The following is a 94,165-nucleotide window of genomic DNA, read 5'->3' on the forward strand; positions in this document are numbered from 1 at the left end:
CGGCATCCCGCTGGACGCCATCCCCAACGGCCTTTGGTTCCTGCCGGACGGGCGGCTGGTCGGGGCCATGATGCATCAACGGCGTATCGGCGTGTGGACCGGTGAGCGATTCGACACCTACGCGGACCTGAGCGCGGTGGCCACCGGTCCGCTCGGCGACATGGTCGGCGACCCGCACGGCAACCTTTACGTGGATGACGTCGGCTTCGCCGCGCACGCCGGTGAGCCATTGCGACCGGGTCGGCTGCTGCGCGTTGCGGCGGACGGAGCGGTACATGTGGCCGCCGAAGACGTTGAGTTCCCCAACGGGCTGACCTTCGTCGGCGACGGCCGCACTCTGGTTGTCGCCGAGACCACCCGGCAACGACTGACCGCCTTCACCGTCGCAGACGACGGTGCCCTCACGGACCGTCGCACCTACGCCGACCTCGCCCACCTGATCGGCGACGACGTCCGGCCGGACGGAATCTGGTCGACACAAGACGGAGTCTGGGTGGCCACCACGACCGGACACGCCGTCGCCCTGGTGCGGGAGAACGAGCTGGTCACCTCGATCGGCACCGGGACGCTGCTGCCGATCGCATGCTGCAGCGACGGCGGGAACCGGCTCTTCGTCACCCTCGCCGACACCCATGGCCTCCCCCTGGGCGAGGCCATGGCCACAAAGGCAGTGCACACGACGGTCGCACTGCTCGAAGTACCGAAGGCGGGGGACACCTCATGAGCACGAAGCCACCGGACTGGACCCCGACGACACAGGCTGTCGAAAACGCCCGGATCACCGACTTCACACGGTTCGCCGCACAGCACGCAGGACGTGACCTGAGCGGTGACTACCACAAGCTGTGGGCGTGGTCGGTTGACGACGTGAGCGGCTTCTGGGCCGCGGTGTGGGACTACTTCCGTCTGCCCGAGCGCCCAGCGGGACCCGCGCTGGCGACCGAGGCCATGCCGGGAAGCGTGTGGTTCCCCGGCAGCACGCTGAACTACACGGCCGAGGTGTTCCGCGACCGGACCGGCACCGACACCGCCGTCATCACGGTGACCGAGGACACCGGCCCGGTGGCCATCACCTGGCACCAACTGCGCCGCCAGGTCGCCTCACTCGCGCAGGCACTCACCGGACTTGGCGTGCGCATGGGTGACCGGGTGGTGGGATACCTCCCCAACGGGGTACAGGCCATCACAGCCTTCCTCGCCACCGCCAGCCTGGGCGCGACCTGGGCGGTGTGCGGGCAGGACTACACCGTGGCCGCGGCCGAAGCTCGGTTCACACAACTCCAGCCGACCGTGCTGATCGCCGGGACCGGCTACCTCCACGGCGGGAAGCACATCGACCGCTGTCCCGACGTACAAGCCCTGCGCGACGCACTGCCGACCCTGGCGGCGACCGTCGTCGTAGGGGACGCGACACGGGTGCCCGACGCCCTTGAGTGGTCCGCGCTCACCGAGCACGACGCCGACTTCGCACCCCGCCCCGTCCCGTTCGACCATCCGCTGTGGGTCGTGTTCTCCTCGGGCACGACCGGACGGCCGAAGGGCATCGTGCACGGGCACGGCGGGGTCGTGCTCGAGCAGCTCAAAAACCTGGGCCTACAGCTTGACCTGCGCGCCGGGGACCGCCTGCTGTGGCACACCACACCGAGCTGGATGATGTGGAACGTCTTGGTCGCTGGTCTGCTGCTGGGTGCCACAGCCGTGTGTTACGAGGGCAGCCCGACGTATCCCGATACCGATGCGCTCTGGCAGCTCGCGGCCGGCCTGGAGGTGAAGGTCCTGGGTACCAGCCCCGGCTACCTGGCGGCGTGTCGCAAGGCCGGCGTGCGGATCACCGACCACTGTCCGGCCTCGCTCGAGCGCCTGGGCGTCACCGGCTCGACGTTCCCCGGCGACCTGCAGCACTGGGTCGCCGGCGAGCTCGGGCCCCGGGCACAGGTGGTGTGTACCAGCGGCGGCACCGACGTGGTCACCGCGTTCATCGGTGCCACCCCCACCACTCCGGTCTGGGCCGGGGAGCTGTCCGCCCCCTGCCTGGGCGTGTCCGTGGAAGCCTTCGGCCCGGACGGGAAGCCGGTGCGGGGCGAGGTGGGGGAACTGGTAGTACTCCGGCCCATGCCGTCGATGCCGCTCTCCTTCTGGGAGGATCCGGACGGCTCCCGCTACCGCAACGCCTACTTCGACGTATACCCGGGAGTGTGGCGGCACGGCGACTGGATCACCATCACCGATCAGGGCTCGGTGATCATGCATGGCCGGTCCGACGCGACCCTGAACCGCCACGGCATACGCATGGGCAGCAGCGACATATACGGCCCGGTGGAGGAGCTCGAGGAGATCGCAGAAGCTCTCGTCGTCGGGATCGAGCAGGACGGCGGCGACTACTGGATGCCGTTGTTCGTCACCACCACCGACGGCACTGACGTCGACGACGTGCTGCGCGAGAAGATCCGCAACGCCATACGCCACGGAGCCTCCCCCCGCCACGTACCCGACGAGATCATCCAAGCCCCCGGTATCCCGCACACCCGCACCGGCAAGAAACTCGAAGTCCCCGTGAAACGTCTGCTGCGCGGAGACGCTCAGGACACCGTGGTCGACCCCGGCAGCGTTGACAGACCAGAACTCATCGACTGGTACGCACGGATCGGCGCCGCTCACCGTACGCGACGTGGCACCGCTCTCGGTTCCGCTCCGTCCCGATCAGCGAACGGCAGACCCTAGAGCATTGAACGCTGCCCCGGGCTGCCCGACGCCGAGGCCAGCAGCATCGTTCCTGATAGCGGGGCCAGTCTGTCCGAGACCTGCCTACCGCCTCCGATCACCGCCACACGGCACGACGAAGGAGCCCTGCCATGACCTACATCGCGTTGGAAGAAGCTTTCATCATCCCGGAGTTGTTCTCGCGCCAGCCCTCGTCGCCCCAGAAGATCCAGGTCAGCGACCAGTACGTCAAGGACTGGGGACGACGCCTGGGTGACTTTGAGGAGCACCGTCTTCCCGACATGGACGCACACGGCATCGACATTCAGATCCTGTCGCTGAGCGTCCCCGGCATCCAAGCCGACACCGACGCCGGCGCCGCCGTCGACAACGCCCAGTTTGCCAACGACTTCCTCGCCCAGACCATCGCCCGCCACCCCACCCGCTTCAGGGGGTTCGCCGCCCTGCCCCTGCAGGACCCTGCCGCCGCCGTGACCGAACTCCAACGCTGCGTCGAGCAGCTCGGATTCAACGGTGCCTTGGTCAACGACCACACGCAGGGCCGATACCTGGACGATCCCGCATATGAGGAACTGTGGAGCGCGTTGGAAGAGCTCCGTGTGCCGTTGTATCTGCACCCCGGCTCGCTGCCCTGCGACGACTGGCACGTGATGCGCGGACGGCCCGAGATGTACGGGGCCAGCTGGAGCTGGCAGGCCGAAACCGGCGGCCACGCCATGCGGCTTATCTATGCCGGAGTGTTCGACCGGCACCCCGCCGCAACCCTGATCCTCGGGCACCTCGGCGAGTTCCTGCCGTTCCAACGCTCCCGCATCGACTCGCGCTACCGCTCGCTCCGGGTCGACGAACCGCTCCAGCGGATGCCGTCGCAGTACTTCGGGAGCAACATCCTGATCACCACGAGCGGGGTACTGGCCCCGGAGGCCGTACAAGCCGCCGTGCTGACCATCGGGGCCGACGCGGTCATGTTCGCGGTCGACTACCCGTACGAGGTTACGGCCGACGCGGTGGCCTCGATCGAGAAGGCTGACCTTCCATCCCAGGTGAAGGAGAAGGTTGCCCATCTGAACGCCAGACGTGTGCTGCGCATCTGACCGCAGTGCCTCGTCGGCAAGGTCGCCCAGCTCGGGCAGGGGGTCTGGTCCGGAGAAGACGGCGTGGCGGGCGAGCCGCTCGGCAGCCGTGGGATGCTCGCCGAACAGGAGCGCCAGACCCCGCCGGTGCGACTCCCTGTTCTGCTGCTTCGGCTGGGCATCGGAGTCAGCCGACAGCCGCACCATGCTCTGCCGCCCCCTACTTGTCCAGCTCGCAACCGCCGCGCCGACCTTCGGCGCGACGGCCGGAGCGGTGGCGCCGACGGGGGAGGAGGCGGACACGGGCATCGCACCCTCCCCGGCGGGTGATCAGCTGTCAGATGGAGTCCGGGGCCAAGCCCGGGTCATCCCCGCACTGGGGGCAGGAGGGCCGCGATCTCGGCTGCCGGGCGGGCTGTGTGCAGGCTGAGCAGGTCGGCGATCAGGTCGTCCAGGGGTGGCCAGGGAATGTTCCCGTGGTCGTTGTAGAGGCTGACCAGGCCGTGCAGCGCGGTCCAGAGCATGAGGCCGGCCTGCCACTGCTGCTCCGCCGAGGGCTGCCTGCGCTCTCCCTCGGCGGCGGCCGCCAGGGAGGTCACGACGGCCTCGAGCAGTTCGGCCCCGGCGCCGTGCGCTGATCCGGGGACAAGGTCGTCCGGCATCCGCCCGCCGAAGAGAGTGCGGTAATGGCCGGGCTGGCCGACTCCCCAGCGCACGTAGGCCGCGCACCGGGCGACGAGGTCGACCAGTGGATCCGGGGCTGACTGCGCGGCCTGGTCCATCAAACGGGCCAGTTCCTCATAGCGCAGCCGCAGCACGTGCTGGATCAATGCGCTCAGGTCGGGGAAGTGGCTGTAAATGCTGGCAGGTGCCACCCCCACCTCACGCGCTACCTGCCGCAGCGTCAGCGTCTCCGGCTGATCAAGGGTGGACAGCAGCTTCGCCGCGGCGTCTACGAGCTGGGCCTTGAGAACCTGCCCCTGCCCGCGCGGATTGCGGCGACGGGGAGCGGAGCGCTCCTGAGACGACATCTTCGCCCCCTTCCAGTGCGAACAGTTGACCAACAGATGTTCACCGTACAGGCAGCCACGCCTTGACATCACTAACCAACGGTTGTTTACTGAAGTAACCAACAGTTGTTCAGTTAGAGGATGAATGATCATGCGCATAGCCGTACTCGGAGCGTCAGGGCGGACCGGCGGCGCGCTCGTCGATAAAGCGCTGGAACGGGGACACGAGGTCGTGGCCCTGGTTCGCACGCCGGCCAAGGTCACCGTGCCCGCGTCGCGGCAGGTCGAGGTCCGGAAGGCGGATGTCACCGACCCGCAGAGCTTCCCCGACCTGACCGACGTCGACGTGACCGTCTCTGCCATCGGTATCGGTAAGGGTGACGGCCCGGGCGCACTGGTCGCCGGGGCCAGGGTGCTCGCGGCGGCGAACGTTCGCGCGACGGTATGGCTCGGCGCACTGGGCTCGGGCGTGTCGAGTCGATCGGGTGGGCTGATCTATGCGGGGGTGATGCGGATGTTCGTCGGCTCGGAGCTGGCCGAGAAGGCCGAGGCCGACCGGATCGCCCTGGATGCCGGCGCTACGGTGTTCCACGCCCCGGACGTCACCGATGGCCCTCTCAGCCCTACCCGCCACATCGTGCCACTGGCGGACCTGCGGCGTCCGCTGCTGCCGCCCCGAATCTCCCGGGTCACGCTGGCCTCCTTGTTGCTGGACGAGGCGGAGACGGGCCGGCACGGTACCGGAATCGTCGTACCCCTGAGTTAGTCATCGGTTGACGCGACAGCCCCCGTTGTCCACGGGGGCGGGAGCGAACCACCATCGGCAACCGCGATCGCGGTTGTGCGGACGGCCGTGCCCGGCACCGACGCGTGACAGGGGGCTGCCCCTCGTCGGGCACGCCGAGGTCAACGAGCACCGGCCGTCGCGGTACCCCGAACAAAATCGCCTGGGCGAATCAGGCATCGCCTGGTGCGAGTAACTGCACCGGAAGGTCATCATGAGCAACTTCTCAGCAAAAATCGGACTCGTGACGGGTGCTGGAAGCGGAATCGGCCGCGCGACGGCGATCGAGCTGGCCCGGCAGGGCGCCACCGTCACCGTCACCGACATCAACGAGGCCACAGCCGTCGAGACAACCGAAATGATCAGGAAGGACGGCGGAGAGGCACTGGCACTCAGCGTCGACATCGCCGACGAGGACGCGGTACGGACGGCCGTCGAACGCACGGTCGAGACGTACGGCGGCCTCGACTTCGCCGTGAACAACGCCGGCCTGGACTCACACCACCGGCAGCTCGACCAGATGCCCCTGGAGGAGTTCGAGCGCGTGACCCACGTCAACCTGGGCGGGACCTTCCTCTGCATGAAGTACGAGCTACCCGCTCTGCAGAGCCGCGGCGGCGGCGCGATCGTCAACGTCGCCTCCAACGGCGGCCTGTACGCAATCCCGACCGCCCCCGCCTACGTGGCAGCCAAGCACGGCATCGTCGGGCTCACCAAGGTCGCCGCCGTGGACTACGCGCCGCACAACATCCGCGTCAACGCCGTCTGCCCCGGCCCGACCCGTACGCCCGGCTTCGAAAGGGTGGCGGCCGGAACCGACTTGATCGCGATGCAGGAGGCGATCACCCCACTCGGCCGGATGGCCACATCGGAAGAGGCCGCCGCAGCCGCGGTCTGGCTCTGCTCGGACGCCGCGTCCTACATCACCGGGATCGCGCTGTCGGTCGACGGCGGACGGCGGGCATGAGCGTCATCGCGGTCGAGGAGTACACGGCCGCCGAAGCCCTCAGCCTGCCCCGGCCTCGGAACATCCGCGCCACACAAGGACGGAGTCGCCGTCAGCGACCCGACGACGGCTCATGAACGATCGAGGCTAACGCTTGTCGCAACATTCCTTGATCATTAGGGGTGTGTTGATGGCGAGGCGGGGGCGTAATATTCCCGAGGCAGGGACAGCCGCCACTGCAGCGGGCAGGAGGCGGTGTCGGTCGCGGCGTGGACGCTGACCGCCACCTGGCAGTTGGCGCGCTTGCCCAGCGCCCCGCAGTACTGCGGGGCCACAGCGACCGACATTCTTCCGTCCTTGGGCACCGACACATCGTCGATCACCCAGGCCGTCGGGGCGATGAGCGGCAGCATCCGCTCGCAGATCCGACGCTGCACCGGCACAGGGTCCCAGGTGGACTGGTTCACGAACTGCTGAAGGTTCTGCTCGTTGCCGTCCGGCAGCCGAGCGGCCATGGCCTGGAGCGACTTACGGCGGCTGTCCAGCATCAGTCCCCGCAGGTAGCGGTCACCCTTGGCCCGCTGGTCCTTGCGCGGCACCGAGGCGAACACATGCGCCCTGGGCCCGGGTCGTCAACGATGTGGCGGCGCGGACATCAACGTGTACGCGGGTCGGCCGCAAGAGCTGAGTTCGTATCCGCCCGTCGAGTCGGTCCGTCAGATGACCTCCTTCTCCTCGGTGACCATCACGGCCACCGAGTCCATGTCGATGAAGCGTGCTTCGTCGGGGTTGACCAGCGTCCGGTAGTTGTCGGAGGCGAAGAAGGCGTCGTGGTCCTCCCAGTCCTCGAACCAGATTTCCGTCAGGCCGTCGTAGGCACGGGGCGGGTAGTTTTCGGCGGGGACCGGGTGGGACACGGTGTACTTGCGCACGTAGCGCTCCGCCTCCGGGATGGAGGTGAACAGCGGCGCGTGCCGATCCCGGTGGTGCTCGACAAAACGCTCGTACGACATTCCCTCGACGCGGTTGATCATGAAGATGAGCTTCAGCATGGAGTTAACCTAAAAGCTCACATTGATGTCAGGGGCAAGTGAGCCAGGAGGATGGGAGGAGTTCGGCATGCGGATCGGTGAATTGTCCGCCCGGACGGGAGCCAGCCGCCGGTCGCTGCGCTACTACGAGGAGCAGGGCCTGCTCGTCAGCTCCCGCTCGCCCAGCGGACAGCGCCATTACGAGGACGAGCACGTCCAGCGGGTACGCCTGGTGCAGGCGTTTCTGGCGGCGGGCATGTCCAGCGGCACCATCGTCGAGATGGTGCCCTGCATGACCGAGCCGAGCGAGGACAGGGCGCGGCAGGCACTGGAGATCATGGGCCGCGAGCGGGCCCGGCTGTCCGAGGCCATCGACGGCCTCGCCGCCGCCAGGGCCGCGCTGGACCACCTCATCGAGGACAACCACGCGTACCTGACACGGTCGGCGGACGACGAGGCGTGAACTGGGCGGCGTTTGGATCAGCGTGCGGACCAGAGGAAGGCACCTGCGACGTGGAGTCCGGCCAGGTAGATGGTCGCGGTCTTCTCGTAGCGGGTGGCAATGCCGCGCCACTGCTTCAAGCGGTTGATGCACCGCTCGACGGTGTTGCCCTGCTTGTACGCCTCCCGGTCGAAGGCAGGCGGTCTGCCACCGGCCCGTCCGCGGCGCATCCGGTTGGCCCGCTGCACCGCCGGCCTGGCCGGCGGTGAGGACGAACGCCAGTGGCCGGCACCGGCCGTCGGCCGCGAGGTGGATCTTCGTGGACGGTCCGCCGCGGCTGCGGCCGATGGCGTGGTCGTCCGGCTCGCAGTCCGGGGCCCCTTTTTGCGGGCCCCGGCCGCGTGCTGGTGAGCGCGTACGATCGTGGAGTCCACCGAGACGGCCCAGTCCGGGTCCTCGTCCGCGGCGGACTGGGCCACCCGGTGAACACCCGCTCCCAGGTGCCGTCAACGGCCCACATCCGCAACCGCGCACCGGACGACGGTGCCAGGTCAGCAGTGTGCCCGGGGTGACAGCCGATGGTGACGTAAGGACAAGTCCTAGCTGAACCGAGGATCCTATAGACCCTTGATGTCGCTCGAGGCGGCTGTGCTTGGCGGTGGAGCCGTTTGGGCGCTGCGAACTTTGCGACGGGGCGTCGCCAGTCGCCTGCACTCTGGCAGATGCTCTGGCCACCATTACGCCAGCCTTCGTCGAACCGGGGGCTGCGTACTCGGCCCCCCCGGCGTGCTGCGTCCCGAACCCCGCTCAGGTGTCCGACTGCTTACCGCAGTCGAGGTCGCGGCCCGGGCGACGGCCGTGTGCGCCGCCAGTTGACGCAAGGTGGTCCACGGCCCACGAGTACAGGGCGCATCTCTTTGAATTGATGCGCTTATCGCATGAACAGATCTCGGTTCGATGCTGGACACGGATCCGTTGGTGCTTCGACACTCTCGCGTAACACCTCGGTCTGTCCCCCAGCTCCGCCCACCGCCGCCGAGGGCCGTCCCCGAGAAAGCGAGCGTCGCGATGCTGGCAGACCTGGGCTTGGCCACCACCCCCGTCATGACCGTCGGCGCCCTGGTGCCCGGCGCTTTCTCCCTGTGACCGGCGTCCCGGGCCCGAGCGGAGCCTCCGTCGGCCGCGGACACCGCACGTGCCGCCCGCTTCCGGGAGTCCCGAGTCAAGCGCCGGGACCACACAGAGGCACCTGGTCCGGGTGCCCCACCGACTGAGACGAGGACCCATGAGAGGGATCACCAGACGCACGGTGCTCACCGTCGCGACAGGTGCGGTCACGGTGCCGGCCGTGAGCACGGCGACCGCCGCGGCCGCCGACACCACGACAGCGACATCCGAAGGACGACAGGCGGCCTCCGGACCCAATCCGGTCCTGCGAACGGACCTCGTCACGCGGGTGACGCCGAGGAACAATTGGCTGGTGACAGCCGTCGCTGTCCAGTACTCGCATCGCATCGACTTACGCGGAGGGGTGATCCCGCCCACCGCCTTCCAGGTGAAGGCCACTGTGGGCAAGCAGACAGCGGCTCGCACGGTGACCCGGGTCTACCCCAACACCGTCGCCGAAGTGGACGACCGATCCGATCCCGGACGGCCGGGGGACCGCCTGATCGTCGAACTCGACCCGAACGACTCCAACGCGCGGGCCGCCGGCACCGATCCCCTTCCGCTCGACCGCGCATACTCCGTCAGACAGGTCGCCGACGTGCGCACCCCGGGAGGTGAACTGGTGCTCAGGGCTGGTCCGTTCGCGAGCCGGAACAACGAGATCCTCACTCCCGTGGTCGACGACTTCGCCGCCGGTTCCTTCACCGACTCCTCGGGCTTCGAACTGGACTTCCGGCTGTACCTGCCCGAGGGATTCGTACGCAATCCTCAGACGCGCACGCGGTACCCGCTCGTCCTCACCCTGCACGGCGGTGGCGAAGTCGCGGACAACAACATGACGCAGCTCACTTCCAACCGGATCGCGGTCACGTTCGCCAAGCCGGAACGACAGCGCCGCAACCCCGCGTTCGTCCTCTCTCCGCAGATCCCCCTGCCCCGTCCCATGGACGGACCCGACGGCACGGACTGGACCGACGCCAAGGTCCAGGCCGCGCTGATCGAACTCATTGACACCTTCGTGAGCGAGCACTCCCGCAACGTGGACACAGACCGGCTCTACGTCGTCGGCCTGTCCTCAGGCGGGCGTGGCATCTACAGCCTGCTGGCGAAGCGACCCGAGGTGTTCGCGGCTGCCCTGCCCACGGCCGGCTGGGGCGACCCGGCCGCCATGGAGAGGATCACGCACATTCCGATGTGGGCCGACCACTCCGTCGACGACCCGGTCGTCCCCTACCGAGAGGGCCGGTTCGGCAACCCCGGTACCTGGACACTGATGAACGCGCTCGAGGCCGCCGGTGCACCGGTCAGCCGCGGAGAGTGGGCCAACGATCTGCCAAAGGCACAATTCGAGGCCCGGTCGCGGGAGCTCCTACGGCGGTCCCGGGCAGCGCGCAGTCACGTCCTGTTCACGAGTTATACGTCCGGAACGACACCGGTGAACCCACACTTCGCATGGGCCCAGACGTACGAGAACGACGTGGTCATCGACTGGCTCTTCGGGCAGTCCCGGTAGCCGGCCGCACGCGGCGGCCACCCGGTCCACCACCGGCGAGAAATGTTGCTTGCTGTCGTCTGCAGTCAGCCCGATTCGCCTATCTCAATTCCGTCCGTCAGAGCCTGAATTGTTCAGACTCAAATCGTCGAGTGCTTTCGTTGGTGAGGAGTCCGCATGGAGTTCAATCGGACATCGGTACGACGTCGCAGGAAAAGCCGGTTGCGCCGCACGGCCCTGATCGCGGGAGCGAGCGCGATGCTCCTTGCCGCGGGCACGGCCGTGGCCCCTGGCGCCTCGGGTGTGGGCGCGGGTGACGCTCGGGGCACCGTCAGCGTGTCTCCCCGCGTCGCTGCCCTCATCGCCCGGATGTCGCTGGACGAGAAGTTGTCCTTCGTCCATGGAGGCACCGACCCCCGTGCCCTCGGCCAGGCCGGATACATCCCCGGGGTTCCCCGCCTCGGCATCCCCGAACTGCGGCTCACCGACGGTCCGGCGGGCGTACGGGTCAACGCGCACGCCACCGCGATGCCGGCGCCGGTCGCGCTCGCCTCGTCCTTCGACGACCGACTGGCCCGTACGTTCGGCCAGGTCATCGGACGCGACGGCCGTGCGCTCGGCCAGGACGTCCTCCTCTCACCGATGACGAACATCATCCGGGTGCCGTACGCGGGGCGGAACTTCGAGACCTTCAGCGAGGACCCGCTGCTCAGCTCCCGCATGGTGTCCGGCGAGATCGGGGGCGTTCAGAGCCAGGGCCTGATGGCCACCGTCAAGCACTACGCGGAGAACAACCAGGAAGACAACCGCATGGGGGTGAACGTCAACGTCGACGAGCAGACCCTGCGTCAGATCGAGCTGCCCGCCTTCGAGGCCGCCGTCAAGGCCGGCGCCGGTGCGGTGATGTGCTCGTACAACTCGGTGAACGGCAGTCACGGCTGCGGCAGCGACGAACTGCTCAACTCGATCCTCAAAGAGCAGTGGGGCTTCCAAGGCTGGGTCATGTCGGACTGGAGCGCGGCCCACGCGACGACCGACATCGTGAACGGCCTCGATCAGGAGATGCCGAGCGGCGTCTTTCTGGGCGACAAACTGAAGACCGCGATAACGAACGGCACCATTCCGGTCTCGGAGCTCAACGACTCGGTCGCCCGCATCCTGGGCCAGATGAACACATTCGGTCTCCTCGACGGCACCGCGGGCCGGCGGCCCGCACGCGACCCGAAGGGCGGCGCCAAGGTCGCGCAGAAGGTGGCCGAGTCCGGCTCGGTCCTGCTGAAGAACACCGGCAAGGCGCTTCCGCTGACCGGCGAGGACACCAACATCGGACTCATCGGTCCGACCGCGAAGACACCGAAGGTCACCGGCGGCGGCAGCTCCAACGTCGTACCGGACTCCGCGGCCTCGCCGCTGGCCACCATCACGCAGCGGGCCGGCCGGAATGCCACGGTGCGCCACGCGGCCGGCGTCGACAACACCGGTGCCCCCATTCCCGGGACGTCCCTCAGCCCCGCCCTGCCGGTCGGCTCGGACGGCACGATCACCGTCACCCCGGCCGCCCCCTTGGACTACAGCGGCACCCTCACGGTGCCGGCCGACGGCGACTACTCCTTCGTCTACGACCTTCCCGCCGCGTACGGCGCGCTGAAGATCGACGGCAAGAGCGTCATCACCGGCTTCCTGGGCTCCAGCAGCGCCACGGTGCACCTCACGGCGGGAACGCACCGTTTCGCGGCCAACGCCCAAGCCATCCAGGGCGCACCGGCCAAGATCCGGCTGAACTGGGTCACCCCGCAGGCCGCGCAGGCCGCCCGGGAGCAGGCCGTGGCCCTGGCCCGCCAGGTGAAGACCCCCATCGTCTTCGCCTACGACGACGGTACCGAGGGCGTCGACCGGAAGAACCTCTCCCTGCCGGCCGACCAGAACGGGCTCATCTCCGCCGTCGCCGACGCCAACCCGAACACGATCGTCGTCCTCAACACGGGCTCGTCGATCACCATGCCGTGGCTACCCAAGGTCAAGGCGGTGCTCGACACGTACTACCCCGGGGAAAACGGGGCCGAGGCCACCGCCCGCCTGCTCTACGGCGACGTGAACCCGTCGGGCAAGACCACCCAGACGTTCCCCGCGAGGGAGTCCGCCACACCGGTCGCCGGCGACCCGCTCAGGTACCCGGGAGTGAACAACCAGGAGAACTACTCCGAGGGCATCTACGTGGGCTACCGCTGGTACGACAAGGAGAAGGCCGCCCCGCTGTTCCCCTTCGGCCATGGCCTGTCGTACACCTCCTTCGCCTACCGCGACCTCGCGGTTCGGCAGAGTCACGGCACGTTGACCGTCTCGTTCACGCTGAAGAACACCGGCACCCGCGACGGTGACGAGGTCGCCCAGGTCTACGTCGGTGCGAGCCCGAAGACCACCGCGCCCCAGGCGGTGCGCTCGCTCGGCGGCTACCAGAAGGTGCATCTGCGCGCCGGTCAGTCGAAGACCGTACGCATCCAGGTCGACGCACAGCAGCTGAAGTACTGGAACACCTCCTCCCACGCCTGGGAGCTCGGCACCGGACACCGGGATGTGTGGGTCGGCTCCTCGTCGCGGACGCTCCCCCTGCACGGCGGCGTCAAGGTCACCCGCTGACCGCCCGGCTCGCGACATCGGCCGGGTGACGAGCGGCGTCCGATGCCGGGCCGGCCCCGGCCCGGCTCCTTCCCCCCAAGGGTGCCGGCCGCACCATGTGGCCGGCACCCGGCCAGAGAGGTCCCCATCCATGACTGCCAGCAGAATCCGTACTGCCCTGGGCGGCGCGTTGGTCATGTCCCTCGCCGTCGTCGGGCTGCTGCCCGCGACGGCGTCCGCGACGGCGCCGACCGCGGTGGCCACCGACAAGGGCGCCGTGCGCGGCGCCACCTCGAAGGGCGTCGAGAGGTTCCTCGGCATCCCCTACGCGGCGGCGCCCACCGGCTCCCTGCGCTGGAAGCCGCCGCGGCCCGCGGCGCGGTGGACCGGCGTCCGGGAGGCGGCCGACTTCGGCAATCCCTGCCCCGTATTGCCCAGCGGCAACGGACCACGCAGCGAGACCGAGGACTGCCTCGACGTCAACGTGTGGCGGCCGTCGGGCGTGCGGGCCGGCGCCCGTCTTCCGGTGCACGTCTTCATCCACGGCGGTGGCCTGACCAACGGCAGCGGCTCGCAGAACGACGAGTCGAAGCTCGTCAAGGAGACGGGTGTCATCGGCGTCTCGCTCAACTACCGACTCGGCGCCTTCGGCTTCCTCGGCCTGCCCGCCCTCACCGAGGAGGGCGGCGAGTCCGGCAACTACGGGTTCATGGACCAGCAGGCCGCGCTGCGCTGGGTGCAGCGCAACATAGCCCGCCTTCGGCGGTAACCCCGGCGAGGTCACCATCCACTTTGTGTCCGTTGGCGGCTGTCCGACTGCGTTTATTTTGTGTTGTCGCCAGGCTCGCGCGGGCTGTTCGCCCCGCGCCATGATCCAGAGCGGCTCCTGCCGCAGCGGGCCGCAGGCCCGGGCGGAGGCCGCCGGGACGGCGTTCGCCCGGCAGGCGGGCTGCGACGGCACGGCTCAGGCGGCCGTCCTCGGCTGCCTGCGGTCGGCTTCGGCGGGTACGCTCCTCGACGCGAGCCGGACCTTCTCGGCCGGCTTCGTGGACGGAACTCCGACGTTCCCGACCGGACTACACGAGGCGCTGGACCGCGGGGGATTCACCCGCGTGCCCGTGGTCGTCGGTGCCAACCGTGACGAGGGCCGCACCTTCGCCTCGGGCTACATAGGCGCGGGCAAGGAGGCCTACCTCGCCTACGTCCAGAACCTCGCCGGCGCCCGCGCCGACGAGGTCCTCGCCCGTTATCCCTGGCCCGATACGTCCGACCGGTACACCGCGGCGTACCTCATCGGCGGGATCATGACCGACTCGGGGAGTGTCGCGGGGATCGGCGGGTGCGGGCTCCGCTCGCTCGCCCGGACCCTTGAGCGGTACACCCCCACCTATGCGTACGAGTTCGACCACCGGACCGGCCCTGGCCTGACGCAGATCCCCGGCTACGTCTGGGGGGCCGGCCACGCCGCGGAACTCGCCTACATCTGGCCCAGCTTCAACAACGGCACACCCATCGCCCCGCTGTTCAACGCCGACGAGCGCCGACTCGCCCGCGAGATGACGCGGTACTGGGGCGCCTTCACGAAGACCGGCCGGCCGGCCGTCGCCCGCCAGACGGTCTGGCCCGGCTATCACAGGGGCAAGGGTCTGATGCTGTCGCTGCGGGCGGGGGGCAGGAGTGCCCTGATCGACGACGACCGGTACTCGACGGAACACCAGTGCGCGTTCTGGGACACGATGCCGGGCACACAGCACTCCTGAGTAGGCCGGGGACTGGAATCGGAGCATCAGCCACCGCGCCAGTCCCCGACCCTGCTCACCCCCACTGTCTCGGGTCGATGTCGGATCCCGTACGAGGCAGGCGAACGCGAAAGGCGCCTGACGGGTGAAAACCTGCGATCGGCGTAGGACAAACCCGACACTCGTCAGGCGCGGATTCCCTTCATCGGCCGCGCCGGCGAGCTGGGTCGCCTTCCACGACGCCTGTGCCGCTCGGGAATACGACTCGGTGCTGTGAGCACGGCGACGTCTTTTGCTCAGGCAGCCTGGCGGTACTCGTTGATCAGTCCGCCGAGGACGGGCCGTCGTCCGCGCCAGGAGTTGCCGGTGCCAGGCCAGCAGTGTCGTGGGGGTGACTGCCATATAGGGTGACACCGTTTCCGGCACCCGCACGCACAGCCCGCACCGAGTGCACCGACCGGCCCCTCATCACCGGCGAAGGACATCTGCGCACCGTCCTCACCACGTATGCCCAGCACTGCACCGCGGGACGGCCCCACCGCAACTGGACCTACCCAGCTCAGCAGCCTGATCGGAATATTGACATCCTTCAGGTACGAACCAGCACTGGCGCAGCCAACCAGGGCATCAGCGATGGGCGGGGGCCACGGCGCCTTGTGCGCGCAGCGCGCTGATCTCGTCCTCGCGGATGCCGAGTTCGATGAGTACGGATTCGGTGTGCTGCCCGAGCGCGGGGATTGCGCCCATCGGCGGGTCGTAGCCGGAGATGACCGGGGGCGGGAGCAGGGCGGGTACGGGACCGTGAGGTGTGTCGATCCGTCGCCACCGGTCGCGGGCGGTCAGATGCGGGTGGGCTATGACGTCGCTCGGCTTGTTGAACCGGGCGTTCCCGATTCCGGCGGCGTCGGCGCTGCGTTGCGCCTGCGCCAGGTCATGGCGTGCGGCCCACTGGCCGATCTGCGTGTCCAGGAACGCACGGTGCTGGGTCCGGCCGGAGTTGGTCAGGAAGCGTTCGTCGTCGGCGAGGTCGGGCCGGCCGAGAAGGTCGCGTGCGAATCGCTGCCATTCGCGGTCGTTCGTTGTGCCGAGCACGACGGTCTGGCCGTCGGCCGTGGGGTACGCGCCGTACGGGGCCACCGCGGGCGAGCCCATGCCGGCCGGTTGCTGATCCTCACCCGTGTGCTGAGCGTGGATCAGCGAATACCCCATCAGCTCGGTCATGGTGTCGAACAGACTCACCGCGACCGCGGTGTGGCCACCACTGTGGCGACGCTCGTTGCCGCAGAGCAGCGCCAGGATCGACAACGCGGCATACAGGCCGGTGCATACGTCGGCCATCGGCGGGCCAGGCTTGGCAGGTGCCCCGGGAAGGCCAGTGATCGCGCATGCTCCGGACTCCGCCTGGGCGAGGAGATCGTAGGCACGCTTGCCGGACAGCGGACCGCCTGGCCCGTATCCGTCGATCTCGACCGTGAGGAGTCCGGGGTGGCTGACCGCCAGGTCGGCGGGTGCGATGCCGAGCTTCGATGTGGCCCCCGGCGCAAGGTTGGAGACCATCACGTCGGCGCGGTCGAGCAGCCGGTGGAGCACCGCCATGCCGGCCGGTTCCTTGAGATTCAGCGTCACCGACTCCTTGCCCCGGTTGACCCACACGAAGTGCGCTGCCAAGCCGCCCACCACATCGTCGATGGACCGGGCGAAGTCACCGCCTTCCGGGTGCTCCACCTTGATGACTCGAGCCCCGAAGTCGCCGAGGGTGCGTGTGCAGATGGGAGCCGCGACCGCCTGTTCCAGGGACACGACCGTGATTCCCGCCAGCGGTCCGGCCGGCGGGGCGGCGTCACGGCCGGCGGATGCTGGTCCGGAGGGCTTCGCCGGTTCGGTGGGCGCCACGTTCGTCCCCTCATCTGCCGGGATCCGGTGCGGAAAGCCGTGCGTCACCATGGTTACTTCACCACCCTTGTTGCGGTGTCGTTCACCTGTGCTCCCGCAGCAACTGCCTGCCGATGATCAGCTTTTGGATCTCGCTCGTCCCCTCGTAGATGCGGAACAGCCGCACGTCCCGGTAGAAACGCTCGACGGGTACATGGCGCATATATCCCATGCCGCCGTGTATCTGGACGGCCCGGTCGGCCACCCGGCCCGCCATTTCGCTGCAGAACAGCTTCGCGGAGGACGGCGCCAGCCTGCGGTCCTCGCCCGAGTCATAGGCTCGGGCCGCCTCCAGCACCATGGCGCGGGCCGCGTACAGCTCGGCGTGCGACTCGGCGAGCATGGCCTGGACGAGCTGATACTCACCGATGGGACGCCCGCCCTGCCGGGAGACCGAGGCGTGCGCGACACTTTCGTCCAGCATGCGGCGGGCCAGCCCGACGCACATCGCCGCGACGCTCAGACGTCCCCTCGCCAGCGACCGCATGGCGACGTGGAAGCCCTCTTCCTCGCGCTCACCGACCAGGGCACTGGCGGGAACGCGTACATCGTCGAAGAAGACCTCGGCGCTCAGGGCCCCCGACTGTCCCATCTTGTGGTCCGGGGGACCCACGGTGACGCCCGGGGTGTCCGCGTCCACGGCGAATACGGAGATGCCTCCGGGGCCCGTGCTCTGCGGCCCGGTGCGGGCGAACACGATGAAGACACCGGCGAGCGGCGCATTGGTGATGAACCGCTTGCTGCCGTTGAGGACGTAGACGTCCCCGTCGCGTACGGCGCGGGTTCTGATTCCGCTGGGGTCGGATCCGGCCTCCGCCTCCGTGAGCGTGAACGCCGCGATCAGTTCCCCGCTGGCCATGCGCGGCAGATAGCGCCGCTTCTGCTCCTCGGTTCCGGTACCCGCCAGGAGCTGGCCGGCCACCCCGTTGTTGATGCTGAACATCGACCGGAACGAGGGTGTGGTGTAGCCGATTTCCAGGGAGAGGCGTACGTCCTGCGTCATGGAGAGGCCCAGCCCCCCGTACTCTTGGGGCAACGCGTAGCCGAACAGGCCCATGGCGGCGGCCTTGTCACGGAGGTCCGCCGGGATCTCATCCTTCTCCTCGATCTCGTTCTCGCGCGGGACGACCTGCTCGCGCACGAAGGCGCGCACCGCCGCTACGACAGCGTCGAACTCGTCTGGTTCCATGGCCTCTTGGGGCTCCTTGACGGCTCAGCGGGAAAGGAGTTCGAGGACGGTGGCGTTGGCCATGCCACCGCCCTCGCACATCGACTGCAGGCCGTAGCGGATGCCGCCTGCTCGCATGTGGTGGACCAGGGTGGTGGTCAGCCGGGCGCCGGAAGCTCCCAGGGGGTGACCGAGTGCGATCGCGCCGCCGTCGGGATTGAGCCGGTCCGGGTCGGCACCGGTCTCGTCGAGCCACGCGCAGGTCACGCTGGCGAACGCCTCGTTGATCTCGAAGACCCCGATGTCCTCGAGGCGCAGCCCGGCGCGCCCCAGTACCTTTTCGGTGGCCGGGATGGGGCCGGTCAGCATCGTCACGGGGTCGACTCCGACGACGGCGAAGGAGTGGAAGCGGGCGATCGGGCGGAGTCCGAGTTCTCGAGCCTTGTCACCGCTCATGATCAGCAGGGCCGACGCGCCGTCCGATATCTGTGAGGAATTGCCGGCCGTGATCACGCCGTCGTCGGTGAACGCGGGCCTGAGACCCGCCATCGTGGCGGGCGTGCCGCCGCGCCGTACTCCCTCGTCGGTGTCGACGGTACATACGGTGCCGTCGGCACCGGCCACGTTCACCGGCACGATCTGGGCTGTGAACCGTCCCTCGTCGACGGCGGCCGCCGCGTTGGCATGAGACCGGAGGCTGTACTCGTCGAGCCGCTCCCGGCTCAGCCGCCAGCGCCGCGCGAGTTCCTCCGCGCCCAGTCCCTGGCTGAACCGCGACAGGCCGTACCGGGCCCGTACTGCCGGACCGAAGGGCTCGCCGGGGCCCCGCTCGCGGCCCGATCCCAGCGGAACGCGGCTCATCGACTCCACACCGCCCGCGACCACGACGTCGTACTGGCCGCTCATCACTCCCGCGGCGGCGAACTGCGCCGCCTGCTGCGAGGATCCGCACTGCCGGTCGATGGTGACGCCCGGCACCTCCTGCGGCCATCCGGCGGCCAGGACGGCGAAGCGGCCGACGCAGCCGCCCTGTTCGCCGGTCTGTGAGACACAGCCCCACAGCACGTCCTCGACCGCCGCCGGGTCCAGGTCGTTGCGTGTCGCCAGGGCGCGCAGCACCACGGCGGACAGGTCCACCGGGTGCACGTCGCTGAGCGAGCCGTTCCGCTTGCCCATGGGGGTACGGACGGCGTCCACGATCACCGCGTCACGCATGCCGGACCTGCTCTCCCGCCGCATCCGGCGCGCCGGTTTCCTGTGTGCCCGAAGGAGATGCGCCCGGGTCGCCAGTTGTCCGGGCCAGGCGGCGGAGCTCGGACTTCAGCACCTTTCCCGCCGGGGACAGGGGGAGTGCGGCGACGAACCGGATCTCTCTGATTCGCTTGTACGGCGTCACGCGCTCCGCGACGTACTCCATCAGCTCCTCGGCACTCGTGCCCCGCTCGGAGGCGGGGACCACGAAGGCGACGGGGATCTCGCCGACGGCAGGCACCTCCTTCCCGACGACCGACGCCTGGAGCACTGCCGGGTGCCCGCCGAGGATGTCCTCCAGCTCGCGCGGGTACACGTTGTAGCCCTTGTAGATGAGCATGTCCTTCGACCTGCCGGAGACGTACAGGAAGCCGTCCTCGTCGAGGTGGCCGATGTCGCCGGTGCACAACCAGCCGTCGACGAACTGCGCGGCTGTCTCGTCCGGGCGGCCGAGGTAACCCGCGGCCACCTGAGGGCCCCGCGCCCAGATCTCGCCGCGCTCGCCCCGCGGCACCTTCCGGCCGGGACGCAGCGGATCCCGGATCTCCAGCTGGGTGTCGAACAGGGGGACTCCCTGGCTGCCCGGCTTGTGCAGTCCGGCCTTCGCGATCGGGCCGCTGGACACGGTTGCCGTCGCCTCCGTCAGGCCGTAACCCTCGATGACGGCGGCGTTGGGGAAGACCTCGGTCAGCTTCTCCAGCGCGTACGCGTCCATGGGGGCACCGCCCGACACCACGGCCTTGACCGAGCTGAGGTTTCGCGTGCGGATTCCCGGTGTCGCCAGCAGGGCGTGCCAGAGCGCCGGGGCGCCTGGGATGTACGTGATCCGGTGCCGTTCGACCTGCTCCAGGTACGACTCCGCATCGAAACGGCCGTTCAGGATGGTGGTGGCGCCGCACAGGAGGAAGAAGTTGAGGCTGATCAGGCCAAGGGCGTGGAACAACGGCGAGACGCACAGCGCCGTACAGCTGCCCAGGGGCAGAGCGCTGTCTCCGGAGGTTCCCAAGGGGTGCAGCACCACACCGCCGTCGCTGTCGAGCCCGGGGAGCGCCCCGGCGCGCCAGCAGGCGACCTGGATCGTGTTGCCGACGATGTTGCGGTGCAGTATGCGCACCCCTTTGGGGGCTCCGGTGGTTCCGCCGGTGTACCCGTACTGGGCGACGGAGTCGGTGGGGACCAGAACCTCTGGCGGGTGGGTGCTCTGGCCCGCGACGAGGGACTCCAGGGCGGTGCCCGCCTCCCCGAAGAGCTTCGTGCAGTCATCCGGCCTGTCGGCCGGGGCCGACTCACTGGGCGGCACGATGACGACAAGCCGGACCGGCAGCCCGCCGATCGCCTCGGCCAGCACCGGCGCCGGCTGCGGATGGGTCACCACGGCCGCCGCGGAGCAGTCGGCCAGCTGGGCGCGCAGGGCCTTGGCCGGCTGGGCGGGGTTGGCCGGGCAGGCTGTCGCGCCGGCGAGCGCGATGCCGTAGTAGGCGACGGCGAACCACAGGGTGTTCGGCAGGTGCAGGGCGACCACGTCGCCCTGCCGTATGCCGTGCGCCCTGAGGCCGCCGGCGAACGCGGCAGCCTGTTCGTACAGGCCGGTGAAGGTGAGAACCTGGTCGCCGTCGCGCAAGGCCGCCCGGTCGCCGTAGCGGCGGGCCGAGCCGGCGAGCACCGCGCCGAGCGGGACATCGGGGTAGTCGAGGTGGCGAGGCAGTCCCGCGGGCCAATAGTCGGTCATGTGCCGCCCTCTTCCCTGGCCGGCCCGCGGCCGGCCGTGCAGGGCTTTCGCACGGTGTGCCGGGTCATCGCGCGACCTCCGCGTCGAAAAGCTGCTTGATCTGCTCGGGGTTACGGCCCGTCTCGGCGAGGACTTGCGCCGTGTGCTCGCCCGGCAGGGGAGCGGGCCGGGCGTGCCGGCGAGGGGTGGAGGAGCCGAACCGGGGCGCCGGGGCGGGCTGGAGGACCCCCGTGTCGTCGGTGAGGAAGGTGCCGCGTGCAGCGTTGTGGGGATGGCGCGGTGCCTCCCGCAGGGACAACACGGGGGTGACGCACGCGTCGGCGTCGGCGAAAACGGCCGCCCAGTCATCGCGGGTCCGGGTGGCGAAGACCTGCGCCAGGCGCCGCCGCATGACCGGCCAGCGGGAACGGTCCCACTGGTGGGCGAAGTCGGCATCCGCGACCAGGCCCAGCCGCTCCAGGAGTGCGGCGAAGAAGGGCGCCTCGATCGCGCCGACCGCGACGTACTGGCCGTCGCGGCAGCGGTAGACGCCGTAGAACGGCGCTGTGCCGTCCAGGTAGTTGACGCCCCGGCCGTCGGTCCACCGCCCCTGGTGCAGACGGCTGTAGATCATGGCCAGCAGCTGGGCCGATCCGTCCACCATGGCGGCGTCCACGACCTGGCCTTTCCCGGTGGCGCGTGCCTGCAGGACCACGCACAGCACACCGAAGGCGAGCAGTGCGCCACCGCCGCCGAAGTCACCGAGCAGGTTGAGCGGCAGGATCGGTGGACCGTCGGCCGGTCCGATGGTCCCCAGGGCCCCCGACAGGGCGATGTAGTTGATGTCGTGCCCGGCCCGCGGCGCGAGCGGCCCCTCCTGTCCGAATCCCGTCATCCGCCCGTAGACCAGGCGCGGGTTGCGGGCGAGGCACGGCCCGGGGCCCACGCCGAGCCGTTCGGCCACCCCCGGCCGGAAGCCCTCCAGGAGGACATCGGCATCCGCCACCAGGTCCAGGACGGCGCCGACGCCTTCCGGGTGCTTGAGGTCGATGGCGGCCGAGCGCCGGCCCCGGTGCAGGACGGGATCGGGGCTGCCCCCCACGTCCGACGGGCGCTCGACACGGATCACGTCCGCACCGGCGTCGGCCAGGAGCATCGCACAGAACGGCCCCGGCCCGATGCCCCCGAGCTCGACGACGCGCAGCCCGGCGAGTGGCCCCGTGGCCGCCTCGGTGGCGACGCCGTTCGCACGTCCCCGGTCCTGTTCGTCGTTCACCGGCCGCTCACCGTCCCCGCCAGATGGGAGCGCGCTTCTCGGCGAAGGCCGACGCACCTTCCCGGGCGTCATGCGAGTTGAACACCAGTGTGGTGATCGGCCGCTGACGGTCGAACATCTCGTCGCGCGGCCAGCCGGGGGACTCGACGAGGACACGTTTGGTGGCCCGTACGGCGAGCGGACCGTTGGCGGCGATGGCGGAGGCCAGCAGCCTCGCCTCCTTGACCGCGCCGCCGGGCGGGGTGAGCCGGTTGACCAGCCCGTAGTGGTACGCCCGCTCCGCGGTGAGGAGGTCACCGGTGAGGGCGAGTTCCATCGCGATCTGGTACGGGATACGGCCCGGCAGCCGCAGCAGCCCTCCGGCCACCGCCACCAGACCGCGTTTGACCTCGGGCAGCCCGAACTTGGCATCCTCGGCGGCGACGACCAGATCACTCGCGAGTGCGATCTCGCATCCGCCCGCCACGGCGTAGCCCTCGACGGCGGCGATCAGCGGCTTGCGCGGCGGGGCCTCGGTGAACCCGGCGAAACCGCGCCCCGGCACGTGGGGGCGCTCGTCCCGCAGGAACGCCTTGAGATCCATGCCCGCACAGAAAGTGCCGCCTGCGCCGGTGATGATGCCGACCGCGAGGTCGTCACGCTCGTCCAGCTCGTCCAGCGCGGATGCGATCGCCTCGGCAACCGCGCGGTTGACCGCGTTGCGGGACTCGGGTCGGTTGATGGTGATGACGGCGACGCCGTCGCCGTACTCGACCAGTACTTCGTCTGCCACGGCAGCTCCTTTACGGCTCGGTGGCCAAGCGGTGGTGGCGGTTGGGCAGGAGCGGTTGAGCGCCGGCCTTCAGCGTGGGGCCAGGCGGATCGCGCCGTCGAGGCGGATGGTTTCTCCGTTGAGCATCGGGTTTTCGATGATGTGCAGGGCGAGTTGCGCGTACTCGTCCGCCGCGCCGAGGCGCGGCGGGTGCGGCACCGCGGCAGCGAGCGCGTCGAGCTTCTCCTTCGGCCTTCTGCCGAGCATCGGTGTGTCGAACAAGCCGGGCGCGATGGTAACGACCCGGACGCTCTTGCTCGCCAGATCTCGGGCCGCACACACAGTGAGGCCGACCACTCCGGCTTTCGACGCCGCGTACGGAGCCTGTCCGATCTGACCCTCGAACGCCGCGACCGACGCTGTCATGACAACCACCCCCCGGTCGCCGTCGAGTGGTTCGTTGCCGGCCATGCGGGCGGCGGCGAGCCGGAGCACGTTGAAGGTGCCGATCAGGTTGACGTCGACCACGGCGCGGAAATGGCCGAGATCGCCCGGGGTGCCGTCCTTGTTGACCACGCGGAGCGGACCGCCGCGGCCAGCGCAGTGGACGACCGCGCGGAGCGCTCCCGTCCGCTCGGCGGTGTTGAGGACGGCGGTCATGTCCTCGGCGCTCGTCACGTCAGCGGGGACGAAGACGGCCTCGGGGCCGAGGCCGCGGACGGCTCGGTCGGCGTCCGAGGAGGGCAGGTCAGCGATGGTGACGCGGGCGCCGGCCTTGAGTAGCCGCCGTGCCGTCGCCAGGCCGAGCCCCGACGCGCCGCCGGTCACCACCGCGGATATTCCGCTGGTCTGCATGGACGCTCCAGTCGGTCGAGCCGGTGTCGGATATCTGCCGCCGCCTGCGCCGCGAAGGCTCGGCGACCGCCGTCGCACGCCGGGCCAACGGGCCCCGGGCCGTTGCGGCCGGGACCTGTGGCCGATGGAGAGAACGCGGGAACTTGTCGAACGATCGTTAAATTAGGCCGCCGGCACACCACTGTCAATGACCGCGACGAAAAGCGGGACGAGCTACCGAGCCGCCGCCTCGTCGTGCCCGACCAGTGCGAACGCCAGACGTACGTACCGGTCGCACAGCTCGGTCGTCCCGAGATCGCCGGACGGGTCGTACCACTGGGCGACGGCGTTGCACATGGCCATGACCGCCCGGCGGGCGTCGTCCGGGTGCGGGGTCCGGAAGACTCCGCCGGCCATGCCGTCGTCGATGGCCTTCTGGAAGAGTCCCGAGACGGCGTGCCGCCGCTCGATGATGGGATTGCGGTACTCGGGTTCGAGGTAACGGAGTTCCTGGAGGGTCAGCAGGCTCTCGACCCGCCGCCGGACCCGGTAGTCGACCGTCACCCTGACCAGGGCGGCCAGCCGCGCGGCGGGGTCGTCACCGGCCTGGGCCAGTTCCTTCTCGCAGTGACGGAAGTAGTCGTGGAGCGAGTCCTCGATCAAGGCGTGGAAGAGCTCCGCCTTGCCCGAGTAGTAGTAATACAGGGCGGACAGGCTCATGTCGGCCCGCTTGGCGATGTCACGGATGGAGGCGCCGAAGTAGCCGCGCTCCGCGAAGACGTCTCGTGCGGCGTTCATGATGGCGTTCCGGCCGTTTCCCCGGGGACCGGGGGGCCCGCTGTCCGCCGCCTTGACGGTCTTGCCCGCGGCTTTGCCGCTCGTCGCATCCATGGTCCCAGCCTTGCAGAACGAACGAACGATCGGCAAAGTCCGCCATGCCGTCCGGAGCCGGGGCCTCGCGCGAATTGGGCTCGGCGGGATCGAGCGTCGCCGGTTCCGCCCGGAGGCGAGCGGCGCTACGGTAGCTAAACGAGCGTTCGATAAAATCGGAGGCGATCTGAGGGTGAGAGCCATGCGCATGCGTATCGGCATGACACTGGGTTACGGCGACGACTTCATCGAGTCCGTCCGTGCGATGCCCGACTTCGAGGTGGCAGGTGTCGAGGTCGCCTTCGTGCCGGAGGCCTACTCGTTCGACGCCGTCAGCAAGTTGGGATATCTGGCAGCCCGGACCGAACGCCTGGAGATCGCCTCCGGGATCCTCCCGGTCTTCACCCGTACGCCGTCACTGCTGGCGATGACCGCCGCCGGGCTGGACCACCTCTCGGGCGGCCGGTTCACGCTGGGGCTCGGAGCGTCGGGACCACAGGTGATCGAGGGGTTCCACGGGGTGCCGTATGACGCGCCGCTCGGCCGCACACGCGAGGTGGTGGAGATCTGCCGCCGGGTGTGGCGGCGGGAAGAAGTGGTGCATCCGGGCCCGAAGTACCCGCTGCCACTTCCTGCCGGGCGGGGCACCGGGCGCGGTAAACCCCTGAAAATCATCGATCGGCCGGTCCGCTCCCGCATTCCCATCGTCCTGGCCGCGATCGGACCGAAGAATGTCGAGCTGACCGCCGAACTCGCCGAGGGCTGGCTGCCAGTGTTCTTCCACCCCGGGAAAGCGGCCGACGTGTGGGGAGCGGCGCTGGCTGCGGGGCAGGCCCGGCGTGATCCGGCACTGGGTTCGCTCGACATCACGGTGACCGCGCCTTTGGCCATCGGCGACGACGTGGCACACCTGCTGGACCGCGCTCGGCCTCAGCTGGCCCTCTACATCGGGGGGATGGGAGCCAGGGACAAGAACTTCTACGCCCAGCTTGCCGGCCGGTACGGATACGAGCGGGAAGCGGCACTCGTCCAGGACCTGTATCTGGCGGGAAAGAAGAAGGAAGCCGAGGCCGCCGTCCCCGAAGACCTGTTGAGGGCCATCTCCCTCGTGGGAACGAAGGAAGAGGTCGCCGGACAGCTCGATGCGTTCGCTGCCGCCGGAGTGACGACACTGTGCGTGAGGCCGCTGGCCGACACCCACGCGGAACGTCTCCACGCCGTCGAACGACTGCGCGCCATGCTGGCTCGCGCAGGGTCCCCGCGTCCTTGAGGACGGCATCGAACAGGTCGGGGAACTTTCCGTCCCGGTCCCACCGGGTTCTCCTTTGCCAGGCGCAGTACCAGGGTGCGGATGGAGCGCCTTCGTAGGACGTGCAGTGGTAGCCGGTGCAGCAGCGCCGTCAGGAACGTGATCGCTCGGCGTGAACCGGATCTTGCCCTTGCCGAGTTGGCGTTTTTCGGGAAGCGCGATGCACCGGCTCCCACCAGGACGGATGAGGTTTCCGGCAAGGGCAGTTGGGTCACCGGCAGCCAAGCTCTACTGAGCCGAGGCGATCGATGGTCGCGGTGACGACATCCCCGGGCCTGACCGGGACGGCGGCGGTGAGTCCGCCGGAGAGCACGATCTGCCCGGCGGCCAGGCCTTCGTCCTCGGCGGCGAGCTGCCGGACGAGCCAGGCGACCGCGGCTGCCGGGTGGCCCAGCGACGCCGCTCCGGAGGCGGTCGCGACCACCTCACCGTTCTTCTCCAAGAGGACGCCCACCAGGCGCAGGTCGACCCCGGACGTCGTGACCGGCACCCCGACGACGAACCGGCTCGCCGAGGTGTTGTCCGCGACAACGTCGGCCATGGTGAAGCCGTAGTCCATGAATCGGGAGTCGAGGACCTCGATACCGACGGCGACCCCCGACGAGGCGGCGACGACATCGGCTGCGGTCACGTGCGGGCCTTTGAGGTCCCGACCCAGAGTGAACACGATCTCCGGCTCGCAGCGCGGCTGGATGAGCGCCGAGGTGTCCAGTGGCTCGCCGAGGTCCACTGCCCCCGCGGCCGGCAGGAAGCCGTAGATCGGGCTGTCCACCCCGACCTGGGCCTGCTTGGCACGCGAGGTGACCCCGAGCTTCCAGCCGGCGATCTCACCGGCGGCGGAGCGCAGCTCGCGCTGAACGCGGTAGCCCGTGGGGATGTCGAGTTCGGGGAACTCGTCGGTCAGCTTGGTGATGGCGGTACGATCCGCAACGGCCTTGCTCAGCCGGGCGGCCAACTCGCTTACGTTCACGCTCATGCGATCCTCACTGTCACCGGGCCCAGCCGGTCGAACTCGGCCCGGAACACGTCGCCCGGGTTCATGGGAAGGGCCGCGTGCAGCGCGCCCGTCAGAATCAGGTGCCCAGGCTCCAGGGCAACCCCGTGCTCGCCCAGGGTGTTCGCCAGCCACGCGACGACGGCGACCGGGTCTCCCAGCGCGGCGGCGCCGGCGCCCGTGTCGACCAATTCGCCGTTGCGGGTCAGAACCATCCCGACCAGCCGGGGATCCCAGCCGTTCGGACCATCGTCGAGAGGCACGATGCGGCTCGAGGTGGCCATGGCGCCGTTCGACGCCAGGTCGGCGACGGTGTCGGCGAGTTTGATCCGCCAGTCCGCGATCCTGGAGTCGATGATCTCCATCCCGGCCACGGCACCCGCGATGGCGGCCCGGGCCTGGGTGACGGTGACACCCGGGCCCTCGAGCCGGTCGCCCAGAACGAAGACGATCTCGGCCTCGACCTTGGGTGCCACGAACGCGTCGAGCGGGACCGCGTCCCCGTCGCGGTAGGCGGTGGAGGCCAGAACCGGTCCGTAATCGGGAGTGTCGATGCCGAGCGCCTTCTGCATCGGGGCAGCGGTGAGCCCGACTTTGTGCCCCACGACCCGATCGCCGTCGGCGAGCAGGAGTTGCACGAGCTCCTGCTGGACGGCGTAGCCGTCGTCCATGCCGAGACCGGGTTCGGCGTCGGTGAACGGCGGGATCGCGGTACGCGTGCGCCGGGCCTCGTAGAGGGCGTGGGCCTTGGCCGTCGTATCGGTCATGTGGTCTGCTCCTCGGCCAGCCCGATGGCGATGTCGATGATCATGTCCTCCTGGCCGCCGACGTAGCCGCGCTCGCCGCAGCGGCGCAAGATGGCGTGCGCGGGGACCTTGTACCGCTCGGCCGCACGCTCGGCGTGCAGCAGGAAGCTTGAGTAGACCCCTGCCCAGCCCTGCACGATCGCGTTGCGGTCCATCTTCGGCCACCGGCTCAGGTACGGCCGGACGACCTCTTCGGCAGCGTCCAGCAGCAGCCCGGCGTCGAGCCCGGTCGCGACGCCGAGCCGGTCGAACACCGCCCCGAGCACCTCGGTGGGGGAGTTTCCCGCGCCGGCACCGAGCGCGCACAGGGAGCCGTCGATGTAGCGGACGCCGGCCTCGTGCGCGATCACGGAGTTCGCGACGCCCAAACTCATGTTCTGGTGACCGTGGTAACCGACCCAGGCCTCGTCACCGACCTCGGCGACCAGGGCCTCGAAGCGAGCGCGCGCGTCGCCCATGAGCAGAGCGCCGGCGGAGTCGGTGACGTACGGTGCCTGGCAGCCGGCGTCGACCATGATCCGGGCCTGCTTCGCCAGATTCTCCGGGTCGGTCTTGTGGGCCATCATCAGGAACCCGGCGGTCTCCATGCCCAGCTCCCGGGCTACGGCGAAATGCTGCGGGGAGACGTCGGCCTCGGTGCAGTGGGTGGCCACGCGGACCATCTCGGCGCCGGCGTCGTGGGCACGTTTGAGGTCGTCGACCGTGCCGATGCCGGGGACCAGCAGGACGGCGATCTTCGCCCGGCGGGCCTCCTCGCGGGCGGCGTTGATCAGGCTCATCTCGTCGGTGCCGGAGAAGCCGTAGTTGAATGAGGAGCCGCCGACGCCGTCGCCGTGGCTGACCTCGATCCACTCCACCCCGGCGGCGTCCAGCGCGCGGACCGTGTCGCGAACTTGGGTTTCGGTGAAGCGGTGCGCCACGGCGTGGCTGCCGTCGCGCAAGGTGGTGTCGATGATGCGGACGTCGTCGCGCAGCACGGGGCGGGTCATGCGGAGGCCTCCAGCTTGGCGCGGGCCATCAGCTCGCCGATCCGGGCAGCCGCGGCGGTCATGATGTCGAGGTTCCCGGCGAAGGGCGGCAGGTAGTCGCCGTTGCCCTTCACCTCGAGGAACACCGCTACCCGGGCGTGCCCACCCCAGGCCTCGGTCGGCTCGTCGAACTGGGGCTCGGCGCGCAGCGTGTAGCCGGGCACGTATTCCTGTACCGCCGCGACCATCTCGTGGACCGAGGCGGTGATCGCTGCTCGGTCGGCGTCGCCGCCGATCATGCAGAACACGGTGTCCCGCATGATCATCGGCGGCTCGACCGGGTTGAGGATGATGATCGCCTTGCCACGGGTCGCGCCACCGACTTCGGCCACGGCCTGCCCGGTGGTGTGCGTGAACTCGTCGATGTTCGCGCGGGTGCCCGCCCCCGCCGAGCGGGAGGCGATGGATGCGACGATCTCCGCATAGGACACCGGTGTGATCCGGGAGACGGCGTGCACGATCGGGATCGTGGCCTGGCCGCCGCAGGTGATCATCGAGATGTTGGGCGACGCGATGTGGTCGGCGCCGTTGACGGCCGGCGAGACCATGGGGCCCAGGTGCGCCGGGGTGAGGTCGACAGCCTGGATGCCCGCTTCCGCGTAGCGCGGGGCGCTGGCGGCGTGGGCCTTGGCCGAAGTTGCCTCGAACACGATCTGCGGGAGCGGATTCTGCCGGAGTAGCCAGTCCACCCCCTCCGCGCTGGCCTCGATGCCGCGGGCGCGGGCGCGGGCCAGGCCGTCGGACTCGACGATGCCCACGACATACCGGACGTCGATCACGGGGCTGTGGGCGAGCTTCGCCAGCAGGTCGGTACCGATGTTCCCGGGGCCGACTATGGCCGCCGGGATCTTCTGCTGTCCCATGGTGGGACCGTCACATCCTCTCGGTCGGGTGGGGAGAGAGCGCCCCGCTCAGCGGAGCGCGGGAAACCTCAGGGGCGACGAGTTCGCGCAGGTGGGCGTACATCCGCGAGGGATCCGGCTCCAAGCCGGTGAACAGCCGGAAGGCATCGGCGGCCTGGTGGGCGTTCATCCGGCCGCCGTCGAGGAAGACCGCGCCCGCCTCGGCGGCGGCCGCGAGCAGAGCGGTGTGGAGCGGCCGGAACACGATCTCGGCGACCCAGAGGTCGGGCCGCAGGCAGTTGCCGGGCACTGCCTGGCCGGGGTGACCAGCCATCCCGACCGGGGTTGCGTGCACGACCCCGTGCGCGTGTCCGAGCAGCGTCGGGAGCTCGGTGAGTCTGCCACCGCGGACCCGGTCCGGGTCGAGGTCGGCGGCGAGGCGAGCCGCCCGGTCCGGGTCGGCGTCGACGACGTCGAGTCGCTCAGTACCCAGGTCGAGCAGCGCGTAGGCTGCCGCGGCGCCCGCCCCGCCCGCGCCGACGAGGACGACCCGGCCCAGCGGGGCGCCCGCGAGCCCGTCGACGAGGCCGCGCCGGAAGCCGGTCCAGTCGGTGTTGTGGCCCGCGAAGCCGTCCTCACCGATGACCACGGTGTTCACCGCGCCGATCGCTGCCGCATCAGGGGACAGGGTGTCCAGGTGCGCGAGGACCAGCTGTTTGCACGGATGGGTGATGTTGAGGCCCCGGTAGCCGGCATCCCTGGCTCGCAGCAGCAGGCCGCCGACATCACCCGGAGAGGCCCCCAGGGCGTGGAGGTCCCACAGGTCGTAGCGCAGCTCAAGGCCGAGGACTGTAGCCTCCCGCTCGTGCATCGCAGGGGACAACGAGAACCCGATCCCGCTTCCGATCAGGCCCGTCAGCAGAGTCGTCACGATGCCCCCTCGGGGTCGGCCGAGACGAGCACGGCGCCCACCAGGCCGACACCGGGGATCGCCCGAAGCGCGGCGGCGTGGTTGACGGCGATCCCGGTTCCGATGGTGCCGGTCCGCAGCGCGCTCATAGGGCGTCCTTCCGTACGAGGGCACGGTCCAGCGCCTCGACCCCGTAGACGTAGCCCTGGATCCCGGCTCCGACGAAGACCGCCTCGGCGATGTCGGAGACGTAGGAGTGGTGCCGGAACTCCTCGCGCTTGTGCACGTTGGTGATGTGCACCTCGGCGATGAGCAGTTCGGAGGCGAGCAGCGCGTCACGCAATGCCACGGACGTGTGGGTGAACGCACCCGGGTTGATCACGACGCCGTCCGTGCCCCCGCGCGCCTCGTGGAGCCGGTCGACAAGCGCGCCCTCCCAATTGCTCTGCAAGAAGTCGGCTTTGTATCCGAGCGCCTCTGCGCGTTGCGCGGTGATCCGCTCGACGTCAGCGAGAGTGTCGGCACCGTAGAGGGCGGGCTCACGGGTCCCGAGCATGTTCAGGTTCGGGCCGTTCAGGATCAGCAGGCGGCCGTGCCGCATGGAGGCTCCTCACAAGGTGGTGGTCACGCGGGCTGCGGGGGCCGCTGCGGTCGTCCGCGGCGTGCGTCCCAGCTGTTCCAACGGCACGTGGGCGGTCTCGCGGCCTGCGAAGGCCGCCGCCGCGGCAAGCACGCAGAGCACGGCGAGCAGGATCGCGAGCGGAACCCAGCCGAACGCACCCGTGCCGATCATGAGCGCGGCGATGCTGGGCAGGAAGCCCTGGGGCACGTTTGCGAACTGGGTCGAGACCGCCAAACCGGTGTAGCGGACCCGGGCATCGAACATCTCCGCGTACATTGACGGCCAGACCCCGTTCGGCGCGGCGTAGCACACCGAGCCCAGCAGGACTGAGGCGAGCACGACGAGTGACCAGTTCGAGGTCGTGATGGCCCAGAAGTAGACGAACACCGACCCGGCGCAGCCCAGGGCGCCCACGGCGAACACCGGGCGGCGGCCGATCTTGTCCGACAGCTTGGCCCACAACGGGATCGTGACGACCTGGCCGATGTTGGAGATCACGATCGTCCACAGCATCGAGGAGCGCGAGATGTTCCACTGCTCCACCGCGTACCCCAGGCCGAACACGGTCACGGTGGTGGAGATCGTGGCGTAGAGGTGGCAGACGACGATCCGGAGGAACGAGCCCCAGTAGTGGCGAATGAAGACCATCAGCGGGAACTTGACGACCTCCTGGCTCTCCTTCATTTCCTCGAAGGCGGGCGGCTCCTCCAGCGTGCGACGCACGATCATCGCGACGATCACCACGATCGCGCTGGCCCAGAACGGCACCCGCCAGCCCCAGGAATAGAGGGCCTCGGTCGGCAGGGCCGCGACCGGGATGAAGGCCAGTGTCGCCACGACCAGCCCGGCCTGGGTCCCGGAGAGAGTGAAGCTGGTGAAGTAGCCGCGCCTGCCCTCGGGAGAATGCTCGAGGGTCATCGAGCTCGCGCCGCTCTGCTCGCCTGCGGCAGAGAACCCCTGCGCCACGCGGCACAGCACCAGCAGGATCGGTGCCCAGACGCCGATGACGGAGTAGCTGGGAAGGCAGCCGATCAGGAAGGTCGAACCGCCCATGGTGGCCAGCGTGAAGATCAGGACGCGCTTGCGGCCGATCCGGTCGCCGAAGTGGCCGAGGAAGAACGAGCCGATCGGCCGGGCGATGTAGGCGACCGCGAAGGTCGCCAGCGCGGCCAGCGTGCCGGTGGCCTCGCCGGCGTCGGGGAAGAACACATGGCTGAAGACCAGCGCCGACGCCGATCCGTAAATGAAGAAGTCGTAGTACTCGACCATGCTGCCCAGGAAAGACGCGAGTGCGGCCTTCTGGGGTGTTTGGCCCGTTGTCTTCGTATGGGACACGAGACACTTCCTTGTGTCAGGTTCGAGCTGGATTTTGTGACAGATTCACGCCGGGGCGACCGGAGGTCCGCGGATCAGCCGTTGAGAACGGCGGTGGCGGAATCGAAGGCCTGCCGGGCGGCCTCGTCGACCGGCAGGGCGCGGAACCACGGATCGTTGACCTCGACCGACCAGGGGCCGGTGTAGCCGAGGGTGCGGAGCTCCGCGACCAGCGCGCGGACGGGGAGCTCACCCCTGCCCGGCAGTAACCGGGTCGAACGGGCCTTGTGCAGCATGTCCGGGTCGTCCGGGCGGACCCGGGGACCGTCGTTGAGCTGGACGCCGGCGACTTCCCGGGCGTCGATGTCGTGGAGCACGGCGGCGTCGGCACCGGTGGCGAACCAGTGCCAGATGTCGATCATCACCCCCGCGTTCGGCGCCCCGCTGCGCCGGACCACGTCGAGTGCCGCGGGATAGTCGCACAGGGCGCCCCAGGCGAATGCCTCCACCGCCAGGGTGACGTCCAGGGGGGCCAACCGGGCAGCCAGCTCGGCGAGGCGGTCGGCCGCGCGTCCGGGATTGGCCGGTCCGGCGGCGAACTCGCCGGAGGTGACCCGGAGCGGCCCCCAGGCCCGCGCAGCCTCGGCGAGCGTGACCTCGGCGTCCGACGGCGCCGCAACCGACTCGGCGAGCGCCCACCCACCGAGGAACTCGGCCTCGGTGACGGCGAGCCCGGCATCGGCGGCCACGGTGCGCACGGCACCGACCCCGCCGTGCGCCGCGAGGTCGGCGAACTGCACACCGATCCCGGTGAATCCCGCCCTCGCGGCAGCGGCGGCCCGCGCGGCGAAAGGAGTGCGCGCGGGATCGGTGAACCCGGCCCCGTGGAGCGTCACGTAGCTCGCGGTCAGCCCGGTCACGCGGGCGCCCCTCCGAAGGGCGGGGTCGCGTGGGTGTGGAACGACTCCGGCACGCCCAGGCCCCATGCGGTGCCGCGGCCTTTCGACTCGGTGTCCCACGTGACGGTCTCGAAGTCCGGCGCGAAGATGTGGATCCCGCCGGTGAACACTTCGACCCGGTTGCCGCCGGGCTCGTACACGTAGAGGAAGAAGCCTTGAGTGCGCGAGTGCTTGGCGGGGCCGAACTCGATGAACACGTCGTTCTCGAGGAAGATGTCGGCGGCGCGGATCACATCCGAGGTCTCGGGCACGGCGTAGGCCAGGTGGTGCAGCCGTCCGGTGGTGGGGGCGGGTTCTTTCGTGAGCGCGAGGTCGTGGGCCTTCGTCATGACCGACAGCCAAGCGCCGACCTCGTCGCCCCCGGCGGGGACGAGCCGCTCACGCGGCTTGAACCCGAGGACCTCCTGCTGGAAGCGGCTCGCCTCGGCGACGTCCGGCACCAGCAGGTTGATGTGGTCGATGCGCGCAGCAGCGGCGCCCTTGGGGGCGAAGCGCTGCGGCTGGTTCGGAAGGGCCGGCGCCTCGCCGGGCGGCGGCACGTACTTCTCGGTCTCGAAGTACACCTCCTGGATGTGCCCGCCGACGCCGGTGTAGCGGTAGGCCTTGCCGTGGCCGAAGTCGCCGTCATGCCAGGCGCCCTCGACGCCGTGCTTCTCCAGCGCGGCGACGCGTCGCTCGAGGGCCTGCGGGCTGGTCGCCCGCCACGCCACGTGGCCCAGACCTGCCTCGGGGGCGCCCGTCAGGGTGAGTGAGGTCAGGACGTCGTCGTTCCAGGCACGCAGGTGCGCCCGACCGGGGTCCTCGCCGACGAGGGTCAGCCCGTAGACCTCGGTGAAGAACGCGACGGACTCCTCGAGCCGGGGAGTGAGCAGCTCGGCGTGGCCGAGCTGGGCGATGTCGTACATCGGCTCCGGGTGGCTGCTCATCGCACCGTGCCTTCCTCAGCGATGGCCTTGGCTTCCAGCTCGGCGACACCCTCCAGGATGGACGGCGCGTGATTGGCGATCGAGACCCCACCGAAGAGGTAGGCGAGGTTGATCGCAGCCTGCAGCTCTTCCCAGCTCGCCCCGGCCCGCCGGGCCGCATGTCCGTGGATCTTCGCCGCGTCCCGCAGCTGCACCGCCAGCACTGCGAAAAGGATCAGCTGGACGGTCTTCTGATCCAGCACATCGGTGTAGGTGACGAGGTTGCGGACCTTCTCCTGCGCGAGCAGCAGCTCTGGGTTCGTCCGGCCCAGGCTGTCGAAACGGGCCTGGATACGCGGTGGCACGAAGCCCGCCATCTCGCGGTACGTCTGCAGGTAATGGTCGATCTCGTGCTGCTGCTCCGTGGTGGGGACCGCGCCCTCGGCGTCCGGTGTACTGCCAGTCATGGGTGACCTTCCCGTTTCGGTGGCAAAGGTCACAGTCGTGGCTGCGGCAGGTGTGGCGAAAGCCTGCGTTCCCATTGAGCGGGAGTGCAGGGCGGAAAAGTCAGGGATGGGAGCGAATCTGCTGGTCACGTAGCGAGCGGGAAATGGAGATGGCGGCGGTGCGCACGGCGGGCGCCAGCCGTTCCGGGCGTCCACCAGTGGTGTGCAGGACGACATCGAGTGCCGCGACAACCGCTCCCGAGGCGTCTCGAATGGGCGCGGCGACCGACAGTGACCCCAGTGTGAGCTCCTCGTAGGCGAAGGCGACGCCCGTCCCGCGTACGTCGTCGAGGACCCGGACGAGCCGGCCGGGTTCGACGATGGTGTGTCGGGTGAAGCGCGCCAGTGGCCCCGCCAGCACATTGGCCTGCACCTCTTTGGGCGCATGAGCCAACAGCACCTTGCCGACCCCGGTGGCGTGCAGCGGCAGGCGCCCGCCGCGGCGCGACTTCACCAGCAGCGCACCGGCCCCGGAGATCTTCTCTATGTAGAGCGCCTGACTGTCCTGGCAGACGGCGAGATGAACGTTCTCCTTGGTCCCCTCGAACAGGTCCTGCATGACCGAGAGGGCGACGTCGCGCAGCGACTCGCCGCGAGGGGCGAGCGATCCGAGCTCCCACATGCGCAGCCCGACCCGGTAGCCGGCACCGTCACAGCGCTCCAGTCCGCCCCACGCGACGAGCTCGGTGGCCAGCCGGTGCGCCGTCGACAGCGGCAGCCCGGTGCGGGCGCTGAGCTCGTTGAGGGTGAGCTCAGGGGAGTCAGGGCCGAAGGCGTCGAAAAGCGCGACGACCTTGCTCGTTACTGAGCGCCCCGAAATCTCGGCCATGGTCCCTCCGTTCACCGCTTGAACCCGGACATCTCCAGAGACGCCGTTCACTGGACAGACCCGCGTCACCCGTAGCTCTCGCCGTAGGTGGGTGTTCCAGCTGCGAGCAGCCCGGCGGGTCCATTGGAATGCTGCGGTGACGCTGGTGTCCAGAGTCTCGCTCAAGACTGGGATGGGCAGGGTGTCGCCGGCATGGCCGAGCCCGAGCGCGAGTGCATCCGGGAGAGGTCTCTGGAAGGCCAGGCCTTCGCTCGCGAGCGCGGCCGCCACGGCGGGCGCCCCAAGGCCGACTGCGACACCGTCTACCGCATCCTTGCCGAGGATGAGCCGGGGAGCTGAACAGGCACCGAGGGGACCAAGATCAACTCATTGCCCCTTCGACCTGTATCTCGGTGATACCCGGAGTCCGGGTGCCGATGCCGCTGATCGGGAGTCCCAGTGCTGTCCGAGGCGCACTCGTACCCGCCCTGGGGCGGTGGGGCCGGACTCCAAGGTGCCGTTAAGGAGTTCGGCGCGTTCCTGAGGCCGATCAGGCCCGGGTGGGAGCCGGGGCGAGGAAGGGAGGGCCGAGTGGGCCGGTCAGCTCGGTGTCGATGCCACTGGTCGTGACCTGCCGGCGGAGGTCGGTGAGGGTGGGCTGCGGGGTGAGTTCGGTGGTGCGTCCGCCGGAGGCGCGCAGCAAGGTGACCATGTGGCGCAGCTCGTCGAGGGTGTCGACGCTGAGCGAGCGGATGGTGCGGGCGCCTTCCTTGAACGCCGTTTCCTTCGCGGCGACTTGCAGAATCGCCGGCCTGCACGGCGATCAAGCTGCGTTCGCGGGCTTCCTCGATCTCGACCAGCCGACGAGCCAGGTCCCGCCGTGCCTGGACGAGCCGGCCCAGCAGGACGGGGGAGGCGGCAGTGGCGAGTGTGTAGAAGAAGTAGACGACGGTCCTGGTGCGGTCGTCCTGGCGCACGGTGCCAGCCGCTTTCGCGCCCGTGGTGGTCGCGACAACCTCGATGTCGTCGGCCGCGTTGAGTATGAGCCGGAAACCGGAGCGCACCAAGGCCTCGTCGTCCACCACCACTACCCGGATCACGGGTGCTCGCTGGTTCCGTCTGAACGCTGGGCCATCACCCGACCGACCTTTCCTGCCCACAGCTCGGCGTCCACGAGCGGCCGCCCTTGTGGTGCTCGGTCAGCTTGACCAGGTGCTCGCTCGAGTATGTGATGTTCCACGGCTTCCCAGTCGGTGAAGGACGGAGTCGGCGAAGAGGGCCCGTCAGCGAGCTGGCGGGCCCTCTCGGGTGGGTGTCTGGCTGTCGAGCATGTCGGTGAAGTAGGTGTCGTGTCGCACCTGGAAGGCTTTGAGTTCTTCGCGGTTGCGTTCCACGTACTCGGCGGCCTTCTCGAAGTACTCCTCGCGAGGTGCGCCCGGCGAGAAGATCATCAGCATGGACAGGGGCTCGTCGGAGTCGTTCTGGAAGGCGTGCAGGCCGCCTGCGGGGACGTAGAGGAAGTCTCCCTCCCCGCCGGTGATCCAGCGTTCGCCGTTGTAGAACTCGACCTCGCCGGACATGACGTAGAAGGATTCCGAGATCGTCCGGTGGAAGTGTTCCTTGGCGCCCATGGTCTTCGGCCCCATGTCGACCTTGTAGAGGCCGTACTCGCCGCCGGTGGTCTCCGGGGTGGCCACGTAATTGATGCTGGAGGCGCCGACGAAGTCGGTGTCGGGCTGCTGGGGCGCGGGGCGGTGCAGCGCGCTGACCGCGCCCTTGTCGCTGAAGTAGCGCGGGTCGGGGTAGGACATGTGGTTCCTTTCGCGAGGGCGGCTTGAGACCGCGACATCGTTTTGGGAGAGGTGGGCCGGTGTCCGACGCCCCGGTCTGCGGCGTTGCCGCAGATGGGCGTGCGGGCCGGATCGGTGGCGAGGCTGCCTCCACTTCTCGTGAAGGTCGGCGGGGCGGGCCGCGGTTCAGACCGCGGTGACGACGTCGTCGTAGGCCAGTCGGGGCAGCCGGGGTTACCAGGCGTTGGGGCCCGGGCGGCCGATGTTGACGACCATCAGCGGGGCGTGGTCGTCGTCGAGGAACTCCTTGCGCAGGCCGTCGGCGTCGTACCCGGTCATGGGCCCGGCGGCCAGCCCGGCCGCCCGCACGCCGATGAGGAAGTACGCGGCCTGGAGCGCCCCGTTGAGCCTGGCGGCCTCCTCGCGTACGGGCCGCTTCGCGAAGTGCGTGTCCTTCGCGTCGGGCGCGAACGGCAGCAGCCGCGGCAGCTCCTCGTGGAACTCAGCTCAGCGGGGGACGGCTGGTCCTCGGCGTCGGCATCGGATGGGCACGGCAGGAGTACGAGGCACTCGGGATCCCGTTCCACCTGCGGGGCAAGCTGACCGACCAACACCTGCAGCAGATACGGACCGCCTGGGAGGACGACGCGGACCACAGCAGTGGTGGCATACCGATCTGGGTCGGCGGCATGAGCGACGCCGCACTGCGCCGGGCGGTTCGGTACGGCGAGGCGTGGCATCCGGCCTGATTCACTCTCAGCTGGCTGCGGGAGGCGATGGAACGGATGCGGAGTGCCGCTGAGGAGCAGGGAAGGCCCGTACCCGCCCTGGCCCCGCGCGTGGTGCTACGCCTCACCGACACACCGGTCACCCGTCCCGATCGGCCGGTCGGTGAGGGCACGATCGATCAGGTCATGGCCGACATCGAACAGCTGCGCCTGCTCGGCTCCGAGTCCGTCCTGCTGGACCCCTACAACGGCGATCCGGCCGAGACATACGGTGCCGACCCCTTGTCGCGTGACCCGGGCGGGCTCGGCCTTCCGCCGAGCCCGCCACGCCGGCTCCATACCGGAGCCGGACTCGTGTCACGCCGTCAGCGCTGCAGTGTCAGCAGACCCGGACGGTAGGGCAGGAGGCCGTAGTCGCCGCCGGAGTTGGGGCTGCGCCCTTGGTAGAGCAACTGCAGATGGCAGGGATCGACGGTCATGGTCTGGTCGGGGCCGGTACGGATCAGTTCGCCATGGCTGATGTCGTTGGTCCAGGTGGCGCCACTGTTGGCCTTGCCGGCGAAGGGGTTGCTCTCGGTCGCGGCCTGGGGTGTCCATGAGCCGTTCAGACTGGTGGCCGTGAACGAGCGGAAGTAGCGGTGGCCCTGCGAGCCGATCGCCTCGACGATCATGAGGTAGCGGTTCTGGCCCTGTAGCTTGTAAACCTGCGGGGCTTCGAACAGGTTGTTCGTCGTATCGCTCATGATCACTGTCGAGGTCGTGCCGAAGCTGCCCGGGAAGTTCCCGATCGGCATACTGGCCCGGTAGATCTTGCCGTTGTCACCGGCGAAGAACAGGTACATGTTCGTCCCGTCACCGATGAGCGTCTGGTCGATGGGTCCTGTTCCGGAGCCGGGGATGCTTCCGGAGAAGAGCACCTGCTGGGATGACCAGCCATTCGGGTTGGTGGGGTCGCTCGACGTCCGGTAGGAGAAGGCGGTCCCGCCCCACTGGTAGGCGAGCACCCAGATGTTCTTCGGCGCGAAGTAGAAGAGCGTGGGCGCGACGGTGGAAGCCGGCATCGTGTTCTGGCTGGCCGAGGCCATCTCCGACCAATTGGTGAACAGGCCGAAGTTCATCGAACCCCAACGCGTCCCCGTGTCGTGCGTCGTCGCATAGACGAGTTGCCTGCCGTTGTAGGGGACGACGGTGAAGTCCTTGAGTGAGACCCACCCCGGCTTGGGCTGCGCCAGCGCGCCCGTTGATGTCCAGCGGTATGTCGACGGAAGATCGCACGGGCCGGAGGTGTCGCCGCCGACCTTGACGAGCTGCCACTGCTGGTTGGTGCCGCCCCAGTCGTCGTACTGGACGGTGTTCGCGTTGTCGGCGGTGGAGGCGCCCTGTACTTCGAGGGCCTTGTTGCTGTGGCGCGAGATGAACCTCACGTAGCCATCCGAGCTGTCGGCCAGCCGCCACTGCTGGTTGGTGCCGTTCAGGTCGGCCCACTGGACGATCGAGCCGCCGTTCGCGGTGGACCAGTTGGAGACGTCCAGCACCTTGCCCGAGTGGCGGGACTTGATGCGGTAGTAGCCGTCTCCGGAATCGACGAACTGCCACTGCTGCTGCTTCTGATCGTTCCTGGTCCACTGGGTGATGCGGGCGCCGTCGTCGGTCGCCATGTTGTAGACATCCAGGGCCTTGCCGCTGTTGCGGTTGACCAGCACATACGAGGCGTTGGGGTCTACGGTCGCCGCGCCGGCGGGCTGGGCACCGAGGAAGGTGGCCACGAGCAGCAAGGGCGCAAGGACGGCGAGTAAGCGTCTTGGACGGACCGGGGACGGGTGGCGAAACCACATCAGAGGGCCTCCTTTGGGGGCGGGGGTGAGGTGACCCCGATGAACCGCGGCCCGGACGTGCCGGGGGGCGGGTCAATCTCGGAACGTTTCGAAGAATTTCCGGAAGCTTTGACGCCACAAGCTAGGAATGTGGGGACCTCTGGTCAAGGCCTGTCGCCGAATCTGTCCACAAACAGCGCCTCCCCTTTGGGCTTGGCAAGCTGTCGCGCCGACCGGTAGCGCTCCGGAGTTTGCGATGCAGCTCGCCACTCCAAGGCGTACACGCGGAGGAGGGAAGCCGAGCAAGCGGCGTCCGCACACTCGTCCCGGCCCCGGCCCCGGCCCCAGCCCTACGGCATCCGCCGACGGCGGCGCCGGGGGTTCGCCGTCCGGCTCGCCGGATTCCGGAAAGTTTCGGGCGAGGAACGGAAACTTCTTCTGCGGGGAGTATTGACGATCCATCGTCAATCCTTCAATCTCCCTGCCGGAGAACCCGCCATAGTTCGAGATATCGAACCACATTGGCCCTGAGCAATCTGTGCTGCACGGCAGATCCACGCACAGCTGAACGACAGATCCGCGCACCAGAGCACCTGCGCCACCTCGTTTCGTTCCGGTGGGGTTCGCACCAGCGCCCCTGGCTCTTCGCGCAGTTGGAGAGGTACGCGACGCCGCGTGGCGGTCCCCCGGCTGAGCCGCGATGGAGGAGCCCCATGCCTGTGTCGAAACACCGCCGTCCGGCTGCCGAGTGGGAGCGGACGACGCATTCCCCCGCGCTTCAGTCCTTCCGTGATTTCTACCTTGGAGGCATAGTCATGGGCTCGTATGCCCTTCCCGGACCCGCTATCCGCCGGAAGATCCGCGGCCTGCTGTTAGCGCTGGTCGTCGGCGTCCTCGGTGCGGTCGCCGCACTGGTCGCGCCGCCGACCGCACAGGCCGCGGAGAACACGCTCGGCGCCGCGGCGGCGCAGAGCGGCCGCTACTTCGGCACCGCCATCGCCTCGGGTAGGCTGGGCGACTCGGCGTACACGACGATCGCGGGCCGTGAGTTCAACTCGGTGACGGCCGAGAACGAGATGAAGATCGACGCCACCGAACCGCAGCGAGGCCAGTTCAACTTCACCGCCGGTGACCGCGTCTACAACTGGGCGGTGCAGAACGGCAAGCAGGTGCGCGGCCACACCCTGGCCTGGCACTCCCAGCAGCCCGGCTGGATGCAGAGCCTCAGCGGCAGCACGCTGCGCCAGGCGATGATCGACCACATCAAGGGCGTGATGGCCCACTACAAGGGCAAGATCGCCCAGTGGGACGTCGTGAACGAGGCCTTCGCCGACGGCAGTTCGGGAGCCCGGCGCGACTCCAACCTGCAACGCACCGGCAACGACTGGATCGAGGTCGCCTTCCGCACCGCGCGTGCCGCCGACCCGGCAGCCAAGCTCTGCTACAACGACTACAACGTCGAGAACTGGACCTGGGCCAAAACCCAGGCCATGTACTCCATGGTCCGAGACTTCAAGCAGCGCGGCGTGCCGATCGACTGCGTCGGCTTCCAGTCGCACTTCAACAGCGGCAGCCCCTACAACAGCAACTTCCGCACCACCCTGCAGAACTTCGCCGCCCTCGGCGTCGACGTGGCCATCACCGAACTCGACATCCAGGGCGCCTCGGCCACGACCTACGCCAACGTGACCAACGACTGCCTGGCCGTCCCGCGCTGCCTCGGCATCACCGTCTGGGGTGTGCGCGACACCGACTCCTGGCGACCGGAGCACACGCCGCTGCTGTTCAACGGCAACGGCAGCAAGAAGCCTGCGTACACCGCCGTCCTCAACGCACTCAACGGCGGGTCCCCTACGCCCCCTTCGGATTCCGGACCGATCAAGGGCGTCGGCTCGGGCCGGTGTCTGGACGTGCCCGACACCAGTACCACCGACGGCACCCAGCTCCACCTGTGGGACTGCCACAACGGCACCAACCAGCAGTGGACGTACACCACCGCCGGCGAGCTCAGGGCCTACGGCAACAAGTGCCTGGACGCCGCCGGCACCGGCAGCGGCACCAAAGTCCAGATCTACAGCTGCTGGGGCGGCGACAACCAGAAATGGCGCCTCAACTCGGACGGATCCATCGTGGGTGTCCAGTCCGGCCTCTGCCTCGACGCCGTCGCAGGCGGCACCGCCAACGGCACCCTGATCCAGCTCTACTCCTGCTCGAATGGCAGCAACCAACGCTGGACCCGCACCTGATGGGACCTGCCACAAGCGAAAGGGTGAATCGATGAAGACCTACGGTGCGGCTTCCCACGCCCCTCCACGAAGACATCGCTGGTGGTCCCGGGTCGCCGCCGTGGTAGCGACGACGCTCGCGATCGGCATGCTCGCCGCGGTGAATCCGGCGCCCGCCGAGGCGGCGACGGTGGACACCCATGCGTGGTATGTCCTGGTCAATCGCAACAGCGGCAAGGCGCTGGACGTCTCTGGCGCGTCCACCGCCGACGGCGCGCGGGTCAGCCAGTGGACGCGCAACGACGGAGCCAACCAGCAGTGGCAGTTCGTGGACTCCGGCGACGGCTTCTACCGCCTCAAGGCCCGGCATGCGGACAAGGTTCTCGACGTGGCCGGCGCCTCGACCGCAGACGGTGCCGCAATCCAGCAGTGGGCCGACCACAACGGGGACAATCAGCAGTTCCGCCTGGCCGACTCCGACGCGGGCCACGTCCGGCTGATCAACCGCACCAGCAGCAAGGCGGTGGAGGTGCAAGGCGCCTCCACCGCCGACGGCGGCAACGTCGTCCAGTACACCGACTGGGGCGGCGCCAACCAGCAATGGCAGATGATCAAGCTATCGTCCGGTGGCGGTGGCGGTGGCGGTGGCGGTGGCGGTGGCGGTGGCGGTGGCGGATGCGGCAGCGCCCCGACTCTGACGAGCGGTACGCACACGATTCAGAGCGGCGGCAAGAGCCGCAGCTTCATCCTCAGAGTTCCTGCCAACTACGACAACAGCCACCGCTACCGGCTGATCTTCGCGTTCCACTGGCGGGGTGGAACCGCCGGCGACGTCGCCTCGGGCGGCACGAGCGGGAACGCCTGGTCCTACTACGGCCAACAGGAACAGTCGAACAACGGCGCGATCCTCGTTGCCCCCCAGGGCCTCGGCAACGGCTGGGCCAATTCGGGCGGTGAGGACATCACCTTCGTCGACGACATGATCCGGCGGATCGAGGGCGGCCTCTGTGTCAACCCGGCACAGCGCTTCGCCACGGGATTCAGCTGGGGCGGCGGTATGAGCTACGCACTCGCATGCAGCCGGGCGAACGTCTTCAGGGCCGTCGCGGTCATATCCGGTGCTGAGATCAGCGGCTGCAGTGGCGGCACCCAGCCCATCGCCTACTTCGGAATCCACGGGGTCAGCGACTCCGTCCTCAACATCGCGCAAGGACGGTCCCTGCGCGACAGGTTCGTCCGCAACAACGGCTGCGCCGCCCAGAGCCCGCGCGAGCCCGCGCCGGGCAGCCGAACGCACATCACCACCACCTACTCCGGCTGCCGTGCCGGATACCCGGTCCAGTGGGCCGCGTTCGACGGAGGCCACGCACCGGGTCCGGTCGACGGCTCCGGCGGCGACAACGGCGCCGCCACCTGGACCAAAGCAGAGATCTGGAGGTTCTTCGCACAGTTCCAGTGACACGCCCGCACCACGGAGTGGAGCCAGGAGCAATCCTGGCTCCACTCCCGTCGACGTCTATCGCACCGCAGCGAGATCCCAGCAAACCTGGCGCGCGTTCCTCCGCGCGCAGGCCCACACTCTGCCCGCCCGCGATTTCATGCACGTGGAGACCATCTCCCTCAGACGTCTCCATGTCTTTTTCGTCATGGAGATCGTCACCCGGCGCGTTCACGTTCTGGGTGTCACTGCCCACCCGACCGGGGCATGGGTCACCCAGCTCGCCCGCAATCTGCTCATGGACCTCGGCGACAGGGCTGGGTGCTTCCGTTCCTCATCCATGGTGGCCGGGGACAGCAAGTTCACCGCCGCTTCCAACGCCGTCTTCGCCGGCAACGGCACAGCCGTCATCCCGACGCGCCGCTCGGCGAGTAGTACGCCTGGCGGGAGATGCGCCGACGGCAGTCCTCGGAGCGGATCTGTGTCGAGCACGCCAACGCCGAATTGAACGGCACTATCGAGGCGTTGCGGGATGATGGTCGACCGTGCTACGGCGACTGGGCTACCTGGCTGTGACCCACGCGTTCGCCGCGCTGCGGCTGCTACCGATGAGCGACCGCGACAAGGACGCGGAGATCCTTGCCCTGCGCCACCAGCTGATGGTGCTGGAGCGGCAACTTGGTAAGGAGAGGGTGCGGTTCACTCCAACCGACCGGGCGTTCCCGGGGCCAGTTTGGGACCACAGGATACGCGGGCGGCGGGAGCAGCGCAGGCGTGCGGCCTGGGGAGGCCCGGCGCGGACGGGCCTTGCCTGGTCCGCGCCGGGGGCGGATCCGCAAGCACGGGGAAATCGTTGCGGATCCGCCTCACCGATGCACCCTCCACAGCGGCACCAGCGCACCGAACGTCATACAACGTCATACCCGGTACGGAACGGTGACCGACGTCACCGGCCACTGTGAGGCCCACGCAAACAGCCGCGAGGCGCCCTGCGTATGACGAAACCCTCTCGGCGACAGTGTGGCCGAGGGTCTTCAGGCCTCGAGGATGTTCAGCCTTTGCGGCTGATCAGACGGCGTTGACGCTGAGGCCTGCCTGGCCGCTCTGCAGGTTCGCCGCACCGTCCACCGTGACGCTGTGACCGGCCAGCTCTGCGCCGCCGATGCCCTCCAGGTGGCCCGGGTAGCCGCCCTGCAGGGCCAGACCGGCCGCGCCGGCGGCAACGCCGTCCAGGTCGGCGTCGGATATCTCGCGGGTCTCGATCTGGGCGTTGTAGCTCATAATGCACGCTTCCTTCGTCAGGGATCTCTTGTGTGAGACGACCGGGACCACAACCGCGGTCCGGCATCGGCGCGGACTCCGGTACAAGGAGGGCTCTCCGCCCGTACAGAGAAAGAGATCCACGGACATGGAGAGCCCGCGGATCCGACCCGCCGATAATCAGCCGCCTCACTCCGACTGCGCCACGCGTCCCCCACATGTCACACCCGCAACGAGTCCGGTGACGTATGCCACGTCTCTGTCAGGATGGTGGGCCTGGTGAATGAGGCCGCGACGCATGACGAGCGGCTGCGGGACCTGGAAGCGGAAGCGTTCCGCGCCGGGCGGACGCTTGCGGAGCACAGCGAGCAGCTCGCGGAACATCGACTCCCTTGCTGACGCCATCGGTGTGCCGGGGGACCGGTCGGCGGCACTTGTGGCGCACACTCTGTTGCCACTTGACCACTTCCGCATGCGGCGGCGTATGGAGCCTGATGGCGCGACAGATCCGCCCATGACCTTAAAGCCGAACATAAAGGAAAATTGCCGCGCCGCTGGGGGCAAGGGGGCGCAGGTTCGAATCTTGTCGTCGCGACCAGCGTTTTCGCAGGTCGGAGGCCATTTCCGCAGGTAGCGGGAACGGCCTTGACCGTTTCCGGGCTGGGGGCAAGTGGGGCCCTCTGGGGGTCCTCGTGCTCCCAACTCGCAGACGTGTCAACGGTGCCCGATATGCTCTCTGCATCGAGAGGCGTAAGAACCCCTTGTCGGCTCCTGACCCCCTTCCCGGGTGGGAGCACGGCGTCGTGCTCCCCATGCGGCAGGGGTGGGGCAGACCACTGGTGATCTCTCCGGGCCGGTTTCCGCAGGCATCTCGCGCGCGTATGTCTGGTCGCCATGGACAGCCTGCGTCAAGGTGCGGCAAAGCCCCTTGGCGTCCGTCGGCAGATAGGGCGCTCCCAGAGTATGAGCGCCGTATCCGGCTCTGTGTCGCCGCAGTGAGACAGTCCGCGGAGGTCTCACTAGAAGAAAAAGTGTGCCAAGCGGGGCAGCGCAGTTCCTCCACGAGCTCAACCAGTCCACGGTCGCGGGGATAGGTGACGAGAGCAGCACGCAGATCGGCGACGAGGGCGAAGTGCAGGGCGTCGCCGTCCTGTTGCACGGGCCAGGCGGCGAGCCCTCTGGGCCCTGAGGCGAAGACCGCTCGCACCAGATTCCGCCCGGTGTGTGTCCGCCCGCTGGGGTCGCCCAACAGCACCGCCCATGCCGGAGTCCAGGACAGCAAGGTCCAGTCGGCGCTGAACACGCCCACGGGGAACTCCCCGAGACGAGCCGGCGAGAGGGTGTAACGGACGTAGAGCACCCCTTCGTTGAGGTGCACGTCGTGCCAGTGGAGGGCGAGTGCTCGCCGCTCGGTGGTGGGTGGTCGGGGCAGGACGGCGGGGCGTGCGGGGTTGTGGGTGAGGCGGTGCCGGGGGACAGCGACGCGAAGTGCTCCTGGCCGAGCGCAACGCGGTCGCGCGGCTGGACTGGTCGAGGTGTGTGGTCGACTCCTCGCACGTCAGGGCGCTAAAGGGGGGCTCCACGCGGGCCCGTCGCTGGTCGACCGGGGCCGGGCCGGGTCGAAGCACGTGATCACCGACGGTCACGGCACCCCGCTCGCCGTCCTGCTGACCGGCGGCAACCGCAACGACGTCACTCAGCTCCTGCCCTTGCTCGATGCCGTCCCGCCCGTGCGCGGCCGCGTCGGACACCCCCGACGCAGACCCGACTCGCTGTTCGCCGACCGCGGCTACGACCAGGACGTCAACCGCGACCAGGTCCGCGCCCGCGGCATCGTCCCACCATCGCTCGACCACCCACCGGTAGGTGCCCAGGCCGATTTTGTGTTAGTACTCCAGCCGTACATCGTGATCTTCATGGTTGAGTGGCTTGTCGCCGGTAGTGGCTGGCCTGGGAACGGGTCTGGTGGCGGCGTCGCCAGTGGGACCAGCCGAGCCGGTGGGCCGTGTCGTGGTCGGGGCGGATAACGAGAGTGATGAACAGGCGCTGGATTTCGTTGCAGGTGAGCGGTATGAGGGTGTCTGGTGCGGGGTGGCGGGCATACTCGTCGGCGCGGACGGCAGCGAGGAAAGCATGGGCGAGCATGGCCAGGGTGACCCCGCGGGACCAGGACGCATAGCGGCGGACCTGGTGCTCGTCCAGTCCGGCCAGGCCCTTGCCGGACTGGAACGTCTCTTCCACTCGCCACCTTGATCCAGCGACCCGCACCAGGGTGGTCAGGGGCACGGGCCGGGGTGCGTAGCAGCGGTAGTAGGCGAGTTCGCCGGTGGTGCGGTTGCGGCGGATCAGCAGCTGGCGGCTGCCGGGGGCGGGGTCGGCCAGGTCGATGGCGGCCCAGTCGTAGAAGCGGTGCCCCTTGGCTCCCGCTCCGGCGGACAGCTTCTGCCAGGCCCGCTTCGGGAGCTTCTTGGCCAGGGCGTCCGCGCGGAACTTCCCAGACTTCGGCCGAGCAGGCGACGGCCAGCACGTAGCCGGTGCCGCGCTTCTCCAGTGCGGCGCGCAGTTTCGGGTTGCCGCCGTAGACCTCGTCGCCCGCGACCCACGAAATGTGGTGGCCGGCGTCCAGGAACCGGGTGATCATGCGGGTGGCCAGTTCCGGCTTGGTCGCGAAGGCGGTGTCCTGGCCGAGTCCGGCATCCCGGCAGCGGTCGGGGTCGGCCGTCCAGGAGCGCGGGACGTACAGTTCCCGGTCCACTGCCCCGTGCCCGCGCCGACCGGCGTAGACCAGGTAGACGGCGACCTGGGCATTTTCGATCCTGCCCGCGGTGCCGGTGTACTGGCGCTGGACGCCGACCGTGCCGGTGCCCTTCTTCACGTCCCCGGTCTCGTCGACCACCAGCACCGCCTGGTCGTCGTGCAGGTGCTCCACCACGTGGTCGCGCAGGTCGTCGCGTACCTGGTCGGCGTCCCACTTGGCCCGCCCCAGCAGGTGCTGCATGCCGTCCGGGGTCCTCTCCCCGGCCCACTCGGCGATGGTCCAGCAGTTCTTGCGCGGCAGGTCCGACAACAGCCCGAGCACCAACCGCCGCACCCGGCGCCGGGGTTCGACCCGCGCGAAGCGGCCCGCGATCCGGCTCATCAGGCCATCGAACGCCTCCTGCCAGCGGGCAGGGTCTATGCTGTGACCTGCGGCCACCGCATGATCGTTTGTCTTCACACACCGATGATCAACGGTGGCCGCACCTGTCTCCACAGCGCGTCAGGGTCGCGCAGCGTCCGCCTGCCGTCCTGTGTCAGGAGGACATGTGCAACGTGGCGAAGTCTGGTGGGTCGAGTTCGACGAGCGGCGGCCGGTCGTACTGCTGTCGGGAGACGACGCGTCCGGGATCCAGGTGATGCAGGTCGTCGCTCCGGCGGGCGTCGACATCAGCGGTCTGGGCGTCGAAGTGGCAGTAGGCGCCATGGAAGGACTGCCCTTTGAAGGCGTGCTGCGGTTCGCGTTCCCGCGTCCGGGCTTTACCCCTTGCACGTGGCTGACCACCGTGTCCCGGGACGACCTGATCGAGCGGGCGGGCGCCTTGCCCTCCGCGAAGCTCAGCGAGATTGAGGTCGCCCTCCGTCTCGGTGGACTCGAGTAGTCGGGTAGGCGGAGAAGGAACGGACACCCCGCTGGCGTGGTCGATCTCGTCCAGATGATCGACACCGGCCACCTGTCTCCTCGGCGCCCCTCACCATCGAGTTCACGATCTACGGCTGGAGGATTAGCCCCTGTCAGACGGACTGAAAAGGTTGGAATATCAGCTGAGTGCTTGAATCTCGGTCGCTAGCCTTCCTGGCTGGCCGCCCACGACGCCAATAGGGCCAGACCGTCCGCGGTCGCCGTGCCAGCGGGCGCGGTGTAGACGTTCAGGAGCAGGCCGGGTTCGGCAGGCATCTCCATCGACTCGACGTCCAGGTCGAGCTGGCCCACTACCGGATGGTGTACACGCTTGCGTCCGGACCGGTGGAGCCGAACGTCCTGAGATGCCCACCGCTGCCGAAATAGTTCACTGCTTGTTGCTAATTCACCGACTAGGGCGATCAGCTCCTCGTCGTGCGGATTGCGGCCGGCTTCCATGCGTAGCTTCGCGGCCACATCGCAGGCGATTCGGTCATAGTCGACGAAAAACGTTTTTGCCGCTTCGGGATCTAGATACACGAACCGCGCGGTGTTCGCCGGCCGTCGCGTGTCGGCCAGCACCGGTGAATACAGCGCGCGGGCAAGTTGATTCATGGCCAGCACGTCATAACGGCCGTTGCAAATCCAAGCCGGCGCATCGGTGATGGCGTCGAGCACCTGCTGAAGCGCCGGACGCACCGTCACGGCCGGTCGCCGGCGGCGTGGACCGCTGGGTGCCCTGGACTGCCGCGCAAGGTGGAATAGGTGATCGCGCTCGGCCTCGTCAAGTTGCAAGGCAGAGGCCAACGCGTCGAGCACCCCGTCGGAGGCGCCGGTGAGGCTGCCGCGCTCCATACGCACGTAGTAGTCGACCGATACCCCTGCTAGCAGAGCTACCTCTTCGCGACGCAGACCTTTGACCCGGCGGATGCCGCCGTAGGCGGGCAGTCCGGCCCGCTCGGGCGCGATCCGCGCGCGACGCGAGCGCAGGAATTCCTTGATCTCAGTGCGCAGATCGATCGTGTCCACCCCTTCACCATAGGCCCTGTCCGCAGGCGGAGGGAGGTACTGCTGGTACCCCGACGGCTGCGTTGAGACCCGACTCGGAGGTGTTCACGAGGGCCCGTCGGCCGCTGCCAAAGCCTCGCGCCAACGCCTAGGTACCTGATGCAGTCGTGGCGATGCCGCCGTCGCTCGGGATGATGGTGCCCGTGAGGTACGATCCGGCCCGGCTGGCGAGGAACACGGCGATACCTGCCATGTCGTCGTCGCGGCCGAGCCGGCGCAGAGGGGCCTTCGCCGCGATCGTGTCGCCGATGGCATCGAGCGTGGACGCCATCATCTGCGACGGGAACGGTCCTGGGGCTACCGCGTTCACCGTGACGTGCTGTGGGCCCAGTTCTCTGGCAAGCACTCTGGTGAGTTGATGGAGTGCCGCTTTGCTGCTGGCGTACGAGTAGTTGGGCGACTCGGCGACGTGGATGGCGGCGATACTGCCGATGTTGATGATCCGCGCGGGATCATCGGCGGTGCCTGCCCTGCGAAGTGCGGGGAGCAGCGCCTGCATCAGCCAGAACGGCGACTTGAGGTTGAGGTCGATCACTGCGTCCCAGGCCTCGTCCGGGAACGTCTCTAGCGGCTCGCGCCACATCGCTCCCGCGTTGTTGACGAGGATGTCCAGGCGTTCCGAGTCGACCTTGACCAGATCAGCGAGGCGCTGACACTCGTCGTACCTGGACAGGTCGGCGGGGATTGCTTGAACGTCGCCGAATTCGGACAGTAGATGCTGTGCCTCCGCGCACGTGTCTGCCTTGCGTGAGCTGATAATGACGCGGGCGCCCGCCTGTAGAAGGCCGCGCGCTATCATCATCCCAATGCCCCTGGTGCCGCCAGTGACAAGTGCGTACTTCCCACTCAGATCGAAAAGGTCTGCGTGAGTGGTGAACTGGTTGTCCGCCATTGGTCTTCGTTCCTTCTGTCGTGGAAGCATGTGCTGACACGGTCGCGCGTCCGGTGCAGCTGAATTGAACTGATGGGGGGTAAAGCTGCAGGGACGGGTTCTCGGGCGGCCGCCGTGCGCGCCTCCCGTGGATCCATTACTTCTCCTCTGTGTAGCTGGGAGCCGGCTCAAACAGCTTGACAGGCGTCCTGGACGCCTGGGAGACCCTGGTGATACAGGTACTGTGAGAGCCACCCTTGCCTGGTGCGCTGGCTCACGCTGCCGCAATCCCCTCCTGCACAGTCATTTTCTTGATTGCTTTGATCAGTATTGCGACCCGGCATCGTCGTCGTGAATCGACCTGTTACAGGGGCTAACGCAATGACCTGAGTTGGCGGTGGGTGATGAGGCAGCAGGCGAGCTTGAGGAAGGCTTCGTGGGCGGCCGCGGCTGTCATGGGCTGATGGTGCCGTGCTCCGGCGCGTTCTGCGCCGCTCCGGTCTGCCGCCCGCACCGCAGCGCGCCTCCCAGCAGACCTGGCGCTCCTTCCTCCGCGCCCATTCGATGCTGTCTTCGCCGGCAACGGCACAGCCGTCATCCCGACTCCGCCGCAAAGCCCGCGGTCCAACGCGTTCGCCGAACGATGGGTACGCACCGCCCGCGCCGAGTGCACCGACCGACTTCTCATCACCGGCGAACGACACCTGCGCACCGTCCTCAGCATGTATGCCGAGCACTACAACGCCGGACGAGCCCACCGCAGCCTGAACCTGCGAGCGCCGGACGACGATCCGAACGTCATCCCCCTGCCCGCCGCAACGGTCAGGCGTCGGCAAGTACTCGGTGGACTGCTCAACGAGTACCACACCACGCCACCCCGACTGCCTCATCATCCACAGGAAACGCCCAGCTCAGCAGCCTGATCGGAATATTGACACCTGGTCGGGCGTGCGTGTCGCCGCCGTCATTCGGGAGCGTGCCGTTACCGTGATTCGGCGCGGCCTTACGGCCTGCCCCAGCACCTGCTGCTCACATCACGGAAGACGGGAGTGGTGATGCGGGCTACTCCCGATGCGGACAACGGGCAGCCGCGCGTTGTGGTGGGCCTCCTCGTCGATCCGGACGCGCCGGCGGAACTGGCGGAGAAGCTGGCCGAGGATCTGCCGGAACTGCTCGCCGAAGCCGTGAACCGAGACATCGAGTGGAGCCTGCGGGTCGTCCGTGACCCGCTGACCGCCACGTTGCACGACAGCTTCCCGATCCTCAACGCGACACGGGAGCACAAGCTTCGGGAGAACTGGGACATCGCCGTCTGCCTCACCGATCTGCCCTTGCGCACCGACGGGCGACCACTGGTGGTCGATGTGGACGCCGAAGATCGGGTGGCGCTGGTGTCGCTGCCCGCGCTCGGTGGGATCTTCCTACGGCGGCGGCTCCGTCGCTCCGTCGTCCGGCTCCTGAAAGATCTGATGCTCACCACGACCGGCGACGGCTCCACGCGGCCGGGCCAGGGCACCATCGGACCGATCGTTCCGGAGCGGATCGCCCCCATGAAGCGCGTGGTGACGGACGGAGAGATCGTCGATCTGCGGATCGTGGGGTCTCCGGCGAGAGGGCGCCTGCGCCTGCTGCTCGGAATGGTGCGCGCCAACGGCCCTTGGCGGCTGGTCCCCGCCCTCGCCAAGGCGCTCGCTGCCGCGCTGGCCACCAGCGCCATCGCCGTGATGAACGGGTCTGTCTGGAACGTGGCCACCGGGATCCGGGCCGAGCGGCTCGCCGTGATCTCCCTCTTCTCGGTGGCGGCCATGGTGACCTGGCTCATCGTCCACCGGCGTCTGTGGGAGCGGCCCGAAACTCCCTCCCCCCAGGACAGGGAGAAGGCGGCGCTGTACAACCTCTCCACGGTCCTGACCCTGTCCCTGGGCGTCTTGTGCGGTCTCGTCGGCCTCTATGTCGTGGACTTCGCGGTGTCCTTGTTCCTCATTGACGGCGGAGTGCTGGCCAAGCAGGTGGGCCGCTCGGTCGGACTGGGCGACTACGCGCGCTTGGCGTCGCTGGCGAGCGCGGCGGCCATCGTGGGCGGAGCCCTGGGATCCGAATTCGAGAGCGACGAAGCGGTCCGCCGCGCCGCCTACGGCAAACGGGAACGACAGCGCCGCGAGCAAGCGGAGCGTGAACGCCAGGAGGCCGACGCCGCGCAGTCCGGGTAGGCGTCGGCAGTGTGGACCGATGTCCCCGCGCATGGGGTCATGCGCGCGGGCCGCATCACGAAGGTGATGTCCACTCGCGCGGGGCCGTCCTCGAGGGCAGGCAGGTCGTCGTGGCGAACGGACTGGTCTTCACCGCGTGTCAGATTCCCGCCGTCCCCGAGGGCGACATGCCGGTGGATTTCGCCGGCCAGGTGAGGCAGACCCTCGGAATCACACGCGTAGGCGGGAGAGCGTGATGACAACGAGTCGTGCCACCGGATGCCACCCCGATGGCCGAGGCACTGGACCAGCTGGGCCCCGGGGACGTGCTGATGATGCGGCTGCCGGTGTTGGCCCGGGGCACCAGCCTGCTCACCACCAAGAGGTACGGGCTTAGCGACGGGGCGGCGGCTCAAGGAGGCGCTCGCCGCCTGGGAGGGGACCGACAGCGGGCGCTGGAGGAGCTGACGAGCGCCGTGTGCCGGACACCCCTGGAGCGGGACGTCGAGTCGGCCCGGCAGGAGCGGCGCGCCCGGCTGGATGAGGCGGAGAGACAGCTGGCCCGTGCGGAGCGCGAGGGTGCGCCCCGGCCGCCGACGGAGGACGGCTGGGCCGCCCCGCGGGGCGGCCGGGACGGTGGCCGCGGACGACGCCGGAAGAGAGCCCGCCGTACAGTTGCTCGTATGGTGGACGCGGATGTGTCGACCTCGGCCGGGGCCGCCGAACAGCTGCTCGAGGAGCTGGTCAGCGCCACCCAGCAAGCCTCCCCTGCGGAGTTCCCGGCGGTCCTGAACCGCTATGCCGGGGCCATGGGTCTGGGCCGTGCCGTCGTCCATCTGATCGATCTCCAGCAGAGGCTGCTGCTGCCGCTGGCCGAGGACGAGACGGAACTCCCGGTGGACGCCTCCCTCGCAGGATGGGCGTACCGCACAGATTCCCTGCGGGTGGAGGAGGACGGCACGGGCGGGCTGGTCGTATGGCTGCCGCTGGCCAACGGGGCCGAGCGGCTGGGAGTCCTGCGGCTGCGGATGGAGTCCCTGGACGGGCTGCGGCTGTGGCGCTCGCGGGCGCTGGCCTCGCTCCTCGGCTTGGTGATCACCTCCAAGCGCACCTACATCGACACGTTCGCGCAGCGCACCCGGACCCGGCCCATGCAGCTGTCCACGGAGATGGTGCGGGCCTTTCTGCCACCACGTTCGATCGGCACCGGCCGGGTGATCTCCACCGCGGTCCTGGAGCCCGCGTACGAGCTGGGAGGCGATGCCTTCGACCATTCGTTCACCGAGGACGTGCTGCACGCCACGATCCTCGACGCCATGGGCCACGATCTGGCGTCCGGCCTCGCCACCTCCGTGGCAATGGCGGGGTCACGCAACGCCCGGCGCACGGGCGCCGACCTGGCCTCGCTCGTCGGCGCCGTGGACTCGGTGCTGTCGACCTGGCTCCCGGATCAGTTCTGCACCGGCATCTTCACCCAGTTGCACATGCCCACGGGGGTGCTGCGCTGGTCCAACTGCGGCCATCCGTCCCCCTTGCTCATCCGCCGCCACCGGCTGCTGGAGAAGGAACTGGAGCGGCCTTCCGAGCCTCCGCTGGGGCTGCCCGCCAGCCTGGCCGCCGGCCCCCGGCAGATACACGAGGCGGCCCTGGAACCCGGCGATCGGATTCTGCTGTACACCGACGGTGTCGTGGAATCGCGCAACGAGGGAGGCGAACAATTCGGCCTGGACCGCTTCACCGACTACATCATCCGGTCGACGGCCGCCGGGCAGAACGCCACGGAGGTGCTCCGCCTGCTTATTCACGCCATCCTCGACCACCGGCGCGACGAACTCAGCGACGACGCCACGATTCTGATGATCGAATGGCGCCCGCCGGGACGGTAAGACGATGTCATCCGTGGTGAACGAGGCTCTCGACACGGTGTACCTGGCCACGGTCACGATGGATTCGCACGGCGTCGTGACCGGGTGGAGCGAGGGCGCCCAGCGGCTGCTCGGCTACCGACCCGAGGAGATCGTGGGGCGAGCGGTGACCGAGCTGTGGGCCGGGGAGACCGCCGCCGAGGCGGTCGGGCGCTGCCTGGCCGGCCGGTCGAGGTGGAGCGGACGGGCGGTGCTGTGCCACCGTGACGGCCATCGCGTGGAGGCGGAGACGCTGGCGCACCGCGTGGTGGCGGACGGCGGTGCCACCGGGTGGCTCCTGGTGTCCGCCGTCGCGCGGGAACCGCGTTCGCCCGAGGCCGACGCGGCTGTGAGGGCGTTCGCCCAGGCCCCGTGCGTGCTCGCGGTCTTCGGCACGGACCTGCGGCTGGTGCGGGCGAACGCCGAAATGGAGGCGGCGGCCGCCCTCACCGAGGATCGGATGCGCGGTATGCGCCTGGTCGAGCTCCTGTCGCACCCGGAGAGCGAGAAGACCGAGGAGGGCATGCGTCGCGTGCTGGAAAGCGGAGAACGGCAGGTCCTGGAGGCTTATCTGCGGGTGCCGGGGGAGAGCCGCGAGCACGCCTGGACGATCTCGCTCGCGCCGCTCAAGGACCGGACGGGCCGCGTGTACGGCGTGTGTTTCGCCGCGTACGACACGACCCGCCGGCACCAGGCCCAGGGGCGGTTGCTGCTGCTGAACGAGGCGGGGAAGCGCATCGGCTCCACCCTGGACATCGCGCACGTCGCCCATGAACTGGCCGACGTGGCCGTCCCCCGGGTCGCCGATTTCGTCGGCGTCGACCTGCTCACCTTTCTCGACCAGGGTGAGGAACCCCCCTCGGGCCCGCTGGCCGGTCCCATCACCATGCGCCGGGCCGCCCATCGCTCCGTCCTCCCCGGAACCCCGGAGGCCGTGGTCGACGCGGGCGAACTGGACACCCACCCGGAGTCCTCACCGTCGGGCGAATGCCTGGCCGAGGGCCGGGCCGTCCTCTACCAGGTGACCGACGAGCTCATGGTCCGGTGGGGCGCCCTCGACCCGGTACGGGCCGCCAGGATCCGGGAGTACGGGATCCACTCGGAGCTGGTGGTGCCCATGCGTGCCCGCGGTGTCACCCTTGGCGTGGTGTTCTTCGCGCGCCACCGGACGCCGGTGCCCTTCGACGAGGACGACCTGCTGCTGGCCGAGGAGATCACGGCCCGAGCGGCCGTATGCGTGGACAATGCACGCCGCTACAAGCGCGAGCGCATGACGGCCAGGGCTCTGCAGCGCAATCTGCTGCCGCGGCGCCTGCCCGACCTGGCCGCGATGGAGGTCACCTCACGCTATCTGCCCTCGGAAGCCTGGGCCGGCGTGGGCGGCGACTGGTTCGACGTGATCCCGCTCTCCGGCGCTCGCGCCGCCCTGGTGGTCGGCGATACCGCGGGCCGCGGCGTCCAGACGTCCGCCACCATGGGGCGGCTGCGCAGCGCCATCCGCACCCTGGCCGATATCGATCTGCCGCCCGGCGAGCTGCTCACCCACCTCGACGATCTCGTGACCCGGCTGGCGGCCGAGGACGATCCCGAACCCCCCGAATCCCCCGAACCCCCCGGCGCCACCGGCGCCACCTGCCTGTACGCGGTCTACGACCCGGTCTCCCGCCACTGCACGCTCGCCAGCGCCGGCCACCCCCCGCCCGTCGTGGTCACCCCGGACGGCACCGCCGACATCCTCGACGTCCCCAACGGCCCGCCCCTCGGCCTCGGCACCCTGCCCTTCGAGGCGGTCGAGACCGAACTGTCCGAGGGCAGTGTCCTCGCCCTCTACACCGACGGCCTGGTCCAGGGCCGCGACCGCGCGATCGACGAGGGACTGGGGGCGCTGTGCGATGCCCTGGCCCAGCCGGGCCCGTCCCTGGACGCCCTCGGTGACACCGTCCTGCGGACTCTGCTCCCCGCCCGCCCCGAGGACGATGTCGCCCTGCTCCTCGCCCGCGCCCGGGCCCTCGGCCCCGACCGGGTCGCCACCTGGGAGATCCCTCCGGAACCCGCCGTCGTCTCCCGGGTCCGGCGGGAGGTCACCGCCCAGCTGATGGACTGGGGATTGGAGAAGCTGGTCCTCACCACCGAGCTGGTCGTCAGCGAACTGGTCACCAATGCGATCCACTACGGTCACCCTCCCATCCGGCTGCGCCTGATCCGCGACCGCGCGCTCATCTGCGAGGTCCGCGACGCCAGCAGCACGGCACCGCGTCTGCGCCGGGCCCGCGCGCTCGACGAGGGTGGCCGTGGCCTCTTCCTGGTGGCCCGACTCGTCCAGCGCTGGGGCACTCGCCCGGAGGTCCATGGCAAGACCATCTGGGCCGAGCAGGATCTCTCCGACGACTGAGCGGGGGCCGGGAGCTCCGCCCCAACAACCCGCCGCCATCGCGGGCGCATGCGTGTGGTGGTGAGAGAAGGAGCGATCATGAAAGCAGCTGTATACGAACGACCACGGAACGTCGCGGTCGAGGAGAACCCCGACCCGGGCATCGGTCAGCGGCGAGCCGGTCTGCCCGGGTGTGGGTCGCCCGGATCGCGCCCGCTCGTACCTGTCCTCGGTGGCGGACTGGGGCGCCGAAATTAGGCCCCACGGGCGCAGGCGTTCATTGCCCCGCTTTGCCACTCTTGCGGGGTAGATCCCGTAATCCCGACCCCGTCGCCCGACCGGGCACAGGGGCGAAGATCGTGGCCGCCTCTGAAGGAGTTGCCATGGCCAAGGCAGTCGGTATCGACCTGGGCACCACCAACTCGGTCATCGCCGCATGGGAAGGCGGTGAAGCCTCGGTCGTCCCCAATGCCGAAGGCAGCCGCACCACCCCGTCCGTCGTGGCGTTCACCGACACCGGTGAGCGGCTGGTGGGTCAGCTGGCCCGGCGCCAGGCGATCCTCAACCCCAAGGGAACCATTTACTCGGCCAAGCGCTTCATCGGCCGAAAGTTCGACGAGGTGTCGGACGAGGCCAAGGCGGTCGCCTATGACGTCGTCGAGGGCGAGCACGGCCTCGCGCGCTTCAAGGTGCGCGACAAGCTGCATTCGCCGGAGGAGATCAGCGCTCTGGTGCTGCGCAAGCTCGCCGACGACGCCGGGAAGCAGATGGGCGAACGGGTGACCGAGGCGGTCATCACGGTGCCCGCGTACTTCAACGACGCCCAGCGCAGCGCCACCAAGGACGCCGGTGAGATCGCGGGGCTGGAGGTGCTGCGGATCATCAACGAGCCGACCGCGGCGGCCCTCGCCTACGGCATGGACAAGAAGGAACACGAGACGGTGCTCGTCTTCGACCTCGGCGGCGGCACCTTCGACGTGTCCATCCTGGACGTCGGGGACGGCGTGGTGGAGGTGCGCTCCACCGCGGGCGACAGCCATCTCGGCGGCGACGACCTCGACCGCCGCCTGGTCGACCACCTTGCCGACAAGTTCCAGCAGGACACCGGCATCGATCTGCGCCAGGACCCGCAGGCGCTGCAGCGGCTCTTCGAGGCTGCGGAGAAGGCCAAGGTGGAGCTGAGCTCGGTGACCCAGACGCAGGCCAATCTGCCGTTCATCACCGCCGATGCCTCCGGGCCCAAGCACCTGACCGAAACGATCATGCGGTCCACGTTCGAGCAGATCACCTCCGACCTGGTGGAGCGCTGCCTCGGCCCGGTCCAGCAGGCCATGGGGGACGCCAAGGTCAGCGAGAACGATATCGACGAGGTCATCCTCGTCGGTGGCTCCACCCGGATGCCGGCCGTCCAGACGCTGGTGCGCCGGCTGACCGGCGGCAAGGAGCCCAATATGAGCGTGAACCCCGACGAGGTCGTGGCGCTGGGCGCCGCGATCCAGGCCGGGGTGCTCAAGGGTGACGTCAAGGATGTGCTGCTGCTGGACGTCACCCCGCTCTCGCTGGGCGTCGAGACCCGCGGTGGCGTGATGACGAAGATCATCGACCGGAACACCACCATTCCGGTGCGCCGCACCGAGACCTTCTCCACGGCCGAGGACAACCAGCAGGCCGTCGACATCGTGATCCTCCAGGGCGAGCGCGAGCGGGCCGCCGACAACCGGGTGCTCGGCCGCTTCCAGCTGACCGGTATCCGCCCGGCGCCGCGTGGCGAACCGCAGGTCGAGGTCACCTTCGACATCGACGCCAACGGCATCCTCAACGTCACCGCCCGGGACCGGGACACCGGCAAGGAGCAGTCCGTCGTGATCAGCGAGACCGGAAACCTCGACCGCGGCGAGGTCGAGCGCATGGTCCAGGAGGCCGAGCGCAACCGCGGCGAGGACCAGGCGCTGCGCGAGGCCGTGGACGCGCGCAACGAACTGGACGCCGTCGCCTACCAGGTCGAGAAGCGGTTGCAGGAACTGGGCGACGCCGTGCCCTCGCACGAGAAGTCGCGTGCCGAGATGCTGGTGACCGAGGCCCGCCAGGCCGTCAAGGACGAGGCCGGCGTGGACGAGGTCAGGCCGCGGATCTCCGAGCTCCAGCAGGTCTACGCCGGGCTGCAGGCCCACGGCGCGGAGGCCGCCGCGGGCGCGGGCGCGGCAGGCGGCGAGGCCGGCGGACCGCAGGGCGCCGGGCCGGGGCAAGCCGGTGAGGGCGCCGACGAAGACGTGATCGACGCCGAGTTCGACAAGGGCTGAGGCGGCAAACGTGTCCAACCAACCCCAGGAGCGCGAACCGGTGCCGGAGGGCGCCGCACCGGAGCCCGGGCAGGATCTGCCCGCTCCCGAGCGGGAGCAGGCGCAGCCGCCCCAGGAGCCCGGCCCGGATGCGGCCGGGGGGCCCGCCCCGCCCACCGGCGAACGGGCCGAGCACGAGGCGGCCCTGGCGGAGCTCGAGGACAAGTGGAAGCGGGCCCTGGCCGATCTGGACAATCTGCGCAAGCGCCACACCAGGGAGCTGGAGCGGGAGCGGGCCGCCGAGCGGGCCCGCACCGCCTCGGCGCTGCTGCCCGTCATCGACAACCTCGAACTCGCCCTCTCTCACGCCGGATCCGACCCCGACGCGATCGTGGAGGGCATCAAGGCCGTGCACGACCAGGCCGTGGGCACCCTCGCCCGGCTCGGCTACGAGCGGGAGGCCGAGACCGGTGTGCCGTTCGACCCGGCCCGGCACGAGGTGGTGGGCGTGATCGAGGACGCCGACGCGGAACCGGGGACGGTGGTCCAGGTGCTGCGCCCCGGCTACGGGAAGGACGACAAACAGCTGAGGCCGGTAGCCGTCGCCGTCGCCAAACGGGAGTGACCTGCCATGGCGCGGGACTTCTACGACGTACTCGGGGTTTCCCGGGGCGCGAGCCAGGACGAGATCCAGCAGGCGTTCCGCAAGCTGGCCCGCAAGTACCACCCGGATGTGAACAAGGACCCCCGGGCCGAGGAGCGCTTCAAGGAGCTCAACGAGGCGTACGCCGCGCTCTCCGACCCGAAGGCCCGTGCCCGCTATGACCGGTTCGGCGAGGACTACCGCAAGATTCCCGAGGACTGGGAGGAGCGGGTCGGGGCCGGTGTCGGCGGCGGAGGCGGCGGATTCCGTGGCTGGACGACCTCCGGGGACGGGGACCGGGTCCGGTTCGTCCGTGGCTTCGGTGACGACGTCGGGGGTGGCGGAGTCGACTTCGAGGACCTGTTCGGCTCCTTCTTCGGCGGCGGCATGGGGGGCCGGGGCGGAGGCCGCGTGGACATCCCCGGCGCCGACCAGGAGGCCGAACTGCCGCTCACCGTCGAGGACGCGTACCACGGCGGCCGCCGCACCGTCACCCTGGCCGGACCCACGGGCCGGCGCACCTTCGAGGCCGACGTCCCGCCCGGCGTCGTGGACGGCCAGCGCATCCGGCTGGCCGGACAGGGCGGCCACGGCACCGGTGACGCCCCGGCGGGCGACCTGTATCTGCGGGTACGGATCCAGCCGCACCCGCGGTTCCGGCTGGACGGCCGTAACGTCCATGTCCACCTCCCGGTGGCTCCCTGGGAGGCCGCGCTCGGCGCGACCGTCCCCGTGCCCACCCCCGGTGGCACCGCCAAGGTGACGGTTCCCCCCGGCACCTCCAGCGGCCGCAAGCTGCGACTGCGCGGCGAGGGCATGCCCAACCCCGGCGGTCCGAACGGCCACCTCTACGCAGAGATCCGCATCATGGTGCCGCCCGAACTCACCGACCGCGAGCGGGAGCTGTTCGAAGCGCTCGCCGCCGCCTCCTCCTTCGATCCCAGGAGTGAGCGATGAGCACGCACGCGAACACGACGCGGACGGACACGAGGTACGCACCCGTCCCGTCCATCCACTACGACCTGGTGCCCGCCCGCAGGCTCTCCTTGGAAACCGTGGCCCGTCGCACCGGGCTCCATCCCGACCTGGTGGCGAGGTTCGTCGCCCTCGGCCTCCTCGACGCCGAGCGTGATCACGCGGGGCGACTGGTGTTCGCCCCCTCCGCCCCGGCGGTGCTGGGCCGCATCGAGCGCCTGCACGCCGGAATGTGCCTGAACTACGCCTCCATCGGTCTGGTACTCGATCTGCTCGACCGCATTGACCGGCTCGAAGACGCACTGCGCCGCAGCGGCGCGAGGAGTGATCTACCGCCATGGACATGAACCGTCTCACCGAGAAGTCCCAGGAAGCCCTCCAGAACGCTCAGACCACTGCGATGCGGTTCGGGCACACCGAAGTCGACGGCGAGCACCTGCTGTTCGCACTCCTCGACCAGCCGGAGGGTCTGATCCCGCGACTGGTCACCCAGGTGGGCGCCGATCCCGAGGCGATGCGCTCGATGCTGGAGGCCGAGCTGGCGCGCAAGCCCAAGGTCACCGGCCCCGGCGCCGCCCCCGGACAGGTCTTCGTCACTCAGCGCCTCTCCCAGTTGCTGGACACCGCCGAGCAGGAGGCCAAGCGGCTCAAGGACGAGTACGTTTCGGTCGAACACCTCGTCCTCGCGTTCACCGACGAGGGGTCCGGCACCGCGGCCGGACGCGTGCTCAAGGAGCACGGCATCACCAAGGACGCGTTCCTGCACGCCCTCACGCAGGTCCGCGGCAGCCAGCGGGTCACCTCCGCCAACCCGGAAGTGGCGTACGAGGCGCTGGAGAAGTACGGCCGCGACCTGGTCCTGGAGGCCCGCTCCGGCAAGCTGGACCCGGTCATCGGCCGGGACGCCGAGATCCGCCGGGTGACCCAGATCCTCAGCCGCAAGTCGAAGAACAACCCGGTGCTCATCGGCGACCCCGGCGTCGGCAAGACCGCCATCGTCGAGGGCCTGGCGCAGCGCATCGTACGCGGTGATGTGCCCGAAGGGCTGCGCGACAAGACCGTGTTCGCCCTCGACATGGGCTCCCTGGTCGCCGGGGCCAAGTACCGCGGCGAGTTCGAGGAACGGCTCAAGGCCGTACTTGCCGAGGTCAAGGCCGCCCAGGGCAGGATCCTGCTCTTCATCGACGAGCTGCACACCGTGGTCGGCGCCGGGGCGGCCGAGGGCGCCATGGACGCGGGGAACATGCTCAAGCCGATGCTGGCCCGCGGTGAGCTGCACATGATCGGCGCGACCACCCTCGACGAGTACCGCAAGCACATCGAGAAGGACGCCGCGCTGGAGCGCCGCTTCCAGACGGTGATGGTGGACGAGCCCGGCGTGGAGGACACCATCTCCATCCTGCGGGGCCTGCGCGAGCGGCTGGAGGTCTTCCACGGCGTCAAGATCCAGGACACCGCCCTGGTCGCCGCCGCCACCATGAGCCACCGCTATATCAGCGACCGGTTCCTGCCCGACAAGGCCATCGACCTGGTCGACGAGGCTTGTGCCCGGCTGCGTACCGAGATCGACTCCATGCCCGCCGAGCTGGACGAGATCACCCGCCGGGTCACCCGACTGGAGATCGAGGAGGCCGCGCTCTCCAAGGAGACCGACCCGGCCAGCCGGCAGCGGCTGGAGGAGCTGCGCAAGGAACTCGCCGACCTGCGGGCCGAGGCCGACGCCAAGCGCGCCCAGTGGGAGGCCGAGCGGCAGTCCATCCGCCGGGTGCAGGAGCTGCGCAGGGAACTGGAGGAGGTGCGCCGCGAGGCCGAGGAGGCCGAACGCAACTACGACCTCAACCGCGCCGCCGAACTGCGCTACGGCAAGCTCCAGGAGCTGGAGCGCAAGCTGGCCGCCGAGGAGGAGCAGCTGGCCGCCAAGCAGGGCGAGCACCGGCTGCTGCGCGAGGTCGTCACCGAGGACGAGATCAGCGACATCGTCTCCGCCTGGACCGGAATCCCGGTCTCCCGCCTCAAGGAGGGCGAACGCGAGAAGCTGCTGCGCCTGGATGAGATCCTCCAGGAGCGGGTCATCGGCCAGGACGAGGCGGTCAAGCTGGTCTCCGACGCCATCATCCGCGCCCGCTCGGGCATCCGGGACCCGCGCCGCCCGATCGGCTCGTTCATCTTCCTCGGCCCCACCGGCGTCGGAAAGACCGAGCTGGCCAAGACGCTGGCCGCCGCGCTCTTCGACACCGAGGAGAACATGATCCGCCTGGATATGAGCGAGTACCAGGAGCGGCACACCGTCAGCCGGCTGGTCGGCGCCCCGCCGGGATACGTCGGCTACGAGGAGGGCGGCCAGCTCACCGAGGCGGTGCGGCGCAAACCGTACTCGGTCGTGCTCCTGGACGAGATCGAGAAGGCGCACACCGACGTCTTCAACACCCTGCTGCAGGTCCTGGACGACGGCCGGATCACCGACGCCCAGGGGCGGCTGGTGGACTTCCGCAACACCGTGATCATCATGACCTCCAACATCGGCTCGGTGCACCTGCTGGACGGCGTCACCTCCGAGGGCGAGCTCAAGCCGGACGCCCGGAGCCTGGTGATGAGCGAGCTGCGCGGGCACTTCCGCCCCGAGTTCCTCAACCGGGTCGATGACATCGTGCTGTTCAAGCCGCTCGGTGAGCCCCAGATCGAGCGCATCGTGGAGCTGCAGTTCGACGAGCTGCGCAAGCGTCTGGCCGAACGCCTGATCGCCGTCGAACTCACCCCGGAAGCCCGGCAGGTCATCGCCCACGAGGGCTACGACCCGGTCTACGGCGCCCGGCCGCTGCGCCGCTTCATCTCCCACGAGGTCGAGACCCTCATCGGACGCGCCCTGCTGAAGGGAGACGTCCAGGAGGGCACCACGATCAAGGTCGACGGCCGGCACGGCGAACTGGTGGTCACCTACGAACAGCCGTCGGGCGAGCACGTCGAGGAACGAGCCCGGCAGGAAGCCGGAGAGGCAGCGTGACCGGCCATGCCGAACCCGACGATCAAAGCCCGGACCCTCAAGTGCCCCACCTGCGGACGTGTGAACAAGATCCCCGCGGCGGCCGAGGGCGCCCCCCGGTGCGGCAACTGCAAGTCAGCGCTGCCGTGGATCGTGGACGCGGACGAGAACGACTTCGCCGAGGTCGCCGAGAAGGCGACGCCCCTCGTCGTCGTGGATCTGTGGGCGACTTGGTGCGGGCCCTGCCGGATGGTCAGCCCCGCACTTGAGCGGGTCGCCACGGAGCTGGCGGGCAAGGTCAAACTCGTCAAGGTCGACATCGACGGCAATCCGCACCTCGCCCAGCGGTTCGAGGTGCAGGCCGTGCCGACCCTGCTCATCCTGGACAAGGGGGAGCCGGTCGCCCGCCGCGCGGGTGCCGCCCCGGCGGGCACCCTGCGCTCGTGGGTCGAGCAGGTGATGGCGGGCCGGCAGGACAGCAAGAGAGGGTGACGTCCATGGCCATCGAACCCGACCCGCACCTGTCCATGGTGCGCCCGGTCTCCCCGCGCAGCCCCGAGGGGTGCGAGGAGTGCCTGCGGCTGGGATCCCCATGGGTGCATCTGCGGCTCTGTCTGACCTGCGGCCACGTCGGTTGCTGCGACTCCTCACCGCTCAAGCACGCGCGCGCACACGCCTACGCCGAGCAGCATCCCATCGTGGAGCCCATGGAGCCGGGTGAGAGCTGGCGCTGGTGCTACGCCCACGAGGCGCCGGCCTGATGGCAGGCGACGACCGGCCCCACGACGCCGCTCCCGACGAGGCGGTGTCGTTCGAGACCCCGGACCTGTACGGCGCCTACCCACGGCTGTCGCAAGCCCAGATCGCGTTCCTCGCCGAACACGGGGAGCGCTTTTCGACCGAGTCGGGCCAGGTGCTGGTCCGGGAGGGGGAGCGGTGCGCGGAGTTCCTGGTCATCCTCAGCGGCTCCATCGAGATCGTAGAGGCCCACGGCACCCCCGAGGAGCGGATCCTGAGGGTGCACGGGCCGGGGCGCTTCCTCGGCGAGCTGGGGCTCCTCCAGGGGCAGGTGGCCTTCTACACCGCCCGGGCCCGTGATCCCGGAGAAGTGCTGTCCCTTCCGATCGACTGGCTGCGGGTGCTGGTCGCCCGCGATCCGATCCTCGGCGACCTCATCCTCCGTGCCTATCTGGGCCGCCGCGCGCTGCTCGTCGGCGCCGGCGCGGGCTTCCGCATCATCGGCTCGCGCTACTCACCCGACACCCGGCGGCTGCGCGAGTTCGCGGCCCGCAACCGGCTGCCGCACCGCTGGATCGATCTGGAGTCGGACGAGGAGGCCGAGGCTTTGCTGCGCCGCTTCTCCGTCCCCCCGGAGGAGACACCGATCGTCATCTGGCGCGATCAGCGGGTGCTGCGCAACCCCAGCAACGCCGAACTGGCGCGGCTCATCGGTCTCTCCCCTCCGTCAGCCGAGGAGACCCGCAGCGATCTGATCATCATCGGCTCCGGACCCGCCGGGCTGGCGGCCGCCGTCTATGGCGCGTCCGAGGGACTGACCACGGCCCTCCTGGATGCGATCGCCGCGGGCGGCCAGGCGAGCACGTCGTCCCTCATCGAGAACTACTTCGGCTTTCCGGCCGGGATCTCCGGTTCCGACCTCGCCGAACGGGGCGAGCTCCAGGCGCGCAAGTTCGGGGCCCAGGTGTGGGTTCCCGCGGAAGCGACCGCGCTCAAGCCCGAGGACGACGGCTACTACCGCGTCACCTTCGCCGACGGCGGCGATGTGGTGAGCCATACCGTCGTGCTGGCAACGGGGGCCCGGTACCGCAGGCTCGAAGTGCCCGGCATCGAACGGGTGGAGGGGGCGAGCGTCTACTATGCGGCGACCGTGTTCGAGGCGCAGCAGTGCAGGGCGGATCCGGTCGCTGTGGTCGGCGGCGGCAACTCCGCGGGCCAGGCCGTCCTCTTCCTCGCGCAGCGCGTCCCGCGCGTCCATCTGCTGATCCGGGGTCCGGACCTCGGCGCCAAGATGTCCCGTTACCTCGTCGACCAGATCGAACGCCATCCACGGGTGCAGGTGCTGCTGAACAGCGAGGTGCGCGAGGTGGAGGGCGACGATGTCCTGCGGGCCATCGTGGTGGACAACAACCGCACGGGGGAGCGCCGCAAGCTGGTCGTACGCGCGATGTTCGTCTTCATCGGCACCCAGCCCCGCACGGCGTGGCTCGGCGACGTGGTCGCCTTGGACGACCGTGGTTTCGTGCGCACCGGCGCCCCGGCGCAGGCCCGCGCGAGTGGCACTGTCTGGGAGGGCCAGGGCCGTGCCTGTCTGGGGCTGGAGACCAGCCTGCCCGGGGTCTTCGCCGCGGGCGACGTACGCAGCGGCTCGGTCAAGCGGGTGGCCTCCGCCGCGGGTGAAGGGGCGATGGCCATCCATCAGGTCCATGAGCACCTCGGCCACACCACCGTCGACGTCGCGCGCCACCCCGATGACACACAAGCTCCGTCCGGCCGGTTCGCCGAGCCGGGCGGTGGTCACACAACAGATCCGCTACCCACCAACCGACACGACCGGAGGGACGGACCATGAATATGCCGGTTCGCCGACAGCGAGGCCAAGGAACGGTGGAGCGTCCCAGGGGATGGGCGCGCAATCCACTTCTGGAATTCGACGACCTCATCAACCAGATGGGCGGTCTGCTCGAATCCACGGTCGGAAGCGCGGCTCCCGCCGTAGCGGCGTGGACGCCGTCCGCCGATGTGACCGAAACCGACGACGCCTATCACCTGGAACTCGAGCTCCCCGGCGTGGACCGCAAGGACGTCGACATCGAGATCAATGGTCAGGAGCTGGCCGTAACGGGGGAGATCAAGGAACGGGAGCGCAAAGGGATCATGCGGCACAGCAGTCGCCGTACCGGTCGCTTCGAGTACCGGGTGCTGCTTCCGAGCGAAGTGAACACCGAAGGCGTCACGGCGAGCATGTCCAGCGGCGTGCTCACGGTCACCGTCCCCAAGGCGGCGACCGCCAAGCCCCGTCACATCGAGATAACCGAGAGCAGCGAACGCCAAGGCGGCTGAGACCGCCGGGATCCGGCTCTCTCCCGCGGCGGCCCCGCTGCGCCGGGTGCCGCCGCGGGCATCGGAAGGACTACATGATGGTTGCGACAGGCTTTTCCTCGTTCGACACCATGGTCGACAAGGCCAACCATGTCCTGAAGGAGATCGAGCACGCCTACGGGTGGCCCAAGGAGCGCCGGAAGCAGTCGTACGCCGCTCTGCGCGCGGTCCTGCACCACCTGCGGGACCGGCTGTCGGTCGATGAGGCCGTGCAGTTCGGAGCGCAGCTTCCGACCTTGCTGCGCGGCGTCTACTACGACGGGTGGAAACCCGCGGAGACGCCCGTGAAATTCAACAGCGAGGAATTCTTCCGGCGAGTCCGGCACGACTTTCCGTACTCGATCGAGGGCGACACCGAGCAACTGGTGCGCACGGTCCTGCACGTCCTCGAGAACCACGTCAGCGAGGGTGAGTGGAAGGACCTCAAGGCGCGCATGCCCGCCTCGATATCCGCGGTCATGCCCTCCTAGCCGGTCCGGCGGTCACCGCAGCGCTCCCGGCATTTTCACAACCCCGGCGTCACAGCAGGAGATCGAAGAGCGGCCAGACCGTCTCCCAGTGCTTGGTCTGCGGGTTCTTCAGGTCCGGGTAGATGATCTTGAATGCCTTGGCGAGCGCCAGGCTGAGCCCGCCGACGATTTCCGGCAACCTCGCCTCCGTCGCGTCGTCGGGTGCCCGGTCCAGCGGCGGGTGCCTGACGAGCTGATCGAGGATGGGTTTCAACTCGATCTCGTGGTCGAGGTCCCGGAAGCGGTGGATGTTCTCCTGTAGCCCCTTGGTGATCGGCAGATCGCACGGCAGGATCACGTCCCGGGTGTTGGCCTTCGCGACCGCCTCGGCGATGAGCAGCAGATCGTAGACTTTGGCGTCCACGAAGTCGCTGTAGCGCTTGAGGTCGTTCTTGTCGACATCAAGTCCCGCCGCCACCCGGAAGAACCGCTCGAACCTGGGCACGGACATCACCGTCATGGTCACCAACCTCCAGTCGTCCGGCGCTGGGCTAACCCCGCGCGCCTCGTCAGCGCCACCCTCGCTCGCCGGATGCGCGACCGCATGGGCCGCCAGGAACCAATCGCACGGCCCGGCCTGCTGCCGACAGGTCGGTGACCGCGCCAGGTCATGCTATGGGCGCGGCTCCCACCGCCGCGGCGACACTCGGGGAGCGCCGTGAGGAGCACTCGGTCAGGTCAGGGGAGTCACGGAGGCGGTGGACAAGTGGCGGCTGTTCGGGCACGCCTCAGGTGGCCGGGCGCCACGGCGGGGCACACTGTCGCGGGACGGTCCCCGACTACCCCGCCCCGAGGTTCCCCATGGCGTTCGGACTGGCACACCGCGCGTTGCGGCCACGGGTACCTTTGCGCCACGGGGAGGGCGACAAGCACCATCTCACCAGCCTTGAGGGGCTGGCCGCGCTGTCCCTGGACGCGCTGAGCTCGGTCGCGTACGGCCCCGAGGCCATCGTGGTCGTCCTGGTCGCGGCCGGCACCGGGGCCCTTACCGCCACGCTGCCCATCACTGTCGTCATCACCGTCCTGCTCACCGTGCTGGTGATCTCCTACTGCCAGGTGATCGCCGTCCACCCCGACGGCGGCGGCGCCTACGCGGTGGCGAAGAAGAGCCTCGGGCAACGGGTGAGCCTGCTCGCCGCGGCGAGTCTGACCATCGACTACGTCCTCACCGTCGCCGTCAGCCTGGCCGCCGGCGCCGCCAGCCTCGCCTCCGCCTTCCCGATCCTCTCCTCGCATCTGCTCGCCGTCTGCCTGGTGCTGCTCGCCCTGCTCACGGTCGTGAACCTCTGGGGAGTGGCCGAGAGCGCCAGGGTGCTGATGCTGCCGACAGTGCTCTTCATCGTCAGCATGCTCGGCATCGTCGTCATGGGGATCCTGCGTTCGCACCCCGCGGCCGTCGTCGGCGGCGCCCACCCCGTCCGGGCCACCGAGGCGCTGGGCGTCCTGCTGATCCTGAAAGCGTTCTCCTCGGGCTGCTCCGCCCTGACCGGGGTGGAGGCCATCGCCAACGGCGTGCCGATGTTCCGCGAGCCGCGCATCAAGCGCGCCCAGCACACCGAGTTGATGCTCGGCATGCTCCTCGGAGTGATGCTGCTCGGGATGACGTATCTGATCCGCCGCGACCATGTGGCGCCGCGCGACGGTGTGACGGTCCTCGCCCAGCTCGCCGCCGGATCGTACGGAACCGGATGGGAGTACTACGCGACCAACCTCATCGTCACCCTCGTTCTCGCACTCGCCGCGAACACCAGCTTCGGCGGCCTCCCGGTCCTGATGAGCCTGCTGGCGCGGGACGACCGGCTACCCCACCTGTTCGGGCTGCGCGCGGAGCGGCCCGTGTACCGGTACGGCGTGGTGGCGCTGGCGCTGCTGTCGGCCGTGCTGCTCTACGCGGTGGGGGGCGAGACCCATCGGCTGATCCCGCTGTTCGCCATCGGAGTGTTCACCAGCTTCACCATCAGCCAGGTCGGGCTGGTACGGCACTGGGCGACCGAGCAGCCGGAAGGGTGGCTGCGCCGGGCGATGATCAACGGTCTGGGGGCCGTGCTGACCACCGTGGCCGGACTGGTCCTGCTGACCACCAAGTTCCGCGAAGGGGCCTGGGTGGTCGTCGTCGCGGTGCCGCTGCTGATGCTGCTGTTCACCCGCGTCCAGCGCTATTACACGGCGGCCGGCGAGGAACTCGGGCTCGGGCGGATCCCGCCGCCACCGGTGCGCACCATGAGCCTGGTCATCGTCCCGCTCGGCGACGTCAGCGGGCTCGCGCAGCGCGCGCTGACGGCGGCGCTCGCCATGGGCGACGAGGTCGTGGCGGTCAGCGTCCAGGCCGAGCCCGCCAAGGCGCGGGCGCTACAGGACACCTGGGAGCGCTGGAATCCCGGGGTGCGCCTGGAGATCATCGACAGCCCGCACCGCTCCCTGGTGCAGCCGATGGTCGCGTATGTGCGGCGCGAGGCCGGGGGCGGCCGGGAGATCGCCGTTCTCATCCCCGAGGTCGAGCCCCGGCACCGGCGCTACAAGATCCTCCAGAACCAGCGCGGCCTGCTGCTGGCCACGGTCCTCAGGGCGCGCACCGATGTCGTCGTCTGCATGATGCCGTACGGCCTGAGCGTGTGAGCGGGGCCCGCTACCCGTCGGTGGGTGAAGAACGACCGCCTCAACCGCGCCGGCTGCCACGGAGACTGGTACGCCGCCGCCCAGCGCAACCTGTTCATCACCCATCCCGGTGCGCGGGTCCTGATCCGTCACCTTCCGCCGCCACGGCCGCCCGCACCCGCTGCTCCTCGCGCGCAGAGCCGACGTCCCGTTCCAGAGGCGTGCGGCTCACGGCCGTCGCGAGGTCCTCCAAGGCCCGCTTCTGTAGTTCCGCCCCGCGCCGCACCACCGGGCTCCGGTCCCCGGCGGCGGTGCCCTCCCACGCGTGGAGCGCCTCCTCGACGCGCCCCCAGTCCGGATTCCTGTGCTCGCGTACGTCGACTGCCGCCTGCGCGGTGTCCGCCTCCAGGGCCTCGGCGAACCGCTCCGCCTCGGGGACGAAACGGCTGTCGGCCCGCGGGACGTGGCTCTCCATGAGCATCGCCGCCCGGCCGAACCTTTTGAGCGCCTCCTGCGCCTCCTCCGCCTCGCGCGACGTCAGACCCCTGGGGCGGACCGGTTCCTGCCTTGCCCGGTCGTAGGTCTCCTGCCAGGCGGCACGTGCCTCCCTGCTCTCCAGCAGTGCCTTGCGCATGTCGGCGCGATGTTCCCGGGTCGGTTCGGCGTAGCTGCGGAGCACCGCGGCCGCGTAGCGGCCGTTGGCGGCGAGCCAGTCCGCAAGTCGGCCCGGCAGCCGGGGCGTCTCCCATGCGGGGTACACCACGTACGCCAGCATTGCCAGGGCCCCACCGAGCAGGGTGAGCACCACCCGCTCCGGGACCGTCTGCTCCCATGCCTGGCCGCCCATGCCGAGCAGGAAGACGACGTACGCGGCGGTGAAGCACTGGGAGTAGGCGTAGCCGGTACGGATCAGCGTGTACGACAGGCCCGCCGAGACCACAGCCAGCGCGCCGAACACATGGGCGTCCGGGTACACGGCCCGCACCATCCCGGTGGCGAGCGCGACCCCCGCCAGGGTCCCGGCGAGCCGGGCCACCGCACGCGCGTACGTCCGGTGGAAGTCCGGGCGCATCACCATCACCGAGGCGATGGGCGCCCAGTAGCCGTGGGCCAGGGGGAGCCGGGCGGCGATCAGATAGCCGAGCGTGGCCACCGCCGCCAGGCGGACGGCGTGCCGGAACACGGGCGAGTCCCGGCGGAGCTCGCGGCGGACCGCCCGGACGACGACCGGGAGCAGCCGGAACATGGTCGGGCGCACCAGGAACTGGGCGCCCGCGGGGCCGGGCGGCGTGGGCGTCTTCCCGCGCGCGCTGCCGCTCCCGGCGATCTCCCATGCCTCGCCGAGCAGTTCCACGAGCCGCTCGGCGGCCTGCTGCGCGGGCCCCTCCAGCACCTCGTGCTCCTCGTCGACGCGCAAGACGTCCGCGCTCCCGGGCGGCACCTCGGCGGGAGTGCCACGGCGGATCGAACGGGCGGCCGCCTCCTGGACGTCGGTGGCAGCATCGAGCAACTCCGGCGCGCGGTCCCGCCCGGGTCTTCGCCGGGGCGCCGACATCCGGGTCGGCGAGCGCGGCGACGACCGACCGAATGCGCTCGGCGAGGCCCCGGGGGCCGTGGAGGACAGGGGGACGGGTGCGGGCCTGTGATGGCGTCACGGCGGCCGCGTCCCGGGCCGCCCGCGAAGCCGACGTGTGCGTCGCCGTGGTCGGGGACCGCGCCGGCCTGTTCGGGCGCGGAACGGTCGGCGAGGGCAGTGACGCGGCGGCGCTGCGGCTGCCGGGACGGCAGCAGGCCCTGCTCGAAGCGGTCCTCGACTCCGATACCCCGGTGGTGATCGTGCTGGTCACCGGCCGGCCGTACCCGCTCGGGGCGTTGACCGACCGGGCGGCGGCGGCGGCGGTGCAGGCGTTCTTCCCCGGCGAGGAGGGCGCGGCCGCGATCGCGGGTGTCCTCACCGGACGGCTCAACCCGAGCGGGCGGCTGTCGGTGAGCATGCCGCGCGACCCCGGCGGCCAGCCCCACGACTACCGGCAGCCACGGCTCGGCGGGCGCAGCCCGGTGTCCAACGTGGATCCGACACCGCTGTTCCCCTTCGGCCACGGACTGTCCTACACCACCTTCCGTTACGGGGGCCTGGAGGTCACCGGCGACCGGCTGGACACCGGCGGCACGCTGCGGATCCGCTGCCAGGTGACCAACGACGGCACGCGCGCCGGAACCGAAGTGGTGCAGCTGTACGTACGCGACCTCGTGGCTTCGGTGACCCGCCCGATGCGGCAGCTGCTGGGCTGGGCACGGGTCGAACTGGACATGGGCGCAACGGCCACGGTGGAGTTCACGGTGCCGGCGGACCGGCTGGCGTTCGTTGGACCGGACCTGGCGTGGATCGTCGAGCCGGGGGAGTTCGAGCTGTCGGTCGCACCGTCGTCCGCCGCCCCGGGACTGCGCACCACCGTCCTGCTGAGCGGCCCCGTCCGCCCCCTGACCGAGGACCGCCGCCTCCTCACCGAGGCGTGGGTCCAGCAGGGCTGGACGAGTAAGTCCGAAGGCTTGGACAGTGGTTGTAGGTAGGGGTTCTCGCCCCGTGGCGCTCGAGGTCGAGCCGGCCCTTGAGGTCTTGAGCCAGCGGCCTCGGGGTGTCAGCCCGGACAGGACTGCGAACCAGAACCGGTCGGCGGGCTCATAGCGCACCGGCCCGGTCAACTGGCGGCGCAGGACCGCGTTCTCGTGCCGCAGTACCAGCAGTTCCGCGTCCTTCACCGTCTCGCGACGGAGGAGCATCGCCTGCGACTTCCTCCACATCGACACCATCAGCCTGCACCGCATGTACGCCCTGGTCTTCCTCGAACACCGCACCCGGCGCCTGCACATCGCTGGCGTCACCGCACACCCCACCGCGGCCTGGACCACCCATTTTTCGAGCCCCATAGGAGTAATCCCGCGCCAAATCCGTAGGACAAGCTCATGCCCAGTTCTGCTCGGGCCGAAGCGGGCTATACCTGAGCCATACCGCCGTCGATGCAGAGTTCTGCACCTGTCATGAAGCTGCTCTCGTCCGAGGCGAGAAACAGCGCACCATTGGCGATCTCCTCGGGAAGCCCGAGGCGGCCCATCGGGACAAGGGTGCTCATGTGGGCTCGGAGAGCTACTGGATCTTGACCGAAGTACTCGGCCTGTCCGTCGATGATGAGTGTGTCGATCGGCCCCGGACTCAGCACGTTGACCCGAAGCCCCCGGTCGCCGAACTCAGCCGCCCACGTGCGCGCGTAGGAGCGCACGGCGGCCTTCGCCGCACTGTAAGCCCCTGCCCCGGGATCCCCCTTGAATGCCGTGATCGAGCCCAGCAAAACGATCGAGCCGCCCGTTCGTAGAATCGGCAGCGCCTTCTGGACGGTGAACAGTGTGCCGCGGGCATTGAGGTCGAATGTGTGGTCGAAGTGTTCCTCGGTCACGTGCCCGAAGTTCATCCGCTCAATGCTTCCAGCGTTCGCGACGATCACATCGAGGTGCCCGCTCTCCTGACGGATAGCCTCGACCAAATTGTCGAGATCACCCGACACTGTAGCGTCCGCGGTGACCGCCGTGACATGTCCCTCAATGGAAGCCTTCGCGGCTTCCAGCGCATCCTTCCGCCGCCCCGTGATGTAGACGTGGGCGCCTTCACTTCCGAATCTCTGGGCAATCGCCAGACCAAGGCCCGCGCTCCCGCCAGTGACGAGGGCTACCTTATTCGCGAGACGCACGCTTTCTCCTTGAGTCGAGACTGTGAGCACCGGACACATCGCTTGCCTCATCCTGCTTTTGACAGCCGGCAGCTTTCCGGCCCTGGTGGCTGCGCCGGGCGTGCACCACGGTAGGACCGGCCCCGACATAGAGGCAAATAGTGGCAACGTATACTCTGCATTGACATCTCCTATGTCATGTCGAAGGTGGAGTCGATTGAACCTGCGCCAATACGAATACGCCCTGGCCGTCGCCGACGAGGGCTCCATGACAGCGGCAGCGGAACGTCTGCGGGTCACTCAGCCCTCTCTGTCGCAGCAGATCGGCACCTTGGAGAAGCACCTCGGGGTGCAGCTGTTCACCCGCACTCCGAGTGGGGTGACGGTGACGGTGGCAGGGCGGGCTTTCCTCGCAGAGGCGAAGATCGCGACGACCGCATCCCGGCGTGCCATCACGGCGGCCCGCGCCGCCAACGGGGAACTGGCAGGCGAACTCATCATGGCTGTCCACATGGGCCTGGGAGCACGCCAGCTGCCCCAGGTATTGGGGCAGCTGCGCAATCGCCACCCGAAGCTGCAGGTGACTCTCCACGAGGAGCCCGATCCCGCGGACATGGAACGGCTGGTCCGCCAGGGAACCCTCGACATGGTCCTCGTGCACCGCATCCCCGCCGGGTGCACCTTCGACATTCACCCTCTGGGCGAGGAAGCCTACGTCGCCGTCTTGCCGAAGGGGCACCCGCTTCTCTCGAACGGGGCCGCCCTGCGCCTGGAAGACCTGGCGTCAGAGGGGTGGATCCGGTTCCGGCGCGCCAGCCTGCTCGACGACTACCTCGCCCGCCTGCTCGCCAACGCGGGCCTCAGCCCGCACACGGTGGCCCGAGCGTCACAGATCTCCACTGCGGTGCGGCTCGTGGCGCAGGGCTTGGGCGTCACTGTGGTCCCGGCCTCGGCCATCCCCGAAGGCTTCGAAGAACTGGCCTGCCCGCTACTGCCCTCCCTGACCGAGCCCGTCCTCGTCGGCGTGCGGCGCAATCCGGGTTCGGCGGAGACGGCCATGCTCGACCATCTCAACCAGCAGAACTGGTGCGGTACAGGCCTCCTCTAATGAGGAGTCGGTCGGTGCATCCGGCGCGGGTTGTACGTATCCATCGTTCGGCGAACGCGTTGGACCGGGGACTTTGCGGCGGCGTCGGGATGACGGCTGTGCCGTTGCCGGCGAAGACGTCGTCGAACGCGTCGGTGAACTTGCTGTCCCGGTCCCGGATCGGGAACCGGAAGCACCCAGCCCTGTCGCCGAGATCCATGCGGTGCAGGCGGTAGACCGGAGCGGCGCAGAACGCGCCGGATCGTGGCGGCAGCAACCCGATGGCCAAGCCGTCTCAGCTCACCTTGGATTCTGACGTATCCCCAGGTCGGGTTCTCTCGCGCAGCGGTGGCCGACCCGGTCCGACCGCCGTCTGACGCCACCTCCAGCACACCAGACGACGGTGCCAGGCCAGCAGCGTCCCCGGGGCAACCAGCTGATGGCGGCATCGTCATCCATCAGGATCTGACGGGTTGGCTCGCCAACGCCCCGGTCCGATCCATGTGGGCGTATCCCCATTCGCACAGCGGGCGCAGCGCTTCAGCCAGATTCGAGCCGAACGGTGTCAGGGAGTATTCGACGTGAGGGGGAAGCTCCTGGAAGTCCTTGCGGACGACAATGTGGTCTGCCTCAAGGTCTTTGAGCGCACCGATCAGCACCTTCTCGGTGACGCCGTCGACAAGGCGGCGCAGCTGGCCGAACCGCTGGGGACCGTGCACGGCGAGTTGCCACAGCACCAGAAACTTCCACCTGCCCCCGACGACGGACAGTGCGGCGTCCAATCCGCAGTAGAACCCACGATCAGTCATCTGGAACTACCCTTTTCCGTCCGCCACCACCTGGAGGCACTTACCCCAAAGTAGGTACTTGCTGGCGGGAGGGGACTTGTTGTTGGCCGATAATCAGAGTGAGCCACCGGACCGCAGTCAGCGCAGGGTGGCGACCTGGTCGGCGGCGAACGGGATCAGCGCCTCCGTGTCCCCGGTGCGGACCTTGCGAGCCCACTCCGGGTCGGCGATCAGGGCGCGGCCGATCGCGATGAGGTCGAACTCGTCCCGCTCCAGCCGGTCCAGCAGCGGCTCGATGCCCGCCACCCCGGTCCGGCTCCCGCTCTGGAACCCCGGTTCGAACTCCTTGTCCAGGCCGACGGAGCCGACGCTGATGGTGGCCTTGCCGGTGAGCTTCTTGGTCCAGCCCGCGAGATTCAGGTCCGAGTCCTCGAATTCCGGCAGCCAGTACCGGCGGGTGGAGGAGTGGAAGGCGTCCACCCCGGCCTCCGCGAGCGGGGTGAGGATCGCCTCCAGCTCCTGCGGGGTCGTGGCCAGCCGCGCGTCGTAGTTGTTCACCTTCCACTGCGAGGTGCGGAAGACGATCGGGAAGTCGGCGGAGACGGCCTTCCGGCACGCGGCCACGATCTCGGCGGCGAAGCGGGTACGGGCGACCGGGTCGCCGCCGTAGCCGTCGGTGCGCCGGTTGGTGCGCTCCCACAGGAACTGGTCGATCAGAAGGCCATGGGCGCCGTGCAGTTCGACGCCGTCGAAGCCGGTGCGCTCGGCCGCGGCGGCGGCGTCGGCGAAGGCGGCGATCACCGCGTCCAGGTCGTTCTGGGTCATGGCCTTACCGGCCGGGGCGCCGTCCAGCCCGAGACCCGACGGGCCGACCGTCGGGGCGTCGGGGACCGGGCCCGAGCCCTCGGCGCGCTGCACCCCGACGTGGCAGATCTGCGCCATGATCCGGCCGCCCGCGCGGTGCACCTCCGCCACCACGTTCTTCCAGCCCGCCAGGGCATCCTCGCCGTGGAATAGCGGCGCCCGGACGCTGTCCCCCGCCGAGTCGTGACGGACGTACGTTCCCTCGGTGACGATCAGCCCGACCCCGCCGGCCGCCCGGCGCGCGTAGTACCGCGCCATATCGGCACCGGGGACGCCGCCCGGCGAGAAGTCGCGCGTCATCGGCGCCATGACGATCCGGTTCGGGACGGTGAGCCCGCGCAGGGTGAACGGGCGGGACAGGGTCTGAGCCGCGCGGTCGGCGGCAGCGCTGCTGGCAGGCACGTGAATGTTCCTCGGAGCAGGACGACGTTTCGCGGAGGGCCGGTTCTCGGAGGCGGCGGCGATGTCGGTGGTGCTGGACGTGTCGGGCATGATCGATGTGCCTTTCGTGCATTCGGTTGTTTTGGTCTGCCTCCCCGACGCCGAGGCTCGTGCGCCCGAACCCGGGACGGGGCTTGACGGCTAGGCCGGTTGCCTACGCTGGAACCGAGGGAACATGCCGCTCCTTCCCACGGGCTAGTACCTACTTTTTTGTAAGTGCCTCCAGCGTGGGTGTTTTCGTAAAACAGGAGCCACGATGAGAACCGATCGCCAGTACTGCTGTGGGCTCGACGCAGCACTATCGGTGGTTGGCGGCAGCGTGACCGAGAAGGTCCTTATCGGTGCGCTCAAGGAGCTCGAAGCCGATGGCATCATCGTGCGCAAGGACTTTCGGGAGGTTGCCCTTGCCGGAAACCTCATCCAATGCAGGTCACGCTGCATGTTGGTATTCGTGGAGGATGCCGCCGATGCGATCGTGTCGGCGTATGTCGAGGCGGGCTAACGCGTCGCTGGATGCCGCCGAGGACGACGTCGATCCCTGCGTCCTTGAGGGCGGCACCGAAGAGGTCGGGGAACTTCCCGTCCCTGTCCCGGGTCATGAATCGTGCCCGGAAGCCCAGGTCTTCGAGGTCCATGACGAGGTTTTTCGTCGCTTGCGCTACCCAGGATGCGGTGGGATGTGTGGCGGGCGCAGGCCAGCAAAACATCAGCTTGGGAGCGCAGAAAATTGGCCCAGGTACTGGAGTTCCGCTCAGGCGCAGGGTCGATGCCTGCCTCCTTGAGGATTTCCCAGACGGTGGACGCGTTTACCTTCACCCCGAGCACGAGCACCTCGCCGTGTAGGCGTCTGCACCCCCAGCTGGGGTTCTCTTTCGCCAGGCGCAGCACCAGGATGCGGATGGAGGGCACGGTGCGTGGTCGTCCCGGGCGTTTGAGCTGGCAGGAGGCGGCATGACGGCGTTGTACTTCCATCCCTCGGCGGAGGCGATCACCGAAGTCACCAGCCTGCTCTCGCCCGTTGACCAGCCGACGCTGACGGGAGGCAACGTCGCCTGAGCGCTGTTTTTCTGCTGGACCGGGCCTGTGCCGAGGACAACGCCGGCGGCGGAGCTCTGCTTCAGGTGCCGCCCCCTCTGCCGTGCTCGTGGGCGGGTCAACGGGCCGGGTGGACGGGGGCGACCGCCCCCGCCACCGCTTGGTGCTGGCCCCTTGGTTTCCGGTTCCGGGTGCTGGGTGTCACACTCTCATCGCGTAGACGTTGCGGTATCCCTCCCATTCGCCGAGACCCCACAACCATCTGTTGCGGCCGTCGTAGCTGAGGTCTTCCGGCCCGCGGGGGACCCGCCACTTCTCCCGAGCTGTGCCCTCCTGGTTCGCTCCGAGGGCCGCGGTGCTCAGGTAGCCGTGTTGCTGGCCGTTGCTGACGGAGAGGAACATGGTGTTCCGGACGGTGACTGCTCCCTGGACTCCGAGACCGGGGGGCACACCGGTTCCGCGGTGAATCTTGTAGACGTCGGCCGCGGTGGCGATTTTGCCGTCGGTGAGCAGTGATCCGCTGGAGCCGTAGTTGAAGCTCCACCGGCCGATGTTCTGCGACTCATCTGCCGTGACCCATCCGTTCACGATGAGGGTGGTGCGGCGGAACGGGGACGAGAGGGAGGTGCGGTCCACCGCGACCTGGGAGAACTCAAGGTCTGCGTCCTGGTTCCGTGATTTGTAGGTGCGGCTCAGGGGCAGTACCCAGGGGTCCCCGGGGTCACCGCTCGGGAAGTCGCCCTCTCTGGACGCGAAGATGTCGTCGGTGTTGAACACGAGCAGGGCGTTGTTCTTGCTGTCCGTGACGTACAGGCGGTTGCGGTACCAGGCCAGACCGCCCGCGTGCAGGCCCTCGATCATGACCGGGATGAAGCCGTCGCCTTTCGGCTCGGTCTTCACCAGCCTGATGTAGTGGTAGCGGGGGTTGCCGGACCGGCGGTCGATGAGGGCGATGCGCGCGCCCCGTTTTTTGTACTTGTCGTTGTACCAGGAGACCATCATGCGTGTGCCGTTGCGGCCGGTCGCGTCGTAGTAGGTCGTGATGCCCTGGGGAAACCACCCGAGGGCCTGCCTCTGGGCCTCCTGGTCGCGCGGGGACCAGCCGTAGGCCACGGCGGGCAGGGGTGTCTTTCTCGGGTTCGGCCAGTCGGGAACGTTGTTGACCGGCACCCGGGGGAACTCCCAGGCACCGCGGGCGGGCAGGGGGAGCGTCTGCGCGTTGAGCCTGCTGCGGCGATCGCGCTGGAGCCAGCGGATTCCCTCCATGTGGGCAGTGGATTCGGTCGGTTCGTAGGACATGGTCAGCGTGGGTTTCGCCGGAGCGGCCAGGGCGGTCTCCGGCACGAGTAATCCGCCTGTCGTCGCGACGATGGGGGCTGCTGCCATGCCCCGCAGGATGGTTCTGCGTGTCGTGTCCATGGCGCCGACTGTAAGCCGGAATTATCAGCTCCTCTGCGTTGAGTAGTGGATTTTCCGGGCTTCCTCAAGAAATATCTGCTATCTGCTCGGTGCTCGTCTTGTTTCAAATGCCGCAATTGATCTTAGTATTCCGATATCGCACGGGGCGGACTCGACGTATGAACCGACGGCGTCGCCCAGCTGCTCCTGGAGGTCATCGGCACCTGTGCGCGGGGATGCAGTCGACGGCGGTCGAGGCCGCGCCGCCCGCCATGGAAACGGTGCCGAGCGACGGGTAGCTGTCCTGCTGGAACGCCGCCCCACGGGAGCAGGATTGGGGGAGGTGGTGTGGTGATCCGACTCATCGAGGAGGCAGACGGTCCCCCGCGGCGGGGGCCGCCGACGGGTGCGCAAGACCTGGTCGGATCAGGGAGAGATCGAGGGGCCGATCACTTGAGCGCCGGGGCGGCTCGCGGTGGGGAAGTATGTGCGCCATGCCCAGCATCGTGTGGGCCACCTCTTGGTCGCCGCGCAACCGCTCAGCTCACGCGGAAATGATCCGGTCATGGCGAAGCCGGGACCGCCAGCGCGGCCCCGGCTTCGACTTTTGCTCTGACTAGTACTCCAGCCGTAGATCGTGATCTTCAGGTCTGATTCGCGGCTTGTCGGCGGTAATGGCTGGCCTGGGCTCGGGCCTGATGGCGGCGTCGCCAGTCGGACCAGCCGAGCCGGTGGGCTGCACCGTGCACGGGCCGAACGACGAGCGTGGTGAATAGTCGCTGGATCTCGTTGCAGGTGAGCGGGATCAGCCCGTCCGGGGCGGAATGGCGGGCGTGTTCGTCAGCGCGGACGACGGCGAGAAAGGCGTGGGCGAGCATGACCAGGGTGACCCAGCGAGACCACGAGGTGAAACGGCGGACCTGGTGCTCGTCCAGTCCGGCCAGGCCCTTTCCGGACTGGAAGGTCTCCTCCACTCGCCATCTCGACCCGGCGACCCGCACCAGCGTGGCCAAAGGCACCGCAGCCGGCGACCAGCAACGGTAGTAAGCCAGTTCACCGGTGGTGCGGTTGCGGCGGATCAGCAGTTGGTGGCTGCCGAGGCGGGGTTCGGCCAGGTCGATGACGGCCCAGTCGTAGAAGCGGTGCCCCTTGCCGCCGGCCCCTGCCGACAGCTTCAGCCCAGGCCCACTTCGGCACCTTCACGGCCAGGGCATCCGCGCGGAACTTCCCGGCGCCCGTGGTGACTTCGGCCGAGCAAGCAACGGCGAGCACGTAGCCGACCTGGCGCTCTTCCAGCGCGGCCCGCAGCTTGGGGTTGCCGCCGTAGACCTCATCGCCCACGACCCAGCCCACACGGTGCCCGGCGTCAAGGAACCGGCCGATCATGCGGGCGGCCAGCTCCGGCTTGGTCGCGAAGACGGTGTCCTCGCCCAGTCCTGCCGCCCGGCAGCGGTCCGGGTCGCACGTCCACGAGCGCGGGACGTACAGCTCGCGGTCGATCGCCGCGTGTCCGCGGCGGCCTGCATAGACGAGGTAGACAGCGACCTGAGCGTTTTCGATCCTCCCGGCCGTGCCGGTGTACTGGCGCTGGACACCCACGGTGTGCGTGCCCTTCTTCACGTCTCCGGTCTCATCGACGACCAGCACCGCATCGTCGTCGTGCAGATGTTCCAGCACGTACTCGCGCACGGTGTCGGCATCCCACTCAGCCCGGCCGAGCAGGTGCTGCATTCCATGCGGACTGGCCTGACCGGCCCACTCGGCGATGCTCCAGCAGTTCTTGCGCGGCAGGTCCGACAGCAGCCCCGGCACCAAGTCCCGCACCCGACGCCAGGGTTCAACCCGCGCGAACCGGCCCCCTATCCGGGACATCAGGACCTCGAACACCTCCTGCCAGCGGGCAGGGTCTACGCTGTGACTCGCGGCCACCGCATGATCTTCAGTCTTCACACACCGATGATCAACGGTGGCCGCGCCCGTCTTCACCGCCCCTCGGTCACGACGTGCGAAGACGGGGTCGCATCCCTTCCGTGTCCCGCACGGGGCACGCAGCGTTCGCCCGCCGTCTCGTGCCAGGAGGACACATGCAACGCGGTGAAGTCTGGTGGGTCGACTTCGATGAGCGACGCCCGGTCGTGCTGCTCTCGGACGAGGAGTCATCCGGGTTTCAGGCGATGCAGGTCGTTGCGCCAGCGGGCGTCGACATCAGCGGCCTGGGCGTTGAAGTGGCCGTAGGAGCCCCGGAAGGACTGCCCTTCGAAGGCGTGCTGCGGTTCGCGTTCCCGCGTCCAGGCTTTACTCCGTGCACATGGCTGACCACCGTGGCCCAGGACGACCTGATCGAGCGGGCGGGCGTGTTGTCCTCCGTGAAGCTCAGCGAGGTTGGAGAAGCCCTCCGTGCCGCTGGAGAGAGGAGGGAGTGGACCCCGATGACGGCTGCCAGGATCAGCGAGATCAAAGATGCCCGCCGTCTCGAAGGACTCGAGTAGCGGACGCCTGTGCTGCCCAGCTCGATCTCGTCGACGACTGACCGCTGCCCCCTCTCCACCGCACTCCAGCAACAAGATCACGATCTACGGCTGGAGTACTAGGCGGCTCCGCCTCCCGTCAGGGCGAGGTGCCGGCCCAGACGCAGGGACGACTCGATGTCCTTGCGGGCGAGGCGGTGCCGGATGCCAAGGGAAGCAAGCCATCGCCGAAAGTGCCGGTAGTCGTAGCCCTGGGAGTGGCTGCTGGCCGGCCAGGCGTGGCAGCAGACAAGGCCGACCGTGCTTGCCTCGCTGAACCTGCCCAGGGAGGCGGGCAGGCGTCCGGCCGCGCTGCTGGAGGGCATCTACCGGGAGGTCGCGCCCGGGCCCCGGACAACGCGCAGATCGCCTTCGACGACGACGGCCGCCTGCACTTCGCGGTCCCGGAGCCGGAACCCGAACCGGCCTCCCTACCGGAGCTGCGGGCCGCAGTGAACACGATGCTGCCGAGGGTGAACCTGCCCGAGGAGCTGCTGGAGGTGTTCTCCTGGACCGGCGCCGATCCGGGACAAGCGCGCGGCCGACGACCAGTGAGGCTCTTGGCTCAGAGGGCGGTATGCGGGGCGAGGAGGCTGGTGCCGCACCAGTTCTGCTGACGGAGGTGGTCGAGCACGGCTGCCTCCGCCGAACCTGGGTGGCGGCGTGTACCGACGATGACGGGTTCGGCCAGGGAAGGCAGGAACGGGCGGGCTAGCTGTTCGAAGCTTTCGGGCACGGCCGATGCCGGAACCACGGTGACGCCCAAGCCCTGGGCTGCCAGTCGCACGGCGGTGGAGATCTGTGACGCTCGGGCCACCGTGGGCGGGCTGATGCCCGCGTCGGCGAGCAGGCGGGCGAGGTATTCGTCGAGCAGGCTGGCGCGGCGGAAGCGCACCCATCCCTGTGTCGCAAGGTCTGCCATGCGCAGGGCCCTGTCGCTGGCGAGGAGCGGGTGTCCCTCGGGCAGGACGGCGACGTAGGTCTCCTCGCCCAGGGGGTGGATGTCGAATGTGCAGCCGGTGGGGATGCGGTGGACGAGGACCATGTCGAGCGTTCCCTGGCGGGCCAGCCGTTCCATATCCGCTGGATCGGGCTCCTCGTGGAGAATGACCTGGAGTTTCGGGTGGCGGTGGCGGAGCCGGCCCAGTGCCAGAGGGAGCTGTCGTGCTCCCAGGCCCATGTGGACGGCGATGGTGAGTTCACCGGCCAGTTCCCCGGAGGCAGCACGGGCAGCCAGGACGGCTCTGCGGGACGCGGTGGTCGCGATCTCTGCCTCGGCGAGGAAGGCGCGTCCGGCCATGGTCACTGTGACCCCGCTCGATGTCCGAGCGAACAGCTGCACACCGAGGTGCTTTTCCAGAGCGCCGATCTGCTGCGACAAGGACGGCTGCGTGACGCGCAGACGCTCAGCAGCCGCTGTCATGGAGCCTTCTTCGGCCACAGCCAGAGCGTATTCGTATTGCCGCAGGTTCATCCGTTTCCACTTTCCAGTGGCATAGGCAATGCCAATCTCAACTATGCGATGACACTATTTGTCTCTATGTCTCGCGGATCCTACCGTGGTGCATGTCCGGTGGATCGCCGCCGCCGAAAGCGGTGACCATCAGGGCGGGAGGCGGTACGGGCGTGCCTGTGAGGGGCCCGTGGCGGCGAGGCCGCCCGGCGGGTTCTGCTCGACAACGCATCGTCCCGATCCCGGGCAGTTGCCCCGGAGGCCCGCGTCACCCGGACGCTCACCAACATGGACGGGAGTGGCAATCATGGCAAATCAGACAGGTGTTGGCCGCGGCGACGGGGTATCGCCGAAGAACGCCGATTCGAGACTGGCGGGAAAGGTCGCGCTCGTGACGGGTGCTTCCAAGGGTATCGGGGCGGGCATCGCGCGGGAATTCGCTGCGGCCGGAGCGTCGGTCGTGGTCAACTACGCCTCCAGTGCCGCCGGCGCCGAGCGGGTGGTGCAGGACATCCAGGCGCGAGGGGGGACCGCGATCGCCGTGCAGGGCGACGTGTCGGTGCCTGCGGATGTTGAGCGCCTCTTCGCCAGGACCGTAGACGCGTACGGCCGGTTCGACATCCTCGTCAACAATGCCGGTGTCTATCACGCACAGCCGCTGGAGACCGTCACGCAGCGGGAGATCGACCGTCAGCTTTCCGTCAACGTGACCGGACCGATCCGTACGATCCAGGAAGCCCTTAAGTACTTCGGGTCCGACGGCGGGTCGGTCATCAACATCGGATCGCTGGACAGCGCCCGCGCGGTGCCGGGGATGTCGGTGTACGCCGCGACGAAGGGCGCCGTCGATGCCTTGACGCGAGTCCTGGCCGCCGAGCTCGGCCCTCGCGGGATCCGAGTGAACACCCTGGCCCCTGGCGGTGTGGAGACGGAAGGCATCCACGCTGCCGGCTTCATCGGCAGTGACGCCGAGACGGACATGATCGGGCGCACCCCCCTGGGCCGTATCGGTCAGCCCAAGGATCTGGCGCGGGCGGCGGTCTTCTTCGCCTCCGACGATGCCGCATGGGTCACCGGAGAGCGCCTCACCGCCTCTGGCGGCCTGCGAACCTGACACACCCTGACAACGCCGGAGCCCGCAGACCCGCTCCGCAGGATCCCCATGGGGACGCTGCTTTCGATCATCAACCGCTACATCGACCGCACAGGACCTGTGACCGCGCTAGAGGTGCTGAGAGGTCATGTCACTTGGCCAGTCTGCGGTGACATATGAGGGTCGCGGCGATGGCGGTGAAGGCGAGGAAGTGTTCCGGCTTGCGTTCGTAGCGGTGGTGCAGGCGTCGGCAGCCGGACAGCCATGACACGGTCCGTTCCACGACCCAGAGGTGCCGGCCCAGGTGTCGGGATGACTCGATGCCTTTGCTGGCGAGGCGGTGCCGGATGCCGCGGGAAGCGAGCCATCGCCGCAGGTGCCGGTAGTCGTATCCCTTGTCCCCGTGCAGCTTGCCGGGCCGTCGGCGCCGCGGACCGCGGCGTGAGCGGATGGGCGGGATGCCGCGGACCAGTGAAATGAGGGCCTGGCTGTCGTGGAGGCTGACGGCGCAGATGCCGATCGACAGAGGCAGGCCCTGGCGGTCGACGATGAGGTGGATTTTCGATCCCTCTTTCCGCGGTCGGTCGGATTCGGTCCCGTCAGCCGCCCCCTTTGAGCGCCCGGACACTGACGGAGTCGATCGCGCACCGCGACCAGTCCAGCTCGCCCCGGGCGCCGAGTTCGTCCAGGACCAGGCGGTGGAGCTTGGCCCACACCCGGGCCTCGGTCCACTCGGTGAACCGACGAAAGGCCGTCACGCCCGACAGGCCGAAGCCTGGTGGCAGTTGGTTCCAGGTGCAGCCCGAGGTGGCCAGGAAGATGATCGCGGCCAGCACCTCGCGGTCCCATCCGCCCGACAAGCGCAGCACTCATCACTCCAGACTGACGCAAGATCACGCCAACTGAAATGGCGTCTTAGCGCGCCCCGAACGCAAAGACATCACCGAGGAGATCACGACGCTGTGGCAACGAGGTGTCCAGCAGGCGGGCGGAGCGTTATGGGAACTCGGCTCGGTCAGCGTAGGGCAGCACGCCCAGCAGCTCGCAGACCACCAGTGATGGCACAGGCAGGGCGAAGTGCGACACTGGGCCCGCCGGCTTGCCGGCCTGCTCCAGATCGTTCAGAGCCGCATGGACCTGGCCCGTTGGAGATAGCCGGGTCGGCGTGAGATCGCTGCACTTGCGGAGTCGGGACCGCCCTTGGCATTGGGTGGGAGGCTGGGCCCCGCGAACGACATGAGAGGTACGGCACCATGGTGGACCGCGACGTCCTGGCACTCGACGACCCGGTGGGTCAATCGCTCGGCGGTCACCACGCGCATCTCGCCCGCCGGTTCGGCCGGGCGGCCACCTACCTGCCGGACGTCGCGACCTTCTCCGCGGTGTCCGCCGACCCCGACGCGGCGGAATGGGCCGACCTGGCCGGGTTGCTCGGTCCGGGCGAACTCGCCGACATGTTCAGTTGTCCGGCCACTCCGCCGCCGGGCTGGGAGCCGGTCTTCTGTCTCGAGGGCCGTCAGATGATCTGGCCCGGCATCGTTCGGCCCGATCACTCCCTTGCGGAGGCCGGGACCGGTAACGGGGTGGTCGAACTGGCCGGGGACAGCGTGGCCGAGATGGTCGATCTCGTCGCGCGGACCGAGCCGGGGCCGTTCTGGCCGCGCACTCACGAACTGGGCGCCTACCTCGGCATCCGTGAGAACGGCAGGTTGGTGGCGATGGCGGGGGAGCGGTTGCGGCCTCCGGGCTGGACCGAGATCAGCGCCGTCTGCACCGCTCCCGAGGCGCGCGGGCGAGGCCACGCCGCACGTCTGGTCAGTGGGCTCGTCGCGCGGATCGTGGCCCGCGGTGAACGTCCCTTCCTGCATGTGGCCGAGGCGAATACCGGCGCGATCGCACTGTATGAGCGGCTCGGCTTCACCACCCGCAAGCAGGTGACCTTTCGAGGGTTCCGCACACCGTGACGGCTCCCGGCCTCCGCGGCGAGGGTGGCAGAGAACCTCTCACCGGACCTCCGGCTGCACAGAGGCCGACGACTGGGGGCGTCCGAGGAAGTCGTCGTCCTCGCTCACGCCGGCGGCGTGAGCGGTCGGCACACTACGCCATGGCCCTGGCGCGCAAAGGGTACAAAAAAGTGTGCCAAGCATTGTGCCGGGGACTTGGGGTGTCCTCACGGCCCGCTGTTTCAGACCGTGTCATTGCCCCGACCCGGTCGGTGGGCCCCACGCGCCCGCGCCCCGGGACACATACGGTTGAGTGCCCCCGTACCGTTCCAGCCCCGCGACCGTCGGGTTGGCCAGCTCGGCTATGTAGTTCATGGGCCACAGTTGACCGCCGTGGGTGTCTGCGGCCGGGCACCTGGTTCTGGGCGGAAGGTCCGTATGGGGCGCTGACCGCAGGCCGCCAGAGCATCGGCCGGACGCCGCTGTGTCGGGCGCACTCGGCGGAGGAGCTGGTGCTCGGCGGTGAGCTGGAGTCCATAACCCGGTGGCGCGGCGCCAAGGTGCTCTACGCCCTCAATGCCGCGGACGGCTCACGGCCCCGTCTCAGCCCCGGCGTGCCGCAGGACATGGTGCCCGACTCTTTCGACACGGGCGCGGGCAGTCCACTGAGAAGCTCTTGACGCCGGCCTTCAGGGCCCGGGAGGGGTGGTCCACGCGACGCGGAATCCGGTGTTCCCACTGGAGCTGTCGGGGCTGTTGCTGGTGCGGGCGGCTACGCGGTAGCGGTTGCAGTAGGAGTCGTGGCACAGGTACGAGCCGCCGCGCAGGACGCGTTCGGCGCCTTGGCGGGGGTCGGCGGGGGTGGTGCAGGAGCCCTCTGCCCGGGAGGGAGTGGTGGCCCACCGGTCGGCGCACCATTCCCATACGTTGCCGGCGACGTTGTACAGGCCGTAGCCGTTGGGCTGGTACGCGGTGGCGGGCGCGGTGCCGAGGTAGCCGTCCTCGGCGGTGTTGTGGGAGGGGAAGCGGCCCTGCCAGATGTTGCAGCGGTGTTCGCCGCCGGGGGTGAGTTCGTCGCCCCAGGGGAACCGTTTGCCCTCCAGGCCACCGCGGGCGGCGTACTCCCACTCCGGCTCGGTCGGCAGCCGTGATCCCTCCCATTGGCAGAACGCGCTCGCGTCGGTCCACGAGACGTGCACGACAGGATGGTCCGAGCGGCCGGACAGGTCGCTGCCGGGCCCTTCCGGCGCTGCCCAGTACGCCCCCTGGACTCCGCACCACCACGGGGTGCTCTTCGGACGTGCGGAGATGCGGCGCAGTTCGCCGGATGCAAAGGTGGCGAAGACGTACGACCAGCCGAACCGTTCGGCCTCGGTGCGGTACCCGGTCGCTTCGACGAAGGCGGCGAAGCGCTCGTTGGTCACACAGTGGGCGTCGATGGCGAAGGGGGCCACGGTGACCGCGCGTACCGGCCCTTCGCCGTCGTCGGGGTTGGCGTCGGGGTCATCGCTGCCCATGAGGAAGGTTCCGCCGGGGATCCGTATGGCGGAGGCGCGGTCGCCATGACCGTTCCCTTCGAAGGCTGTCACGGGGACGGGGGCGGAGAAGGAGACGGCGGGATGGTCGCCGGGCCGACCGGGCGGGCAGCAGTGCGGGGACATGTGCGGCGACAACTCCGTTCGGGTGGAGGTGAGGTCATGCCGAGTGAATGGGTGGCGGATGTCAGTGAGCGAGCAGTGCCGCCTGCGCGGTGACCACGAGGCCGGCGACCGTGGCGCAGGATGCCACGGCCCGCAGCCGGTGCCGACCGATGCCGGATGACCTGAGGGTCAGGGCCGCCGTCGCCATGAGACAGGCGCCCGCCGTGGTGACCAGCGGGGCATCGTGGGTCAGGCCGAAGCGCAGCGTCAGTGTCGCGGCCACCAGCGCTGAGAGCGCCGTGCGACGGCGGGCGAGTGCGGTCCGCTCCGCTTGCAGGCCGGGGTCGCGCGGGCCTGCCGGGTGCGGGGTCGTTCCTGAGGGGCGCCAAGTGGTCACCGTACTCTCCAGACCAGCAGCAGCACGGCGATGCCCGCCAGGGACGCGCCCCAGGCCAGCGCGGTCAGTAGGCCCGCTTCGCTGTGCGCCAGTGGCTGGACGAACTGGGCGACGGCGACGGCGCCGGCCAGCAGGACCAGCCCGGTTCTGATCCACGCGAGGAACGTGCGCTCGTTGGCCAGGGAGAAACGGTAATCCGGCTCCTCGCCCTCCTCGTGCCAGGGTATGGCGGCGCCGGAGCGCGGCTCGCGCGGTCGGAGGCGTCTCATGCTCGCTTCCTGAAATCGGGCCTCGGACCGGGGCGCCGCGGAGGCTGCTGCTTCCGGTCTGTCCAAACTCTTGCGGAGGCATTCAACATGTGTCATGGTCTCCCCACCTTAGCCATTCCACTTGTGGCATGCACTACCTGCCGGGCGGGGACGGCCCGGCGGAGCCGCCGATAAGGAGCGAGCGATGAAGCTCGAAAGCATTCTGCTGGGTGTGCTCGCCCGGCATCCCAGTACCGGATACGACCTGAAGAAGTATCTGGACAACCATGGGCGCTTTCTGCGTTCCAACACCCAGATGAGCCAGGTCTACCGGTCGCTGGGGAAAATGGAATCCAGCGGTTGGGTCACCCACACCGTTCAGCAACGGCCCGGTGCCACCGACGCCAAGACGTACCGGATCACCGACGAGGGAATGACCGTCTTCCTCGACTGGCTCACCGGGCCCTACAGTCCCCCGACGCGTTTCCAGGACCCGGATTTCAGTGCGCGGATCACCTTTGCCGGATTCATGACGCGGGAGCAGCTCCTGCGTCTCATCGACATCGAACTCACGACGCGCCGTGAGGAGGTGGCCCGCCACCGCTTCCGTGACCGCCGGCAAGCCGTTGATACGAGCGCGCCGTTCGACGAAGACCTGGCGACACTCGTGGGCGAGTGGGCCCACGAGGGCGGGGCGCGGGCGATAGACGCATACCTGGAACGCCTGGAGATGCTGAGGCGGGTGCTGCTCGACGCTCCGGAGGGTGCCGGGGCCCGGGAACTCCTCTCCCTTCTCGACGCCCATTGAGCGCCCGCGACGCCCGCTGAACGAAGGAAACACTTTCCCGTGCGTGCCATCATCCTCATGTTCGACAGCCTGAACCGCCACATGCTCGCTCCCTACGCGGATACGATCGTGGACGCGCCGAATTTCGCGCGGCTGGCTTCCCGGGCGGTGACGTTCGACAATTTCTACGCCGGATCGATGCCCTGTATGCCGGCCCGCCGGGAACTCCACACCGGGCGTTACAACTTCCTGCATCGCTCGTGGGGCCCTCTGGAGCCTTTCGACGATTCGATGCCGCAAATGCTGCGGGACGCGGGAATCCACACCCACCTGGTCTCGGACCATCCGCATTACTGGGAGGACGGCGGGGCGACGTACCACACCCGCTACACCACGTGGGAATTCTTCCGCGGCCAGGAAGGCGATCCGTGGAAGGGCGTCGTCGACGGGTACCGCGAGGGCGAAGGCCTGCCCCTCCGGCGGCAGGACGCGATCAACCGCACCTATATGCCCACCGAGGCCGAACACTCCCAGACCCGTACCGTCGACGCCGGTGTGCACTTCCTGCACACCAACGCGGACGCGGACCGCTGGCTGCTGCAACTGGAGCTGTTCGACCCGCACGAGCCCTTCTTCGTGCACGAGCCGTACACCTCCCGCTATCCGGACGACCACACCGGCCCCGAGTTCGACTGGCCCGGCTACCAGAAGGTCACGGAGTCCACGGACCAGGTCGAGCACGCACGACGCCGGTACGCCGCTCTGGTGTCGATGTGCGACCACTCCCTCGGCCGGGTGCTCGACGTCATGGACGAGCACGACATGTGGGACGACACCCTGCTGATCGTCAACACCGACCACGGCTTCCTGCTCGGCGAGCACGGCTGGTGGGCGAAATCGGTGATGCCGTGGTTCAACGAACTCGTCCATCTGCCGATGTTCCTGTGGGACCCGCGCACCCGGGGCGCGGACACCCGCCGAGGCGCGCTCGCGCAGACGATCGACATCGCCCCCAGCCTGCTGCGCCACTTCGGGCTCACGCCTCCGCCCGACATGCAGGGGCGTGACCTCGCGGCCGCCCTCGACGGCGACCGGCAGCTGCGCGAGGGCGCACTGTTCGGTATCCACGGCGGCCATGTGAACGTGACGGACGGCCGCTACGTGTACATGCGCGCCACGGCGAGCCCGGAGAACGGCCCGCTGGAGGAGTACACGCTCATGCCGACGCACATGCGTGCGCGTTTCGGTGTGGAGGAACTCGCCGACTGGGAGCCGGCCGACCCGCTCCGGTTCACCAAGGGGCTGCGCACCCTGCGGATCCCCGTCACCGGCGGGTGGATGAATCCGTGGCGGCACGGAACCCTGCTCTTCGACCTCGAGAACGACCCCGGGCAGCAGCACCCCCTCGACGACCCGGAGGCCGAGCTGCGGATGCTGCGCCTGCTGGCCGACCTCCTCCATGCCTGCGACGCCCCTCGCAGTCAGTTCGACCGGCTCGCCATCCCGTACGACGGCGAGATCACCGAGCGGCACCTGCTTGTCCGGGAGCAGGCGGACCGGGCGGCAGCGCTCGCGGAGCCGATGCCGACGCCCGAGGAGCTGCCGGACGGCGGTCTCCTTCAGCGGCCGGTCCTCGAACTGCTGAGGGACCCCGCCCTCAGGACGGTGGTCGAAGACCACCTCCCCGACCTCACGCACACCGAACTCATCGCCTTCCCCGCGCAGTCGAGCCTGCTCGACCTGGCGCGGCTCGCGGTCATACCCACCAGCACGCTGCGGTCCCTCGCGGACTGTCTTCAGGCCCTGTAGCCACCTCCCCATGGCTGCCTGAGCACACCGAACAGGAACACCCCATGGCAACGGAACAGTCCACGGCACCGACCGCCGCACCCACCCCCGCTACCGCCTCCCGCGTCCCCCACCGCTGGCGCAATCTGCTGACGCTCACGGGCGTCACCGCCGTGGACAACACGGAGACCAACGCGACCTCCACCCTCTTCCCCTCCATATCCACCGCCCTCGGCCTGACCAGCGGCAATCTGGGCACCCTCGCGGCGCTCGGCAAGATCGCATCCGTGCCGACCGGCCCGTTCTGGGTGTGGCTGGCAGGGCGGATGGGCCGCCGCGCCACCCTCGTGCTCACCACCGTCCTCGGCGGCCTCTTCGGCATCCTCGCGGGATTCGCGCAGAACTTCGGCTTCCTGCTGCTGTGCAACACGCTCATGGCCGCTTGTCTGATCGGCGCCTCCCCGATCAGCAACGCCGTCATCGCCGACTCCTTCACGGACCGCGAACGGGGCAAGGCGGCCGGGGTCCTCTACGGCGTCACCGCCACGTTCGGACAGGCCATCGGCCCGGTCATCGCTCTCTTCACGGGCTTCAGCGACGGCTGGCGCTACGGAATGTGGGCGATCGGCGGGGTCTGCGTCGTCGCCGGGCTCATCGTCGCCGTCGGCTTCAAAGACCCCGGCGTCGGCGCGGCCGAGGAGCAGCTCGCGGACCTGAGCGAGACGGCGCGGGTGAAGAAGACCGTCACGGTGAAGTCCGTTCTCTCGCTGTTCCGCATCCCGACCTACTCGGTGATGATGATCTCGCGGCTCCTCTCCGGACACCTTCTCCTCGTCATCTTCGGGATCCAGTTCCTGGTCTCCGAACGCGGATTCAGCAACGCCACGGCGGCCGTGGTGGGGATTCCGATGGGCGTCGGCTACCTTGCCGGGACCGTAGGCGGCGGCTACCTCCTGGCGTTCGTCGACCGGCGGTGGCCCACGCGGGGGCGCGTGTCCTACCTTCAGCTCGCACAGGTCCTCTTCGCCGTCGCGGCGTTCTTCGGCACCCAGTTCCACTACTCCGCCGGGATCGGGATCTACTGCGTCTTCTGGGCCCTCATGGGCTTCGGCCAGGGGATGAACCCCCCGGCGAACCGGCCGCTCGTGTCCGCGGTCGTGCTCCCCGAACTCCGCGGCCAGGCATTCGCCATCTGGCTGTCCATCTTCGAGACCATCGCCTGGGCCCTCTTCGCCCTCGCCGCCGGTCAGCTCGCCGAGAGCCTTGGCCTCCAGCAAGTCTTCCTCTGGGTCATGGTCGTCCTCATGCTCCTCAACGCCGCGGTGCTCGGTGTGCTCCACAGCACTTACCCACGGGACGCGCGGCGCGTGACGCACGCCCTCGAAGAGCGCCGCAGGCTCGCCCACGGTGGCGCCTGACCCGCAGACGCCCGGTCTCAGGACGTACCCCCCACCCGCTCCCGGCGGAGAACCCCAGTTCCGCTCACCCCACCGAGAAAGGCAACACCGTGCCCGCCAACCCCGCGGCCCCCGATGCGCGTGAACTCCTGGGTCGCCTGACCCTCGCCGAGAAGGTCAAGCTGCTCACCGGGCGCGACTTCTGGTCGACATGGCCCCTGGAGAAGATCGGGCTGCGGAGCATCCTCATGTCCGACGGCCCCTCCGGGGTCCGCGGACCGGTCTGGGACGAACGCGAGCCCTCCCTGAACCTGCCCAGCGCGACCGCCCTGTCGGCCTCCTGGGACGACGCACTCGCCTACCGCTACGGCGCGGTCATCGCCCAGGAGGCCCGTGGCAAGGGCGTCGACGTGGCGCTCGGCCCTACCATCAACCTCCACCGATCCCCGCTGGGCGGGCGGCACTTCGAGGCGTTCAGCGAGGACCCGCTGCTGACCGGCCACCTCGCCGCCGCCTACGTGCGAGGCATCCAGGACAACGGCGTGGCCGCGACACCGAAGCACTACATCGCCAACGACTACGAGACCGACCGCTTCACGGCCTCGACGGAGGTGTCCGAGCGCACGCTGCGTGAGGTGTACCTGCTGCCGTTCGAGAAGGCCGTCACCGAGGCCCGGGCCTGGGCCGTGATGAGCGCCTACAACGCCGTCAACGGAGTCACCGCGACCGAGAACGACCTCCTTGAAACGCCGCTGAACTCGGAGTGGGGCTTCGATGGCGTGGTGATCAGCGACTGGACGGCCGTTCGCTCGACCCATGCCGCCAGGGCCGCCCAGGACCTGGAGATGCCCGGGCCCCGCGGAGCCTGGGGCGACGCCCTGCTCGCCGCCGTCGAGTCCGGCGCCGTCGACGAGGCGGACATCGACCGCAAGGTCCTGCGCATCCTCATCCTCGCCGCGCGCGTCGGCGCTCTCGAGGGCACCAAGGCGGTAGAGCCGACGACGGCGGACTCCGGCGCCGGGTTCGCCCGCGAGGCGGCGGCGGAGGGCATGGTGCTGGTGCGCAACACCGGTGGTGTGCTGCCGCTCGACCCCGGTGCGGTGACCCGGATCGCCGTCATCGGGCACAACGCGGACCGCGCCCGCACCCAGGGCGGTGGCAGTGCCACCGTCGTACCGGAGGAGGTCGTCAGCCCGCTCGACGGCATCCGCGCGGCCTTCCCGGACGCCGAGGTCGAGTACGCGCTCGGCGCCGTCGTCCAGGAGGGCATCGCCGAACTGCCGCTGGACGCCCTCACCAACCCCGCCACCGGCGAGCCGGGGCTACGCGTGCGCTTCCTGAGCGAC

General features: G+C 69.1%; 81 protein-coding genes and 14 pseudogenes (1 of these 95 running past the window's edge). 44 read left to right on the forward strand and 51 right to left on the reverse strand.

Going from position 1 to position 94,165, the window contains the following annotated elements; all coding sequences use genetic code 11:
• The 3 genes from SSOG_RS37185 to SSOG_RS37195 form a co-directional block, all read left to right on the forward strand.
• Window positions 1–724, forward strand: partial view of an SMP-30/gluconolactonase/LRE family protein gene (locus tag SSOG_RS37185; protein ID WP_050800075.1) — the 3' portion only. It extends 119 nt beyond the left edge of the window; 724 of the gene's 843 nt are visible here — the last part of the coding sequence; its start codon lies beyond the left edge, outside the window; it ends in the stop codon at window positions 722–724.
• Window positions 721–2,721 (forward strand): acetoacetate--CoA ligase, encoded by a 2,001-nt coding sequence (locus SSOG_RS37190; protein WP_009719443.1) that lies wholly within the window; start codon window positions 721–723, stop codon window positions 2,719–2,721. The genes SSOG_RS37185 and SSOG_RS37190 overlap by 4 nt, the downstream gene beginning before the upstream one ends.
• A 131-nt stretch (window positions 2,722–2,852) precedes the next feature.
• A complete protein-coding gene (locus SSOG_RS37195) occupies window positions 2,853–3,815 on the forward strand; it encodes an amidohydrolase family protein (protein WP_009719444.1) in 963 nt (320 codons plus the stop codon).
• Between the two features lie 344 nt (window positions 3,816–4,159).
• On the opposite strand, the gene SSOG_RS37200 is transcribed toward SSOG_RS37195, so the two are convergent.
• On the reverse strand, window positions 4,160–4,825 hold the full coding sequence (locus SSOG_RS37200) for a TetR/AcrR family transcriptional regulator (protein WP_167542530.1): 666 nt from the start codon (window positions 4,823–4,825) through the stop codon (window positions 4,160–4,162).
• Window positions 4,826–4,955: 130 nt separating this feature from the next.
• On the opposite strand from SSOG_RS37200, the gene SSOG_RS37205 reads away from it, so the two are divergent.
• Both SSOG_RS37205 and SSOG_RS37210 read left to right on the forward strand, forming a co-directional pair.
• The gene (locus SSOG_RS37205; RefSeq protein WP_050800076.1) at window positions 4,956–5,570 is read left to right on the forward strand and encodes an NAD(P)-dependent oxidoreductase; all 615 of its coding nucleotides are present in this window, start codon (window positions 4,956–4,958) and stop codon (window positions 5,568–5,570) included.
• A 232-nt stretch (window positions 5,571–5,802) separates the two neighbouring features.
• Entirely contained in the window at window positions 5,803–6,555 is a 753-nt protein-coding gene (locus SSOG_RS37210) for an SDR family NAD(P)-dependent oxidoreductase (protein WP_039939595.1), read from the forward strand.
• A gap of 188 nt (window positions 6,556–6,743) precedes the next feature.
• Here SSOG_RS37210 and SSOG_RS37215 read toward each other — a convergent pair.
• Together SSOG_RS37215 and SSOG_RS37220 are read right to left on the reverse strand one after the other, a co-directional pair.
• Window positions 6,744–7,145: pseudogene (locus SSOG_RS37215) on the reverse strand (IS701 family transposase); the annotation flags it as partial.
• Window positions 7,146–7,250: 105 nt separating this feature from the next.
• Window positions 7,251–7,586 (reverse strand): EthD domain-containing protein, encoded by a 336-nt coding sequence (locus tag SSOG_RS37220; RefSeq protein ID WP_009719449.1) that lies wholly within the window; start codon window positions 7,584–7,586, stop codon window positions 7,251–7,253.
• A gap of 67 nt (window positions 7,587–7,653) precedes the next feature.
• Here SSOG_RS37220 and SSOG_RS37225 point away from each other — a divergent pair, with 67 nt between their 5' ends.
• Window positions 7,654–8,028 (forward strand): MerR family transcriptional regulator, encoded by a 375-nt coding sequence (locus SSOG_RS37225; RefSeq protein WP_039939597.1) that lies wholly within the window; start codon window positions 7,654–7,656, stop codon window positions 8,026–8,028.
• A gap of 17 nt (window positions 8,029–8,045) precedes the next feature.
• Here the strand turns inward: SSOG_RS37225 and SSOG_RS49510 are convergent.
• Window positions 8,046–8,355 (reverse strand): annotated as a pseudogene (locus SSOG_RS49510) (transposase family protein); the annotation flags it as partial.
• A gap of 937 nt (window positions 8,356–9,292) precedes the next feature.
• Here SSOG_RS49510 and SSOG_RS37235 point away from each other — a divergent pair.
• From SSOG_RS37235 to SSOG_RS57640, 4 genes are all read left to right on the forward strand, one after another.
• Window positions 9,293–10,687 (forward strand): prolyl oligopeptidase family serine peptidase, encoded by a 1,395-nt coding sequence (locus tag SSOG_RS37235; protein WP_039939600.1) that lies wholly within the window; start codon window positions 9,293–9,295, stop codon window positions 10,685–10,687.
• A 201-nt stretch (window positions 10,688–10,888) separates the two neighbouring features.
• Window positions 10,889–13,303: a beta-glucosidase family protein gene (locus tag SSOG_RS37240; protein WP_245606458.1), complete on the forward strand. Its 2,415-nt coding sequence runs from the start codon at window positions 10,889–10,891 to the stop codon at window positions 13,301–13,303.
• A gap of 130 nt (window positions 13,304–13,433) precedes the next feature.
• Window positions 13,434–14,051 (forward strand): carboxylesterase family protein, encoded by a 618-nt coding sequence (locus SSOG_RS57635; RefSeq protein WP_281048146.1) that lies wholly within the window; start codon window positions 13,434–13,436, stop codon window positions 14,049–14,051.
• Between the two features lie 25 nt (window positions 14,052–14,076).
• On the forward strand, window positions 14,077–15,042 hold the full coding sequence (locus SSOG_RS57640; RefSeq protein WP_281048147.1) for a carboxylesterase family protein: 966 nt from the start codon (window positions 14,077–14,079) through the stop codon (window positions 15,040–15,042).
• Window positions 15,043–15,648: 606 nt separating this feature from the next.
• Here SSOG_RS57640 and SSOG_RS37250 read toward each other — a convergent pair.
• The 8 genes from SSOG_RS37250 to SSOG_RS37285 all read right to left on the reverse strand — a co-directional run bounded on the left by SSOG_RS37250 (window position 15,649) and on the right by SSOG_RS37285 (window position 24,832).
• Complete coding sequence (locus tag SSOG_RS37250; protein WP_078510495.1) at window positions 15,649–16,965, reverse strand: CaiB/BaiF CoA transferase family protein; 1,317 nt, start codon at window positions 16,963–16,965, stop codon at window positions 15,649–15,651.
• A gap of 31 nt (window positions 16,966–16,996) precedes the next feature.
• Window positions 16,997–18,142, reverse strand: a complete 1,146-nt coding sequence (locus SSOG_RS37255; protein ID WP_009719456.1) for an acyl-CoA dehydrogenase family protein — start codon at window positions 18,140–18,142, stop codon at window positions 16,997–16,999.
• Between the two features lie 24 nt (window positions 18,143–18,166).
• The gene (locus SSOG_RS37260) at window positions 18,167–19,336 is read right to left on the reverse strand and encodes a thiolase family protein (RefSeq protein WP_009719457.1); all 1,170 of its coding nucleotides are present in this window, start codon (window positions 19,334–19,336) and stop codon (window positions 18,167–18,169) included.
• On the reverse strand, window positions 19,329–21,101 hold the full coding sequence (locus SSOG_RS37265) for a class I adenylate-forming enzyme family protein (protein WP_009719458.1): 1,773 nt from the start codon (window positions 21,099–21,101) through the stop codon (window positions 19,329–19,331). Before SSOG_RS37265 ends, SSOG_RS37260 begins: the two co-directional genes overlap by 8 nt.
• A 64-nt stretch (window positions 21,102–21,165) precedes the next feature.
• Window positions 21,166–22,356, reverse strand: a complete 1,191-nt coding sequence (locus SSOG_RS37270; RefSeq protein ID WP_009719459.1) for a CaiB/BaiF CoA transferase family protein — start codon at window positions 22,354–22,356, stop codon at window positions 21,166–21,168.
• A gap of 7 nt (window positions 22,357–22,363) precedes the next feature.
• Window positions 22,364–23,128 carry a crotonase/enoyl-CoA hydratase family protein gene (locus SSOG_RS37275; RefSeq protein WP_009719460.1) on the reverse strand — a complete coding sequence of 255 codons (765 nt, stop codon included), beginning with the start codon at window positions 23,126–23,128 and terminating at the stop codon, window positions 22,364–22,366.
• Window positions 23,129–23,197: 69 nt separating this feature from the next.
• Window positions 23,198–23,962: an SDR family NAD(P)-dependent oxidoreductase gene (locus SSOG_RS37280; protein WP_009719461.1), complete on the reverse strand. Its 765-nt coding sequence runs from the start codon at window positions 23,960–23,962 to the stop codon at window positions 23,198–23,200.
• A 213-nt stretch (window positions 23,963–24,175) separates the two neighbouring features.
• Window positions 24,176–24,832 (reverse strand): TetR/AcrR family transcriptional regulator, encoded by a 657-nt coding sequence (locus SSOG_RS37285; RefSeq protein WP_009719462.1) that lies wholly within the window; start codon window positions 24,830–24,832, stop codon window positions 24,176–24,178.
• 187 nt (window positions 24,833–25,019) lie between these two features.
• Here SSOG_RS37285 and SSOG_RS37290 point away from each other — a divergent pair, with 187 nt between their 5' ends.
• On the forward strand, window positions 25,020–26,081 hold the full coding sequence (locus tag SSOG_RS37290) for an LLM class F420-dependent oxidoreductase (protein ID WP_009719463.1): 1,062 nt from the start codon (window positions 25,020–25,022) through the stop codon (window positions 26,079–26,081).
• A 250-nt stretch (window positions 26,082–26,331) separates the two neighbouring features.
• On the opposite strand, the gene SSOG_RS37295 is transcribed toward SSOG_RS37290, so the two are convergent.
• The 12 genes from SSOG_RS37295 to SSOG_RS37345 all read right to left on the reverse strand — a co-directional run bounded on the left by SSOG_RS37295 (window position 26,332) and on the right by SSOG_RS37345 (window position 35,835).
• Window positions 26,332–27,096: a 2-keto-4-pentenoate hydratase gene (locus tag SSOG_RS37295; protein WP_039939602.1), complete on the reverse strand. Its 765-nt coding sequence runs from the start codon at window positions 27,094–27,096 to the stop codon at window positions 26,332–26,334.
• Entirely contained in the window at window positions 27,093–27,881 is a 789-nt protein-coding gene (locus tag SSOG_RS37300) for a 2-keto-4-pentenoate hydratase (protein ID WP_009719465.1), read from the reverse strand. The genes SSOG_RS37295 and SSOG_RS37300 overlap by 4 nt, the downstream gene beginning before the upstream one ends.
• Window positions 27,878–28,909 carry a 4-hydroxy-2-oxovalerate aldolase gene (gene dmpG / locus SSOG_RS37305; RefSeq protein ID WP_009719466.1) on the reverse strand — a complete coding sequence of 344 codons (1,032 nt, stop codon included), beginning with the start codon at window positions 28,907–28,909 and terminating at the stop codon, window positions 27,878–27,880. The genes SSOG_RS37300 and dmpG overlap by 4 nt, the downstream gene beginning before the upstream one ends.
• Window positions 28,906–29,811, reverse strand: coding sequence for an acetaldehyde dehydrogenase (acetylating) (locus SSOG_RS37310; RefSeq protein WP_009719467.1), 906 nt, complete (start codon window positions 29,809–29,811; stop codon window positions 28,906–28,908). Before SSOG_RS37310 ends, dmpG begins: the two co-directional genes overlap by 4 nt.
• Before the next feature lie 10 nt (window positions 29,812–29,821).
• Window positions 29,822–30,721, reverse strand: a complete 900-nt coding sequence (locus tag SSOG_RS37315; RefSeq protein ID WP_009719468.1) for a shikimate dehydrogenase — start codon at window positions 30,719–30,721, stop codon at window positions 29,822–29,824.
• Entirely contained in the window at window positions 30,718–30,849 is a 132-nt protein-coding gene (locus SSOG_RS57645; protein ID WP_281048148.1) for a hypothetical protein, read from the reverse strand. Before SSOG_RS57645 ends, SSOG_RS37315 begins: the two co-directional genes overlap by 4 nt.
• The gene (gene aroQ / locus SSOG_RS37320; protein WP_009719469.1) at window positions 30,846–31,301 is read right to left on the reverse strand and encodes a type II 3-dehydroquinate dehydratase; all 456 of its coding nucleotides are present in this window, start codon (window positions 31,299–31,301) and stop codon (window positions 30,846–30,848) included. The genes SSOG_RS57645 and aroQ overlap by 4 nt, the downstream gene beginning before the upstream one ends.
• Before the next feature lie 9 nt (window positions 31,302–31,310).
• Window positions 31,311–32,657, reverse strand: a complete 1,347-nt coding sequence (locus tag SSOG_RS37325) for an MFS transporter (protein ID WP_009719470.1) — start codon at window positions 32,655–32,657, stop codon at window positions 31,311–31,313.
• 74 nt (window positions 32,658–32,731) lie between these two features.
• Window positions 32,732–33,556, reverse strand: a complete 825-nt coding sequence (locus tag SSOG_RS37330) for a sugar phosphate isomerase/epimerase family protein (protein ID WP_039939604.1) — start codon at window positions 33,554–33,556, stop codon at window positions 32,732–32,734.
• A complete protein-coding gene (locus SSOG_RS37335; protein WP_009719472.1) occupies window positions 33,553–34,521 on the reverse strand; it encodes a VOC family protein in 969 nt (322 codons plus the stop codon). The genes SSOG_RS37330 and SSOG_RS37335 overlap by 4 nt, the downstream gene beginning before the upstream one ends.
• Window positions 34,518–35,042 (reverse strand): carboxymuconolactone decarboxylase family protein, encoded by a 525-nt coding sequence (locus SSOG_RS37340; protein ID WP_245606461.1) that lies wholly within the window; start codon window positions 35,040–35,042, stop codon window positions 34,518–34,520. The genes SSOG_RS37335 and SSOG_RS37340 overlap by 4 nt, the downstream gene beginning before the upstream one ends.
• Before the next feature lie 25 nt (window positions 35,043–35,067).
• Window positions 35,068–35,835: an IclR family transcriptional regulator gene (locus SSOG_RS37345; protein ID WP_009719474.1), complete on the reverse strand. Its 768-nt coding sequence runs from the start codon at window positions 35,833–35,835 to the stop codon at window positions 35,068–35,070.
• 192 nt (window positions 35,836–36,027) lie between these two features.
• Here SSOG_RS37345 and SSOG_RS57980 point away from each other — a divergent pair, with 192 nt between their 5' ends.
• Window positions 36,028–36,174 carry a hypothetical protein gene (locus SSOG_RS57980; RefSeq protein ID WP_208867402.1) on the forward strand — a complete coding sequence of 49 codons (147 nt, stop codon included), beginning with the start codon at window positions 36,028–36,030 and terminating at the stop codon, window positions 36,172–36,174.
• 27 nt (window positions 36,175–36,201) lie between these two features.
• On the opposite strand, the pseudogene SSOG_RS49525 reads toward SSOG_RS57980, so the two are convergent.
• The 3 genes and pseudogenes from SSOG_RS49525 to SSOG_RS37360 form a co-directional block, all read right to left on the reverse strand.
• Window positions 36,202–36,914 (reverse strand): annotated as a pseudogene (locus SSOG_RS49525) (ATP-binding protein).
• 183 nt (window positions 36,915–37,097) lie between these two features.
• The gene (locus tag SSOG_RS37355) at window positions 37,098–37,625 is read right to left on the reverse strand and encodes a cupin domain-containing protein (protein WP_009719476.1); all 528 of its coding nucleotides are present in this window, start codon (window positions 37,623–37,625) and stop codon (window positions 37,098–37,100) included.
• Window positions 37,626–37,838: 213 nt separating this feature from the next.
• Window positions 37,839–38,108 (reverse strand): annotated as a pseudogene (locus SSOG_RS37360) (nitroreductase family protein); the annotation flags it as partial.
• A gap of 17 nt (window positions 38,109–38,125) precedes the next feature.
• On the opposite strand from SSOG_RS37360, the gene SSOG_RS57985 reads away from it, so the two are divergent.
• Window positions 38,126–38,353, forward strand: coding sequence for an LLM class flavin-dependent oxidoreductase (locus SSOG_RS57985; protein ID WP_483754817.1), 228 nt, complete (start codon window positions 38,126–38,128; stop codon window positions 38,351–38,353).
• Window positions 38,354–38,697: 344 nt separating this feature from the next.
• Here the strand turns inward: SSOG_RS57985 and SSOG_RS37370 are convergent, their stop codons facing one another.
• Window positions 38,698–40,167, reverse strand: a complete 1,470-nt coding sequence (locus SSOG_RS37370) for a non-reducing end alpha-L-arabinofuranosidase family hydrolase (protein ID WP_039939606.1) — start codon at window positions 40,165–40,167, stop codon at window positions 38,698–38,700.
• A 794-nt stretch (window positions 40,168–40,961) separates the two neighbouring features.
• Here SSOG_RS37370 and SSOG_RS37375 point away from each other — a divergent pair.
• Window positions 40,962–42,392, forward strand: a complete 1,431-nt coding sequence (locus SSOG_RS37375) for an endo-1,4-beta-xylanase (protein ID WP_009719480.1) — start codon at window positions 40,962–40,964, stop codon at window positions 42,390–42,392.
• Between the two features lie 100 nt (window positions 42,393–42,492).
• Complete coding sequence (locus tag SSOG_RS37380; protein ID WP_039939608.1) at window positions 42,493–43,830, forward strand: RICIN domain-containing protein; 1,338 nt, start codon at window positions 42,493–42,495, stop codon at window positions 43,828–43,830.
• A gap of 1,047 nt (window positions 43,831–44,877) precedes the next feature.
• Here SSOG_RS37380 and SSOG_RS37385 read toward each other — a convergent pair.
• Complete coding sequence (locus SSOG_RS37385) at window positions 44,878–45,090, reverse strand: hypothetical protein (RefSeq protein WP_039939609.1); 213 nt, start codon at window positions 45,088–45,090, stop codon at window positions 44,878–44,880.
• A 499-nt stretch (window positions 45,091–45,589) separates the two neighbouring features.
• On the reverse strand, window positions 45,590–46,447 hold the full coding sequence (locus SSOG_RS56720; RefSeq protein WP_009719486.1) for an MmyB family transcriptional regulator: 858 nt from the start codon (window positions 46,445–46,447) through the stop codon (window positions 45,590–45,592).
• A gap of 107 nt (window positions 46,448–46,554) precedes the next feature.
• On the opposite strand from SSOG_RS56720, the pseudogene SSOG_RS49550 reads away from it, so the two are divergent.
• A pseudogene (locus SSOG_RS49550) lies at window positions 46,555–46,910 on the forward strand (transposase); the annotation flags it as partial.
• Between the two features lie 73 nt (window positions 46,911–46,983).
• On the opposite strand, the gene SSOG_RS58655 reads toward SSOG_RS49550, so the two are convergent.
• Both SSOG_RS58655 and SSOG_RS58660 read right to left on the reverse strand, forming a co-directional pair.
• Window positions 46,984–47,310, reverse strand: a complete 327-nt coding sequence (locus SSOG_RS58655; protein ID WP_050800078.1) for a hypothetical protein — start codon at window positions 47,308–47,310, stop codon at window positions 46,984–46,986.
• A gap of 103 nt (window positions 47,311–47,413) precedes the next feature.
• Window positions 47,414–48,208 (reverse strand): annotated as a pseudogene (locus SSOG_RS58660) (IS701 family transposase); the annotation flags it as partial.
• 166 nt (window positions 48,209–48,374) lie between these two features.
• On the opposite strand from SSOG_RS58660, the gene SSOG_RS37395 reads away from it, so the two are divergent.
• On the forward strand, window positions 48,375–48,707 hold the full coding sequence (locus SSOG_RS37395; RefSeq protein ID WP_039939610.1) for a type II toxin-antitoxin system PemK/MazF family toxin: 333 nt from the start codon (window positions 48,375–48,377) through the stop codon (window positions 48,705–48,707).
• Window positions 48,708–48,892: 185 nt separating this feature from the next.
• On the opposite strand, the gene SSOG_RS37400 is transcribed toward SSOG_RS37395, so the two are convergent.
• Window positions 48,893–49,756, reverse strand: a complete 864-nt coding sequence (locus tag SSOG_RS37400) for a helix-turn-helix transcriptional regulator (protein WP_009719490.1) — start codon at window positions 49,754–49,756, stop codon at window positions 48,893–48,895.
• 127 nt (window positions 49,757–49,883) lie between these two features.
• On the reverse strand, window positions 49,884–50,687 hold the full coding sequence (locus tag SSOG_RS37405; RefSeq protein ID WP_039939612.1) for an SDR family oxidoreductase: 804 nt from the start codon (window positions 50,685–50,687) through the stop codon (window positions 49,884–49,886).
• A gap of 575 nt (window positions 50,688–51,262) precedes the next feature.
• Between SSOG_RS37405 and SSOG_RS49555 the strand changes: the two genes are divergently transcribed.
• The 14 genes from SSOG_RS49555 (at window position 51,263) to SSOG_RS37470 (ending at window position 67,597) form a co-directional block, all read left to right on the forward strand.
• On the forward strand, window positions 51,263–51,589 hold the full coding sequence (locus SSOG_RS49555) for an integrase core domain-containing protein (protein ID WP_245606668.1): 327 nt from the start codon (window positions 51,263–51,265) through the stop codon (window positions 51,587–51,589).
• Window positions 51,590–51,721: 132 nt separating this feature from the next.
• On the forward strand, window positions 51,722–52,876 hold the full coding sequence (locus SSOG_RS37410; protein ID WP_106516708.1) for a hypothetical protein: 1,155 nt from the start codon (window positions 51,722–51,724) through the stop codon (window positions 52,874–52,876).
• A 662-nt stretch (window positions 52,877–53,538) separates the two neighbouring features.
• Window positions 53,539–54,741 carry a PP2C family protein-serine/threonine phosphatase gene (locus SSOG_RS37415; RefSeq protein ID WP_009719494.1) on the forward strand — a complete coding sequence of 401 codons (1,203 nt, stop codon included), beginning with the start codon at window positions 53,539–53,541 and terminating at the stop codon, window positions 54,739–54,741.
• Between the two features lie 4 nt (window positions 54,742–54,745).
• On the forward strand, window positions 54,746–57,151 hold the full coding sequence (locus SSOG_RS37420) for a SpoIIE family protein phosphatase (protein WP_009719495.1): 2,406 nt from the start codon (window positions 54,746–54,748) through the stop codon (window positions 57,149–57,151).
• Between the two features lie 362 nt (window positions 57,152–57,513).
• Window positions 57,514–59,430 carry a molecular chaperone DnaK gene (gene dnaK, locus SSOG_RS37425; RefSeq protein WP_009719496.1) on the forward strand — a complete coding sequence of 639 codons (1,917 nt, stop codon included), beginning with the start codon at window positions 57,514–57,516 and terminating at the stop codon, window positions 59,428–59,430.
• Between the two features lie 10 nt (window positions 59,431–59,440).
• Window positions 59,441–60,034 carry a nucleotide exchange factor GrpE gene (locus SSOG_RS37430; protein WP_009719497.1) on the forward strand — a complete coding sequence of 198 codons (594 nt, stop codon included), beginning with the start codon at window positions 59,441–59,443 and terminating at the stop codon, window positions 60,032–60,034.
• 6 nt (window positions 60,035–60,040) lie between these two features.
• Window positions 60,041–61,009 (forward strand): DnaJ C-terminal domain-containing protein, encoded by a 969-nt coding sequence (locus tag SSOG_RS37435; protein WP_009719498.1) that lies wholly within the window; start codon window positions 60,041–60,043, stop codon window positions 61,007–61,009.
• A complete protein-coding gene (locus tag SSOG_RS37440; protein ID WP_009719499.1) occupies window positions 61,006–61,374 on the forward strand; it encodes a chaperone modulator CbpM in 369 nt (122 codons plus the stop codon). Before SSOG_RS37435 ends, SSOG_RS37440 begins: the two co-directional genes overlap by 4 nt.
• Complete coding sequence (gene clpB / locus SSOG_RS37445) at window positions 61,365–64,028, forward strand: ATP-dependent chaperone ClpB (protein WP_009719500.1); 2,664 nt, start codon at window positions 61,365–61,367, stop codon at window positions 64,026–64,028. The genes SSOG_RS37440 and clpB overlap by 10 nt, the downstream gene beginning before the upstream one ends.
• 6 nt (window positions 64,029–64,034) lie before the next feature.
• The gene (trxA, locus tag SSOG_RS37450; protein ID WP_009719501.1) at window positions 64,035–64,499 is read left to right on the forward strand and encodes a thioredoxin; all 465 of its coding nucleotides are present in this window, start codon (window positions 64,035–64,037) and stop codon (window positions 64,497–64,499) included.
• A gap of 5 nt (window positions 64,500–64,504) precedes the next feature.
• Entirely contained in the window at window positions 64,505–64,768 is a 264-nt protein-coding gene (locus SSOG_RS37455; protein ID WP_009719502.1) for a UBP-type zinc finger domain-containing protein, read from the forward strand.
• Window positions 64,768–66,597 carry an FAD-dependent oxidoreductase gene (locus SSOG_RS37460; protein ID WP_009719503.1) on the forward strand — a complete coding sequence of 610 codons (1,830 nt, stop codon included), beginning with the start codon at window positions 64,768–64,770 and terminating at the stop codon, window positions 66,595–66,597. Before SSOG_RS37455 ends, SSOG_RS37460 begins: the two co-directional genes overlap by 1 nt.
• Complete coding sequence (locus SSOG_RS37465) at window positions 66,594–67,088, forward strand: Hsp20/alpha crystallin family protein (RefSeq protein ID WP_039939614.1); 495 nt, start codon at window positions 66,594–66,596, stop codon at window positions 67,086–67,088. The genes SSOG_RS37460 and SSOG_RS37465 overlap by 4 nt, the downstream gene beginning before the upstream one ends.
• 74 nt (window positions 67,089–67,162) lie before the next feature.
• A complete protein-coding gene (locus SSOG_RS37470) occupies window positions 67,163–67,597 on the forward strand; it encodes a DUF2267 domain-containing protein (protein ID WP_245606462.1) in 435 nt (144 codons plus the stop codon).
• A gap of 49 nt (window positions 67,598–67,646) precedes the next feature.
• Here SSOG_RS37470 and SSOG_RS37475 read toward each other — a convergent pair whose 3' ends face one another.
• A complete protein-coding gene (locus SSOG_RS37475) occupies window positions 67,647–68,096 on the reverse strand; it encodes a DUF1931 family protein (RefSeq protein WP_039939616.1) in 450 nt (149 codons plus the stop codon).
• A gap of 341 nt (window positions 68,097–68,437) precedes the next feature.
• Here SSOG_RS37475 and SSOG_RS37480 point away from each other — a divergent pair, with 341 nt between their 5' ends.
• Window positions 68,438–70,252 (forward strand): APC family permease, encoded by a 1,815-nt coding sequence (locus SSOG_RS37480; RefSeq protein WP_039939617.1) that lies wholly within the window; start codon window positions 68,438–68,440, stop codon window positions 70,250–70,252.
• Between the two features lie 97 nt (window positions 70,253–70,349).
• On the opposite strand, the pseudogene SSOG_RS37485 reads toward SSOG_RS37480, so the two are convergent.
• Window positions 70,350–71,907 (reverse strand): annotated as a pseudogene (locus tag SSOG_RS37485) (FUSC family protein); the annotation flags it as partial.
• Between SSOG_RS37485 and SSOG_RS37490 the strand changes: the two are divergent.
• A complete protein-coding gene (locus tag SSOG_RS37490) occupies window positions 71,819–72,802 on the forward strand; it encodes a glycoside hydrolase family 3 C-terminal domain-containing protein (RefSeq protein ID WP_078510661.1) in 984 nt (327 codons plus the stop codon). The pseudogene SSOG_RS37485 and the gene SSOG_RS37490 sit on opposite strands and share 89 nt — an antisense overlap.
• 51 nt (window positions 72,803–72,853) lie before the next feature.
• On the opposite strand, the pseudogene SSOG_RS56725 reads toward SSOG_RS37490, so the two are convergent.
• A pseudogene (locus SSOG_RS56725) lies at window positions 72,854–73,057 on the reverse strand (integrase core domain-containing protein); the annotation flags it as partial.
• Between SSOG_RS56725 and SSOG_RS56730 the strand changes: the two are divergent.
• A pseudogene (locus tag SSOG_RS56730) lies at window positions 73,011–73,139 on the forward strand (integrase); the annotation flags it as partial. The pseudogenes SSOG_RS56725 and SSOG_RS56730 overlap by 47 nt on opposite strands.
• Before the next feature lie 85 nt (window positions 73,140–73,224).
• Here the strand turns inward: SSOG_RS56730 and SSOG_RS37495 are convergent.
• On the reverse strand, window positions 73,225–74,013 hold the full coding sequence (locus tag SSOG_RS37495; protein WP_009719510.1) for an SDR family NAD(P)-dependent oxidoreductase: 789 nt from the start codon (window positions 74,011–74,013) through the stop codon (window positions 73,225–73,227).
• A 157-nt stretch (window positions 74,014–74,170) separates the two neighbouring features.
• Between SSOG_RS37495 and SSOG_RS37500 the strand changes: the two genes are divergently transcribed.
• A complete protein-coding gene (locus tag SSOG_RS37500; RefSeq protein ID WP_039939621.1) occupies window positions 74,171–75,061 on the forward strand; it encodes a LysR family transcriptional regulator in 891 nt (296 codons plus the stop codon).
• A gap of 437 nt (window positions 75,062–75,498) precedes the next feature.
• Here SSOG_RS37500 and SSOG_RS37505 read toward each other — a convergent pair whose 3' ends face one another.
• Together SSOG_RS37505 and SSOG_RS37510 are read right to left on the reverse strand one after the other, a co-directional pair.
• Window positions 75,499–75,849, reverse strand: coding sequence for a winged helix-turn-helix transcriptional regulator (locus SSOG_RS37505; protein ID WP_009719513.1), 351 nt, complete (start codon window positions 75,847–75,849; stop codon window positions 75,499–75,501).
• A gap of 117 nt (window positions 75,850–75,966) precedes the next feature.
• On the reverse strand, window positions 75,967–77,094 hold the full coding sequence (locus SSOG_RS37510; RefSeq protein ID WP_009719514.1) for an NADH:flavin oxidoreductase: 1,128 nt from the start codon (window positions 77,092–77,094) through the stop codon (window positions 75,967–75,969).
• A 295-nt stretch (window positions 77,095–77,389) separates the two neighbouring features.
• On the opposite strand from SSOG_RS37510, the gene SSOG_RS57990 reads away from it, so the two are divergent.
• Complete coding sequence (locus tag SSOG_RS57990) at window positions 77,390–77,635, forward strand: hypothetical protein (RefSeq protein WP_009719515.1); 246 nt, start codon at window positions 77,390–77,392, stop codon at window positions 77,633–77,635.
• Here SSOG_RS57990 and SSOG_RS56740 read toward each other — a convergent pair.
• The 3 genes and pseudogenes from SSOG_RS56740 to SSOG_RS49590 form a co-directional block, all read right to left on the reverse strand.
• A pseudogene (locus SSOG_RS56740) lies at window positions 77,564–78,096 on the reverse strand (helix-turn-helix domain-containing protein); the annotation flags it as partial. The gene SSOG_RS57990 and the pseudogene SSOG_RS56740 overlap by 72 nt on opposite strands.
• Before the next feature lie 273 nt (window positions 78,097–78,369).
• The gene (locus SSOG_RS37525; protein ID WP_154686023.1) at window positions 78,370–79,554 is read right to left on the reverse strand and encodes a hypothetical protein; all 1,185 of its coding nucleotides are present in this window, start codon (window positions 79,552–79,554) and stop codon (window positions 78,370–78,372) included.
• A gap of 656 nt (window positions 79,555–80,210) precedes the next feature.
• A pseudogene (locus SSOG_RS49590) lies at window positions 80,211–81,438 on the reverse strand (IS701 family transposase).
• Between the two features lie 212 nt (window positions 81,439–81,650).
• On the opposite strand from SSOG_RS49590, the gene SSOG_RS37535 reads away from it, so the two are divergent.
• On the forward strand, window positions 81,651–82,055 hold the full coding sequence (locus SSOG_RS37535) for a type II toxin-antitoxin system PemK/MazF family toxin (protein ID WP_009719519.1): 405 nt from the start codon (window positions 81,651–81,653) through the stop codon (window positions 82,053–82,055).
• 128 nt (window positions 82,056–82,183) lie between these two features.
• Here the strand turns inward: SSOG_RS37535 and SSOG_RS51605 are convergent.
• Window positions 82,184–82,291, reverse strand: a pseudogene (locus SSOG_RS51605) (IS5/IS1182 family transposase); the annotation flags it as partial.
• Between the two features lie 4 nt (window positions 82,292–82,295).
• Between SSOG_RS51605 and SSOG_RS58665 the strand changes: the two are divergent.
• A pseudogene (locus SSOG_RS58665) lies at window positions 82,296–82,597 on the forward strand (Tn3 family transposase); the annotation flags it as partial.
• Window positions 82,598–82,638: 41 nt separating this feature from the next.
• On the opposite strand, the gene SSOG_RS37545 reads toward SSOG_RS58665, so the two are convergent.
• On the reverse strand, window positions 82,639–83,547 hold the full coding sequence (locus tag SSOG_RS37545; RefSeq protein WP_009719522.1) for a LysR family transcriptional regulator: 909 nt from the start codon (window positions 83,545–83,547) through the stop codon (window positions 82,639–82,641).
• A gap of 286 nt (window positions 83,548–83,833) precedes the next feature.
• Between SSOG_RS37545 and SSOG_RS37550 the strand changes: the two genes are divergently transcribed.
• Window positions 83,834–84,640: an SDR family NAD(P)-dependent oxidoreductase gene (locus SSOG_RS37550; protein WP_009719523.1), complete on the forward strand. Its 807-nt coding sequence runs from the start codon at window positions 83,834–83,836 to the stop codon at window positions 84,638–84,640.
• 130 nt (window positions 84,641–84,770) lie between these two features.
• Here the strand turns inward: SSOG_RS37550 and SSOG_RS37555 are convergent, their stop codons facing one another.
• Both SSOG_RS37555 and SSOG_RS56745 read right to left on the reverse strand, forming a co-directional pair.
• Complete coding sequence (locus SSOG_RS37555) at window positions 84,771–85,247, reverse strand: IS5 family transposase (RefSeq protein ID WP_078510500.1); 477 nt, start codon at window positions 85,245–85,247, stop codon at window positions 84,771–84,773.
• Window positions 85,219–85,488, reverse strand: coding sequence for an IS5/IS1182 family transposase (locus SSOG_RS56745; protein ID WP_009719525.1), 270 nt, complete (start codon window positions 85,486–85,488; stop codon window positions 85,219–85,221). Before SSOG_RS56745 ends, SSOG_RS37555 begins: the two co-directional genes overlap by 29 nt.
• Window positions 85,489–85,872: 384 nt before the next feature.
• On the opposite strand from SSOG_RS56745, the gene SSOG_RS37565 reads away from it, so the two are divergent.
• The gene (locus SSOG_RS37565) at window positions 85,873–86,583 is read left to right on the forward strand and encodes a GNAT family N-acetyltransferase (protein ID WP_009719526.1); all 711 of its coding nucleotides are present in this window, start codon (window positions 85,873–85,875) and stop codon (window positions 86,581–86,583) included.
• A 231-nt stretch (window positions 86,584–86,814) separates the two neighbouring features.
• Here SSOG_RS37565 and SSOG_RS56755 read toward each other — a convergent pair.
• The 4 genes and pseudogenes from SSOG_RS56755 to SSOG_RS47145 all read right to left on the reverse strand — a co-directional run.
• A pseudogene (locus tag SSOG_RS56755) lies at window positions 86,815–86,961 on the reverse strand (metallophosphoesterase); the annotation flags it as partial.
• Window positions 86,962–87,251: 290 nt separating this feature from the next.
• Window positions 87,252–88,223: a formylglycine-generating enzyme family protein gene (locus SSOG_RS37570; protein WP_039939627.1), complete on the reverse strand. Its 972-nt coding sequence runs from the start codon at window positions 88,221–88,223 to the stop codon at window positions 87,252–87,254.
• Between the two features lie 61 nt (window positions 88,224–88,284).
• Window positions 88,285–88,599, reverse strand: coding sequence for a DUF202 domain-containing protein (locus SSOG_RS49605; RefSeq protein ID WP_009719529.1), 315 nt, complete (start codon window positions 88,597–88,599; stop codon window positions 88,285–88,287).
• Window positions 88,596–88,868, reverse strand: a complete 273-nt coding sequence (locus tag SSOG_RS47145) for a YidH family protein (protein WP_009719530.1) — start codon at window positions 88,866–88,868, stop codon at window positions 88,596–88,598. Before SSOG_RS47145 ends, SSOG_RS49605 begins: the two co-directional genes overlap by 4 nt.
• A gap of 184 nt (window positions 88,869–89,052) precedes the next feature.
• On the opposite strand from SSOG_RS47145, the gene SSOG_RS37585 reads away from it, so the two are divergent.
• From SSOG_RS37585 to SSOG_RS37600, 4 genes are all read left to right on the forward strand, one after another.
• A complete protein-coding gene (locus SSOG_RS37585) occupies window positions 89,053–89,655 on the forward strand; it encodes a PadR family transcriptional regulator (protein WP_009719531.1) in 603 nt (200 codons plus the stop codon).
• Window positions 89,656–89,694: 39 nt separating this feature from the next.
• Complete coding sequence (locus SSOG_RS37590; protein ID WP_039939633.1) at window positions 89,695–91,443, forward strand: sulfatase; 1,749 nt, start codon at window positions 89,695–89,697, stop codon at window positions 91,441–91,443.
• A 44-nt stretch (window positions 91,444–91,487) separates the two neighbouring features.
• Window positions 91,488–92,840, forward strand: coding sequence for an MFS transporter (locus SSOG_RS37595; protein ID WP_009719533.1), 1,353 nt, complete (start codon window positions 91,488–91,490; stop codon window positions 92,838–92,840).
• An 89-nt stretch (window positions 92,841–92,929) separates the two neighbouring features.
• Window positions 92,930–94,165: glycoside hydrolase family 3 protein (locus SSOG_RS37600; protein ID WP_167542531.1), on the forward strand; the 1,236-nt coding region annotated here is incomplete at its 3' end.

The organism is Streptomyces himastatinicus ATCC 53653 (assembly GCF_000158915.1).
In the GTDB taxonomy this organism is placed as follows: domain Bacteria; phylum Actinomycetota; class Actinomycetes; order Streptomycetales; family Streptomycetaceae; genus Streptomyces; species Streptomyces himastatinicus.

Coding starts and splice junctions, on each gene's coding strand:
- SSOG_RS37345 (WP_009719474.1), bottom strand. CDS start 35,835: ATGGCCGAGATTTCGGGGCGCTCAGTAACGAGCAAGGTCGTCGCGCTT.
- clpB (WP_009719500.1), top strand. CDS start 61,365: ATGGACATGAACCGTCTCACCGAGAAGTCCCAGGAAGCCCTCCAGAAC.
- SSOG_RS37190 (WP_009719443.1), top strand. CDS start 721: ATGAGCACGAAGCCACCGGACTGGACCCCGACGACACAGGCTGTCGAA.
- SSOG_RS37280 (WP_009719461.1), bottom strand. CDS start 23,962: ATGCAGACCAGCGGAATATCCGCGGTGGTGACCGGCGGCGCGTCGGGG.
- SSOG_RS37420 (WP_009719495.1), top strand. CDS start 54,746: ATGTCATCCGTGGTGAACGAGGCTCTCGACACGGTGTACCTGGCCACG.
- SSOG_RS37195 (WP_009719444.1), top strand. CDS start 2,853: ATGACCTACATCGCGTTGGAAGAAGCTTTCATCATCCCGGAGTTGTTC.
- SSOG_RS37260 (WP_009719457.1), bottom strand. CDS start 19,336: ATGCGTGACGCGGTGATCGTGGACGCCGTCCGTACCCCCATGGGCAAG.
- SSOG_RS37440 (WP_009719499.1), top strand. CDS start 61,006: ATGAGCACGCACGCGAACACGACGCGGACGGACACGAGGTACGCACCC.
- SSOG_RS37490 (WP_078510661.1), top strand. CDS start 71,819: ATGCGCTCGGCGAGGCCCCGGGGGCCGTGGAGGACAGGGGGACGGGTG.
- SSOG_RS37455 (WP_009719502.1), top strand. CDS start 64,505: ATGGCCATCGAACCCGACCCGCACCTGTCCATGGTGCGCCCGGTCTCC.
- SSOG_RS37285 (WP_009719462.1), bottom strand. CDS start 24,832: ATGGATGCGACGAGCGGCAAAGCCGCGGGCAAGACCGTCAAGGCGGCG.
- SSOG_RS37595 (WP_009719533.1), top strand. CDS start 91,488: ATGGCAACGGAACAGTCCACGGCACCGACCGCCGCACCCACCCCCGCT.
- trxA (WP_009719501.1), top strand. CDS start 64,035: ATGCCGAACCCGACGATCAAAGCCCGGACCCTCAAGTGCCCCACCTGC.
- SSOG_RS37505 (WP_009719513.1), bottom strand. CDS start 75,849: ATGACTGATCGTGGGTTCTACTGCGGATTGGACGCCGCACTGTCCGTC.
- SSOG_RS37460 (WP_009719503.1), top strand. CDS start 64,768: ATGGCAGGCGACGACCGGCCCCACGACGCCGCTCCCGACGAGGCGGTG.
- SSOG_RS37355 (WP_009719476.1), bottom strand. CDS start 37,625: ATGTCCTACCCCGACCCGCGCTACTTCAGCGACAAGGGCGCGGTCAGC.
- SSOG_RS37295 (WP_039939602.1), bottom strand. CDS start 27,096: ATGAGCGTGAACGTAAGCGAGTTGGCCGCCCGGCTGAGCAAGGCCGTT.
- SSOG_RS37495 (WP_009719510.1), bottom strand. CDS start 74,013: ATGTGTCCGGTGCTCACAGTCTCGACTCAAGGAGAAAGCGTGCGTCTC.
- SSOG_RS37465 (WP_039939614.1), top strand. CDS start 66,594: ATGAATATGCCGGTTCGCCGACAGCGAGGCCAAGGAACGGTGGAGCGT.
- SSOG_RS37335 (WP_009719472.1), bottom strand. CDS start 34,521: ATGAGCAGCCACCCGGAGCCGATGTACGACATCGCCCAGCTCGGCCAC.
- SSOG_RS37480 (WP_039939617.1), top strand. CDS start 68,438: ATGGCGTTCGGACTGGCACACCGCGCGTTGCGGCCACGGGTACCTTTG.
- SSOG_RS37210 (WP_039939595.1), top strand. CDS start 5,803: ATGAGCAACTTCTCAGCAAAAATCGGACTCGTGACGGGTGCTGGAAGC.
- SSOG_RS37370 (WP_039939606.1), bottom strand. CDS start 40,167: ATGTGGTTTCGCCACCCGTCCCCGGTCCGTCCAAGACGCTTACTCGCC.
- SSOG_RS37225 (WP_039939597.1), top strand. CDS start 7,654: ATGCGGATCGGTGAATTGTCCGCCCGGACGGGAGCCAGCCGCCGGTCG.
- SSOG_RS37550 (WP_009719523.1), top strand. CDS start 83,834: ATGGCAAATCAGACAGGTGTTGGCCGCGGCGACGGGGTATCGCCGAAG.
- SSOG_RS57645 (WP_281048148.1), bottom strand. CDS start 30,849: ATGAGCGCGCTGCGGACCGGCACCATCGGAACCGGGATCGCCGTCAAC.
- SSOG_RS37205 (WP_050800076.1), top strand. CDS start 4,956: ATGCGCATAGCCGTACTCGGAGCGTCAGGGCGGACCGGCGGCGCGCTC.
- SSOG_RS37375 (WP_009719480.1), top strand. CDS start 40,962: ATGGGCTCGTATGCCCTTCCCGGACCCGCTATCCGCCGGAAGATCCGC.
- SSOG_RS37470 (WP_245606462.1), top strand. CDS start 67,163: ATGATGGTTGCGACAGGCTTTTCCTCGTTCGACACCATGGTCGACAAG.
- SSOG_RS37535 (WP_009719519.1), top strand. CDS start 81,651: ATGCAACGCGGTGAAGTCTGGTGGGTCGACTTCGATGAGCGACGCCCG.
- SSOG_RS37570 (WP_039939627.1), bottom strand. CDS start 88,223: ATGTCCCCGCACTGCTGCCCGCCCGGTCGGCCCGGCGACCATCCCGCC.
- SSOG_RS37410 (WP_106516708.1), top strand. CDS start 51,722: ATGCGGGCTACTCCCGATGCGGACAACGGGCAGCCGCGCGTTGTGGTG.
- SSOG_RS37255 (WP_009719456.1), bottom strand. CDS start 18,142: ATGGAACCAGACGAGTTCGACGCTGTCGTAGCGGCGGTGCGCGCCTTC.
- SSOG_RS57980 (WP_208867402.1), top strand. CDS start 36,028: ATGGCCGAGCCCGAGCGCGAGTGCATCCGGGAGAGGTCTCTGGAAGGC.
- SSOG_RS37310 (WP_009719467.1), bottom strand. CDS start 29,811: ATGGGACAGCAGAAGATCCCGGCGGCCATAGTCGGCCCCGGGAACATC.
- SSOG_RS37545 (WP_009719522.1), bottom strand. CDS start 83,547: ATGAACCTGCGGCAATACGAATACGCTCTGGCTGTGGCCGAAGAAGGC.
- SSOG_RS37565 (WP_009719526.1), top strand. CDS start 85,873: ATGGTGGACCGCGACGTCCTGGCACTCGACGACCCGGTGGGTCAATCG.
- SSOG_RS37340 (WP_245606461.1), bottom strand. CDS start 35,042: ATGGGAACGCAGGCTTTCGCCACACCTGCCGCAGCCACGACTGTGACC.
- SSOG_RS37475 (WP_039939616.1), bottom strand. CDS start 68,096: ATGACGGTGATGTCCGTGCCCAGGTTCGAGCGGTTCTTCCGGGTGGCG.
- SSOG_RS37385 (WP_039939609.1), bottom strand. CDS start 45,090: ATGAGCTACAACGCCCAGATCGAGACCCGCGAGATATCCGACGCCGAC.
- SSOG_RS37405 (WP_039939612.1), bottom strand. CDS start 50,687: ATGGCGGACAACCAGTTCACCACTCACGCAGACCTTTTCGATCTGAGT.
- SSOG_RS57990 (WP_009719515.1), top strand. CDS start 77,390: ATGAGAACCGATCGCCAGTACTGCTGTGGGCTCGACGCAGCACTATCG.
- dnaK (WP_009719496.1), top strand. CDS start 57,514: ATGGCCAAGGCAGTCGGTATCGACCTGGGCACCACCAACTCGGTCATC.
- SSOG_RS37235 (WP_039939600.1), top strand. CDS start 9,293: ATGAGAGGGATCACCAGACGCACGGTGCTCACCGTCGCGACAGGTGCG.
- SSOG_RS37435 (WP_009719498.1), top strand. CDS start 60,041: ATGGCGCGGGACTTCTACGACGTACTCGGGGTTTCCCGGGGCGCGAGC.
- SSOG_RS37290 (WP_009719463.1), top strand. CDS start 25,020: ATGCGTATCGGCATGACACTGGGTTACGGCGACGACTTCATCGAGTCC.
- SSOG_RS37265 (WP_009719458.1), bottom strand. CDS start 21,101: ATGACCGACTATTGGCCCGCGGGACTGCCTCGCCACCTCGACTACCCC.
- SSOG_RS57635 (WP_281048146.1), top strand. CDS start 13,434: ATGACTGCCAGCAGAATCCGTACTGCCCTGGGCGGCGCGTTGGTCATG.
- SSOG_RS37585 (WP_009719531.1), top strand. CDS start 89,053: ATGAAGCTCGAAAGCATTCTGCTGGGTGTGCTCGCCCGGCATCCCAGT.
- SSOG_RS47145 (WP_009719530.1), bottom strand. CDS start 88,868: ATGAGACGCCTCCGACCGCGCGAGCCGCGCTCCGGCGCCGCCATACCC.
- SSOG_RS37525 (WP_154686023.1), bottom strand. CDS start 79,554: ATGGCAGCAGCCCCCATCGTCGCGACGACAGGCGGATTACTCGTGCCG.
- dmpG (WP_009719466.1), bottom strand. CDS start 28,909: ATGACCCGCCCCGTGCTGCGCGACGACGTCCGCATCATCGACACCACC.
- SSOG_RS37200 (WP_167542530.1), bottom strand. CDS start 4,825: ATGTCGTCTCAGGAGCGCTCCGCTCCCCGTCGCCGCAATCCGCGCGGG.
- aroQ (WP_009719469.1), bottom strand. CDS start 31,301: ATGCGGCACGGCCGCCTGCTGATCCTGAACGGCCCGAACCTGAACATG.
- SSOG_RS37300 (WP_009719465.1), bottom strand. CDS start 27,881: ATGACCGATACGACGGCCAAGGCCCACGCCCTCTACGAGGCCCGGCGC.
- SSOG_RS37250 (WP_078510495.1), bottom strand. CDS start 16,965: ATGGTGACGCACGGCTTTCCGCACCGGATCCCGGCAGATGAGGGGACG.
- SSOG_RS37220 (WP_009719449.1), bottom strand. CDS start 7,586: ATGCTGAAGCTCATCTTCATGATCAACCGCGTCGAGGGAATGTCGTAC.
- SSOG_RS37415 (WP_009719494.1), top strand. CDS start 53,539: ATGGTGGACGCGGATGTGTCGACCTCGGCCGGGGCCGCCGAACAGCTG.